Below are 88239 nucleotides of genomic sequence, written 5' to 3' on the forward strand. Positions count from 1 at the left end.
TGAAAGCGCCGTAGCAGCAGATGAAAAAGACCAATTAAATGAAGTAGTTGTAGTCGGTTACGCTACACAACGAAAAATTCTTCAAACTGCAAGTTCGACTGTTGTACGTTCTCAAGCTATGAGCAATACTAGTTTCGCATTGCAAGGAAAAGTTGCCGGTTTATCTATTAGTGATAAGCGAAAGGCAGTTCCCGAATCTCAGCCAGCCATCATTATCCCTGAGTTTAAAAGTGATAAAAATTACATGAAGAATTTAGTTGGCAAACCGGATAGCGCTTATCTGGCTTACCTAAAAATGAGACCAGATTATATTACTACGCCGATGTTTTATTTTGATGTAGCCAATTGGTTTTACCAACAAAATGATAGCGTAAGGGCTTTAACAATTTTAAGCAGTATTGCCGATTTAGACTTAGAAAACGCCGATTTATATAAAACATTAGCTTATAAATTAAAACAAACCGGTAATTATGCTGATGAAATTTTTATCACTGAAAAGGTTTTACAATGGCGACCAATGGATGCGCAAAGCTATCGGGATTATGCTTTGGCTTTGGCCGATGCTGGTCAGTACCAAAAAGCTTTGAATAACTTATATAAGGTTTTAACACAAAGTTACAATTCGCAAATTGCCAATAGAGACCAGGGAATAGAAGAAATTGTAATTGCTGAGATTAATAACTTAATCTCAAAACATGGAAACAAACTAAGCTTAAAAGATATCGATAAAAGATTAATTCAGCCTCTGCCTGTCGATGTACGTGTTGTACTAAACTGGAATAAAAACGATACCGATATCGATTTATGGTTAACCGACCCAACCGGAGAAAAAGGTTATTATGGGAACAACCGTACAAAGATTGGTGGAAGAATTAGCAATGATTTTACTGATGGATATGGCCCTGAGCAGTTTATGATTAAAAAAGCGGTAAAAGGAAAATATAAAATTGAAGTTAATTATTACGGCGATAGGCAAATAAATATCAGCGGACCAACAACTGTAACGGCCGAAATTTATACACATTATGCATCAGGCAAACAACAGCGCAAAGTAATTGTATTGCCAATGACTGCCGATAACAGAAATGGGAATTTAGTTGGCGAATTTAATTTTTAGTACTATTCGTCATTGCGAGGTACGAAGCAATCTTTCGGTTAGAGATTGCTTCGTGCCTCGCAATGACGAGTAATCGAATATGTAAGGTTAATTAAAGCAACAACTTAGCAACATCCTGCCAACTATTTACCCTTTCGTATTCGGTAATAAGTAAATTATGTGGCGAAGTGTATAACAAAGGGCGACCTTTAAAATTCACAAAGTTTTTAATACGATCATCAATCAAAACATCAACTTCAACAATTTTATTTCCGCAAAACATAATGTGTTGCCAATCTAAAAACGGAAAGTGTTCCGCAAGCCAATCGTATTTATCTACTAATGAATTTCTAAATTCCATTGCCGCCGAAACAATGTAAACATCATATTTTTCTTGCAAAGCCCTAATGACCTCCTGGCTATCCGGAATTACGGCTAAGTCGCGGAAAAATCCTGGCTCATTAATATATTCAAACCATTTTTGATTAACATCTTGTGGGATTTGCATGAAAACTTCGTTGCCAGGTTCGATCTCTAAATCAAGCGGCACGCCAAAATCGCGATTATAAAGTTGTATAAATTTAGGGATGACATCTGCAATAACTTCATCCATATCAATGGCAATTCTATCCATGTTGTAACAGCTAATATTTGTGTGGCAAATATCTTCAAAACAAAGAAATTAAACTATGTTTTTAATTTACAGTATTTTACTTATCTTTGCGTCCCCGCAGCACGAAGCTCCGGGAACTATGTTGAATACATAAATAAAATTGAAAAATGGCAACTAAAATCAGATTGCAAAGATTCGGTAAAAAAGGGAAACCTTTTTTCCACGTAGTGGTAGCAGATTCTCGCTCTCCACGTGATGGTAAATTCATTGAGCGTTTAGGTTCATACAACCCAAACACCAATCCTGCAACCATCGAAATTAATTTCGAAAAAACTTTAGCTTGGGTTAACAGTGGTGCACAACCAACTGATACCGCTCGTGCTATCCTTTCTTACAAAGGTGTTTTGTACAAAAAACACTTAGAAGGTGGTGTTAAAAAAGGCGCTTTAACTCAAGAACAAGCAGATGCTAAATTTGCTGAATGGTTAGATGCAAAAGCTGGTAAAATTTCTGGTAAAACAGAAGGTTTAGCAACTTCTAAAGCAGATGCTCGTAAAGCAGCTTTAGTAGCAGAAGCTAAGAAAAAAGAAGATAGAGCAGCAGCAATTGCAGCTAAAAATGCACCAGTTGCAGAAGAAGTTGTTGAAGAAGAAGCTCCAGCTGTTGAAGCTGAGGCTACTGAAGAGGCTCCTGCAGCAGAAGCAACTAAAGAAGAAGGCGCAGAATAATTTAATTTATTTTGATGCAAGAAATAGCGTTTCGAATTTCGGAACGCTATTTTTATTTAAACGAAATTCCAAAAATGTGCCCGTCATTGCGAGGAACGAAGCAATCTCATTTACAAATAATTCTTTGAATGAAATTGCTTTAGCTGATTAAGCTTGCGAAAAAAGCAAGTCTGACATGAAACAATAAAAAACAGTTTTTAATCAGCTTTGCAATAACGAAAAACAATAAGCTTTATGAAACACGAAGAAGCATTTTACATAGGTTACGTTACCAAAACCAGGGGTTTAAAAGGAGAGGTTCAAATATTTTTTGAGTTTGATGAATACGAACAGCTCGATTTTGATATCCTTTTTGCAGATATGAACGGTAAATTAGTACCTTACTTTGTAGCATCTGCAAAATTACAAGCCAATAAAACAGGCTATTTTAATTTTGATGATGTTGATCATATCGATAAAGCACAGCCATTATTAAAAAAGAAGCTTTACTTGCCGCTTGATAAAATGCCAGAACGTAATGGCGATGAGTTTTTCTACACAGATTTGAAAGGTTTTTTAGCTGTTGACGAAACTTTAGGCGAGTTGGGCGAAATCGTTGAGGTAAATGAATATCCACAACAATTTGTGGCAACGGTTCTGTATAAAGAAACTGAAATTCTTTTTCCTTTGAATGAAGATTTTATTGTGGAAATTGATGATGAAGAAAAAATTCTAACGCTTGATTTGCCAGAGGGCTTACTCGATGTTTATCTAGAAAAATAAATTAAGAATATTTCTTTGTTGAATCATTTAGACCTTAAGCGCCTCAACACATCCACCTTTTTACATCTTCCATTTTCCATATATTTGCACCATGCGTTTCGATATTATAACTGTTCTTCCGGCATTGCTAGAAAGTCCTTTTGCACATTCTATTTTACAGCGAGCACAGAAAAAAGGTATTGCAGAAATTGTGGTGCATAATCTTCGCGATTACGCTACAAATAAGCAAAAAAGTGTTGATGATTACCAATACGGTGGTGGTAGCGGAATGGTGATGAGTATTGAGCCATTCGCTGCTTGTATAGAAAAACTTCAGACTGAAAGAACATATGATGAAATCGTCTTTATGAGTCCGGATGGCGTTACACTTAACCAAAGCACGGCTAATGAGCTTTCTATTAAAAAAAATATCATCATTCTATGTGGGCACTATAAGGGCATAGATCAGCGCATTCGCGATATTTATGTAACCAGAGAAATTTCTGTAGGCGATTATGTTTTAAGTGGCGGAGAATTGCCTGCAGCAATAGTTGTAGATGCAGTTGTTAGGTTAATCCCTGGTGTGCTAAATGATGAAACTTCAGCCTTGTCTGATAGTTTCCAGGGAGAGCTTTTAGATGCGCCAGTTTACACGCGTCCGGCTGATTGGCGAGGGCATAAAGTGCCCGATGTTTTGTTAAGCGGACATGAAGCTAAAGTTAATGAATGGAGACACGAACAGGCTTTAGAGCGTACCAAACAACGTCGTCCTGACCTTTTGGAATAGAAGCATTTAGCCCATTCTATTGTGGATTTCATAAAGATTGTGGAAAAAATAAAAATTACTTTTTTTTATAAAAAAAAATCCCTAATATTGCAATCCGATTTTCACGGGTTGAAATATCGATTTAATAGCTTAAAATCATGGATTTAGTAAAATTTGTTGAAGAGCAGGCCATCGCGAAAAAAGATTTTCCTGCGTTCAAGTCTGGCGATACAGTGAGCGTACACTATAAAATTCGCGAAGGTAATAAAGAACGTATTCAGATTTACCAAGGTGTTGTAATTCAACGCAACAGTGCTGGTGCAAACGAAACTTTCACAGTTCGTAAAATCAGCAACAGTATTGGTGTTGAGCGTATTTTCCCTATCAATTCTCCAAACATTGAAAAGGTAGAAGTTAATAGTTATGGTAAAGTTCGTAGAGCGAAATTATTCTACTTACGTGCTTTAACTGGTAAAGCTGCTCGTATCAAATCTTTAAGAAAATAATATTCTTTAGAATAAGATATAGCCTTCACGATTAATTTCGTGGAGGTTTTTTTGTTTATAAATTTGTTTTATGTTGGATTCTGCATTTTTCGACCAGGTTTTCTGGGGTAATACTGTAAAGGCATACTTCCTTTTCGGAGGCATTCTTTTATTTGGATTAATATTTAAGCGAATTGTTTCGAAACTTTTGAGCAAGCTTTTGTTTAAGCTTTTTAAAAAATTTTCGCAACAATCGCATGATGAGGCTTTTGTTGCCTTATTGGTAAAGCCTATAGAAACTTTCATCCTGCTTTCAACATTATATCTTTCTATTAACCAACTTAAGCATCCGTTAGAAGTTGCACTGTTTCATTACAACAAATTAGTTGGGAAAGTTAAAGAATCAATTCCGGTAAGTATTGGCGATTGTATCGATAGGATTTTCCTCTTTATGATAATCTTATCAATATTTTGGATCATTTTGAGAATTATCGATTTCATCAGTCATGTTCTGCTTTTCAAAGCCTCACTAACAGATAATAAATCTGACGATCAACTTGTACCTTTTCTTAAAGAACTGTTTAAAACCATTGTTATTTTCATAGGCTTTTTTACACTTCTAGGCTTTGTATTTGAAGTTAATGTATTAACGTTGATAACTGGACTTGGAATAGGTGGTATTGCCATTGCTCTCGCTGCTAAAGAGAGTTTAGAAAACCTAATTGGTTCATTCACCATATTTCTTGATAAGCCTTTTGTAGTTGGCGACTTAGTTAAAGTTGATGGCGTGGAAGGAACAGTAGAAAAAGTGGGTTTCAGGAGTACAAGAATCCGTACATCAGAAAAAACAATGGCAACTATCCCAAACAGGGGAATGATTGATGGCGTTTTAGAAAATTTATCGCTTAGAAACTCTAGAAAGGTTGGCTTTACCATTGGCTTAACTTACGAAACCAACGCAGGTTCAGTTAAAAATATCGTTTCTGAAATTGAAAGTTATATTACAGAGCGAGAAGGAACTGCAGATATAAACGTTTCATTTAAAAATTTTGGCGAGTCTGGTTTAAATATCGAGATTTCTTATTTCGTTACGATTTTAAGCTATGCTGAATTTCTTAAAATCAGACAGGAAATCAATTTGGAAATTATGGATATTGTGATGCGAAATAAATCTGATTTTGCTTATCCAACGCAAAGATTAATCAGTGATGTTCCTTTAGCTAACCGTGATAAAGAAGTTGGTAATGATGCAATGGATTAATTTTCCATCGAAATAATACTTCATAAAAAAGGCCGATTTGAATCATCAAACCGGCCTTTTTTATTTTAAGAATATTTTTGATTAACTTAAAGTCGCAAGGGTTGTTATTCCACCTTTAACAACCTGATTAAGTTCTACATTAACTTTTGTTCCTACCGGAAGAAAAACATCAACGCGTGAGCCGAATTTGATAAAGCCAAATTGTTCTGTTTGTTTAACATTGTCGCCCTCTTTTACGTACCAAACAATTCTGCGGGCTAATGCGCCTGCAATTTGACGGAATAAAATTGATGTACCGTTTTTATGTTCTACAACAGTTGTTGTGCGTTCGTTTTGTGTAGATGATTTAGGATTCCACGCTGCCAAATATTTGCCTGGATGGTATTTAAAAAATTTTACAACACCAGAAACTGGGTTACGATTAATGTGAACGTTAACTGGCGACATGAAAATAGAAACCTGTAAACGTTTATCCTTAAAATATTCGCCTTCTTCCGTTTCTTCAATTACGACAATTTTACCATCTGCCGGGCAGATTACCAGGTTTTCTCCAGAAGAAAAACTACGACTTGGATTGCGGAAAAACTGCAATACTGTTAAAAATAAAACCGCAGAAAGTATGTATATAAACCAACGTAACCAAGTTACATCGTAATATTTGTAATCAACAAAGGCGTTGAGGATAAAAACAAATAGTACCGTTAATGCGATTGATGTGTAGCCTTCTTTGTGTATGGTCATTTTACTAAAATTATAGCGCAAAGGTGCGAAAAATAAATTAATGTAATTGGAAATTATTCGCCTGTTGCCCGGTAAATATCTGTTAGGTTTCGTCCAAGTCCATTGTAATCTAAACCGTAACCCACCACAAATTCATTTGGAATTTCGAAGCCAATATAATCCAAACCTTCAATTTGATATTTAAGTGCGGCTGGTTTGAGTAATAGGGTGGCAACTTTAACCGAAGCCGGATTTTTATCTTTTATGGTTTTTAAAATGTGGGTTAGGGTTAAGCCGGTATCCACAATATCTTCAACAATTACAATATCTCTTCCCTCTAAATTATCTGGCAAACCGATAAGTTCTTTAACACTGCCAGAGCTTTCAGTTCCCTGGTAAGATGCAACACGCATAAAAGCAACTTCGCATGGCACATCAATTTCTTTTATTAAATCGGCCATAAATAGGAAACTTCCATTTAGTACACCAATAAATAATGGGCATTTTCCTTCGTAATCTACATTCATTTGAATGCCCAAAAGTCTAGTGCGTTTATTTAATGTGTCGTTCTCTAAAAAAATTTCAAACTCCTTATCTTCTACTTTTATTTTATGCATTTTATATTGTAATGTTAAAGGTTTCAGTCCCTTAAATTTGGCTATTGTCCGTTTTCAAGTTCTCTCTCTTTTCTTCGCTGTTCCCTTCGCTCCTGCCTTAATTGTTTTTTAGTTTTCGTTGTATCAGCGGGTTTAACTACCGCGGTATCTTTTTTTGCGCCGCCAAAAATACGATCGAAGAGGTTTTTATTCTTATCCTGCATTATGATTTGCGGCATTTCACTGTCGTCATCATCAAAAACAGTTGTATCAACAACGGCGGTATCAGGTGCTAAATATTGTCTTAAACCCTCACGTAAACGAACATTATAGAATCCGTATCCGGAAGTGTCGGATGGCGTTAAACCTCGTCTGGCCATAATATTTCCCATAAACCTGAAATAGTTGTACATATAAGGTTTAAGACTGCCATCGGCCATAAATTTGTACATTGAAGCTTTTGGTTTCGGTACAATACTGGCTAAAAATAAGCCATCACCAATGGTTAAATCGGCTGGTTGTTTGCCGAAATAATATCTCGAAGCTTCCCCGATTCCATAAATGTTTTGGCCAAGCTCCATAATATTAAAATAAACCTCTAACATGCGCTGTTTACTTACCAGATGATTGTGTTCAATCAACCAAACAATTAGAATTTCTTCCGCTTTACGGGCTAAAGTTTTCTGGCGACTTAAATAAACATTTTTAACCAATTGCATGCTGATTGTACTGCCGCCACGCTTAAATTTTTTCTCTTTATAATTTACGGCCATTGATTTTCGGATAGATTCTTCAACAAATCCGTTGTGGGTAAAAAACGACGGGTCTTCTGCTGTTAATACAGAATTGATGAAATTTTTTGAAATCGAATTTAGCGGAGTAAAATTTGGATTTGATGGGCCGATGGTGATGTCACGCATTGGCTTCCCGTATTCATATGGTGTGTAAACAAAAGGGCTGTTAATTTTCTGCAGGTTGGTTTTACCCCATTGTAAAATTTTAAAATCAACAGGTGTTAAAGTCGAGCTGAAACGAACGCTGTCCGGAATTTTTGTATCTAAGTAAAAATTCAAATTGTACTTAACTTTGCCTTGAACCCTTAATCCATCTAAAGATTCGAACAGTCCTTGTGGAAAAGCATCAAAAATCGCTTGAGCTTCTTGTTCCTCAGCATTTAATTTTAACTCGTAAATTTTATCTTTTCCTAAAGTATATTTTACAAAAGGATGAATAGAGGCATTTTTCAAGTATGCAGTTGAAGTACTGTCTAAGGCGATGTAATTCGGCCCAACCAAAACATCTGCATCCAGTTTGGCACTTTCAACAATGATATCATTCGAGGCAATTCGTGGCTGGTTTATCAACATATTTTTAACCGACCAAGAGCCTGAAATTTTATAATCGTCGCCACTATATTTGGCGTTTTTGAGCTCAGTTTGTAAAGTATCAAAACTCAGTTTTGCATGTAACTTATTATTTAGGTAAGGTAGCTCGAGTTTTTTGCCATCAGCGTAAGATGTAAAGCTTAATTCCTTGCTTCCAGGATCAACATAACCATCAATATGCCAAGTAGATTCTCCATTATTAACATCAATAGTCGATTTTAAATCGCCGCCATCAATTTTTGCTTCAGTTGCAAAACTTAGCTTCGCTGTATCGTGATCATTGAATTTAAAAACCATGTTTTTAACATCCATATCATCAGGGATTTTATACAAAACCTCGTTTAAAACATTGCTTGCAATATCGGCAAGGTTAACTTTTCCCTTGGCTTCGGTACTGTCTTTCTTTTTTCTTTTTAAAATGAAATCAATATTGGTTGTTGAATCTTTAAGCACAACACTTACAAAGCCATCATTAAGTTTAATCTCCGATAACTTAACGTTTCCAAAGATTAATGGAAATAACTTAACGCCAATACTTAATTCGTTGATGTTTGAAAGCGTATCTCTATCCTTAGGCACAACAGAAATTGCAGTCATTTTTACAGTGCTTAAACCTGTAAAACCAGCGCTACCAATTTTAACATCAAGATCATAATCTTTATTTGCCTTCGCTATGGCTTTAGCGACCATTTTCTTGAGTAGGGCTTCTCTTTTACTATAAGCAACCGCCCCTAATGCAATACAAACAATAAAAAAAACACCTAAAACCCAGGCGCCAATTTTTAAATATTTTTTTGGAATGTTAATTTTCGGTATCTGCATACAGTCGTTAAAATGGTTAATTGCTTAAACGTAACAATTAAATGTTTATTTCGTGTTAAAATTACAGTTAAAAACCCTAAATAAAAGTATTTATGGCGATGTTTTGTTAATTTTGAATTTAAATTAATCAGATGCAAATTAGCCCACAACAAGTATTAGATGCGCTTAAAAATGTAGAAGATCCAGATCTTAAAAAGGATTTGGTAACCTTAAACATGATTAAGGATTTAAACATCGTTGATAAACAAATCAATTTTACGCTTGAACTTACTACACCGGCATGCCCAATGAAGGATATGCTGAAAAATGCCTGTACAAACGCAATTAAACATTTTGTAGATGCAGAGGCAGAAATTTCTATAAACATAACCTCAAGAGTTACGCAACCTGTAAATTCATCATCGTTAGATAACATCAAAAACATCATTTTAGTTTCATCTGGTAAAGGCGGGGTTGGTAAATCTACTGTATCTAGTAATCTGGCAGTTACATTGGCTAAAGATGGTGCAAAGGTTGGTTTAATTGATGCAGATATTTATGGACCATCTGTACCTACAATGTTTGATTTAGTAGATGCAAAACCCGGTGCCGAAGAAACGGCTGATGGCAAAACTAAAATCATTCCGATTGAGAAATATGGTATTAAGCTACTTTCACTTGGTTTTTTTGCAGACCCTGGGCAGCCTGTGCCTTGGCGTGGTCCAATGGCATCAAACGCGGTAAAGCAATTATTTAATGATACAAACTGGGGCGAATTAGATTATTTAATTGTTGATTTACCTCCGGGCACTGGCGATATTCACATCACCATTACACAAAGTTTTCCAATTTCTGGAGCGGTTGTAGTTACTACGCCTCAACAGGTTGCTCTTGCCGATACACATAAAGGTTTGGCGATGTTCCGCATGCCAGGCATAAATATTCCAATTTTGGGCGTTGTTGAAAACATGTCGTATTTTACACCTGCAGAATTACCAGACAATAAATATTACATTTTCGGTAAAGGCGGCGGAACAATTTTAGCCGAACGTTTCGATGTTCCATTTTTAGGTGAGATACCAATTGTACAAAGTATTGCAGAAGCTGGCGATAGCGGAAAGCCAGTTGCTTTAAACCAAAACCCATTGATTGAAGAAATTTTTGGAGATATTGCAAGTAAAATTGCACAGCAAATATCCATCAATAATGCGCAAATGGCGAATTGCTAAAAAATTACTATTTTTATACCTTAAAAAACAAATAATGAATTTAACAGAGCAAGTAGAACAGGCATTGGAAACTATCAGGCCATATTTAAAGGCTGATGGGGGTGATGTTTCTGTTGAAGAAATTACATCAGATGGAACAGTAAAACTTAAGCTTTTAGGTAACTGCGGTTCTTGTCCGATGAGTTTCATGACCATGAAATCGGGCATTGAACAAGCAATTATGAAGGCTGTTCCTGAAATTACTTCAGTTGTTGCGGTAAATATGGCCGAACAAGATTAACAATATTTAACAAGCAGATTTATTTTTTAAAATTACATTTGTCTTAATGAGATATTGTGTTGCCCTAATTTGTCTTCTTTTTTCCGTAACCGCATTTGCACAACAAAAGCCGGCTCAGGATAAATTGATTCAATTTTCTGGTATAATTACAGATATCGATAGTACAAATGTAATTCCATATGTAACCATGACTAATCTTTCTGCCAACAGCAAACGTGTGGCGGCAGATTATCGGGGTTATTTCTCTTTTATCGTAAATCCTGGTGATACCATTCTTTTCACAGCGATTGGTTATAAAAAATTCTCGACTATTATTCCACAAAGTACGCCTGATAGCAAATACACGATTATGGTAAAGCTAAAGGCCGAGGTTATTAATTTGCCAACGGTTAGGGTTTTCCCTTGGGCGACTACTGAAGAATTTACCAAGGACTTTCTATCGATGAAAATTGCTGATGATGATATGGCAATTGCAAAAAGAAACCTTTCCCGTTCATCCATAAACGGCATGATTCAGGCTTTACCGCGTGATGCACAAGAAATTGGCAGTCAGAATTACCGATACAATTTTGACAGGATGATTAATAAAAACATGGTGCAAACCAATCCATTGTTAAATCCATTTGCCTGGGGCAAATTAATGCAATCTATCTTTGATGGTGATAGAAGTCGTAGCGAGAATGAATAAATAATCGTCATTGCGAGGCACGAAGCAATCTTTTTTAGGAGATTGCTTCGTGCCTCGCAATAACGGAGCAAAAAAAAGGGAAAACGTTTCCATTTTCCCTCTAACATCTTCCATGTAAGTTTATCTTCTCTTACTCTTATTCGGAAATTTCATTTTATAATCTGTTTTGATATTTCCTTTAGAAATTGCATCTAACTTGCTTTTTAACATCGTTTTACGCAAAACACTCACTTTATCAGTAAACAGTTTTCCTTCAATATGATCGTACTCATGCTGAATAACGCGGGCTGCTAAACCATCTACATCATCTGTATGTTCAACAAAGTTTTCATCTAAGTAGTTGATTTTAATATTTGGCTTGCGGGATATATTTTCGCGAATATCAGGAATACTTAAGCAACCTTCGTTGAAAACCCAAGGTTCGCCTGTTTCTTCTACAATTTCAGCATTTATAAAAACCTTTTTGTAGCCAGCAGAGCCATCTTCATCTTCTCCAGTATCAACAATAAATAAACGGATAGGCAAACCGATTTGAGGCGCCGCAAGCCCAACACCATTTGCGTAATACATGGTATCGAACATATCGCTAATCAACTGTTTCAGTTCAGGATAATCTTTATCAATATCGGCCCCTACCTTTTTTAAAACCGGATCGCCGTATGCTACTATTGGTAATTTCATTATGTGTAATGTTTTTCAGATTTATTATCTGAGGACTATTTTCAACGATTTGTCAGTCTGAGCTTGTCGAAGACTTGTAAAGTTTTGGCCCTTCGACAAGCTCAGGATGACAAGGCCGTATAATTTAACTTTACAAAAGTAACAATTATTCCAGTATTGGACTGAAAGTAAAAATATTCAATTGTTCTGGTGCTAAAACTTCATCAACAATTTGAGCCAGTTCATTCGTTTTAACATTGTTAATTTTTTCGAAAACCTGCTCTAATGAATCAATTTTATTATGGTCGATTAAGCTTTTTGCCATCGAAATGATTAACCCAATTCTGTTTTCCTCTCCCAAAGCAATTTGTCCGATAAATTTGTTTTTTGCCTTTTGCAACTGTATTTCGTTCAGCGGATTATCTTTTAACTTTTTCATTTCTTTAAAAATTAGAGATAATGCCTTTTGATGTTTTTCCTTGTCTGTTCCGAAATAAATCGAAAATATTCCGGTATCACTTAATGGCGAAAAACTCGATTCGATTGTGTAAGCAATTCCGTATTTTTCTCTTATCTGTAAGTTCAAAATAGAACTCATGCCATTGCCACCAAAATAATTATTGAGCAGCATTAAACCAGCCTTATTTTTATGGTATGTAGAGTAGGTTTGTGCGCCTAAAATGCAATGCGATTGCATGATTGGCTTGTAAATGTTCGTTGTTGTGGGTTTTAAATTTTCGGGTTGTATTCTGTTTTGTGTCGGTGTATTTTCCTTAACATCGGCAAAGTGTTTAGCGCCTTTAGTTACAACACTTTTCAAACTGTAGTTGCCTAAAACTGCAATCACAATTTCATTTGTACGGTAATTTGCCTTTCTGAAATTAATTACATCTTCACGCGTAAAATTATTAACCGAATCTGTTGTGCCTAAAATATTATTACCTAATGCATTTCCGGCAAAAAGCATATCCTCAAAGTCGTCATTAATGGCTTCTTCAGGTTGATCTAAGTATGAAGCAATTTCATCAAGAATTACGCTTTTTTCCTTATCCATTTCCTCCTCCGGAAAAGTTGAATGAAAAATGATATCGTTAAAAAGCTCTAAAGTTCTATCTAAATATGGATTTAAAAATGAAGCATGAACGCAAGTATATTCTTTGGTTGTGTAAGCGTTTAAATCTGCACCAACGCTTTCTAGGCGATTTAAAATTTGGTTGGTGCTGCGTTTTTCAGTTCGCTTAAAAATTAAGTGTTCGATAAAATGTGCCAATCCGGCTTTACCTTCCGGCTCATCCCTTGAACCCGTGTTTATGATAATGCAAGCATGTGATATGGTAGAAGCCGAAGGTACATGCATAATGCGGATGCCATTCGGTAAGGTATGAACATTGTATTCCATTGGTGGGCAAAGATACGGCTAATTGACTATAATGCTGTTGCTTTGCATATAGCAATTGTAAAGTCAGTTTCAATTTACGAAAAAAGCCGTTTAAAGAAAATTCTCTAAACGGCTTTAACAATTAGGTCAATTTTATTTGTTGATGCCTTCTAAAGCAAATAAAAATGCCCATCTAAGCGATACATCTTTTAAATAATCGAAGCGACCAGATGCACCACCGTGTCCAAATTCCATATTGGTTTTAAGCAGAAGCACGTTTTTATCGGTTTTGGTTGCACGTAGTTTTGCAACCCATTTTGCAGGCTCGAAATACTGTACCTGACTATCGTGCAAACCTGTTGTAACCAACATATTTGGGTAAGCTTTTTTCTCTACATTTTCGTAAGGAGAATAGCTTTTCATATAATCATAAGCCTCTTTTTTCTTTGGATTTCCCCATTCATCAAATTCATTTGTGGTTAGTGGAATGCTTTCATCCAACATGGTATTAATTACATCAACAAAAGGAACATCAGCAATTACACCATTCCATAAATCTGGTGCTAAGTTTACGACCGCACCCATCAATAAACCGCCGGCACTTCCGCCTTGGGCATATAAATGCCCTTTCGAAGTATATTTCTGTTCAACTAAATATTCGCCTGCAGCAATAAAATCGGTAAACGTATTTTTCTTTTTCATCAATTTACCATCTTCATACCATTGGCGTCCCATTTCTTGTCCGCCGCGAATATTTGCAATGGCAAAAACAAACCCTCGGTCTAACAAACTCAACCTTGGCGACGAAAAAGTTGCATCGGTACTCGAACCATAAGAACCATAAGCATAAAGCAGTAGTGGTGCATTCCCGTTTTTCTCAAAACCTTTTTTGTACACCAATGCAATAGGAATTTTAGTTCCATCTTTTGCTGTAGCGAAAACACGTTCGGTTGCGTAATCTTCAGGTTTGTAACCACCAATAACTTCTTGCTGCTTCATTAATTTCTTATCCTTTTTCTCTAAATCGTAATCAAAGGTTGAGCTTGGTGTAGTTAAAGAAGTGTAAGAATAACGGAGGGTTTTGCTATTGTATTCTGGATTTGAACCAGCACCGGCCGAATATACAGGCTCTTCAAATTTTATGTAATAATCACTTCCATCATTTTTTAAAACGCGAAGTTCGGTTAAACCATTTTTACGTTCAGATAGTACCAGATAATCCTTAAATTCCTCTCCATACTCAAGTAAAACATCACTTCGGTTCGCAATTACTTCTTTCCAGTTTGCCTTTTCAGTTTTATCTAGTGGACATTCCATCAACCTGAAATTTTTAGCATCCCAATTGGTAACGATATAAAATTTGTTATCAACAGGCAAAACATCATACAAAACATCTTTAGAACGAGACGAGAATACTTTAAAAGCCGATTCAGGCTTATCTGCATCAATCATTCTCATCTCGTTGGTTAATGTTCCGGCAGATGAGATAAAAATATACTTGCCGTTTTTAGATTTACCAACGCCAATATAATTGGTGTTGTCTTTCTCATCATAAACAACAGCATCCGTTTTTGCATCAGCACCAAGCGTATGTTTTTTTATTTTTTCGCTTAATAAGGTAACTGGGTTTTTTGAAGTATAAAAGAATGTTTTGTTATCGTTTGCCCAAGCAACAGCACCTTGAGTGTTGGAAATTGCATCTTTTAAAATCTCTCCGGTTTCTAAATTTTTAATATTGATGGTGTATTGTCTGCGAGAAACTTTATCAACACCAAAAGCCAATAACTTATTATCAGGACTAATGCTAAAGCCAGTTGCGCTGTAATACGAGTGTCCTTTTGCCAAATCATCAACATCAAGCAATACTTCTTCTTTTGCATTTAAGCTGCCTTTTTTGCGGCAATATTTATAGTATTGTTTGCCATCTTCTGTGCGGGTATAATAAAAGTAACCGTTTTTAAAAACCGGAACAGACTCATCTTTTTCTTTTATTCTACCTTTCATTTCAGTAAATAAATCTGCCTGAAATTTATCCGTTCCCTTCATCATCGTATCGAGGTAATTATTCTCGGCTTTTAAGTAATCTACAACTTTTGTGCTGTCAGGGCCTTTCTTAAAATAATCAATCATCCAGTAATAATTATCCACAACAGTATCGCCATGAATAATTCGTTTATGAGGTTTTATTTCAGCAATTGGAGGCTGAGCATCTGGCCATTTTATGGGTTCCATTTCTTTCTTTTGAGGATTGTTACAAGCTGAAATTGCTCCAAGCAAAATCAGTGATGGTAAAATACGTTTCATGGTCGGTTTGATTTAGGTATTGGCAATTTAAGATTATTTCTTTGGAAATGAATGGCATGGCACATTATGGCAAACTTCAGTCTCGCCAAATTTACCATATTCGTAAAAATCTATTAACAACGTTGTTAATCATATTAATTATAAAAATTGATGTTAAATTGCCGCTATAAAATTGTTACAGAATATAATGAAGCTAGGGTACAAGAAAATAGTTGTTAAAGTTGGGTCGAATGTAATTACACAAGCTAACGGATTACCTGATGAAAACCGAATTAATCACTTGGTAAATCAATTAGCTGAGATTAAAAAGCAAGATATCGAAGTGATTTTGGTCTCTTCGGGGGCTGTAGCATCAGGCAGAAGTTTAATTAAGATTTCTGAAAAACAAGATGCAGTAACCACACGACAATTACTTGCAGCTATTGGTCAGGTGAAATTGATTAATACATACGCTAATTTCTTCGAACCGCATAAAATAAAATGTGCCCAGGTTTTAGTTACAAAGGAAGATTTTCGAGATAGAGCACACTACCTCAACATGAAAAACTGTATGCAAATTTTGCTACAGAATGAGGTTATTCCCGTTGTAAATGAAAATGATGTAGTTTCAGTAACAGAGCTGATGTTCACCGATAACGATGAATTGGCAGGTTTAATCGCATCTATGTTAAATGCCGATGCATTAATTATTTTATCGAATGTTAATGGTATTTATAATGGCGACCCAAAAATTGAAGGCTCAGAAGTGATTGAAGAAATTTCTGGTTCGGTTTCAAATTTGGCTTCGTTTATACAAACAGGTAAATCGCAATTCGGTCGTGGTGGTATGATTACAAAGTCGACTATGGCACAAAAAGTGGCTAAACTCGGTATTGCTGTGCACATTGCTAACGGAACGACGGATAATGTGTTAACCGCACTGCTTAATCAAAATTTGGTACATACAAGATTCCTACCTGAGAAAATCAAGTCGGGTAAAAAGAAATGGATTGCGCATTCCGAAACCTCGGCCACAGGAGTTGTAAAACTAAATGATGGTGCAAAAACGGTTTTAACATCAGGCAAAGCAACAAGTTTATTGCCCGTGGGGATTATCGAAATACAAACCGATTTTTTAAAAGGTGATATTATTAAAATAATTGATGAAAATAACCAACTCATTGGTTTAGGGATTGCAGAGTACGGAAGCGATAAAGCAAGAGAAAGAATCGGCCAGAAAAAACAAAAACCATTGGTGCATTACGATTATTTTTACTCAGCGATTTAAGCTTATCAAAGCTGAAAGAATAAAGCAAGAGGATTACAAGCTCCACAACAAATTAGTTCAAGTCTTGATACTTGATACTTACTACTTGATACTTGTTACCTGATACTCACAACTTGATACTAAAATGAACTACTCAACATACTTTGAAAACGCTAAAAAAGCAGCCAGAGATTTAATCAGTTTATCCAAAGAAAAAGTAAACGAAATACTGGCTGATTTGGCATTGGCTTTAGTTACAAATGCAGAAACCATTTTGCAAGAAAATGAAAAAGACCTTGCAAAGATGCCTGTAGAAGACCCAAAATACGATCGGTTAAAACTCACAGCAGAAAGAATAAAAGCAATTGCCGCCGACATTGAAAACGTGGTCGGATTAACAAGCCCTCTAGCTGAGGTTTTATCAGAAAAGACTTTGGATAACGGTTTAAATCTGAAAAAAGTTCGGGTGCCTTTGGGCGTTGTTGGTGTAATTTATGAAGCACGCCCGAACGTTACCGCTGATGTTTTCTCACTATGTTTTAAAACCGGAAATGTTGCCGTATTAAAAGGCGGAAGTGATGCAGAATTTTCTAACATCGCCATTACACAAGTTATCCACGAGGTATTGATAAAGCACGAAATCAATCCAAACGTTTTGATCTTATTACCAGCCGAAAGAGCCGCAACAGAAGCGTTATTAAATGCTACAGGTTTTGTAGATGTGTTAATTCCGCGAGGTAGCCAATCGCTAATAAATTATGTTCGCGAAAACAGTAAAATTCCGGTAATTGAAACCGGAGCTGGAATTGTTCATACTTATTTTGATGAAAGTGGAGATTTAGAAAAAGGGAAAGCTATTATTTTAAATGCCAAAACCCGCAGAGTGAGCGTTTGCAATTCTTTAGATTGTTTGCTTATTCATCAAGAGAGATTAAACGATTTGCCAGAACTTTTAGCACCATTGGCTTTGGCTGAAGTAGAACTTTTCGCTGATGAAAAAAGTTATGAAGCACTTAAATCATCCTATCCTACAACGTTATTAAACAAAGCTAATCCAGAACATTTCGGCACAGAATTTTTATCGTTAAAACTGGCGGTAAAACTTGTTGATGATTTAGATTCAGCCCTAAATCATATTGCCAATTACAGCTCTAAACACAGCGAGGCCATTATTTCGGAAGATGCAAACAGTATTACCCGCTTCTTAAACGAAGTTGATGCTGCTGCGGTTTATGCGAATGCTTCTACTGGGTTTACAGATGGAGCGCAATTTGGTTTAGGCGCCGAAATTGGCATCAGCACGCAAAAACTTCACGCCCGCGGACCAATGGGTTTAGACGAATTAACAAGTTATAAATGGGTAGTTAGAGGCGATGGACAAGTGAGAAGGTAAAATGTAAGATGGACCATGGAAAATGGAATCGTAAAATAGGCTTTAGTCATGCTGAGTGCAATGAAGAAACTGCGATCAGAATGATTACGGCCTTAAATTTCAGTAAACTTTTTCTATCTAATTCGTACAACTATTTTAGAGATTCTTCGTGCCTCAGAATGACAGCAAATGTTAAACCTCAAAAACCTCTCCCCGTTCGGGAACGACAACATTAAAGCCATCATCTTGCAATGCAGAAGCTAAACTATTCAGACTTTTATCTTCTCCATGAACAAGAAATACCTTTTTCGGTTGCCCCGTTTGTTTAACCGTTTTAACTAAATCATCATGGTCGCCGTGGCCGCTTAACAAATCTGTTTGACGAATCGTTGCATAAACCATCAATTCGCGGTCTTTAATTCTAACAATTGGCGCACCACTTAAAAGTTTGTATCCAAGTGTTCCTTTTGCGCAATAACCAATAAAAAGGATGGTGCAATAATAATTCTGAATGTTATAATATAAATGGTCCTGAATTCGCCCACCTTCCAACATTCCTGCCGAAGAAATGATAATACATGGGTCGAAGTAATTAGAAACATCCTTACTCTCTTTCATGGTTTGTACATAAGCCAAATGCTCAAATTCAAACTCATCACCCATAGTTTGGTAGAAATCTTTCGCCTCTTGATTAACCAAATTATGATGTTTGCGGTAAACATCAGTTGCTTGTATCGCCATCGGGCTATCTACAAAAATTTGAACGGGTGGCAATAGCTTTTTTGTAAATATTTGATTTAGTGCAAAAACCAAAGATTGTGTTCGGCCAATACTAAAAGCCGGAATAATTAAACGTCCAGGTGTTTTAATACAAGCTTCTTCAATTTCCTTTACCAAACGTTCTTCAAGGGTTTGGTCTTTTGTATGGTATCTGCCACCATAAGTGGCTTCGCAAACTAAATAATCAACTTCGGGTATGGGTTCTGGCTTTACTAAAACAGGGTAGCTTTCTCTACCAATATCACCAGAAAAAGCAATTTTCTTTTGCTCGCCGTTATCGTTAATGGTTAAAACGGCAGCTGCGGCGCCTAATAAATGCCCAACTGGAACAAAGGTTAAACTAATATCACCATTAATTTTAAATGGCTTGTTAAATGCAATGGTAACAAAACGGTCGATGGTATCCATTACGTGTTTATGTAAATACAAAGGCTTCGGACCACTAAAATTGCCTCTTTTTGTTCGCGGTTTACGGCTTTGTTTGCGTAAAAAAAGCTCAACAGAATCAAACAATAATATCGAAGTTAAATCGGCAGTTGGCGGTGTACAAAGCACTTGTCCATCAAAACCGAGGCGTACAAGTGTTGGTAAATTACCCGAATGGTCAATATGCGCATGTGTTAAAATTACGAGGTTAATGCTTGCCGGGTCGAAAGGAAATTGTTGGTTTTCTTCCTGATAAGTATCCTTTTCGTAATCCAATCCGCAATCTATCAGTATTTTATAATGCCCAACTTCGAGCAGGTGCATACTACCTGTTACCTGTTGCGCAGCACCCCAAAACGTTAACTTCATCTTCTAATCTTTCGGTAAATTGTTGGTGTAAAGTAGTATAATTGGCGGAGTTTTTAAACAAACAGCGGTAATTTTTTAGTTATCGATATTTGTTGCTTTTGATTTTTTTTGGAAAGCAATGCCTTTAACTTTTTTGTTTGGCTTGGCCCCGCCCCCGTTACAAGTCCGTACCTCGGCTTGCGGGCTTTTCACTTTGGTCGGGTTTAGGTGGCGCAGATAGCTGTACTATTTTAGCCACCTAAACCCGATTGCAACGGAAATACTTTTTTTGTGCAACAGCCCTGACTGACAGAGGTAAAAAAAAGATTGTAGTGTAAAGCGGGATTGACAACCGCTATGAAATGCTAATATTGCTTTCCAAATAATCTGCAATTTTAATTGTGCTATCTGCCAAAGCCTTATCTTTACCGAAAAAATACGACCATGCAAGAACCATTTGACATAGAAATAGGACCCGTAAATTATTCGGTTTTTCCGGAGGGAAATGATACATACACCATTTTTAAAGATGGAAGGGAATATATTCAAATTTTGAAAGATACTTCTTCAATCTGGTTGAAAATGGATTACAAAACCGAACTTCCGATTTTTGAGGAAGACGAGGAAGTAAATGCGATTGGGCAGGCAATTGAAGCTTATGTGCCTGAAGAGGACGATGAAGAAGAGGAATTATAATAAAAGTCACGGTTTTTGGCCGTGACTTTCTTATTTAAAACCATTGCGTTTTTTACTTTACGCCAACCCACCAAGGTTTAAAAGTTTGTTTCTCGTTTTTTAAATAAACAAACTCACCAATCATAGGCGTAACCAACGGAATTTTAGCGGTTTTGTTTAACGCTGTAGTTTTAACCAAAGGTTCATCCCAAGGGTGGTTGGCTAAAACAAATTTCGAGGAGTGAACCGGAAATAATCTTTTCGCATTCAAATCTTTTGCCGCTTGCAACACTTGTTCTGGTAGTAAGTGAATATATTTCCACTTTTTATCGTACTGGCCATCTTCTAAAATTGCCAAATCAATTTGCCCGAATTTTTTACCGATTTGAGCGAAATGTGTGTCGTAACCACCATCTCCACCAATAAAAATTTTCATACTTGGAGTTTGTAAAACGTACGACATCCAAAGGGTATTGTTTCTGCTAAAACCCCTTCCAGAGAAATGTCTCGCAGGCGTAGTATGAATAAAAAAACCGCCTCCAAAATCAATGGTTTCGTTCCAATCTTTTTCTAAAATATCATTTACATTGTAGCCCCAATCTTCGAAATCGGCACCAACGCCCAAGCCGCAAATTACTTTTTTGGTTTTCGATTTTAACTTAATTAAGCTCTCATAATCCACATGGTCGTAATGGTCGTGAGAGATGATGAGGTAATCGATTTCAGGCAAATCTTCAACTTTGTACCTGTCCGTTCCTTTAAATGCCACAACTGTACCCGGAATTGGAGAGGCATTTCCGCTAAAAACCGGGTCGACCAATATGCGTTTTTCATCTAACTGAATGAAATATGAAGAATGTCCAAACCAAACCAATACATTCGAATCGATTGGCAAACTAAGTAAATCTACCTTTTGTGATGGGATGCTATCAACCGGACTTAAACGAGGGTAATCTGTAAAGAGTCTATCGAGAATAATGCCCATTGTGCTATAACCTTCGGTTAATGCCGGGGTTGGATTTAGGTTTTGAAAAACACCATCTTTAAAGTGCGGCGATTTTTTCATCCGCTCTAATCTTACACCTTCAGCTGCTTTACCAAAAAGCGGTTTTTTCATATAAAAGTAGCCCGCAACAAATAATATTGCAATCAGAGAAACTAAAATAATGAGTATCCATTTTATGGTTTTATATATTTTTCTTTTCATTTATTTGCCTAAGCTTTAATTTATGATGAGCGTATTTGGAAAGTCAAATTTACAGCAAATAAGAAAGGTTTGTATGGTTATGAATTTGCTCCACTACGCGGTTTTAGTTTTTTCTACTTCTAAAATACATTTCCAAATCAAAAATCCAGTCGCCGCCTTTGGCAAAAAGTATTGAAACCACAAATAAGATTAATAGATACAGCGCAAATCTTTTAAAAAATAGTTTGTACTTATTTTCGTCTTTTATGAATTTAAAATTGAAAATTAGGAACAATAAGCCGGCAAGAACACCCGCTGGCGCACCTGCATACAAGGCTGGTACAATGCCCCAAAAGTCGTTGTATGCAACGCCAAACCAACATAAAAAACTGAATACAGCGCTAAAAATTAAAAATAAAACACCTTTAAAAAAATGCCGACCCATCAAGCCATACATCAATGTAAACATGGTCAGGGCTAATGATATAATGGTAAATTTTAAGTCGGTTATGTAGCTGGCCCTATTGTATTCGTAAGGGAAAATGATGCAAATACATATGGCAAATATGATTACGTCTGATACCAGAATTGGCTTATTTGGGTTCATTGTTATAAATTTGAGTAGATAATTACAGTGCACATTGCGGTTAAACATTTTTTACTTTAATGTATTTACCATTTGAAAATCAATGTTAGCAAATTATGGCTAAATCTGCCCCGCTAATGTTACTGCCGATAAGGCCAGTATTTTAACAAAGAAACTGCTTTAAATCGGCATCCACGTATATCGGGTTTATTGTACAACGGGAACTGTTCTTGGCTTTGGCTTGCTGCCTGGCAAAAAGCCCCAAAAGGTCTAATAGCTTAAATGAAAATCATTAATCCCGTTCGATTCATAATTTCCTTTTTAAGTGAATATATTTTTCCCCGCAATCATCAAGCTTTACATATCTGTTCATTGCATTGCCATAGTTTTGGATAATAATTTCGTTTTCATTTAGCAAGCCCTGAACAACCGTAGGCAGATTATCTTTCGATGGAGCATTTTCTTTGCCATCAGTAACATCGCCGCTGTTTTCTGCCCATTCAATTCCGTTAAAGTTGATGTAAACTAATTTTTCATCTAAACTGCGGCTAAAGGTAACTTTACCTTTTAACGTTCGTGCTTTACTTTTGAACTGATAAAAATATTCGCTCTTAATTTTGCTAATGTTGATGCTGATTGCGCAATCATTTTCATTAGTTACATATGTTGAAACAAGGTTTTTAGGGAAATTTGGAATGGCTTTATTTGTTTGCTTAAATTGTAGCAGTAAAATCTTTCTAGCGGTTAAACTTTCCCATTTGCCAGTAAAGCCTTGCGCTGAAAGTTGACCTATTATTTTTGCTTGTTTTTTACCCTGATAATCCAGTTCATAAATGGTTGCAGTGCCATCTTCAATCTCGCCAATGAGATTAATTTCAACACCAATTTTATTATAATAATAAAAACCCGACAGTTTGCCGCTCTTATTTTTTAAGCTAAAAACCACTTCATTTTTATTGTTTAATGTCCCGGTGTAAACGGTGTTAAAATCTTGAACAGCACTTACCGCAGAAAATGTATTTCCCGGCCAGCAGAAAACCATCAATAGCAAATTTATTATGTACTTTTTCATCATTAATTTTTATGCTTTAGCGGTTTTTTGCACCATCTGTAGTACATAAACCCGATATAAGTGAAAATCTTTTTTGTTCATCCTTCATGAAAATTCAGGGTTTACATTCACAAAAAAATTGCAATGTTAGCGGGACTAAAAACCGCCATGAAAAACCGAGCGTTAATTTTCAGGAAGATAAATCTATTTACCCTTGTTTAATTTGAGCCAGGTGTTGTAAGTGGCTTCGCCGCCTGCTCCTTTTATAAAATAGTTATTGTCCTGTTTTTTAATGGTAAAGGTAGTCGATTTGCAATTTGCTTCCTTCCCATTATACTTGAGTGTTAAAATATTGTCGTTTTCTAACGTTTTATAGCTGCCATTGCACCTGATTGGCTCGTGGTATGTTGTTGTGGTGAGCGTTGCATAATCTTTCTTAATTTCGAAAATGTAAGTAATGCTCGCGGTGCCCGTTGTGGTTTCTTCTGTTTCTATCCGAATGCTAAAATTGCCATCAAAACTCGATTTTTTAACCTGGGCTTTAAGGCTTAACGCTGCAAACAGAATGATTGTAATTGTGAAAATTCGTTTCATATTTAGTATTTAATCGTTCATTTTTGCTCATATTTTTCAAACTCGGCTTTAGTTACTTTATCGCCCAGTAAATAAAAACTCTCGAAAAGTACGCTGCCATCCGGCTTGTACATGTGCGAAACACCATGCCTTTTTCCTTTAACAAAAGTGGCATCCATATTCTTTTTGCCCATGTTAAAGGTAGTGCTCAAACCGTCTTGCAAATCATCAATATAATTGCTTTCCGCCATAAGTTGGCCGTTATTATACAATCGATATGTACCGTTTCTTTTGTCGTTTTTGTAATTAATTTCTACTGTTAATTTGCCACCTGGAGCAAAGTTTTTAGATACACCGTTTTTTAAATCATTTTGGTAATTGCTTTCAGAAATCACATTATCGCCCATATAGCTTTGCGATAAACCATGTTTTTTGCCTGCTCTATATTCGTTTCTCGACACAATTTTCCCACCATTAAACATTTCGCTGGTACCGCTTTGCTTGCCGTCTTTATATTCCTGGCGAAGCCAAACTTTGCCATCATTATCGTAATTTTCTTTTAAACCATTGCGAACGCCACGTTTGTAAATTAATTTACATTCTAAATGTCCGCCATTGGTGTACCAAAAAGCGTCGCCGGTTATCATGCCGTTTTTAATAGTGTATAGAGCATAACTTTTTTCATCTAAAGGGATTTTATATTTGCCATCCAGGTATTTTCCATTGAGGCTCAACATCATGTCTGCACTATCTTTGGTGTAAGTTTTTACTAAGTGTTTCCATTGTATTTCTTCTGGTATTTGCGCATATAGCGAAGCGCTGAATAACATCAGTACGCAGGTTATTTTAAATGTATTTTTCATAGGTATTTGTTTGTTTCATAGTTTTATGTTGACGAATACATTGATCATCAATCTTTTTCGTTCATCAAATTCTTCTTGATTACGTACACACCTTTGGTATTATTTTCATGGAAATTTGTGCCATAATCATACGATAAAAATCGCACACTACTACGATTAGCGAATTTTTCGGGTAAACCAAATAAGTGTAAATCTGTTTCAAGCTTACCTCCAAAATTAGCTTTGCTGGCTACCGTTTTGAAATTCAAAATGTCGTTGTCTATCTCCAAACCGTAATAACCTGTGCCGTAAAAATGATTGGGAATGCCAGGGTTGTAATAACCCTCTGTAGTATAATCTTCTTTGGCAAAAGCCAAGGTTTTCAAATTTCCTGGCTTTGGGTATTTGAGCGATTGCTCCGGGAAAAAAGTATGGTCGAAATTGTAAGGCGTAATGTAGGCATCGGTATAGCGATTTTCATTAGAGTAAGTCGCGTTTTCTACATCTTTTAAATAGATTTCTTCATGCCATTTGTGCGGAATTTCTTTTCCATTAATCTTACAGATTATTTCTGAACCAGTTCCTGGATAGATAAAATCTTGAGGGGTATAGAGTTTAATCCAGGTGCCATTTTGTTTAAAATACGCTGCGGAAATGCTATTGTTTTCAGTGCGAATGCTATAAAGTACAATATCGTTCGTTTTATAAAGATTGCCAAAGCGCTCAACCCAATCTTTTTTTGTGAAATTTCCATCTTGGTTATGTACCTCGCTAAAGGTTTCATAAACAGGTTTTTCTTCTGATAAATCGTAAATCCCGGTTTTACCAATTACGAAACAATTAATCATGTCTAAAAAATCAAAACCTTGTTTTTCGCGAAGTTCTAATTCAAAAACTTTGTTCCCGACTCCATCAATTTTTATTGGATTAACCAATCCCTCTTCATAATTAAAAATGACGAAGAAGTTTTTTGTTGGGTAATATTTTATACTTGCTTCTCGGGTTTGAGTAGTTCTGTATATCGAAAAAGTTTTTGCCTGCAAATTATTTTGCAACTCCGGGAACTGCTTAAATTTACCACCATTAAATAAGAGGGTTGGCGATAAATTCACAACCGTACAACTTCTTAATACAAAAATCAGAATTACTAAAAATACAACATAAATCGTCATCTTTTTCATTAAGTTTTTGGTATAAATTTTAATCTTACATATAGTGGGTTTGCACTAAAACATGTACTAAAGCCTCAATATTTTTATCTCCAGCCAAAAATAAGTTTTGTGGTTACAAAATTGCCACCAATATTGGTCGTTTCATTATCCTTAAACTTATAGTTGGCTAGGTTATATTGAAGCTTAAATTGAAGATATGTATTTTGGCCGATGAAGTACCGGGCACCAATGCCGGGGTCTACAAAAAGACTAGATTTACTAACATAATCTTCAGTTTCCGGTACTTTAAATCCAATATCTCCATAACCAAAACCACCTACAGCTTCTAAGGCAAATTTGTTTCTTTGATAAAGTTCATGACTGTATTGCAAAGATATTTGAACCCCAAGGTAATTGGTTTTTTCAATAATTTTGTCGTTTGTTTTAAGGTAAATGGGTTTCGTTTTTACTGGATTTCCAAAGAAATCAAAATTTACTGCCAACGCTCCTTTACCGCTTTTAAGCTCTAATAATAAACCGCCCATAATAGGATTGCTTAAGATAGAATTTTGACCAGTGCCAAACCATGTGCCAGTGTAAATGCCTAAATAAAAGCCCGTTTTATTTAACTTTCCAGGTGCTTCTTGTGCCGATAATTGAAACGAAAAGCATATAAGAATTAAAACGAAAGGCACTATTTTCTTTGCAATATTCATGTCCTGGCTATTTATGCTTTTAGGAACAATTATTATTTGTTCTCTCTTAAAATTTCAGTAATCTTTTTGTCTAAATCCAGTTCATCGGTTTCTTTAAAGTCTTCGCCAATTTGGTAAAGTTTGTTGTTTGTGGTTAAGCGATAAATCGAGTAATAGTTTTCTCCTGACAGCCCATAACTTAAAATCACTTTGTGCTTTTTATTATAGGTTGGGTTAACAATTTTACTAAACTCATTAACCTTTGTAAGGGTATGGTTTTTAGGATTACACAAGTATAAATTATAATAAGCATTTCCACCTCGAGCACCGGTGTCTTCAAAAATGAGTAAATCTTTCACTCCATCATTATTAAAATCTTCGCAACTAATATTATCGGTAATAAGGCGCATTTGTAACTGCTCTTTCCATAATATTTTATCGGGTTTACCAATTTTGCCAAAGTAAATATTGCTGGTTTTTGGTTCTTCTTCTGCTTCTTTTATGCCGTGTTGTATCGCTAAAACATAAGTTTTATCGGCAAAAGGATATACATATTGCCAATTTCCTTTAGCCTTTGGCTGATAAAAAACCTGCTGTTGTGCTAAGCAGTTAGTGCTCAAGAGAGCGAAAAACATATAAAGTAAATATCTCATCCCATTATCTTGTCTTTTTAGCGAGGATAGATTTTTTATGCTGATAGTATAGCTTGCTGCATAAATCGGTGTATTTAGAAATTGCTGAATCAAAACCAGATAAATATGTTGGCGCAAATATCATTTTACGCTTAATTGGTGGCATCGCAACCAATCTATTCTCATCATCGTCCCAATAATTCCAATTACCAATATAATTGTTGGTTAATAAATTAACACTACTTTCTCCACTGCCATCGTTATTGGCAGGCCCAAATTCGTACCTCGTCATACCAATAAGTTGCATTTTTTTTGCTTTTGCATTATATCTAAACTGACAAGTGTAACCTGCCCGCATCCAATTATTAGCAAATTCAAAACTTCCTCTTTTTTCCCTTACGCCCGATGAAACCGGATCAATTTCCATCTGCTCGCTAAACATTGGTTTAAAATGGTGCGTAGATAATTTAACTATGATTATCGCCTTTTCCCTATCAAAAATTACTTGGTCAGTTTTGCTGTCCTTATCTAAATCAATGTTCAAAGTATCAGGCCGCTGCTTTTCTTGAGCGTGCGTAAATAGTGCAAAAAATGTTAGGAAAGTGAAAGCAGCTAAATTTTTCATAAATGTTGATTTTGATATTATCTCGTCAGTTCCAATTCCTCCAAAGTGCCTTTGGTTTCTTTTAACTGAATGATTTCCTTTTGCAAATATTTAATCTTTTTATCCATGCTTTCTAAGCCCTGTGTTCTTACCAACTTCCCTTTTCTTGTAATTATTAAAACCGGAGACACTTTAATTTCTATCTCAAGTTTAGAAAAATCGGTAATGGGATAGGTTACATTTTTTAGTTCAATTCCATTTAAACCCTCAGTCATTGAAATTTCTTCCCCAGGTTTCAGGCCATCCCCATCTTTTACACTACTGTCAATTTCAGATCGATTACCAGCCTGAAGCGATGCTAATCTTTCACCAGTTTTTTTTGAAAAAACCTCCTGACCAATCATGTATCCTAAAATTTCAGCGCCAGTATTATTTACAAATGTATATTCAACATAAGGTCTTTTTTCATCAAAATGTTCCTCCTCAATAATTCTGATTTTGGTCATTTTGAAGTTATCCATCAACTTATTTTGCGCTGCTAGCTTCGCTTTTTCTTTGGTAAGGCTATCAATCTCTGCTTCATTTCTTTTGATGTTGTCGGCTCTGTCTTTTTGTAAAAAATCTTCAGCAAAATCTACAATTCCAGAGAAAGTTTTACCATCAATCATAGCCATAGCAATTGTGTTAAAAGATTTGCCTTTGTATTGTGCATCATCTGGATGTATAAACTTTTCCTTCATCGCTTTTAGCATCACAATACGCAGTGCTTTTTCCAAAGTTTCTTTTTCCTGCTTTTCCAACTTCTCCTCTAACTTAGCTTTCGATGCCTGAAAACTTTCTTCATCCTTACCCGAAATTGTTGGCCCGCAACCTGCAAAAAGTATAACAAGTAATGCTAAAAGAGTTAACTTAGATTTCATTTTTTAAGGGTTTAATTTATGTTACGAATGGTTCTGTATCTAATCAAAATTTCTATTTCTTAAAATCTATGTAGCCGTTTTTCTGCTGATATTCCCATAATTCTTTGTTCATTTCTATATATCTGGAGGGCGTATCAATGTAGTTTGCTTTCCCATCGAAACCGCTTTTGTAAACTGTTTTTAAGCTATCGCTTAAATTTTCAAATGCATATTCGAAATATTTTTCTCTGGATAAATTTCTCTCATGATATAAATCTGCTTTCAGCGGATTTTTCGGTTTCAGCCGCTTTCTTAACAGTTCTTTTTCTAAATAAATACCCCGTAACCAAATAATCAAATTGCCATTATTGGCTAGACCAATAACAAAGCTAAGTCCATCTTTTTTTCCGGCGTATGATGAAAGCTCTAAAAATTGTTTATTCTGTTTGGCATTTTTAAACGTTGTTAATATTTCTTTTTTTGGTAAATCTAATGTGTCAGCGTAGAAATTATTATCCCGGTAGGAGAAATATTTGACAACTAATTGTGTTGGCAACCTTTTCAAACGAGCATGGTTTGTAGTGGCAAAACTTACACCCCATGTCGAGTTAAAATTATTTACGTCTTCCTTATCTGCACTTTCAAAGTCGTCATCCGGCAGCAGAAAATATGTCTCCCTAATATGCATTGGATAAGTCTTTGGTGAAACAACCGCCACCGAGTAATTATATCTTTCCCAAGCTTTAAAAGAAATTTTTCGATAAACGATACCAGCAATAAGGAAAATAGCAACGGCGATATAAAATATATTGAGCTTATTTAACTTCATCGTTGTTAATTTTTAAAACCCTTACCTAATTGCCATGCGTACCAAAGCAAACCTAAAACTACAATGGAGATAACCAGTAAAATTCCGAAAACAATTTTTGCCCAGCGATAACCCTTGCCATGATAGCTAAACGCATAACCGCCAAGTAAAACTGTTGCCGAAACAACTAAACTGATGATGAACATAATGCCATCTGGGTCGTCGTCTTCGTGTACGGTAGAAGATAAAATTAATGCCAAAATGATGTTTAACATAATGAGTCCGATAGACAAATTACTGTTCTTTTCTTTTTGTGATTGTGCCGGCAGATTTTCCATTTGCTATAACTTTTCTGCCTTAATCAAATCGGCTAACATTAAATCGAAATTTTCTGTTTTGCCACCGCAGCCGTTATAAATAACTTTTCCTTTTGGGTCTATAATTATTTTAGCGGGCGTACAAAATACGTTGTCCTTTACCTGGCTTTCTTTGCTCGGGCTTTTGGTATTGTCAATTTGTTTGAAGCCGAATTTTGCATTGGCAAACTTTGCCTTTAATTCTTTTTCATCTTCACTTAAACCATTTGCAATACCCACCATTGGTATTTTATCGCCATACAATTTGTGGGTATTATTAACCTCTGCAACAAAATCGTAGCTTTCACTTTTGATTAAATAACTGCTATCGTAAAAGAAAAGCACCCAATATTTACCTTTAAAATCTTTGGAATTAAAAGTGCTTCCATCAGTAGTTTTGGCAATAAATTCTTTAGGTGTAGCATTTTGCGAAAAATCAATTTGATTGGCTCTAATCTCGGCCAGCTCCTCTTTAAGTGTTTTTTCTTTTTGTCCCTGACTGCAAGCGGCTATCACTACTACAATTAGCGATAAAAAAATAAAATTAATTTTCTTCATAGGAATAATTTTTCATCGGGTTTAACTAAAATACATATAACTAGATAAATAGTTTTTAGCGATATATATTTGTACAATGTCAATGTTTATTTGTGCAAGTTGACTTATTATTCGGTTGATTACAAATCAATTTAACTTTCTAACATTTATCCTGCCCAACCATCCCTATCCAAACTTCTATAGTTTATAGATTCTGCCAAGTGTTCCATTTCTACCGTTTCGCTTCCATCCAAGTCGGCAATTGTTCTAGCTACTTTTAAAATTCTATCGTAAGCCCGAGCAGATAAACCTAACCGTTCCATTGCGGATTTTAAAAGGTTGGTTCCGGCTTCGCTGATTTGGCAGACCTTGCGCACCATTTTTGTGCTCATTTGTGCATTGTAATGCAAATCATTTTTATCCGCAAAGCGATGATCTTGAATTTCTCTGGCTTTTATCACACGGTTTCTAATTAATTCGCTTTTTTCCGCTTCGCGGGATGAAGCCAGTTCTGAAAAATTAACAGGCGTAACTTCAACATGCAAGTCAATCCTATCTAAAAGCGGCCCGGATATTTTACTTAAATATTTCTGAACCACACCGGGCGCACAAACACATTCTTTTTCCGGGTGGTTATAAAAACCGCAGGGACAAGGATTCATTGAAGCCACCAGCATAAAACTCGCCGGATATTCTACAGAAAAACGGGCTCGTGAAATGGCAACTTTTCTATCTTCTAAAGGTTGGCGCATTACTTCTAAAACCGTTCGTTTAAACTCAGGTAATTCGTCTAAAAACAAAACACCATTGTGCGCTAAAGATATTTCGCCAGGTGCAGGATTCATCCCGCCACCAACTAAGGCAACATCCGAAATGGTGTGGTGAGGCGACCGATAAGGCCTAATCGTCATTAAAGCATCTGCTGCAGATAATTTACCTGCAACAGAATGAATTTTTGTCGTTTCTAAAGCTTCGTATAAATTTAATGGAGGTAATATGGTTGGTAAACGCTTCGCTAACATCGTTTTGCCGGCACCCGGCGGACCAATTAGAATTACATTATGTCCGCCTGCGGCGGCAATTTCCAAAGCACGCTTAATATTCTCTTGCCCCTTAACATCGGCGAAATCATGTTCGTAATTTCCAATATTTTTTAGAAATTCGGCTCGGGTGTTAATTTTAACTTGCTCCAGCGCTTCAGTTTTGTTGAAAAACGAGATAACTTGGGATAAATTTTCTACACCGTACGCAATAATACCATCCACAATCGCAGCTTCACGTACATTTTGCTTGGGTAAAATAAATCCCTTAAAGCCATCTTGCTGTGCTTGTATGGCAATGGGTAATGCGCCTTTAATCGGTTGGATTGCGCCATCGAGCGATAGTTCGCCCATGATGAAATAATTTTCCAATTCATCAGCAGGAATTTGCCCTGAAGCTGCTAAAATGCCAATTGCAATGGGTAAATCGTAAGCAGAACCTTCTTTTCGGATATCGGCAGGCGCAAGATTAACTACAATTTTTTGGCGTGGCATTCTAAATCCCGAAACGTGAATAGCACTTTCTACCCGCTGCAAACTTTCTTTTACAGCATTATCGGGTAGGCCAACCATAAAATATTTATTCCCGGCACTTATACTTACTTCAACCGTAATTGTTAAGGCATTTACACCATAAACAGCACTCCCATATGTTTTTACAAGCATTAAAAATGTTCAGCAAAATGAATGGGATGTTATGTTATTCGGGGATGAATACTTGAATTTGTTTACACTAATATATAATATTTTTGAATGCTTTTTTGGGAGATTAACTCAAAAATAAAAAAGTAAACATTTAAGCGTCAGAGCTTTTAGGTTGGGATATTTTCTGTTAAAATGTTGTTTCCTTTTTTATCATAGTAAGTGCAGGTCATTTCGTCTATGCTTACCATCCAGTAATTTATGCCATTGTTTGCACAATCTTTGCAAAAGTTGAAGTAATCTGTCTTACCTTGCTGGTGTGCCTTTAATTGTACTACAAGTACGTCTCTATTTACCATATCCGAAATCATTAATTTTTCATATTTCGGGGCCGAGTTCGCTTGATAATCATTAGTGCCTAAATATTCGGTATGGCTATCGTTAACAAAGGTTTTGTACGATTTTACACCAAGTTGTTTTAAATCCTGAATGTACTTTGGAAAATCAGCACCCGATTTAACTTTTTGATGCGCTTGTTGAATTTGTTCTACTGTAAACATATATTGATTTTAAATTTCTTTTTATATGCAAAATCCCAACCATAAATGATTGGGATTTACTTTCAATATATTATTTTGAAGCTTTTCGCTTTCGTCTTTAAGCTTTAAAGGTTATCTTCTGCCCATAGGCATTTTAGGCATTCCTTTCATCATTGCTGCTGCGGCTGCCGGGTTCGAAAACTGCTTCATCATTTTGCGCATATCTTCAAACTGCTTAATTAATTTCGTTACTTCTTCAACCTTGCTTCCTGAACCTTTTGCAATGCGCAATCTACGGCTTTGTTGAATCGCATCAGGATTTTCTTTCTCAAACGGTGTCATTGAATTAATAATCGCCTCGATAGATTTAAAAGCATCATCCTGAATATCCACATTCTTCATCATCTTGCCAACACCCGGAATCATACCCATCAAATCTTTCATATTACCCATTTTCTTAATTTGCTGAATCTGGTTGTAGAAATCGTTGAAATCGAATTTATTTTTGCGGATTTTTTTCTGTAATTCTGCAGCCTCTTTCTCATCGAACTGCATTTGAGCACGTTCAACAAGTGAAACTACATCACCCATACCTAAAATACGCGATGCCATACGGTCAGGATAGAAAACATCAAGTGCTTCCATTTTCTCGCCAGTACCAATAAATTTAATCGGCTTATTAACTACCGATTTAATTGAAAGCGCCGCACCACCACGGGTATCACCATCTAATTTGGTTAAAACAACGCCGGTAAAATCTAATCTATCGTTAAATACTTTTGCTGTGTTAACCGCATCTTGTCCAGTCATTGAATCCACTACGAATAAAATTTCGTGTGGTTGTGTTTTGGCTTTAACTTCCGAAATCTCGTTCATTAAAGATTCGTCAATCGCTAAACGACCGGCTGTATCGATAATAATTACGTTATTTCCGTTTTGTTTACCATGCTCAATACCTTCTAACGCAATGCCTACTGGGTCTTTCGAATCACGGTTTGCATAAACAGAAACACCAACCGAAGTTCCTAAAACCTCTAATTGGTCAACCGCCGCAGGGCGATACATATCACCAGCAACCAATAAAGGTTTTTTGCCTTTACCTTTTAAATGCAAAGCTAATTTACCGGCAAAAGTAGTTTTACCCGCACCGTTTAAACCTGCAATTAAAATAATGGTTGGGTTTGCCTTCGTTTCTAACTCCGTAACTTCACCACCCATTAAGGCAGCAAGTTCGTCGTTCATTATTTTAGTTAGCAATTGGCCCGGAGAAACCGCTGTTAATACGTTTTGTCCTAATGCTTTTTGCCTAACCTCATCTGTAAATGCTTTCGCGGTTTTATAGTTAACATCGGCATCTAATAACGCTTTACGAATCTCTTTCATGGTCTCTGCCACGTTAATTTCCGTAATGCTGCCTTGTCCTTTTAATACTTTAAATGCTCTGTCTAGCTTGTCCTGTAAATTATCAAACATCTTTATATAAGCTAAAAGCTTGTTGCCGAAACAAAAAGCTAGTGATTTTAATGAAACGCAAATGTATCAATTTTTGATTGTAAATCTTTGCTACACAAAGTCAAAAATGAGTTAATAACTAAGCATTTTGTTAATTTTTAATTTTTATTCTTGGATTGCTTTGTCGCACCTTGTAGGGACCTTGTTCGGACTTTCTTCGAAAAACAGGTACTTTTTTCGAACGAGTCTCGAAGGAGCTCCGAAGAAAGTGCAATGTTTTATACGCAAATCTGCCATCTTCAGTTAATCATCAGTTTGAATAAAACATCATTTAAAATAAATAAATTTATTAGTGCAACATTTCTATAAAACCTGAGTCTTATGGCTACCAAACCAAACTTATGAAATTCTATCTAACCCTTTTAATGGCAGTATCTATGAGCCTTGTTTTCGCTCAAGATCCGGCTAAACAGAAGGAACTTAAAGCCGTTCGAACTGCTGAAACGCCAAAAATCGATGGTGTTTTAGATGATGCATGTTGGGTTAACGTGCCCATTGCTACTGATTTTTTCGAAATAAGGCCTGTACCCGGAAGAGTTGAAAGGCAAGAGCGACGGACGGAAATGAAGGTTTTATACGATGATTTTGCAATTTATGTTTACGCTCGTATGTATGATGCACCTGATAGTGTTTCACACGAATTGGTTTCGAGAGATAACATTGGTAATGCCGATTTTATTTCAATTATTGTAGATCCATTTTACGATAAAATGAATGGTAATGGTTTCTTCGTAACTGCTGCAGGCGTACAATTCGATGCGAAATATTCGCAAGTTGGCGATGAAGATCCAAATTGGAATGCGGTTTGGGAAAGTGCTGTTAAAATTGACGATAAAGGCTGGACTTGCGAAATGAAAATACCTTATTCTGCACTTCGCTTTTCAAGTAAGGATATTCAAAACTGGGGATTAAATTTTAGTAGGAGAATTCAGCGTTCTAATACACAAACCTTTTGGAATTTTGTAGACCCGAAAGTAAATGGTTTTATCAATCAGGAGGGATTATGGACAGGAATTTCAAATATAAAACCGCCAGTTAGGTTATCATTTTCGCCTTATCTTTCAGCTTATGTAAACCACTATCCTGCAAATTTGCCTGGCGTAAAAAATACCACAGCAAGATTTAATGGCGGTATGGATGTTAAGTACGGCATTAACAATAGTTTTACCTTAGATATGACTTTAGTGCCCGATTTCGGTCAGGTACAATCTGATAATCGCATTTTAAACCTTACGCCTTTTGAAGTTAAGTTTAATGAAAACCGGCAGTTTTTTACCGAAGGAACCGAATTGTTTAACAAAGGCGATTTGTTTTATTCAAAGCGTATCGGTTCAATTCCATCCTATTCAAATTACAGCGAAATCGGTGCGGGCGATAAAATCATTAAGGATCAAACCGAGGCTAAAGTGCTTAATGCAACTAAAATTTCTGGACGAACAGCAAAAGGTTTAGGCGTTGGTATTTTCAATGCAATTACCAATAGCATGCAAACCGAGGTTGAAGATGCAAACGGAAATCTACGGGAAGTTGAAACCCAGCCACTAACCAATTATAATATTTTGGTTTTCGATCAATCTTTAAAAAATAATAGTTCGGCAACTTTTGTGAACACAAACGTGTTGAGACAAGGAAGCGCTTACGATGCAAACGTTTCAGCTTTGTTGTTTAACCTAAATAGCAAGGGCAACAAGTACTTTGTAAATGGTGCTGGTAAAATGAGTTATTTACGCGGTAACGAAACGTCTACGGGATACAGCTATACATTAAGATTTGGAAAGCAGAGTGGCAATTTTACCTGGCGCTACAATGCAGTTTATGCCGATAATAAATTTGACCCGTCAGACATGGGTTTTTTCACCAATAACAACTTTTTTGATCAGCGAGTGGGTATCGGTTACAGCGTTTACAAGCCGGGTAAATTTTATAACCAGTTCGAAAGCTGGTTAAATTTAATTTATTCTCGTAGGGCAACGCCAACTGCCTACCAAAAAGTTTCTGCTAACTCTGGTATTTGGATGCAATTTAAAAATTTATGGTCGGCAGAGTTAGATTTAAGCCTGGATGCTAAGGGCAACGATTTTTACGAAGCCCGCAATGGCCAGGTTTACAAAGCTCCCGGAACTTTTGGCGTGGCTTTATATATAAATCCAAATCGGGCTAAAGCCTATAATTTTGGTGGAAATATCCGATACTTTAAGCAAAACCTTTTCAATGGCGAAGAATATAATTTTTACCTCTTTCAAAATTTCAGGTTAAATGATAAAGTTGCTTTCGGTCTAGATTTAAACTTCAACCCAAATTACAATTTCGTAAACTGGACAACCATGCAGGGCGCTCAATCAATTTTCTCAAAATACGATCGCCGTACGGTAGAAAACTCTTTCGATGCTAAATATACTTTTACTAATTTAATGGGGGTGGCAGTAGTGCTTAGGCATTATTGGAGCGATAGGCGAAACAAAGAGTTTTACCTGCTTAAACCCGATGGAAATTTAGCCGATTTTCAAGGCACAACACCAACCGGAACAGATAGAAACTACAATGTTTTCAATATCGATTTAATTTACATCTGGCAGTTTGCACCGGGTAGCACTTTAACTTTATCGTACAAAGATGCGGCTGAAACTTACCAAACCTATTACCTGGAAAAGTACAACCGCAACCTGAGTGGTATTCTATCCGCCCCGCAAAATAATAGCTTGTCGGTTAAGGTTTTGTATTTTGTAGATTATTTGGACTTAAAGAAAAAGCACAAGAAAATCTAGTGTTAAAATAATTAGAAAATGAATGTGCAGTATAGCTTGGCGGCACTCAGCCCTGCTTTCACTGCAATCTTTTTGTTATCGTTAGCGCTACTCACTCCTATCCTGAGCTTGTCAAAAGATACTTCTGGCAAAAACGCTTCGAAAAGCTCAGCGTGACAGGGGAAACAAAAAGTATTTCCGTTTAATCAGGTTTATTTAACAAAGGATTTGCCTACAAAACGCTTAAAGTATGTTGGGAAAAGAACTGAAAAACTCCGCTTGCCGTTATTTCGATCGCAGTATTGAATCACAAAATGCTTAGCAAGGCTAAATCACTTAACATAATTTAAAAGATTTCTCGGCTTCGCTCGAAATGACGATATATCCTATAACAAGAAAAATATTATCTAGGAAAAACAAACGCAAAACCAAGCGCTAAAGTCTGGCTACCCTGAATATTATCAGTTCCTGTATCTCTATCAAAAAGCGCAATTCCGGTAATGCTGGTATTCATGAAGCGATTAATCTTCGCCGTTAAGGCAACATCTAAACGGTGGTCAATTCTAGAATATCTAAACTGCTCATATGGAATAAGCATCGCATATCGAACCTTTAAATTTGTGTTTGTGAAAATATCTTTATCAAAAGCACTTACCACTTGAAAGGCCAATTCATTTCTGAATTTTTTTCCGGGTTCAACACCAAAATTTTTCGCGTTTGTTCTGTATAATCCGGTATCTAAAACAAAGGTTTGTCGGGCTGTACCTGTACCAAAACGGGTAGAGAAATATTTAGTTGGCTTATATTCAAAACCGACAGATTCAGTTAAATAACCCGGACCCATAAATTTCGAGATTAATGTAGGTGTTTCAACCCCATTTACGGTTGCATAAGAAAAACCATTATCAAACTGCGATTCGAAAGTTACTGAACCAAAGAAATACCAGTTTTTCGATAATTGAAATGAAGCCTTATTATCCCAGAAAATCCTATCGTTTGTTTTCTTTTGAAGCTGATCCTTATTCTTAATTTTTCCGTATTGCAAAATTACTTCACTAACATAACTGTAGCTGTTTTTGCTGTATTCTGCTTTCCAGTTTAATAAACCACCAACAGCAATGGAGTTAACACCACCACCTTTCCAGTTATTACTAAATTGTGCCTGGTTAACATTAATGCCAATAGAAGTTTTGGTTCTCCAGTAATTAACCTTTGCATTTACCACCGCCGGACGAAGTTTAACCGGCTCGAAAGATAGCGGCAATAATCTGCTTGGTAGCGGACTACGCTTTAGTTTTATGTTCAAATCTTTAGTGTCGATAGGGATAGTATCAACTTCTTGAGCATATAACTTTGCAGAACTGAGGCTTAAAAAGATGACTATGACGGCTAAATACTTCTTCATTAAGTACAAAGAAAAAGAAAATTTATTAGAGATTAAAAGGTTTTACTACCAAATTGGTAATTATAATCAATAACTTCTGCTTATTTTCAAAGATTTAAGGCAGTTTTAAAGCTTTAACATTTTTAATCCAACCAAACCAATTCTTGCTTTTCAAGTAGTTTAAATCATCCTCATTTTCGTAAGCTTCTTGTTCAAAAACAATTTTCATATACGCTAAATGGTGCTTTTTGTAGATAAGCAGATTGACAAAATAATTAGCCAGATAAATTATGTAGAAAGGCAAAATCAACAATTCTAACTGCTGCCTTAAATGTATCTTCTCGTGGTTTAATAATGGTTCGTTCTTTTTATCCGTTTTACGTTTAATTAAAATAAATGGAAAAATGGCCATGCCATTGGCGGGGAGTTTTTTAATAATTAAAACGGGTGCTTTCACAGTTTATCTATGCTTAATTGAGGCAATTGTGGTAATCTTAATGCTTGCGGATTTGCTCTGTAACTTCTGTAGGCATTTCTTACAAACATATTAAACGAGTAATCGTTTGCCTCTAACACAAATTGATAAGTTGGGCGATATTGCTGCATAAAATCTTTCAATTCTGGCTCTTTAAGGCCTAAAATTTGTTGAACAAGACTTTCAGTATAACGGTAATCAATTAAATCTTCGCGATAATCTTTTTCTAAAATTTTCTGTAAGTGTCGGGCGTTTTTGCCTTGTCTGCTCAATAAATTATATATCGCATCTATACCTAAACCAACGCCACCATTTCCAAGGTTTAGTAAATCTTTGCTGCTTCCCCTTTGGGTTGCATACCTAAACTCCTTAACCGATTTTTCGTAAAGCTGTTGCGGTGTTAATCGTTTTTGCTGAATCAAAACATCTCTCAACCTTATTCCAAGTGGCTTTAATTGAAAATATGCAGCAGACTGACCTTTGAAAATTAGGGTATCAACACCATAACCGTTTAAGGCGGCAACCAAAGTATCTCCAGGGATGGCAACGGTGCTAAATTCGCCCTTGGTCGTGTTGTACATTCCATCACCACTTCGGGTATTGTAAATGTAAACCTTTGCAAGCCTTTGCTTAGTTTCCTTATCAATAACAACGCCCTGCACAGGTTTTGTCTGCGCAAAAAGCATCGCCGAAAGGCCAATAAAAAAAACAAAGGCTATTAAAAATCTCATTGAATAACAAAACTACAATTAAAGCAAACAGTAATATGCCGATTAACATTATTTAACCTTCAATACCTGTCCAAGTTTAATGCCATCTGTAGCAATATTGTTTAAAATTTTTAAATCTTCTACGCTAATGTTAAATCTTTTTGAAATATTATAAAGCGTATCGCCTTTAACAACGGTGTAAGTTCCATCAGCCAAAACAGGCTTAGCACCTGGCGGCGGCGTTTCTACGGGTGTAAATTTTTTCTTTTCCAGAGGGATGTTCTCATTTATCTCTGAAAAAACCCTATCCTCTCTGGCAATCTTTTGTTTCTCTGTTTCAGATTGGTCATATTGATAAAGCTGATATTTCTCAATCATGTTGATTAATAAATCAGGATATTTTGGGTTGGTAGCGTAACCAGCCTGTTTTAAACCCAAGGCCCAGCTTCTGTAATCATTTTTATCTAACTGAAATAATGCGCTGTAGCGTTTACGTTTTAAAAATTCAGAATGGTCTTTAAAAGATTCGCGAGCATCTTTATAAACCCTAAAGCAATCATTTTTCTGATCATCATCTCTGAAATAGTTTTTTCCTTTCCAATCTGATGTACATTTAATGCCAAAGTGATTATTTGCGTATTTGGCTAAATCGCTATTTCCACTACCTGATTCCAAAATGCCCTGCGCTAAAGTTATACTTGCCGGTATACCAAAAGCATTCATCTCTTCAATTGCTACCGCTTTAAATTCGTCGATGTAACTTAAGGTGTTGTAGCTTTTGTAAGTGTTATTATTTGCTTTGTTTGCAGCCTTTTCTATCTGTTTATTGTTTTTGCTAAACTTTCTTGATGAGCAAGAACTTAAAAATAAAATGACTAGCGCAAAGCAAATGTATCTGAATTTCATGTGTGTTTTTGTGTTTTAATCTATAACTTAATTTTTTGACCAGGCTTAAGGTTGGCTTTTCTCAAGCCATTTTTACTCATTAAGGCTTTTACAGTTGTGCCTTTCTTTTTTGCGATTACACTTAAATTATCGCCTGATTTTACAGTATAAGTTTTTGAGGACCTGCCTTTCGAACGCTTTCTGGAATAAGTTGGTTTATAAACTGGCTCAACGTAATCTTCCGGGCGTTCATCATACCGATAAAGTTCATATTTTCTAACAAGCGCAATAACCTGGCTGGCCCAGGTTCTGCTATGTGCGTAACCAGAACGCTGTATGCCTTTAGCCCAACCTTGATAATCATACTGATCGTATTTTTCAAAAAGATTATTAAATGGCGAACGCGTTTCCATTATCTCCACAAAGTGATTATACGATTCATCATCGCTTTCGTAATCGCGATAAGCAGAACGGATTTCGGTATTATTATTTGGACCTTTAACACCAAAATGATTATTTAGATGTTGCGCAATCCTGCTGTTTCCTGCTGCAGATTCGTGTATGGCAACCGCCAAAATTAAACTGGCCGGTATTTTATGGTCACGCATTAAATTTTGCGCAACTTCTGCATGGTCTGTTATATATTCTTCTGTGTCTTGCGCTTTTGATGTTATCGCAAGTAATAGTAAAATACAAAATGTAAATATTTTCATTCCTTTTTTATTGTTGTTATCGCTTTGCACAAGCAATAACGAGTGGTTTATTTCTTCCTGATTACAAAAAGACCATCTCTAACCGGTAATATCAATTTCTCAACTCTTTTATCCTCAGCTATTTTATCATTAAAGCTAGTAATATTCTGTGTGTCTTTGTCTTGCTTTTGTTGAAGTACTTTTCCACTCCACAATACATTATCCACAATAATTATCCCGCCCGGGCGAACACGGTCGAAAATTAAATCGTAATAAGTGCCATTGTTTTTTTTATCCGCATCTATGAAAACGATATCGAAAACCTCGTTTAATTCGTGAACGGTTTTGGTTGCATCGCCTAAGATGTATTTAATTTTATCGTTGTAAGGAGACTTTGAAAAGTTGTTTCGGACCATTTCTTCAAGCTCTACATTAATATCCAATGTATAAACAATTCCGTTTTCTTTTAATCCTTCTGCCAAACAAAGCGTTGCATAGCCGGTAAATGTGCCGATTTCTAAAATTCTATCTGGCGATATCATTTTACTCAGCATACTTAAAACCCTGCCTTGGTAATGGCCGGATAACATGCGGGACATTAAAACCTTTAGGTTGGTTTCGCGGTCAATTTGCTGAAGCAATTCGCTTTCAGGTTCGCAATAATTAATAAGTAAATTTTGTAAATCGTCGTTTATCAGGCTCATTTTATTTGGTTATAAACGGTTACTTTCCATAAAATATTGTAAAATAATTGTAGCTGCAATGGTATCAACACGTTCTTTATCTCTCCTGTCTGATTTTTTCAAACCACTTTGCATAATCGCTTGATGTGCCATTTTTGAGGTGAAACGTTCATCTACCCAATGTTGCGGAATTGCAGGGAAAGCCTTTTTTAATGAAGTAGAAAAACCTTTAACATGCTGCTTCGAGTCAGAATCAGAACCATCCATTTGCTTTGGGTCGCCTAATACGAAGGCTTCAACTTGCTCGATAGAAAGATATTTTTTGATGTACTCAATTGCATCCTTCGGATGAACGGTATCTAAACCTGTAGCAATAATTTGTAATGGATCGGTAACGGCAATGCCGATGCGTTTGGTTCCATAATCGAAGGCAAGGATTCTGGGCATATCGAAATATAAAACCTAAAATAAAATAAATTAGGTCTGTTAAAAAGCCCCAAAGGTAAGGTTTTTTAATAAATAGATATTTTGCCGAAAGAATACTTGAAAAACAGGTTAAGAACCCGCCCGCTTCATTTCATCGCTAACGCCACCGCTAGAGCGTTTTGGAAGCTTTAAAGGTTTTCCGAAACGTAAGCTAAAGCTTAAGAAAAACAAACGGCTGTCTCGGGTTAGTTTAAAATATTCTTGTGCTTGCGGAAAATCTGTTAAACCTTCCATCGCTTGCGTAAAGAAAATATCTCTGGCATTAAATTTTAAAGTGCCCTTTCCTTTAAAAATTGTTTTTGAAATGGCTGCCGATATTTGTCCTGTTGGGTAAAGCAATTCTTGCAAATCATTACGTGCTTTTGTAATGTAAAAACCCGAAAGCTCTGCGTTTAAGGTTTTTGCAACACTAAATTGGTTACTCACATTAAACTGAAATTGATTCACCGATGATTGGTAATCGATATTTTGGTAGCCATCAAATTTCTTATGGTTAAAATTGGCCTGACCATTAAACAGCCACCATTTTGTCGGCGAGTATTGTAAAGATGCAGATAAACCTAAATTGCTCATTTTGCCAACATTGCCATCTGTATATATTAAAATATTAGTGCCTTCTGATAGGAATAGTTGCGAAAAATAATTATCGATTACACTATAAGATACTGTTGTAGTAAGCAACTTATCATAGCGATGGCTTAACTCAGCATTCCAGCTGTATTGTGGTAAAATGTATGGATTACCTCTTTGGATGGTGTATTTGTTAACGATAAACGTAAATGGATTTAATTTCTGGTAAGCCGGCCTGTCTATTCTTCGGCTTGCTGTAACCGTAAAAGCATTTAAAGAATCTGCCTGATAGGTAAAATATCCCGAAGGAAATAAATTGGCATATCTTCTCGAAAATGATGAATCCGGTTTAATGCTGTTTCCTAATTGGTTCGCATCATAATTGGTATCTTCATAACGTAAACCAAACTGTGCATTTATTTTACCGTTTCTGTGTTCGAAACTGGCATACAAGGCATTAATGTTTTCTTTGTAAATAAAATGATTACTTCTATTTAAATCACGGGTACGCATCAGCTCATTAATATTTACATAATCGGCATTATTGTCGGTAGTTATTGCCGATGATTTAAAACCAGTTTCAAAAGTATTCTTTTTATCTAGTCGAATTGTATAATCGGCCTTTGCAGAAAATATTTTTAAGGTTGATGGAATTTGAATATCGGTGCCTTGATTGTAGCTATTCGTTAAGATTAATCTGTTGGTAAAATGCTGGTTATTATTCATGCTATACCTGAGTAAATCAAAATCAATGGATAAATCTTGATTTTCCCCAACAGACTGTTTTAAATTAAGATTAACAGCACCATTTCTGAATTTGTACAAGCTGTTGCTTACTGTAGATATGGCCGAATCCAAAGTGCCGTTTGTTCTTTTCCACATGGCAATGGCGTCGCTATTCCCATCTCTTTGTATTAATGTTCCGCTTGCCGAAAGCCCGATTGTTGTCGTTTTTGTCGCATAGAAATCAATTCCTGTTTTCAAAAATTTATAATTCAAAAGGTTTGCAATAGCGGTATTTTGGTCTAGTATTGATGTAGTATTGTTGTTCTGGTCAAAATAATTTCTGTAAGCATAAATATCTGTAAAACTGTTACCTACATTGAAGTTTGCTGCCGCGAAAGCATTTATTTTGCCTTTCTTATAATTCAATAATAAGCCATTGTTGTTTTTATAATCTCTGCTCCAACCGCCGACTATATTTACCGAGCCATTAAATCCATCCTGGGTAATTTTTTTGGTTTTGATATTTATTATTCCGCCATTTCCGCTTGCATCGTATTTTGCAGAAGGATTGCTCATCAACTCAATTTGATTAACTTGTGCCGAGCTCATGCCCGATAAAAGATTTGTTAAATCAGGCCCGGATAGATAGGTTGGTTTATCATCAATCATAACCAAAACATTCGATTTTCCTTGCAAGCTAATTACACCATCTTTATCAACCATCACTCCTGGCGATTTTTCCAGGAGTTCTAAAACTGTAGTGCCCGTATTGGTAATCCCTGCATCAACATTTAAAACAATTTTACCTTGAATATGCTGTATTGCCGATTTGTTACCCTCAACAACAACTTCTTTTAATACCTGGCTGCTTGGTAAAATTTTGATATTGATAACATTCAACACAAAAGGCGATTTAATCTGCGTTGATTTTTTGCTTTCGTAACCTACAGCTTTTGCATTAAAATAGTAATTGCCTTTAATCGGCTCACTAAAAAATACAGAACCTTTTTTATCGGTTTTACCAGATTTTACTACAGCATTTTTTGAGGATAAAAGTTGAACGGTTACGTTTTCGAATGGAACATTTTTCTCGTTGAAAACAATAACTTTTATGAGTTTTGATTTATTCTGGCCAAAACCTGCTATTGCATATAGCAAAAGAAATAGCCACAATAAAGACTTTGAGAGGTTCATTTAATAAACAATAGTTAGTTGAGCGTATCGGTTGGGTGTCAAATATATGAAAAAAATGGTCACACCCATGTTACACAATAAATTTTATTAAGCTTTTAATTTTTGAAGCGCTTGAAAAGGAATTACATAGGCTTTGGCTAGTTTAGTTTAGGTCAAAATCTAAGTGTAATTTAATTTATTTCAATTCAAATTCTTATTTTGCACCAAATGCAGTTTAAAGAAATTATAGGACAAGAGCGAATTAAGCAACAGTTGGTGCAAACGGTTAATGAAAACCGTATAAGCCATGCCCAGTTGTTTTTATCGCCTCAAGGTGCTGGTGCTATACCGCTTGCCATTGCCTATGCACAATATATAAACTGCCTGGATAAAGGTACTGGTGATAGCTGCGGTTTATGTGCAAGCTGTCGTAAGTATGAGCGTTTAATCCATCCCGATTTACATTTTTCCTACCCTTTCTTTGCGTCAGCAAGCATTAAAACTGCTGTTGATGTTTTGGATGAGTGGCGGAATATGGTTTTGAGTGATGCTTATTTTGATATGGACATTTGGCGCTCTAAGTTAGATGCCGGAAATAAACAACCAAATATTCCAATTTCTGAATGCCACGACATTATTAAAAAATTAAGTTATAAGGCATTTGAAGCCGAAACCAAAGTTTTAATTATGTGGCTGCCAGAATATTTGGATAAATCTGGCAATGCCTTGCTCAAACTTATTGAAGAACCGCCTGCAAATACATTGTTTATTTTAGTTGCTCAAAATCAAGAGCAGATTTTAACTACAATACTTTCGCGTACGCAAATTGTTAAAATACCAAAGTTGTCCAACGCCCAGGTTTCTGATTATTTATTAAAAAATAGTAGTGTAAGCGATAATCAGGCAACTGATTATGCTTTTTTGGCAGATGGAAATTTAATCGAAGCAAAAGCTTTATCTGCTGATATTCAAAATGATAGTTCTGGTACTTTTGCATCATGGTTAAGAAATGGGTATAGCAATAAAGTTCCGGATTTAATTGAGTTTACTGATGAAGCTGCAAAGTGGGGAAGGGAAAATCAGAAGAACTTTTTAAAATACGGCATAAATTATTTACGAGAGTGTTGTTTAATACTCAGCGGTGCTGAAGATTTGGTGAAATTACCCCCGCTAACGCTTGAAACCGCTAAAAAGCTAAGCACACATGTACTTACCTTGCCAATGGCCGAAGCCATTATTGCCGAATTGGAAACGGCACATTACCACATTGAAAGAAACGCAAACCCGAAAATTCTCTTTTTAGATGTATCTTTACAATTGGTAAAAATTATCAAGTTTAAAACGCTCCCTGCGGGGACTCAATATATATACAATTAGCTATGGGATGTGGAAGTTGTTCTACAGGTGGTGGTTGCACCCCTAATGGATGCAAAAGTAATGGCTCTTGCGGTACCGGTGGGTGCCAAACAATGGAAGTTCATGATTGGCTATCCAACCTGGATATGCCCTCAAATTATAAACCTTTTCAGGTTACAGAAATAAAATTCAAAGGTTCTCGTAAAGAGTTTTTTGTCAATACAGATAATATTTATTTGGAAATTGGTGAGCTTGTTGCGGTAGAAGGCCCGACTGGAGGTTTCGATGTAGGCCATGTTTCTTTAACGGGCGAATTGGTTCGTGTTCAAATGAAACGTCGTAAAACCAGCATCGACCAGGTGACCAAAAAAATATACCGTAAAGCAACAGAAGCTGATGTTGAAAAATGGAACGCGGCGAAAGGTATGGAATGGGAAACCATGCATAAAGCCCGTAAACTGGCGTTGGATTTACGTTTATCAATGAAAATTAGCGATGTTGATTATCAGGCAGATAAAACAAAAGCAACATTTTTTTACACTGCAGATGGACGCGTAGATTTCAGGGAGCTGATTAAAAAGATGGCAGAAAGTTTCCGTATTCGTATAGAAATGCGCCAGATTGGAATGCGCCAGGAAGCCGGACGTTTAGGCGGAATCGGCTCTTGCGGTCGTGAGTTGTGTTGCTCAACCTGGTTAACAAACTTCAAAACCGTTTCTACGGCAGCTGCTCGTTATCAAAATTTATCTTTAAATACCTTAAAGCTTGCTGGCCAGTGCGGAAAGTTAAAGTGTTGTTTAAACTACGAACTGGATACTTATTTGGATGCCTTAAAAGATATCCCGGATAGAATTGAAAACCTTGATACGGAGGCAGGTTATGCCCGTCATCAAAAAACCGACATCTTTAAAAAAGTAATGTGGTTTAGTTATCAGGGCGATGAAAACTGGATTCCTGTTGCTGCCGCTCGTGTTAAGGAAATTATGGCAATGAACAAGGCTGGTAAAAAAGCGCCAAATCTTAAAGAAGAGGCTGTTCAAATTGCTGCACCAGTTGTTATCGAAAAATCTTTTGATTACGAAAATGTTGTTGGTCAGGATAGTTTAACCAGGCTGGATGAACGTTCTAGAAATAAAAACAACAAGAATAAAAAGCATAAAAATAATCAAAACAGAGGCGAAAGAGGGCCAAACCCAAATACAAACCCAAATACAAACCCAAATCAGCGTCCTCAAAATCAAGAACAAAAACAGGCTGGTCATAAGCCTCAGCAAGGTCAAAAGCCACAGCAAAATCAAGGCCCAAGAAACCAGCAACCGGTTCCAAAGCCTGCACATGTAAATGGTCCGAAGCCTCAACATAAAAATCAAAAGCCACAAACTGAGGATAAAGTTATTGCTACGACTGCCGAAGGAAATGCTGTAGTTGATGGAAATAAGCCAGAGCAGAGCAAAAACAAGAATAGAAATAACAGAAGAAAATACAATAATCGCCGTAAGGAAAATGGTTCGGATAATAAGCCAGCAGCTGAATAAGAAATCTAAAAGCTTATTTGGTTTTTTATTAATAGTTACATTTTTTTTAGGATGTAAGCCATCTGTTGTGGATAGTAATAATGAAATCCCGGAGCGCAAGTGGACGTATAGAAATCGAATTATTACTTCATTTGAGATTAAAGATTATACTAAAACCTATAATCTATACTTCAAATTAAGGCATACAGCAGATTATAAGTATTCAAACATTTTTATTCTAGCGCATTTTATTGATGGAAAGAATAAAGTAACCAAAAGGTATCAATATAAATTAGCCAAAAACGATGGCGAATGGCTTGGTAGTGGTTCTGGCAATATTTTCAATTATAATTTACCACTTCTAACAAAACACCATTTTCCAAAAAACGGTAAGTTTTCAATTGAGATTGAACAAAATATGCGTGATAATCCACTTTTGGAAGTTTCTGATGCAGGGATATTAGTAGAGGAAGTTGAGTAAATTATAAATACTGTAATAAGCTTTCCAGTTTCATTCCCCTCGAACCTTTTAGTAAAACCAGATTATCCTTTATTGGATTTTCCTGAAGATAGGTTGCAGCTTCCGTTGGCGTTTCAAAGAATTTGGCATTTACTTCATCCTTTAAAACATAGAAGTATTTTCCGATGAGTATGATTTCGTTTAATCCACTGCTGGCTGCTTGATTAGCAATAATTTCGTGTTGTTCGGCAGATTCCGGACCAAGCTCAAACATATCGCCCAGAATTACAGTTTTGCTCGATGCGGATAACGAAGAAATATTATTTAAGGCAGCGCTCATGCTACTCGGGTTTGCATTGTAAAAATCGCAAATCACCGTATTATTATCTGTTTTTGTAAGCTGAGAACGGTTATTTTTAGGTTGATAACCTGATAAACCTCGGTTAATTTCTTCGGCGTCCATATCAAAAAAGTCACCTATACAAATCGAAGCCAAAATATTTTCAAAGTTATAGCTCCCGGTTAAGTTTGTTTTTACTGTCGATGAAATTTCATGATTTGTCCAATCGACTTCGATAAATGGATCGCTACTTTTTAAATTACCTTTGATGGTGTTCCCGTTTTCTGTTCCGTAGTAAATTAATTTATTTAAGCCAGCGTTTGCACTCATCTCTAATAAAAAAGAATTATCTCTGTTGATAAAAGTATAACCATTTGTTTGCTTTAAGTAGGCATAAAGTTCAGCCTTTCCTTTTTTTACACCTTCAAAACCACCAAAGCCATCTAAATGTGCCATGCCAACATTGGTAATAATGCCATGCGTTGGCTGGGCAATTGTGCACAATAATTCTATTTCTTTTTGATGATTTGCCCCCATCTCGATAATGGCAATTTCTACATCATTTTTAATAGATAAAATTGAAAGCGGAACGCCAATATGGTTATTCAAATTGCCGAAAGTGGCAAAGGTTTTATATCGCTCTGCTAAAACAGCATTAACCAGTTCTTTACTGGTTGTTTTGCCATTACTACCGGTTAGGCCAATTACCGGAATTTTTAACTGCTTACGATGGTGTCGGGCTAAATCCTGCAAAGCAGATAAAACGTCATCAACCAGTAAACATTTATCATTAGCATATTTAGCTTCATCAACAATTGCATACAATGCTCCCATTTCAACCGCTTGTTGTGCAAATTCATTCGCATTGAAATTATCGCCCTTTAAAGCAAAAAATATACTGTTTTGGGCAATACTTCTTGTATCCGTTGAAATAGAAGGGTTTGCCAGATAAAATTCGTAAAGCTTTTCGGTTGTTAACATACTCATCGTAAAAAATATGCTGTAAAATTAAGCTTTAGCATCAACAAAAAACAAAATTTGTACATTAGGTAAATTTATTTTAACATGAAGAAAATTCTAACGCTTTGTTTACTTACGCTAGGTTCTGTATTTTTTGTTTTCGCTCAGGTAAAGTCGCCTGATGAATTTTTAGGCTACGAACTCGGAACACATTTTACACCCCATCATAAAGTGGCCGATTATTTCAGACAAACGGCCTTAGCAGCTTCAAAAAATGTCAAACTAATTGAATACGGTAAAACCAATGAGGGAAGGCCGTTGATGGTTGCCGTAATTTCATCGGCTGAAAATATTACGAAAATTGAGCAAATCAGAAATAATAACCTTTCGTTAGCAACGGGTAAGTCAACAAATGTTGATCTAGCATCGCAACCAGGAATGTTATGGCTGAGTTATAATGTACATGGGAACGAAGCAAATTCAACTGAAACTTCAATGAAAATGCTTTACAACCTGGCTTCGGGAACAAACCAACCAGCTAACGAGTGGTTAAAAAATACGGTAGTTGTTATCGACCCATGTTTAAATCCAGATGGAAGAGATAGATATGTGAACTATTTTAATAGCGTTGTTGGAAGTAAGCCAAATTCAGATCCTTCATCAAGAGAGCACATTGAACCTTGGCCAGGTGGCAGACCAAATCACTATTATTTCGATTTAAACAGAGATTGGGCTTGGCAAACACAACTAGAAAGCAAGCAAAGAATAAATCTGTACAACCAATGGATGCCACAGGTTCATGTTGATTTCCACGAGCAAAGTTATAATTCACCATATTACTTTGCGCCTGCTGCGGAGCCTATCCATCAAACCATTACCCCTTGGCAAAGAAGTTTTCAGGTTGTAGTGGGTAAAAACAATGCAAAATATTTTGATGCTGAAGGCTGGCAATATTTTACGAAAGAACGTTTCGATTTGCTTTATCCATCTTACGGCGATACTTATCCTCTATACAATGGTGCTATTGGAATGACTTACGAGCAAGGTGGTATCAGGGCGGGTTTATCGGTTGTTACTAATGATGGAGATACTTTAACACTTAAAGACAGAATCGCACACCATTATACAACAGGTATGTCTACTTTGGAAGTTACTTCTTTAAACCATGCAAAACTTTTAGATGAATATAAGAAATACTTTCAGCAGGAATTGGTTAATGCGCCAGGAATTTATAAAAGCTATATCATTAAACCAACAAACTTATCACGCTTAAAAAAGCTAGCCGAACTTTTAACTAAGAATAAAATTGAATTTGCTTTTGGTGGTGATAAGGGCGGCAGAGGTTATGATTATGATACACAGAAGGAAGAGAACTTTACAATTGGTCGTAACGATTTAATTGTAAATCTTCAGCAAGCTCGTGCGGTGTTGGCTAACGTACTTTTAGAGCCACAAACGGTCGTAACCGATTCAAATACTTATGACATTACGGCTTGGGCATTACCTTATGTTTATGGGTTAAAAGCTTATGCAAGCAAAGAAAACATTAAAGGAAAATACAGCTCTATGCAAGAAGCAGAACTTGTTTCGAATGATTTGGATAAACCTTTAGCCTGGTTATTTGGATGGGGAACAGCTGAAGATGCGCAGGTTTTAAGTGCCTTGCAAAAAGAAAACATTAAAGTAAGGCAAGCAGATCAGGCTTTTACTGTTGCCGGAAAAGATTACCCTGCCGGAACTTTAATTGTGTTAAGGGTTGAAAATGAAAAATTAATTAAAGGTTTGAGAGACAGGGTTGTTAAAGTGGCCAAAACTATTGGAAAACCCGTTCAGGCGATTACAAGTGGCTTTGTTGATAAAGGTAAAGATTTCGGTTCATCGGTTTATCCGATTTTAAAACAACCAAAAATTGCCATCGTTTCTGGTAACGAAGTATCATCTTTAGCCTTCGGCGAAGTTTGGTTTTACATTGAGCATGATTTGGGTTTATCTCCAGTAATTATTAATGCCAGAGATTTAAATAACCTTGATATTAATAAAGTAAATACGGTAATTCTTCCAGATGGAAGTTATGCTGGTTTTATTGATGAAGGTTTAAAAGGCTGGATTAACAGAGGTGGTAAGCTTATTTTAATGGAAGACGCGATAGAAAGTGTATTAGAGAAAAAAGGTTTCGACATAAAAAAGAAAGAAGCAGTTGTTAAGAAGGATGAAAAACCTGAAGTCAGCAATCTTCTTTTTAAGGATAAGGATAAAGACGATTACGAAAACAGCATTCCAGGTGCCATTTATAAAATTAATATGGATGCTTCTCACCCATTTGCTTATGGATTGGGTAATTATTATTATTCGCTTAAAACAGACCGCAAAATTTACCAGCCACTAACCAAAGGTTGGAATGTTGGGCAATTATCAGAGAAAAGTCTAATGGCCGGGGTTGTGGGTAAAAAAGTTAGAGAAGACCTAAAAACCGGATTGTTAATTGGTGTTCAAGAGTCTGGAAGAGGAAGTGTGATTTACCTGGCAAACGACCCGCTTTTTAGAAATTTTTGGGAAGGTGGTAAAACACTCTTCGGCAATATAATTTTTTGCAGTTACTAGATTAAGCTCGTAAATTATATCATAATTGCATAACAAAGAGTTGCATAGAATTTCAGCTGTGTAATACTTTGTTATGTAAACATTTAATGTATATTTGATGTCGATTCATCCCGAATTGTTATAGAAAAGCTATTCATTTAAATATCAGTTTTTAAATATTAGTTGTCATCCAAGGCGTTCAACGCAGATAATTAATTATTTACTAACTTATTTACAATGAAAAAACTTCTACAAAGTTTGTTCGTTTTTTTGCTATTTGCATCAAGCGCATTTGCACAAGAAAGAACAATTACTGGAACGGTTACAGCCCAGGATGATAAACAACCCATTCCTGGTGTAAGCGTTAAAATTGATGGGGTTCCCGGCGGAACTTCTACAAACAACGATGGAAAATTCTCCATTAAATTACCTGCCAACAAAAAGACCCTCATATTTTCAAGTATTGGGTTTGCCACCACAGAAGTTGTTGTTGGCTCATCATCATCAATTAATGTTTCTTTAGTATCAGATGCTAGACAACTTGGTGAGGTTGTTGTTACTGCGGCTCTTGGAATCAAAAGAACTGCAAAATCACTCGGGTATGCAGTTTCTGCACTTGAAGGCGATGAGTTAAATAAGGCAAGAGAAACCAATGTGGTGAATTCGATTGCCGGTAAAGTTGCGGGGGTTAAAATCACTTCGCAATCTGGTACTGTTGGCGGTTCATCTAAAATTATCATCAGGGGAGCATCATCATTTAACTCCGGTAGTACATCAAATCAGCCAATTTTTGTTATCGATGGTTTGCCTGTTGACAATGGTTCTCAGCAATTAAATACCATTTCAACAAGTACAGTACCACAAGGTAGTGCAGGTTCGGATTATGGTAATAGAGCCGGAGATTTGAATTCTGATGATATCGAATCATTAACAGTGCTTAAAGGTGCCGCGGCAACGGCATTATACGGTGCAAGAGCAAAAAATGGCGCCATTGTAATTACGACCAAGAAAGGTAAAAAAGGACAAGCATCAATATCTGTAAACTCTTCTACACGATTTGATAATGTATTAAAGCTTCCAAATTTCCAGAACGAATATGCGCAAGGTGTCCAAGGTCAGTATAGTACAGGGCCAAATGTACAAAGTGGCAGTACAAATGGTTGGGGGCCAAAAATCAGTGATGTTCAGGACAGAACCTTTCTAAACTTTTTAAATCAGCAAGTAAAGCTAGAGGCATTTCCTGATAATGTTAAAGATTTCTATAATACTGGTAAAACTTACATCAACTCTGTTGCCTTTGAAGGTGGTGGCGATACGGGGGATTACAGATTTGGGTTTACCAACACCACTCAATCAGGTATCATACCAAATGAAAAGCTAAGAAAAAATGCAATTAACTTTAATGCAGGCAGAAATATTATAAAAGGATTGGATGTTCGTACAAACTTAAATTATGTGCGCACGGTTGGCGATGGTCGTCCGGTTCAAAGTTCTAACAACCCAAATGTTTTGCAACCCCTGATTTATGGCTTGCCAAGAACACTCGATATTAATTTATTGAGGGATAATTACATTGATCCAATCACCAAACAGCAAATTACCTTAACACCTTCCAGAAATGGTAATAATCCATATTGGATTGCGAACAAAAACAATTTCTCCAACGTTGTTGATCGGGTATTCGGTAATGGTGTAATCACCTACAAGCCATTAGAATGGTTAACAATTTCGAATAATTTAGGTACAGATTTCTACAACGAATTTCGTCGCGGCGTAACAAGTCAAGGTACAATAGGAGCATTAACCGGAGATTTTTTTACTGCAAACATTTATAATCGAATTATTAATAATGATTTTATAATTACAGCAGATCATAAAATAACTTCAGATTTAAGCTTAAAAGTAATTGCCGGATACAACATTTATGATGCGTACTATCGTAGAGATTTATCAGATGCTCAACAATTAACCGTTGATGGTTTATACGTTTTTAGTAATGCCGGAGGTGTAACGAGTACAAATACTTCGAACAGAAAAAGAATACAGGGTGTGTATGGTGATGTTGGCTTATCTTACAAAGACTTTTTATTTTTAAACATTACGGGAAGAAACGACTGGACATCAACCTTACCAATAACAAACCGATCTTATTTCTACCCGTCAGTAAGTTCTAGCTTTGTTTTTAGTGAATTACTACCTAAAACAAACTGGTTTAACTTTGGTAAATTAAGAGCGAGTTATGCGAATGTTGGTAGTGATACCGGCCCATACCAAGGTGCATTTACATATGCCCCTATAAGTGCTGCTTTTGCACAATACGGTTACGGCACAACCTTTCCTTTTAACGGCGTACTTGCATTTAGTAGTCCTGCAACCATTCCTAATTTAGATTTGAAACCTCAAAATCAGGTATCATATGAACTAGGTACTGAACTGAGGTTTTTAAACAATCGAGTTACTTTAGATTTTACATATTATAACACAAACACCGAAGATCAAATTGTAAGTCTTCCACTTCCACAATCAACTGGCTTTTCTTCGGCACTAAAAAATGCAGGTTCTGTAAAAAACAATGGAGTTGAGGTTGCTTTGGGATTAGTGCCATTAAAGTCTAAAGATTTTAAATGGAATATCGATTTCAACTTTGCGAAAAATAATCAAACAGTCGAATTGCCATCAGAAATTACATCTTATTCATTGGCGAGTGGCTGGAGTGGTTTATCAATTAAGGCTGAAACAGGAAAATCTTTCGGAATTTATGGCGTAGCATGGTTACGTGATGCCGCAGGAAATTTGGTAATCGACCAGGCTACTGGTTTAAGAAAAACAATCAGCGACCAGCGATTAGGAAATATGAACCCTGATTGGATGGGTGGTATAAATAATACATTCTCATACAAAGGCGCTTCGTTAAGCTTTTTGGTTGATATTAGAAAAGGTGGCGCAATCTATTCAAATACAGTTTCATCATTACGGGTTAGTGGTTTAGCAGAAGAAACATTATTAAATAGAGGAAATATTTTTATTGATAAAGGTGTGGTCGCTTCTGGAAATACATTTGTTCCAAATTCTACGCCGGTTACGAGTATGCAAGATTACTGGTCTCAATATACTACAACGAATACGGAAGCAAATATTTTTGACGCATCTTATGTTAAGTTGAGAGAAGTAAGATTGTCTTATCAATTACCAGCTAAATTTCTTCAAAGAATTAAGTTTATCAAATCAGCCGAATTAGGTGTGGAGGGTAGAAACTTATGGATAATCCATGATAATGTACCTCATATTGATCCAGAAGCTAATTTCTTCGGAACAGAAAGTGTGGCGGAAGGTGTAGAGTTCAATTCTGTACCATCTACCAGAACCATTGGTTTTAACATCAGATTTAGGATTTAATTAAACGATAATGAAAAAATTTATATACACATTTAGTGTTTTAACCATGTTATTAACACTATCATCATGCAAAAAATATTTAGACATCAATAAAAACCCCAATGCAGCAGAAGAAGTAGATCCGAAGCTATTATTTTCATACGCAAGTGTTGCTTATGTTAATTTGAGGTCAAGTGGAGATTTATATATTCCAATGAGTTTAGCCGGACAAATGCTGAGCAATGGCGGTAATAATCCAACGGGATGGTCTGGTGGAGACCCTGATGCTCAAACATATGTATTCTCAGCTAACTTTCTTAATAACACTTGGGTAACTTCTTATGTTAGAGCTGGTGCTAATCTGAAACAGGCAATTAAATTATCTGAAGAAGCTAGCCCGGTAAACAATAATGCAGCAGCACAGTGTAAAGTTTTGCTTGCTATGGTTACGTATGATATCACAACTACTTTTGGTGATGTACCTTATACAGAAGCTTGGAGTCCGAGTATATTATATCCAAAATTCGATAGCCAAAAAACTGTTTTGGAAGGCACGATTGCATTATTAGATCAAGCTATTGCTCAATTTGATGAGGCAAGTCCTTTAAAGATTGGTAAAGCTGGCGATTCATCGTATGACTTATTCTATGCCGGAGATATTGCAAAATGGAAAAGGTTGGCAAAGTCACTAAAGCTTCGTACACTTTTAACAATGGTTGATAAAGATCCAACTAAAGCGACAGAAATCGGAGCAATCGCTCAGGCTGGAACAGCTACGTTGGTAAATGCTACAACCGATAATTTTAAAATTGCTTACCAGGATGTTGCGGGCAGAAGGAATCCAAAATATGCCATTAGCTTACAATATAACGGCGGCGTTAATTTCTTTTTTGCCTCAAAACCCGTTACTGATATAATGGAACCGGCTACACCATTTGCTATAGCCGACCCACGTTTACCAAAGTTTTTTGACAAACCTTCTGCGGCTACGAAATATGTTGGGGTAACACCTGGAGCAGATGCTGTTGATGCTGTAAACCCGAGAATTGCAGCCACACTTCACTCAGGAGCTGCCCCGGAAGTAATGTTTACTTATCAGGAACAATTATTTAATGAAGCCGAAATTTATGCCCGTGGCTTAGGTGTTGCTGTAGATTTAGCAAAGGCAAATACACTTTATAAAGCTGCCCTGGCAGAATCATGTAAGTTTTTTGGAACAACTTCTGCAGATGCAACCAGTTTTTCAAATCAATTCGTAGCTTTTACGTCTTCAGCACAAGCGGTTAAGGCAATCCATGAACAGCAATGGGTTGATAAAATGGATAGAGGATTGGATGCATTTACACAGTGGAGAAGATCAGGTTCAGATGGTAGCGAGGTTCCATTATTAACATTGCCAGATGGAGCACCAGCAGGACCAATATTTAGAAGATATGAATATCCTATTGTGAATGAGATATCTGCAAATCCAAATGCTCCAAAAACAACAATTAAGTATAACGAAAAAATGTGGTTTGATTTATAAAATTAAAAACATGAAAAAATTATTAATATTAGCATCAATGGTTGGTTTAGTCTTATTGCAATCATGCGAAAAGAAAGGGCCTGGAGATAATTATGATTTCACAAATAGCTTAGCGCCTTATGTATCTTTGAGCAGCACCGCTGCAAAGGCCATTAAACAAGGTTCATCAGGCACATTTACATTTTTAGTAAAGACCTCTCTGCAACAAGCAGTAACGGTTACTTACAATGTCTCTGGCGCTGTTACATTAACAAATCAAACCGTAACTATAGCAAAAGATGCATTAACAGGAACAGCTAATGTTGCAATTCCAGCTGGTACCATTGTAGCCCCGGCTACAACGGCTGTCGCTACATTATCGCTTGTTAAAGCTGTTAAAGAAGATGGTACAGTTTTAACTTTAGGTGCTACAAATAATTCAGCAACCCAAAAGGTAACCATTAACATAACTAATTAATACTAGCTAATTATTCTTGTTAGAAGAGCCAGTATCGAACTTCGATACTGGCTCTTTGCTTTAGCAAGCTATTGGCTAAAAAATATTAATCCCTGATTCACTCTTAAAAGTAGACAGGGCTAGCGAAATAAAAAAAACATTCCCATTAGTTGTGACGCGTGTTTTTTGTAGATATCCCTAATTTCATTCAAATCTAGCTCTAATCCGGTTCTAATGCACAATTCGCTTTGATTTTAATATAACTAAAATATTAGGATTAATCCGATATGCCAATTTGAAGTGTTAAATGTTAAAAAATGTTAAAGATATATTTGGTGATTTTGCCAACTAACTATACATTAGTGCTTTATTAACTATCATTACTAACCTATTTTTCAAATTATGAAAAAACTTCTACAAAGTTTGTTCATACTTGTTTTCGTTGCTGTATCGGCAATGGCACAAGATCGAACAATCAATGGTACAGTTACATCCTCTGATGATAAACTGCCAATCCCCGGAGTTAGCGTACGTGTAAAGGGCACCCAGATTGGTGCTGTTACTGATGCCGCCGGAAAATACTCAATAAGAGTTCCTCAAGGCTCTACGAGTTTAGATTTCTCCTTCATTGGATATGCAACTCAAACACGAACAATTTCTGGAACATCAATCAATGTGATTTTAGAAAGTGATTCAAAATCGTTAAACGAAGTTGTGGTTACTGCCGGTGGACTTGCAAACACTAAGCGTTCAATTGGTACTGTTATCACAACGGTTAAAGCAGAACAATTATTAGCAGCAAAACCAACTACAATTGCAAGTGGTTTACTTGGTAAAGTAGCTGGTTTACAAATTAACGGAACAACTGGTGGTACTAACCCTAATTTCCGTGTTGTATTGCGTGGTATGCGTTCATTAACAGGTAATAACGAAGCTTTAATTGTTTTAGACAATGTAATCGTTCCAAACGCTGTTTTAGGTAATCTAAACCCTGAAGATGTTGAAGATGTAACTGTATTAAACGGTGCTTCTGGTGCTGCGCTTTATGGTTCTGACGCTTCTAACGGTGCATTAATCATTACGACTAAAAAGGGTAAAAAAGGTACATTAGAAATTAAAGTTGGTCAAACTTTAACAGCTGAGCAAGTTGCTTTCTTTCCAAAAATTCAAAAAGAATTTGGTTCAGGTTCAGACAATGATTTAAGAATTTACTTAGGTTATGAAAACCAACAGTACGGACCTGCATTTGATGGTGTTGTTAGAGAAATTGGTTTACCACTTGCTAATGGTGCAATTAAAATGGTGCCTTATTCTGCTACAAATGCAAAAAATGATTTCTGGGAAACTGGTTTAACAAGTCAAACAGATTTTTCTGCTTCATCTGGTGATGATAAAGGATCATTATTTATGTCTGCGCAATATGTTGATGTTGCAGGAACCACTCCAAAAGACAAATACAATAAAGCAAACGTTAGGATTAACGGAACGAGAAAATTGGCTGATAACTTGGTTGTAAACTTCGCAACAAGTTATACTCAAAATAGATCAAACAAAACTACACAGACTGGAACCATCTATGATCAGTTATTACAATCTCCTGCTCAAGTTCCACTTACAGAACTTCAGGACTGGAAAAATGATCCTTTTGCAAATCCTAATGGTTTCTACAACGCTTACTATAACAATCCATATTTCATGATTGATAATTATAGAGAAAGTGTTAGAAATGATTATTTAACTGCAAGTAGTGAATTAAAGTACAACCCGATTAAATGGTTAGACTTTACCTACAGAGTTGGTTTCCAAACTAGAAATTATTCGAATAAAAATTATTCGGATAAATTTACTTTCAGTGATTATACAAAATCTTTACCTGAAACTGCAAGTACTTTCAAAAGAACTGATATTGTTGGTGGTGTTACTGATGGTTCTTTGTACACTACACGTATTACTAACGAATTTCAGGCGCAGATTAAACAAAAGTATGGTGATTTCGATTTCAACCTTGTATTAGCTGCGGTTGTACGTCAGGATCAATCTAAAACTTTAAGTGCTTCTGTTAGTGGTTTAGTTCAACCAGGTTTATTTAACCTAAGCAACAGTACAAACACACCAACTGCTAGTGAGGCAAATTATAAAGCTCGTCAGCAAGGTGTATACAGTGTATTAAACATTGCCTATAAAAACTATTTGTTTTTAAATGCTACAGCACGTAATGACTGGGATTCTAGATTGTTACAATCAAATCGTTCATTCTTCTATCCTGGAGCAAATTTATCATTTGTACCTACAGATGCATTCAAAGATTTCTTCGTTAAAATTCCTGCAATTGATTACATTAAATTAAGAGCAGGTTATGCTAAGGTTGGTCAGGTTAACGTAGGTGGCGGAACAAGTTTCGGTGCTTATACACTTGATGGTACATTTAACCAGGGTGCTGGATTCCCTTACAATGGCCAAGGTGGTTTCACAATTGGCAATCGTTTAGTTTCTCCAAACTTAACACCAGAATTTACCTATACTATAGAGGCTGGATTGGATGTTAATTTATTCAAAAACAGAATTTCAGCTACTGCAACGTATTACGACAATAAAAGTAAAAACCAAACAGTTACAACTACTGTAGCAAACTCATCTGGTTATTCATCTTATTTATTGAATGCTGGACAAACTAGTGGTAAAGGTATTGAAGCTTCATTAAACTTAGTACCGGTTAGAAAAGAAAACTGGACAGTTACGGTAGGTGGAAATTTCAACTACACGAAAAACACAGTTGACGAATTAGTAGGTGGAATTCCTAACATTAATCTTGGTGGTTTTACAGGTGCTGGCGTTTATGCAGTGGCAGGAAGACCTTTCCCAGTATTACAAGGCCGTTCTTATGTTCGTGATCCACAAGGTAGAATTATCGTAAATCCAGTTACTGGATATCCTTCAGGAACTTCAACTTTCGCTGAATACGGTAATGCTTCTCCAACCAAAATTTTAGGCTTAAACTTAAGCGCACGTTATAAAAACTTAACATTATCAGCTGTAGCTGAATACAGAGGTGGTTATTTTATCTATAATGCCGCAGGTAACTCATTCGAATTTAACGGTTCTGGTATATTAACAACTCAATATAACAGAGAGCGCTTTGTAATTCCTAACTCATCATATCTGTTAAACGGTCAATATGTGGATAACACAAACATTACGGTTAGAGATGGTGGTGCTGCTTATTGGAGTATTGGTGGTCCAAGAAGAAATATCGATGAGAATTATGTAACTCCAGGAGATTTCTGGAAAATCAGAGAGATTACATTGGCTTATGATCTTCCTAAATCAATCCTAGCTAAATCTAAATTTATTAAAGCTGCTCGTATTAGTGCTCAAGGAAGAAACCTATTTGTCTTCTTACCTAAAGCAAACGTATACACAGATCCTGAATATAGTGCAGGAGATGGTTTAAGTAATGGTAACGCTGTTGGCTTAACTAGTTTAGACCAAATTCCTCCTTCGAGATATTATGGTGGAACGATATCGCTAACATTCTAAAGATTACTATCATGAAAAAAAATATAAAATATTTATTAATTGCGCTTGTCGGTATTTCTGCCTCATCGTGCAAGAAGTATCTGGATATTAACACAAATCCAAACCAGGCAATTACTGCAACTCCACAATTAGTTTTGCCACAGGCGATAACTGCAGTTGCAAACCAAACCTGGGCATATAATTTCTACGGAGCACAAACAGTTGGTTACTTAGCAAATGGTGGTGGTGTAAGTGGTTGGGGAGCAATTATTTCTTATAACTACGCTACAACTGATCAGCAAGGTTTATGGAACACAAGTTATGATATCGGCACTGATATTCAGTATGTTATCGACCAAACAGCTAGTCAGCCAGATTTGGCTCAGTTTAATGCTGCTGCAAAAGTGATGAAAGCATTTGCTTTTCAACGCTTAGTTGATCAGTACAACGATTTGCCATATACTGAGGCGCTTAAAGGTGTAGCCAATGTTTCACCAAAATACGATAAAGCTACTGATGTATATAAAGCACTTGCTGACCTTTGTGATCAAGCAATCGTTACCTTTAAAGCAAATCCTACTGCATCTACTGCTTTCAGAACTGGAGATGTTATGTTCAATGGCTCTACTGCTGCTGCTGAAATTACCAGATGGATTCAGTTTGCAAATACAATCAAATTAAGATTAATCATTAGAGCAGGTAGCAAAGTGGCATTTACAAACAGAACTTTTGATGCTGCTGGATTTTTAACAGATGATGCAGTTGTAAACCCTGGATATGCTCGTGTTGATGGTAAACAAAACCCAGCTTGGAATAGCTTTGCATACACATTTGCAAATGCAGCAGTTGGTGGTGGCGTTCAATACGTACCAACACCATACATTGCAACTTTCTATAACGGTGTGAAATTATCAGATCCAGGTAGAGCAGGTGTTGTTTATAAAGCAAATATCATTAACGGAACAACTCCTACAGGTACCTTAAATCAGTTGGGTAACCAATTGGCTACAGCAGGTAGAGGTCAAACACCAAACTCTTGGTTTAGAGGTACAAACGCTACAAACTTCGAGTCTATCGGTATATTTAAAGGTCCGGATGCTGGTCAACCATTGTTTTTAGCTGCTGATAGTTATTTTCTTCAGGCAGAAGCTGCTTTAACAGGCGTAATTGCAGGCGATCCTAAAACATTATTTGATACAGGAATTAAAGCATCATTCCGTTATTTATATAAAAATAACGCCAATGTAATTCCGGCTACTAAAACTGCAGATGCTGATGCTGTTGCTTATCAAACGGCAAACGCAACAAACCGTTTAGCAAACTTTAATTTAGCCGTAGGTGCTGCTCAGCAATTAGAGGCAATTATCACACAAAAATATTTAGCTTTAAATTTATTATTTGGTGATGAGGCTTGGAATGAATACAGAAGAACAGGCTACCCAACAATTGTTACAGCTCCTGGAGCGACTGCAACTCAAACTTTTGTTTCAACTGTAACAGAAGCAACAGGTCCTGATAAATTGCCAACTCGTTTATTGTATCCAAATAGCGAATTCCAATATAACGCTGGCAATGTAATTTCAGTTGATAAATACACAACAAAAATATTCTGGGCTAGATAATTTATAATTTTAAAATAGAAATTAAGAAAATGAAAAGAATATTTCAAAACATAGCAATCCTGGTTATTTTCATGAGTTTAACTTCATGCTTAAAATCGAAGGATTTAATTGGACCAGATGCTGATAAAAGCGCTGGTGCAATTATAGAATTTGCAAACCCCGACTATATTGCTACAGGTTCTGCCTCTGCTTCAATTAAACTTGCAAGATATGAGCTTAGCCTACCAAAAGGACCAGCAACTTTACTAAAAGTTTATGTTCAATATGTTGGAACAGGCAAAATGGCATCAAGCGATGTAACAGTAGGTCTTGGAATTGATGCTGCGGCACTTACACTTCACAATACCCAGGCTGGAAAAGCTTACAACTTAATCCCGGCTGCATGGTATACTTTGCCGGCAAGTGTTGTAATTCCTGCCGGACAACGTGGCGTTGAGGTAACAATTCCGATTAACACCAACAACTACGTAGCAGGACAAACCTATGCATTACCTTTATCGATAAGATCAGCTTCGGTAGGTACGGTTAGCGGAAATTTTGGTACAATTATAGTAGCTATAGCAGCACAATAATTTTTGTAAATTTCAAATCAAAAAGACCTGAAGAATTACTATTCTTCAGGTCTTTTTTGTTTTATAGCCTTAAATTTAAGTAACCAGCTGTTATTTTTTTAAAAATGAAGAAACAATGAATATTCAGGAATGTTTGTCATGTAAAAATCACAAATACACCTTATTTAGTTAAAGTTTGTTAAAAAAAGTTGGTGGGATTATATATTTAGCCCTTTATTTAAAACTAATACAATCCTAACTTAAATTTCATGAGAAAACTTCTACAAAGTTTGTTCGTGATGATGCTTTTTGCAATTACTGCATTAGCTCAAGAACGAACAATTACTGGTACAGTTGTGTCTTCGGATGATAGATTACCTATCCCGGGCGTATCTGTAAAAATTAAAAACACAACAAGAGGCACAATCACCGATTCTAATGGTAAGTATACCATTACCGCAGCCTCAAATGCTACATTAGTATTTTCTTCAATTAGCTATGAAACTACAGAAATACTAGTTGGTAACAAAACAACAATTAGCCCTATTCTATCATCAGATTCTAAATCATTAGATGAAGTTGTAATTCAGGTGCCTTATGGTACTGTAAAAAAGAGTGCATTTACCGGTGCTGAATCTACAGTAGGTGCTACCGAATTAGCTAAAACACAAATGACTTCTGTAACCAGAGCATTAGAAGGACGTATTTCTGGTATTGTTGCTACCAATGGTGGCGGCCAGCCAGGTACAAATGCTGATATTCGTGTTCGTGGTATCGGCTCAGTTAATGCAAGAAGCACACCTCTTTACGTTTTAGATGGTGCTGTTTATAATGGAGAAATTGCTTCAATTGCTTCAGATGATATTGAAAGCGTAACCGTATTAAAGGATGCTGCTGCAACTGCATTATATGGTTCAAGAGCTGCAAACGGCGTAATCATGATTCAAACTAAAACTGGTAAAAAAGGCGATGCTATCATTAGAGCAAACCTTAGAACAGGTTTTATGAACCGTGCAATTCCTCAATACGATCAGGTAGGCGCAAAAGACTACTACGAATTAATGTGGGAAGCAACCAGAAACAGATTACAATATGGTGCCAACCCTCAAACTCCAGCATTAGCCGGACAAAATGCTTCTGCAGTTTTAACTGGTCCTAATGCTTTGGTTTACAATGCGTATAATGTTCCAGGTGCTCAATTGGTTGATCCTGTAACAGGAAAACTTAATCCAAATGCTTCTCTTTTATGGGATGACAACTGGAATACAGTACTTTTTAACACAGATGCGTTAAGACAAGATTATAATGTGAGCATTAGTGGCGCAAGTGATAAAACGGATTACTATTTTTCAGGCGGTTACGTAAATGAGAACGGTATTACTAAATTTACTGAGTTCGATAGGTTTACCACTAGAATGAACATCAACACTAAAATTAAGCCTTGGTTAAAAGGTGGTACAAGCTTAGATGCGGCTATTTCTTATCAAAGAAATAACGTTGCTGAAGGTACTGCAACTACAAACCCATTCTATTATACTACAACGATGGGGCCAATCTACCCGGTATATGAGCGTACTTCAACAGGTGCTTATGTATTCGATCCGGTAACAGGTGGCAACAAATTAGATTTTGGTAATGCAAGCCAAATGGGTGCAAGACCATACGCACCAAACTCAAACTTATTGGGTACTTTGGAATTGGATGACAGAAGTAACAGACCAGTTAACATCAATAACAATACTTATTTAGAGGCGAGTTTCTTGAAAGATTTCAAGTTCAGAACAAGTATTGCAACTACTTATTATGATGCAACATCTACAATTTTTCAAAACTCCCTTTATGGTGATGCACAAAACGTTGCAGGTCGTTCAACAAAAAGAAACAACCGTCAGTTAACTTTTACCTTTAACCAGGTATTATCTTATGCAAAACAGTTTGGAGAACATTATATCTCTGCATTAGCTGGTCACGAGAATTTTAAATTCAGAAGAAACTTCCTTGAAGCGACTAGAACGGGTTTTCCTTTCCCAGGCACCAGTGAGTTAGCATCGGCAGCAGTTGCAGAAGGTTCTACTTCAAATCAAAGAGATCACGCCATCGAAAGTTATTTCTCAAGATTAGACTATAATTACAAATCGAGATATTACATTTCAGGAAGCTTAAGAAGTGATGGTTCGTCAAGATTTTCATCATCAGCCAGATGGGGTACATTCTACTCTGTGAGTGGTGCGTGGAGAGCTTCTGAAGAAAGTTTCTTAAAAAGTGTAAGCTGGATTAACGACTTAAAAGTAAGAGTAAGTTATGGTGAATTAGGTAATGAAAACTTAGATACTTATTATGCATACCAGGCATTATACAACTTGGGAGCAAATAATGTTGGCTTCCCTGGTGCAACGGCTTTAACTTTAGCTACACCTGATTTAACCTGGGAAACAAACCAAACGACTAACATCGGGGTTGATTTCTCATTATTCAATAACCGTTTACAAGGTAGTATTGAACTTTATAATAAAGTATCCGACAACTTATTATTTGATGTGCCTTTACCAATTTCTACTGGTATTACCACTGTTACAAGAAATATTGGTGCTTTATCAAACAAAGGTATTGATTTTACTTTAGGTTACACAGCCATTAAAAAGAGTGATTTTGACTGGAGAGTTGATTTAAATTTAACACACTACAAAAATAAATTCAAAGAATTATCTCAACCAGAAATTATTATTGGTAACAAAAAATATGTTGTTGGAGGAGGAATTTATGATTTCTTCATTAGAGAATACACTGGTGTAGATCCAAATACAGGTTTAGGAACTTGGAAACAAGATGTTTTAGGCTCAAATGGTTTGCCAACAGGTCAAACAACTACAACATCAAACTTTACAGCTGCTACACAGTATACTGTTGCTACTGCAATTCCTGATTTAACTGGTGGTATTACCAACTCATTCCGCTACGGTAACTTTGATTTATCATTCTTATTTACTTTTCAATTAGGAGGTAAATTCTACGATAGTAACTACGCAGGCTTAATGCATGTAGGTAATTATGGATCAGCTTGGCATACAGATATCTTAAACAGATGGACTACACCTGGTCAGATTACTGATGTTCCTAGAGTTCAGAATGCAGTTGCAAATCAATCTGGTGCTTCAACAAGATTCTTGTTTGATGCAGACTATTTAAACCTTAAAAACGTAACTTTTGGTTATACCATTCCTCAGAATGTGAGTGGTAAACTTGGTTTAAAATCAGCAAAAGTATTTGCAAATCTTGATAACGGATATTTATGGCATAAAGGCCCTAAAGGTATGAATCCACAAGGTTCATTCACCGGAAATACTGATTATGTGTACCCGTCATTCCGTACATTCTCTTTAGGTTTAAATGTTAATTTATAACCGCATAAATTGTTATAAAATGAAAAATATTTTAAAAAATATAAGCCTGGTTCTAATAGGCGTTGCAACACTTAGCAGTTGTAAGAAAGAATACCTGGAGACCACTCCAACTGAGCAAATTGCTCAGGAAACTGTTTTCAGTACAACCGGAGGGGCTTTAGTGGCGCTGAATGGTACGTACAGACAGATGTATCAAAGCTTAACTGACCATGGTAACTTTGGTCAGAAATCAGCAGAAATTGTATCTGATTTAATGGGTAACGATATGGTGGTTCATGCACAAGGTTATGGTTGGTTCAATGCCGAATATCAGTATACCGCAATTGCTACAGCTACACTTAACAGCAGATCAGGCCGTACTTGGTTTTACTATTACAGAACCATCAATAATGCAAACATCATTCTTAAAAATATTGATGCAGCTACAGGTACAACTGCAGAGAAAGAATACATCAAAGGACAAGCATTAGCACTTAGGGCTTATTCATATTTCTATCTTGTAAACTTCTTCCAGCAAACGTATAAAGGAAATGAGAATAAGCCGGGTGTACCAGTTTACTTAGAGCCAACCAGCGAAGGTAATCCGAGAGGAACCGTACAACAGGTTTATACGCAAATAGTTGCAGATTTAAAACAAGCTGAAACTTTGTTAACTGGCAAAACGCGTATCCACAAATCGCATGTAAATGTTAATACGGCTCAAGGTATCTTGGCTCGTGTTGCATTACAAATGGAAGACTGGGCTACTGCCAGAGAGTATGCAAGAAAATCAAGAGCTAGCATTGCGCCAATGACTGCGGCTACTTATAATGCAGGATTTAGCATTTTATCTAATACCGAGTGGATTTGGGGTTTAGAGGTTAACGTAGAACAGTCTACTATTTTTGCTTCTTATTTCTCACATATGGATAATACAGCCGGCGGATACGGTGGTTTAGGCTCTTATAAAAAAATCACTAAAGAACTTTATGATTTGATACCTGTTGGCGATGCAAGAAAGGATGCTTTTAAAGCCCCTGGTTCAACTGTGTTACCATCAGTTCCCATCTATAGTATTTTAAAATTCAGAAAACCAACTGCGGCAACATGGAATGGTGATTACTTATTAATGCGTGCTGGTGAAATGTTCTTAATCGAAGCAGAGGCTTCAGCAAGAATTGGTGGCGATGAAGCAAATGCGGTAACTTTATTAAACACTTTAGTTAAAACAAGATACCCGGCTTACAATTTTGCGGGTACAGGAACGGCATTATTAAACGAAATTCTTTTACAAAGAAGAATCGAACTTTATGGTGAAGGTTTCTCTTTAAATGATATTAAACGTTTAAAAACTGGTTTAAACAGACCAACTGGAACAGGTAACCATGGTGGTACCAATTTCGCTCCGGTAGAATTAGTTTTACCAGCCGAATCTCCGAAATTCTTAATGAGAATTCCTCAGGATGAATTAAATACCAATAAGGCATTAACGCCTGCTGATCAGAATCCACAATAGTTAGGTTCTGTTTGATAAAGCCCTCGGTTACAAGCGTAATCGGGGGCTTTTTGTTTACACAAAAATTATTGCCTTTTGTTTTGAAAAAAACCAAGAAATGTGTTAAAATCACTTTTTTGACATTTATTAATAATAAAAAGACAGCCTAATCATCAACTAAATCGTTTTAGATAAAGATAAAGTCTACCTAATTGCTATAGATTATTTTCGTAATAATTGCATTACAATATTTTTTTTTTAAATTGGCAAAATATTAATCAAAAACTAAACTTAAAATTTATGAAAAAACTATTACAAAGTTTGTTCATAATGCTCTTTTGTGCAATCAGCGCTTTTGGGCAAGAAAGAACAATTACTGGAACAGTTACAGGTAAGGATGACGGACAGCCCCTACCTGGAGTAACCGTTAAAATCAAAGGCACCGCTGGAGGAACCATTACAGCATCAAACGGTAGCTATTCAATTAAAACATCAGCTAAAACAGGTACTTTGGATTTCTCATTCGTGGGATATTTAGTTCAAAGCAGATCATTTGGCGCATCTAATGTGGTTAACGTTGCATTAGAAACAGATTCAAAAACATTAACAGATGTTGTTGTTACAGGTTACGGAACGGTAAGAAAGAAAGACTTTACTGGTTCGGTTGCAACAGTTAAAGGTGATGACTTAAAAGACAAACCAGTTCAGAGTTTTACACAAGGTTTAACCGGTCAGGCGGCTGGTGTAAGCATCGTACAACCAAACGGTTTGTTAAACAATCCACCTGTAATTCGTGTAAGGGGTGTAAGTTCAATCTCACTAAGCTCTTTTCCATTAGTAGTTGTAGATGGAATTCCATTTCCTACCGGAGACGTTTCAGCTAACTCATCAGCAAATAACCCGCTAGGAGATATTAACCCTGCTGATATTGAAACCATCGATATCTTGAAAGATGCGGCTTCAACTGCATTATATGGTTCAAGAGCAGCAGCTGGTGTATTGGTAATCACAACCAAAAAAGGTAAACAAGGAACTGCAAGAGTAACTTACGATGGTTGGGTTGGTGTTAACAACGCGGTAAGATTACCTGAATTATTAAATGCTACAGAGTATATTCAGTCGAAAAATACGGCAATGAAAAATGCATTGGCATTAAACCCTAATACGGTTCCGGCTTCTCAAAGAAATGCAAATGGCGAAAGCTTTTTCCCAACGTTAAATGCAGACGGATCTATTGTAGATACAAAATGGTATGATGTAATTTATCGTGAAGCTTATTCTCAGAACCACTCTGTAACCATTTCTGGAGGTACAGATAAAACAAATTATTACGTATCAGGAGCGCTTTCTGATCAGGATGGTTTCTTAAGAGCAAACTCATTCCAAAGATATTCTGGAAGAGCGAACTTAACTCACCAGGCTACTGATTGGTTGAAATTGAACGCAAACATGAGCTATAATAACAGTTTTAACAGCTCTCCAAACAGTGGTTCAATTCCGGGTGCGGCATTTAACTCATCAGGTTTAGGTAGGATTGCTACAGTTATGGCACCAAACATTAAACCATTTAACAATGATGGTTCTTATAGCGTATCTGGTAATAATATTGGTAGTGGAGCCAACTTAGTTCCAATTACTTATGTTAACCCGCAGGTTATCATCGATAAAGATGTAAATACTTCAGAAACAAATAGATTATTAGCTAATTTAGGTGCTGAGGTTAAAATTCTAGAAGGTTTAACAGCTAAATCAACTTATTCTTGGGATAGAAGTAATACAGAAAACATTCAATTCTGGAATCCTATTAATGGTGATGGTTTTTCTTATCCTGGTTATGCTTACAATAACTCAGCCAGAAGAAATAACTGGAACTGGATTACTACATTGGCCTATAACAAACAAATTGGTGATGGCCACAACATTAGCTTAAATGTGAGTTCTGATATCCAGAATACAAGAACTGTAAACTGGGGTTCAATCAGACAAGGTTTAGCAGATCCATCTTTCTTTACTCAATATCAAGGAACATTTACTACCAACGTTGCTGGTGGTAACGGAATTAACGAACAAGCTTGGCAAGCTTACATTGGTAGTGCCAGCTATAACTACAAAGGAAGATATTTCTTAACGGGTAACGTTAGAAGAGATGGTAACTCAGCTTTCTTTATCGATAAACAATGGGGAACTTTTGGTGGTGGTTCAATCGGATGGGAAATCGCACAAGAGGATTTCTTTAAAAACTCATCATTAGGCAGAACCGTTAACGCTTTACGTTTACGTGCAAGTTATGGTAAAGTAGGTAACGCCAACGTAGCAGCTTACCAAGGTTACACAACTTACGGTTCTAGTATTTATGGTGCTGGTGCTTTGGCATGGGCATTTACTGGTCCTGCAAACAGAGATTTGAGCTGGGAAACAAGTAAACAAACGGATATAGGGTTAAGTGCAGGTTTATTAAACAGCCGCATTACTGTAGAGATTGATTATTTCAACAAAAACATTGATAACTTAATTTTAGGTGTTACACAAGCGCCTTCAAAAGGTATCCCTGGTGGCGTAATTAATACTAACGTTGGTTCAATGTACAACAGAGGTTTTGAGTTCGCGGTGAGCGGTTCTCCTATTAAAACCAATGATTTTACCTGGACTTCAAGCCTTAACTTCACAACAATCAAAAACAGAGTTACAGCACTTGACCCTTCATTACCTCAGTTAACTTCATCAACTGGTGGTTTAGAAACAGCAAGTACTACAATTGTTGGAGAGTCTATCGCAGGTATTTATGCAGTTGAAACAAGAGGTGTTAACCCAGCAAACGGAAGAAGAATTTTCGTAAATAAAGCAGGTAGAGAAGTTCAGTACCAACACCAAGGCGGTGCTAATGCATGGACTTTCCTTGATGGTACTGCTGCTAGCCCGGTTAATGCAAACGACCAAAAATATATGGCTAACACCCTTCCAACCTGGTATGGTGGTTTTAACAACACATTCAACTATAAAAACTTCGATTTAAACTTCATGTTTACTTACTCAGGCGGTAACTATATTTACAATGGTTCTAGAGCAGGTTTACTTGATCAACGTTTCTGGAATAACTCAAGAGATGTATTAAACGCCTGGACTACAGCTGGTCAGCAAACAAATATTCCAAGAGTTGTTTATGGTGATAACATTTCAAATGGTTCATCATTCCCAATTTCTGAAAACATCGAAAAAGGAGATTTCTTAAGACTTCAGGCTGCAACTTTAGGTTATAGAATTCCGGCTTCTATCTTCGGAAAATCTGGAATCAAAAGCTTAAGAGTTTATACTTCTGTTAACAATGCGTTCCTAATCACTGGCTATACTGGTGTGGATCCGGAAATTTCAACAAACGGTAACTCAAACTTATCAGCAGGTGTAGAACGTAACAGTATCCCACAAGGTAGACAGTTTACTTTCGGTTTAAGCGTAGGTTTGTAAACATTAAATATTAATTAAATGAAAAGATACATAAAATCATATAAGTTACAATTAGTAAAAGTAGCTATTGTAGCGATTCCTTTAATCACAGGTATCACATCCTGCAAAAAGGAAACCTTGCAAATCGCACCAGAATTATCTCTTTCTGATGTGAATGCTTATGAAACGCCTGCCCGTATTGAGGCGCTTGTTGCAGGCTTGTACGGAACGGCTAAAAACGGTGCATTATTTGGCGGTCGCTACCAGGCTTATAATGACATCAGAGCAGAAGAATTTATCAACAGAACGTCTAACGGTGTAACCGGTTCAACGGTTTACAACTCGACCAATAATAATGGCGATACTTATGTTGGTAACTTCTGGAGCCAGGGATATTTGACAATTAACCGTGTAAATGTTTTTCTTGATGGTTTGGAAATCAATAAAGCAAAGTTAACCACTGCGCAATATGATCAGTTCGCATCAGAAGCAAAATTTTTACGTGGTTTAACTTACTTCAGCTTAGTACAAATTTTCGCTAAGCCTTACGTATTAAATAACGGTACTTCAAGAGGTTTACCATTGCGTTTACTTCCGGAGTTAGGTGCAGCAAATAACAGATTAAGAAGCAGTACAGTTGCCGAAATCTATGCACAAGTATTAAAAGATTTAGATGCTGCTGAAACTGGCTTACCAAACACGTATTCTACTGCATTGCTTCGTACAACAAGAGCACATAAAAATACGGCTATTGCTTTAAAAACCCGTGTGTATTTAACTATGGGTAACTATGCAAAAGTTATTGAAGAAGGTAATAAAATTGTGCCTTTAACTGGTCCTTTCACTACAAGTGTTCGTGCACCTCATGCTTTGGCGCCAACTTTAAGAGCTGTATTTACAGCGCCATACACAACTTCTGAATCTATCTTCTCTTTTCCTTTTGCGGATACAAACGCTCCTGGAACGCAGAACCAGTTAGGTTACTATTTCAGTTGGGATGGCGGCGGTAACTTGGAGTATGCTTTAAATACTTCAACAGGTACTTACGCAGGTATCTTTACCGACCCTATCTGGCCAGCTACAGATGCTAGAAAAACAGGTTTAATTTCAACTGCTGTAATTAGTGGAACTACTTATACGTATCCAACTAAACATAGTGCAGTTAGTCCATTCCTGGATTATGTTACCATGATCAGATATGCTGAAGTTTTATTAAACGTTGCAGAAGCTGAAGCTTTAAGCACAGGTGGTAATTTAGTTCGTTCAAGAGCATTATTGGACGCTGTTCGTAAACGTTCTGATGCAACATATGATTTTGGTGTATTGGCAACCGGAACTGCACTTTCAACTGCAATCCTTAAAGAAAGAAGAATTGAGTTGTTAATGGAAGGATTCAGATTCAATGATATCGCCAGAAAAAATCTACCACTTATGTCGTATGGTGCAAATGCAACTATTCCGGTATCTGATGTTAGATATGTATTCCCGATTCCAGCTCAGGAAATTATAAGTAATCCAGAAGCTGATTATTAATCGTAAAGCATAATCATAATAACAAAAAAGCCTTTCAAATTTATTTGAAAGGCTTTTTTTTTGAATACTATTTTTGAAATAGCTAATACTCCTGCTAAGAACCAGTTAAAGAATTATAATAATCAAGTAATGCTTTAACATCATCATCACTTTTGAAACTAAGTTTCTTGTCTTTAATAAACTCGGTTAATGCGTCCTTTTTATCTGATAAGGCATTCAGCAAATCCTTCTTATCTTTTTTAATCTTCTCGATTTTACCGTCCTTTAAAAGAAAATACTGCTCACCATTCACAACCGTTTTCTGCACTTTAGCAGCGCCGTATGGCGTATTCTCCACAATAGATTTAACAGGCTTTTTTAAGGCCAAAACTTTCCCGCTATTCAACACCATATAATAACTTTTGTCCGTATAACTGCCAAAAGCAGGAAACCCATTTCTAAAAATATCTAGTTGAGCAGGGCTGGTAGATTTAATGATCTGAAACTCCCTTACCGGAAATTTAAAATCCATCTCCTGACCATTTTTTAAGAAAATTAACTTATCAGTGAATACATTATAGTTAAGCTCCATGTTATTATAATAGGTGCTATCTGCCTGCAAAACATGGCCCTTAACAAAATCCTTATACAGGTATTCGCTACCAATAAATGTTTTTTCGGGCTTTGTCCCTACAGGTGTACCAACTATATCTTGTGAAATGGTAAATTGAGCCTGAGCGCCATATAACGTTAGGCTCAAAATCGATGCTAAAAAAATGGTCTTTTTCATCTTATTAATTTATATATCTAAATTTAAATATATATGGCAAACCATCAAAATTTTAACTACTTCTTATCCACACTATATTTACCTGGGCCGATAAAGATCAGGCTAAAAAATACAATGCCCAATTCTATTGCATGGCTCGCTCCCTGTAAACCATCGCCCTTGGCAAAATGAACCAATGCCGCAATAATCATCGTAAACACCAGTAGCATACAAGCGGGGCGGTAAAACAGCCCAACCACCAATAGAAAGCCACCAAAGGTTTCAGCAACCGCTGCCATCAAACCCCAAAATACAGGGAAGAAATCAACACCAATAACCTTCATACTGCCACCTAAGCCTTCCCATCCTTGAGGCCCACCGGCAAGCTTTGGAAAACCATGAATAATAAACATTATCCCAATCCCTATTCTCAGTAACAATAAACCCGTGTTGCGGTACTTTCCTAAATTATCTAAAATTGCCATGTTATATATATTTAAATTCTACGTGATTTGTTTCTATTTTTAAACGTACTTCAGCCCCCAAAACCATCGTTAGGTTATCATCAATATGCCCGGTAGGGAAATTAAAACAAACCGGATAATCATAATCCTTCACAATATCCCAGATAACCTCATCGGCTGATTGTCCGAAAGGAATTTTCTCCTCCTCAATTTCGTTAAAGGCACCAATAATCAAGCCTTTAAGCTTAGCCAGTTTACCTGCTCTTTTAAGCATTCTCAGCATCCTGTCTATCGAAAACTCATACTCCCCAACATCTTCCAGAAATAATATTTTCCCATCATAATCCATTTCCGAAACCGAACTTTGTAACATGCAAAGTAAGGTCAGGTTCCCGCCGATTAAAGTACCGGTACAAGTGCCCGCTTTGTTCGGATAGGTACTGTCGTATTCGTAAGATTGCGCCTCACCAAACATCGCCTTTTTTAAAGAAAGCAGAGATTCTGGCGTGGCCTCATCAAATGTATAGGGCATTTGTGCGTGCATCGATTGTACTTGCTGTTGCGTAAAAAGATGCGAAAGCAGAACGGTAATGTCGCTAAACCCGATTATCCACTTCGGGCTTTCCTCAAAACGGGTAAAATCCAGTTCATCAATAATTCGAATGGTGCCGTAACCACCTCTGCCTGCAATTATCGCTTTAATCTCTGTATCATCCAGAAATTGCTGTATATCGGCGGCACGTAATTCATCCGTTCCGGCAAACTGGTTCGATGTTGCATAAACACTCTTACCAATGACCACTTCGAGGCCCCAACTGCGCAATACAGCTATGGCATAGTCTATTGGTTTTGGCAATTTCTTCGCCGGACAAACAATGGCAATCTTATCACCTTTTTTTAAATATGGGGGCTGCTTTATCATGTTCAAAACACTTATCTTTGCCAAAATAAATAATTTGTTTTGGATAATAATAAAATAAAAAGATATACGGTTACGGCGGCACTCCCTTACACCAACGGACCCGTTCATATAGGCCACTTAGCGGGGGTTTACATTCCGGCTGATATTTATGCAAGATACCTGCGTGCTAATAAAAGAGATGTAAAGTTTGTTTGCGGTTCTGATGAAAATGGTGTGCCAATTACGCTAAAAGCTAAAAGAGAAGGCATTACCCCACAGGAAGTAGTAGATAAATACCATAAAATTATCGGCGATTCCTTTAAAGAATTTGGGGTTTCCTTTGATATTTACCACCGTACCTCGTCTTTAACACACCACCAAACAGCGGCCGATTTCTTTGAAACCCTTTACGATAAAGGGGTATTTACTGAAGAAGTAACCGAGCAATATTATGATGAAACTGCTAAGCAGTTTTTAGCCGATAGGTACATTACCGGTACTTGCCCTAACTGTGGAAACGAAAATGCATATGGCGACCAATGCGAAAACTGCGGAACAACGCTTAATGCAACCGATTTAATTAACCCAAAATCTACCCTTTCGGGCGATAAACCTGTTTTAAGGGAAACCAAAAACTGGTTCCTGCCGCTTGATAAATACGAAGGCCGCTTAAGGGAATACATCGAAAGCCATAAAGAATGGCGACCAAATGTGTATGGCCAATGCCAAAGCTGGTTAAACGCAGGCTTACACCCCCGTGCCATGACCCGCGATTTAGACTGGGGCATCCGTGTTCCGGTTCGTGGTGCCGAAGGCAAGGTTTTATATGTATGGTTCGATGCGCCAATCGGTTACATCTCGGCCACTAAAGAACTTTGTAATTACGCAAAGCTCGATGTCTGGAATCCAAAGGCTGAAGAATATTACATTAACAATTACGAAAGCGATAAATGCGGATGGGAAGAATACTGGAAAAGCGATGAAACTAAACTGGTTCACTTTATCGGTAAGGATAATATCGTATTCCACTGCATCATTTTCCCGGCAATGTTAATGGCGCATGGCGAATATACCTTAGCCGATAATGTACCTGCGAATGAGTTTTTAAACCTTGAAGGGCAAAAAATCTCTACTTCAAAAAACTGGGCCGTATGGTTAAACGAATATTTAAGAGAATTTGAAGGCAAGCAAGATGTTTTGCGTTATGTATTAACCGCAACAGCTCCAGAAACCAAGGATAATGATTTTACCTGGAAAGATTTTCAGGCCAGAAATAACAACGAACTGGTAGCAGTTTTAGGCAACTTTGTAAACCGGGTTACGGTACTTACGCATAAATATTTCAATGGTATTGTGCCAACCTTAATGCAGGTAACAGAGCAAGACCAGGCCGTAATCGATGAATTGGCGACCTTCCCGGCGAAGATATCTGCATCTATCGAAAACTATCGTTTTAGAGAGGCATTATCAGAAGTAATGAATGTAGCTCGCCTGGGTAATAAATACCTGGCCGAAACTGAACCCTGGAAACTGATTAAGACAGATGAAGACAGGGTGCGTACCATTCTAAATATCTCCCTACAGATTTGTGCAAACCTGCAGATTTTAATTGAACCATTTATGCCTTTCACAGCCGAAAAGCTGATGAAAATGTTAAATAACGGGCGCCAGGAATGGGCAGAAGCAGGAACTACAACTTTAATTAAACGCGGACATACCATCAGCGAGGCTGTACTTTTATTCGAAAAAATTGAAGATGCTGCAATCGATTTCCAGATTGAAAAATTAAACCAAAGCAAAACGGCAAACGCTGCACCGGCACAAGCTCTACCAGCAAAAGAAAACATCCAGTTTGATGATTTCTCTAAAATGGATATCCGTGTAGCCACCATCATCGCTGCCCAAAAGGTAGAGAAAACTAAAAAGCTTTTGAAGCTTACCGTAAATACTGGCATTGATGAGCGTACGGTCGTATCAGGCATTGCCGAATATTATAAACCTGAAGATATCGTTGGCAAACAGGTAAGCATGATTGTGAACTTGGCCCCAAGAGAAATCAAAGGAATTTTATCACAAGGCATGATTTTAATGGCTGAAAATTCAGATGGAAAACTTACTTTTGTCGCACCTGCCGAGCAATTTCAGGAAGGTAGCGTAGTACGCTAAAGAATTTTAGATTTACGATTTTAGCTCCCAAAATCTAAAATCGTAAATCTAAAATCGTAAATCGGCTTGGCCCCGTAGTTCAACGGATACTTGCCTATCTTTGGTAGGGAATACCTACCTGCGGCAGGCAGGGAAGTTTCCTAAACTTTAGATATGGATATTTTTTATGTTTATGCAATAAAGAGTGAAATAGATGGGCGAATATATGTTGGCTTTTCATCGGATGTAGAAAAGCGGTTACATGAGCATAATGCTGGTAAAACAAAGTCTACAAAGGGATATAAGCCTTGGGTTTTAATTTATACAGAGCAGGTTACAGGCAGAATTGCTGCAAGGGATAAAGAAAAGTATTACAAGTCTGGGAAAGGTAAAGAATTTTTAAAATCTTTGTAATATAATGGCCCCGTAGTTCAACGGATAGAATAGAAGTTTCCTAAACTTTAGATAGCAGTTCGATTCTGCTCGGGGCTACAAACAACAGCCAGTAGGATTTACTACTGGCTGTTTTGGTTTCACAAATTTAAAGCTCCACTTACTCTGTGGATAAGCCCAAAGCCTCTTGCTTGCCCTTATCATCAACCACAAAAGCTTGCTTGCCAATAAATAATACAGCTTTATGGTTAGCCTTGTGCTGGTTTACATCAATACCGATTACCTTGCCCCCATAATAACCTGAAATGTTTTGTTCGGTAATGGTATGGCCGACAACAATTTGCTTCACCTTAAATTTTGAAAGTGTACTGTCAACGGTGTTCACGCTAACCTGCTCTTTTCCAAAATAGCCCCTGTACCAAAAAGGTCCGCTGCTTTTAAATAATAGCGTTCCTTCCTTGTTAAGTGCTTTTGTCGGAACACCATAATACAACCGGCATTTTTGATTTAATTCATTAAGGCTAAGTTGCTGTGCGTTAATCTCCGGCGAAATGCCTCCATGTAAGAAAATTCTATCTCCAATCTTCTCCACTGCATTTTTGCTTCTTAGCCATTTACCCAATTCCGTATCGGCAGCTATCAAAGTACCATAATCAAGCCCCATCAGTTTAACCGAAGTCTGATATTTTGGCGCCTGGTAGCGTAAATCTCCTTCCATATTCATCACATCGTGGTTGCCCAAAAGCACATGCACAAAGCCCCCTTTCTTAATGGCATCCTGCTCCAGTTTATAGAGCAGCCAGATGTAAGGCATTACCTCTTTTCCCCTGTCGAATAAATCACCGCAAATCACTAAATGCCCTTTTCCAAAAATCCAGTTGTACTGTTCATCCATTACTTTGTTGGCAATCATTAAAGTTCTAAAAGCTTCAAACTCACCCTCAATGTCTGACAAGACTAAAAGCTTGTTAACCGCCTTATATTCTGCCGCAGGGATGCCGATGTTTTGCTGAAGCTTAAAGCTGAAATCCCACTGTGGTTTTTCGGCAAACCTAACCATTATTGGTTCTGATGGTTTCAAGGTATCCGTTTTAACCGTATTATTTAAGATGTATTTTGAGATAATCCTTTGTCCATCGCGATGGATGTAAGGGCCATCCTGATTTACTTGGGCATATGCGCTGGCGCAAGTAAGGGATATTATTAAGGCAAAGGCAGATTTTAAAACATGCATATAAATTAAATTTTATTCCTATTGACTGTATTTCTTAAAGATATAAAAAGCTGACAGGCTTTATGCAATTTTAGTCCTGGCCGATAATATACTTTGCAAAACCACCGAAGACATCACAAAACCACAGCCCACGTAAAAAGCCGCATTTACTTCCTTGCCCTCATTAAAAAACAGGAAAGCCAGTATAATGGCGTAAATTGGCTCGAGGTTAAAACTTAAATTAACCGTAAATGCAGGGATGCTTTTCAGCGATTCGGCAAATAAAACATACAGCGCAACCGTACAAAATGCAGCAAGCAACAGCAGGTAAACTAGGTCTGTAGTATTGGGCAACAAACTGTTTACCGGAAAATAATAGAGGTAAAAGGGCAGCAGTAAACCCAAACCAATTGTTCCGCCCAGCATCTGGTAATAATTAATGTTAATGCTTTCATAATGCTGCACCAGCCTCTCGTTATACACCGTATATAATGCCGCAAAGGCAGAAGAAATTACCCCTAAAATTATCCCTTGCTGATAAGAGGCATCAAAATGGAAGATTAAGCTAATGCCAATCAGGGTGAGCATACTCAGCAGCAGCTGCCTGATGGAAAACCTTTTCTTGTTTACAATAGGCTCAAATAATGCGGTAAATAAACTGGTTAGGCAATAACAAACTACACCAATCGATATATTCGAATATTTGATACTGGCATAAAAGAATACCCAATGGATGGTAATGAAGAGGCCGATTTTACCAATGTTAACTTTATCTCGAAAGCTTTCTTTTAATGGCCTGCCCGAAAGTTTAAGTACGATAAATAAAATAATGGCCGAAAATAAAACGCGGTACCAAACCAAAAGGCCTTCGTTTAAGGAAATAAGTTTGCCGAAAACACCTGTAAAGCCGGCTAATATTATTGCAACATGCAATAATAGATATGATCTTTTCATCAGAATGATCTTATATTTTAATTGTAAATGAATTTTAGAATTTCAGGCAGCACAGAAAACACGGCTTGTTCCTTTAGCGAGCCATAGTTACGCAAAGGGGTAATTATGGAGTTGGAGGCGAGATGTGAAGATTTCTTTTCATCAGTTCAAATATAATTAAAGTTTAAACTCAAGCAAGTACGTCATGCTGAATTTATTTCAGCAGCTCTTAGTAATTTCCTCTTCAAGCCTTGCCTCTGCTCACCGCTCCCGAAGCGTCGGGACATGCAGCGCCGAGGGGCTCCTACCTTTTTTCAGTTTTTGTTGTAAGTTTCTTTGGTCTTCAAGCTTGCTCCGCAGGTTTCTTGATAAAAAGGTAGCCAACCTGAGCGCAGCGAAAGCATACCTACTAATAAAAAAACAACAAAAAAGGTATAACATCAAGGCTTGGATCTGTTGTCGGATAAGCCACTCGAAAATTCTATGGCAACAGCGGATTAGGTCCAATGAAAAATTGGACTGACCGCTGTTTTGGTCTTTGCGTTATCAAAGTGCCCGCAAAATTTTCAACTGCTTCTCTTTCCAACAGCTCCTATGCCAGATAGCAAAGTGCCGAACCCATTCCCCAATTCCGTCATTGCGAAGCTGGAGGTGAGCGAGCTGAAGCAATCTTTATTTATTCAACACCACTTTCTACCGCATCTTTTCGGCTCATCGCCGCCGAAGGGCTCCTTCTTTGTTCTTGATAACAAAGAAGCAAAAAATCAAGGCTTGCATCCTTTGTCGCATAAAGCTAAGCGAATACCATTAGCGGATATTTGAGGCCAACCTTTCGCACAGTTCCGCTGCGGCTGCAAATCTCCTCGGGCATTAAGTTAGTTGAAGTTTATGCATGTATTCTCTTGCTTTCTGCTTCCAAAATCTGCTATGCCAAATGCAAAGTGCCGAACCAGTTCCCATTTGATTGTCATCCTGAGCGTAGTCGAAGGACCTTCATTTGAAATGGGGTTTTTGTACGCCTCGCTATCCCCCTTTGGAGGGGGCAGGGGGAGGATTCAAACTTTGAGGGGCAAACTCCCCTCCTTATTTTCAAGGAGGGGAGCCTGTAAGGCGGGGTGGTTTTTTGTCATTTATCAAAGAGCCATTAAAATCTGGGAGGTTGGAACGCAGGCATTTAAATCACTCCAAAACCTCTACTTAATTTTATCCAACCACCGTGCATAAGTATGTATCGTTTTTTGGTGTCGCCATTTCCGGTACACACCATCACCTTCTCTGCTGCCACTTACATTTGTATTGCCTTCAATAGAAACCACCCAATCGCCAATGCAACGTTCTACAATTCCGCAATGTGCAATTCTTTTCAGTGTGGGAAAATATATGCCTAATACATCTGCAGGCTGCGGTTTAGCAGTTATCCTTTGAGCAGGGAATAAAGCAGGTGACCAGGCCGTGCGTGGTTTACTGTAACCGGATTTATTATATACCCAACTCACAAAGGCCGCGCACCAGGGGTTGCCTTTGCCTAATCCCGTGTAAGCAAGGTATTGTTCTACTCTTAACCCATCATTTTTACCTGTTAATTCCCTTACACCAATTTCTTCCGTTGCTACAGACAAAACTTTAGCCTGACTGGCAAATTGCGCTGCATTTTTTGAAGATAAAGCTAAAGGTTTTTGGGCTGCCACTACTTCTGTACCCCGGCCAATTAAACCTGAACGACCTATAGTAAAGCGGCCAAACAGCCCACTGCAGTCAATAATAACAAGGCAAACGATGCCCAGTAAAATCCCAATTTTTGCCATGTTTGTAAAGTGTTAAAGTGAAAAATCATTTCTGTTAAACCGACTAAGCCAAGCCTGTCCCAAAATCTTTTAAGCAGCCACCAGCAGCCAGATACAATGCTTGTAAAACATATAAGTGCAAGCAGGAGCAACTGCCAGATTCCGGAGTCGATGAGGCCGGTGGTTGGTTGCAAATGTTGTAAAAGATTGGGGAGTGTTAACCAACTCAGCAAAAGGCTAATCGCTGTTAATAGTTTTTCCATCCATTGATAATTCAGGGGTATTAAGTTTTTTCTAAATGTTAGTGTTTTCATAATCTTGTTAAATAATGACCGCATTTATGCGCCGTTAATGAAATTTTTAAATGATTTTAATTAGGCCAATGAATGTGCTATCAGATACTGCACTTTCATCAACAGCAAAAAAAGCTGCATGAACATAAACCTCAGTATCCTTAAAATGTAAAGGCAAACTGAATGCAGCCTGACCATCTATTCTTTTAGCTACGTCGAGATTGTACATGGCTTGCCCCATTTCAGGATTGCAGATTAATAGAACCAGCTGCTCATCAGGTCGGCAATCCTCATAACTGTCATCCACAAACCAGTTTAAGGTTAAGTGCTGGCCTTCTACCGGTTGTATGTTTTTTACAATGGGCTTTCCCAATTTTCCTTTACTGAAACAGATGTTTTCATAATCTATTTCCAAAGCAGAGGAGCTGTCCTGCACAACATTCTTCAAGCAATTAGCTACAGCAATTGCCCACCATTTGTGTCTTGTTTCATCATCGCCACCAAATCCAATTCTAACCAGCGGACGTATCATTTTTAAAAATTGATTCGCTAATGCGAACTTCTCTCTTTGAATTAATTGCATAGGTGTGGGTGCGTTTTTACGTGGGCGGGGAGCCGCTTTTATGTAGAATTTCCCTTTTCTCTTATACCCAACTATATTGCCTACTTTACCGGTAAAGCCTCCGAACAGGCCATTTTTTAAGATTGCCATAATTTATTTGATTTAAGATTTGCTGCCCCGCCAGCCATTAAAGCAATTGGGGCAGCATAATCAGGGTTAAAGAATAGTGATTTCGCCTAAGTAAATACTGGTTGATACAATACTGCCATTGGCAGCAAAAAATGCCATCCAGGCATGTACAGCCGTGCCAACAAAATTTGCCGGGACACGCATCGATGCCATTAGTGAACTCCTTGCAGCTACCTGATCGGCATACATATACTCTTTTGTTACGGGGTTGTAAATCAATATCGTTGCCATATCGGTTGCATTGGCAAAGCTTGAAGTCGAATTATCTTCCCAATTTATAGTTAACTGCTGCCTTGCATCGGGTGTCGCCACTGGTAACCATGGTCCAAGTAATTCGCCCCTGCTAAATAGCACCTTGCTGTAGTCGATGGCAAAGTCGGGACTTATGCCTGTAACCGATTCTTTAAGGTGATATGCAATTGCTGCATTTAGCGGGGTTACATTGCCGGATGTAGATTGGTAACCCAGTCTAATCAAAGGCGCAATCGGTTTAATGAATGCATTTACCAGTGCAAACCTGATGCGTTGATCTAATTGTGCCTGTGTAGGCGTTTTGGTTGATGATTTTGGTAAGCTGCGCATGTAATCCACACCTTTCCAGGTGCTGCCAATCACTGTTCCAACTTTACCAGAGAATACGCCAAGTATTCCTTTCTTGTACGTTGCCATAATTTTAAATCTTAAATGGTGAAAAAAATTAATTTGTTAAAAACGCTGCGCAGCATTATGAAACGAATGTAGAGGCTAAAAACACATCTTCCTAATTTTTAGAGGGTTGTGGCTGGATTTGGCAGAATTTGGCTGGATTTGGCCGGTCGTTCTCAAGAAAAAATCTAACAAAAAACTCAAAATTTATAAGAAAGTGGTGGCTGTGTGAAAGCCTGGTTCCGCAACAAGTGACAACTATAGAAAAATTTATAAAAAGGATGCACTTTGTTCGGAGCTCCTTCGAAGCTTGTTCGAAAAAAGTACCTGTTTTTCGAAGAAGTCTCGAACAAGGTCCCTACAAGGTGCAATAAAGCACCCCCGAAGCGGCATTAAAATTTTTAAAGATTTACAGCAATCTGAAGCGTACAAAAACCGGCCTTTTCTACAAGCGCCCAATTGGCTTTACCGGCGTAAAAATCCAGTAGCTGATTTTTGAATGGCTGCAGGTCTTCCTCCAGTCGGTTTTCAGCAATTGAGGCTGCTAAATTGTTGAATACCATATCAATTTTATCGGATTGAATATTGATGCTTAAAGATGCCTGACAATGGCCCTGCAAACTTACAATGGTGTTGGCAAGCGGTGTCAAAAACATGGGGCAAATGGATACCTGATGCAGTTGTTCCTCGTTTTTAACTTCAATATCAAAAGTAAATTTCTCCGTGGCCGCACGCAAAGCCATCACTATCCTTAGTTGTTTAATTTCTTCACTCAATAGTACCTCTTTTGCAAGCATTTCTGAGCGCAAATTATAGCGGAGCATCGCTGATAAATGAACCAGCGCTTCTGCATTTAATGGCTGTTTTAGTTCGATACCGGTATGATAATAATTTAGGGTAGAAAAAACCAGATGTGGATCAAACTGTTTGCGCCACCGGTTAAAAAACAAAGCTTCTGTTTCTGCCTTACTTTTATTTTTTTTAAGCTGTAGCCTAAAATCTGCTTCGAGCATTGCGTATCGATCATTTTTTTCCTGCACATATTTCAATGCATAAAAATAAGCTGATGCCAATACAACAAACTCAATATACCGATAGATGTGTATGGTCGCTTGTTTTAGGAAATGACCAGATTGAACGGTGGCTAAACTAACTTCGTTTGTAATTAAGCCATCAAGCAGAACTTTTATCGTGGTAAAAATCACACAGCAAATTATAATAGCTAAACTCAAACGCCAGTTAAATTTAGAAAATCGATTATAATGCCGTTCAAGTAGCCAACCCGCAAAAAGGTAGAAAAAGCAAATGTTAATGGCGTAAAGCGTCATTACTGAAAATGGCGAGGCGATTTTAACCTCCAGTTTCCAGGCAACCAATACCTCTATACCAATTAAAATACCCCACCCAATAAAATGAGGCTTATGCTTTTTAAGCCATCCAATCACAAATTTCATCCTGACAATCCACCTGCTCATCTACCTAATATTACGCTTCATCCTATATTTTTTTTGTTTTCTGCCTTCCTGTTTAAGTTCGGTTTATCATGAAGAAAACAACCCATAAATTGACTGCAAAAACAGTTTTTGTATTCAAAAAACCAGCAACTAAACAACCGGCTTTTTCAACAGACCCATCCGTAACTTTAGTTACAATTCTGGTTACCACTTAAGCCTGCTCCGGCTGGTGCCTGTTGTTGGGCATCAGCCATTTCTTAAACGATTTTGAATGTAATCCATCAGGTTTTTGCGGTAATTATCACCCATCATTACTTCAATTTTATCCTCCAGTGTGATGGTATTACCCTTGATTGCGCAGATGGCCGTAAGGCGAATAATTGTTGAACGACTGATGCGCATAAACCTTCGGTCGTTTTTAAACTGCAATTCCATTGCACTAATGGTTGCATAGCTTTCGTAAGTTTGTTTCGGTGTAAACAACTCCAGAAAATTGGTTCCTTTTTTGGTAACGATGTGGCTGATTTCAGTTCGGCGAATACGCGTCATATAGCCTTTCAATTCGTGCTTAATGTAAACACAATCATCCTCATCAGCATAGGGAATTTCGGTTGTAGTGCCCGGCTCCACACCAGTTTTTAAACGGGCAATGGCCTTATAAAAATCATTTTCGGCCAGGGGTTTTACCAAAAACTGATCAGCTGATACTTCGTAGCCCTTCACCGCATAAGTGGCATGGGCGGTTGTAAATATCAAAAACTTTACCCGCTGCCTTATCAGTTCGGCAAGCTCAATGCCATTCATGGCAGGCATGTCGATATCCAGGAATAAAATATCTACACCGCTTCTAATGCCGGCAAGGGCCTGAAGGGGATCGGTATAGGTTTTGAGCAGTTTTAAATAGGGATGTTTGTCTATTAATTTACGCAATAAATCAATGGCATGCTGTTCATCATCCACGATTACGCAATGTAATTTCTGTTCCATGGACAAACATTGTAAGGGCAGCAAAGTAAATGTTTTTATTTGAGAATAAATGCCGACTGCACCGCATTTTGCATTTTTTAGTTTTTCTTCATTTGCCAAAGGATTTCATCCCTGCAATAACGGCTTTTACCCTTATCATACGCCTATTCATCCTAATTATTTTTCACTACACCCAAAGCTTAGCACATTTCCGATCCACTAAATAAAATCATATGCCAGTACTAACCAACAATATCCAACTCGGGCAGCTTATAGTACCATTTACCCGAAAGCTGCCTGGCCACCACCAAACCATTTTTACGCATCCGATAAACCGTCCTGTCGCTAATGTTAAGCCGCTGCTTAAGCGCTGCACTATCCAGCCATACTTCTTCCTGTTCGGGTTCCCGCTGCTTTAATTCGGCGAGTATCTTAAAAAGCAATTCCAAAATCTGGTCTAGTCGTGCTAAAAATTCTTTAAACATCGTAATGGTGTAATGCGGTTAATCTTAAACGGTTAAACCAAATTTAAAAGGCAGTTGCTATGCTTAACCATTCATTAAATTAAAATAAATGTCTATGGATTTTAAACTTTTATTAAGTAGCCATCCCTATCTTAAAACCCTGCCTCAAGCCGATTTGCTGCAGTTGCAAGGCCGCATTCAATACCGCGAATTGCAACAAGGGCAACACCTGCTCATGCCCGATGAAATCTGCAAACACATTCACTTTATTGTAGACGGTTTCTTTCGGATTTACCACCTCGATAATGGTTTGGAAGCCACCATCGGCTTTGCCGGAGAAAATCAGCTCTTTACATTAATGAAAAGTTTTTTCCAACAAAAGAGAAGAAGGGAAGGCATCATCTGCGAAGTTAATGCAAAGGTTTTTAGCTTAAGTTACCACGATTTAAGAGGTCTTGAAGATGCATCAAGCGATGTAATTCAACTCGGTAAAACCGTAATGGAGCAACACATGATTAAATTACACAAACAGGTGAAAGCTTATCGCCTGGGCAATGCCACCCAAAAATACCTTTACCTCTGCAGCCAGTTTCCTAAAATTTCCCATCAGGTAAGCCAAAAGCATATTGCTTCTTATCTGGGTATTACCGAACAAACCATGAGCCTGATTAGGAAGAGCCTTTTAAGGAAAACATAATCGCTAAGGTATTTTCTTCTAAAGAAAAACTAAGCCCTGATTTCACTCTGCCCATCGAGTTTTGATTTAACCAATGAAATTCATGATGTCGATTGTATCCAGCAGGGAAAATATTGTACGGTTGCTCTACATGCTCAGGCATAATCAGGTTAGTACAACCGATAAAGTTGCTGCCAGGTTCAACTGCTCTTCACGCACCATTAAAAATTACCTCGCCAAACTCAGAAAAGATGGATACCTGATAAAGTACGATAAGGGATTAAAGCGATATGTGTTGAGGGAGTAGATAGTATCAAGTAGCAAGTATAAAGTATCAAGTATCAAGACGGTGTGTATTCGCAATGTTTGTCAGTCTGAGGATGCTCTAAAATTGTCAGTCTGAGCGGAGTCGAAGACCAATAATGAAATGACCAAATCCCAATTTTCAATCACCAATGACCAATCACTAATGCCCAATGAACCAACCAACCAAAAAACCAAATAACCAATTATTAAACATTAATTATTAAAACCATGAACTTAAAAAAATTAAGTTTAGGCCTTGTAGCCCTTGTAGGGTTCGGCCTTGTGATTACCTTAAATGCTTTTACCGCTAAAACAGAGAAAAAAGCATACAGCTACTGGCAGTTTGATTCGGGAAACGTTAGCGATATACGCGATGGCGCTAGTTACACACCTATTTCTGCACCTAGTTCTACTCCTTGTGAATCAGGTGTGGATTTACCTTGTGTTTTAAAGGTTGACGAAAGTATTGATACTGAAGCAGAGTTGAACACTTATCTTCATGATACCAATATGTTTCCAAACGCAAACAGCATCACAAATTCTGCCGTTTATAAAAAAGATGCAGAATAAGTAAAAATCAAAAGCCACGCTGCATTTCTATCCTCCATAGATTCAGCGTGGCTTAGGTTTATGGGTTTTGTGCTATTCCCGTTATTTTAACAACATCGTCTGGAATGGGTAAGGCATAACGTAAACTATTTGGCGGCAATAAAGTTAACTCTGAATTTACAGTTCTGTTCAAGACGATGCCATCTCCCTCTAAATTCCACCTCTTGATATCTCCCCATCTTAAAGTTCTAAATGCAAGTTCTTTCCTACGCTCAGCTTTAATTAACCTCAGCAATGCAGCTTGATTCAAATCCTGATAAGGTACAAATGTTCCTTTCTTATACCGGTTAAATAATAAGCCATTCAAATCAGCTAAAGCAGCATTTGATTGATTGGCTCTGGCTAAACATTCTGCCCTGTTTAACAATAATTCATCTGTAGCAATTCCATTAAACACCGATGGCCCACCTGCATAATAACCCTTAAAAATAAAAGATGCGCCACTAGCCCTAAAATAAATTGTTTTACGTAAATCATTTGCTGAGTACATATTATAAAGCTCAGGATTGATAAGGGCTCTCGCCTGAGTAGCAATAGACGGAGCCACGGCCCGGCTGTCAAATAATACCTCTGCATTCTGTTGAGCAATCGGGAAGTTTGAAGACGGATTAAGCGTGTTAAAGTCCATTAAACTATGCTCAATGTTTAATG

At 37.0% G+C, this 88239-nt stretch carries 80 protein-coding genes and 1 tRNA gene (1 of these 81 running past the window's edge); 35 read left to right on the plus strand and 46 right to left on the minus strand.

What is annotated here, in order from left to right; genetic code table 11:
* Nucleotides 1-1117, plus strand: partial view of a VIT domain-containing protein gene (locus R2Q16_RS05630; protein WP_316735657.1) — the 3' end only. 1913 nt of this gene lie to the left of the window's left edge; 1117 of the gene's 3030 nt are visible here — the last part of the coding sequence; its start codon lies beyond the left edge, outside the window; the stop codon is at nucleotides 1115-1117.
* 91 nt (nucleotides 1118-1208) lie between these two features.
* Here R2Q16_RS05630 and R2Q16_RS05635 read toward each other — a convergent pair whose 3' ends face one another.
* Entirely contained in the window at nucleotides 1209-1730 is a 522-nt protein-coding gene (locus tag R2Q16_RS05635) for a 5' nucleotidase, NT5C type (RefSeq protein WP_316735659.1), read from the minus strand.
* 146 nt (nucleotides 1731-1876) lie between these two features.
* On the opposite strand from R2Q16_RS05635, the gene R2Q16_RS05640 reads away from it, so the two are divergent.
* The 5 genes from R2Q16_RS05640 to R2Q16_RS05660 all read left to right on the plus strand — a co-directional run bounded on the left by R2Q16_RS05640 (nucleotide 1877) and on the right by R2Q16_RS05660 (nucleotide 5690).
* Entirely contained in the window at nucleotides 1877-2437 is a 561-nt protein-coding gene (locus R2Q16_RS05640) for a 30S ribosomal protein S16 (RefSeq protein ID WP_290240817.1), read from the plus strand.
* Between the two features lie 234 nt (nucleotides 2438-2671).
* On the plus strand, nucleotides 2672-3199 hold the full coding sequence (rimM, locus tag R2Q16_RS05645) for a ribosome maturation factor RimM (RefSeq protein ID WP_316735662.1): 528 nt from the start codon (nucleotides 2672-2674) through the stop codon (nucleotides 3197-3199).
* A gap of 91 nt (nucleotides 3200-3290) precedes the next feature.
* On the plus strand, nucleotides 3291-3965 hold the full coding sequence (gene trmD, locus R2Q16_RS05650) for a tRNA (guanosine(37)-N1)-methyltransferase TrmD (protein ID WP_316735663.1): 675 nt from the start codon (nucleotides 3291-3293) through the stop codon (nucleotides 3963-3965).
* Between the two features lie 137 nt (nucleotides 3966-4102).
* Nucleotides 4103-4450 (plus strand): 50S ribosomal protein L19, encoded by a 348-nt coding sequence (gene rplS, locus R2Q16_RS05655; RefSeq protein ID WP_370633640.1) that lies wholly within the window; start codon nucleotides 4103-4105, stop codon nucleotides 4448-4450.
* Nucleotides 4451-4520: 70 nt separating this feature from the next.
* Nucleotides 4521-5690, plus strand: a complete 1170-nt coding sequence (locus tag R2Q16_RS05660; protein WP_316735665.1) for a mechanosensitive ion channel family protein — start codon at nucleotides 4521-4523, stop codon at nucleotides 5688-5690.
* An 81-nt stretch (nucleotides 5691-5771) separates the two neighbouring features.
* Here R2Q16_RS05660 and R2Q16_RS05665 read toward each other — a convergent pair whose 3' ends face one another.
* Genes R2Q16_RS05665 through R2Q16_RS05675 form a run of 3 tightly spaced genes read right to left on the minus strand, consistent with a single transcriptional unit; the run spans nucleotide 5772 to nucleotide 9213 of the window.
* Complete coding sequence (locus R2Q16_RS05665) at nucleotides 5772-6431, minus strand: phosphatidylserine decarboxylase family protein (RefSeq protein ID WP_316735666.1); 660 nt, start codon at nucleotides 6429-6431, stop codon at nucleotides 5772-5774.
* 53 nt (nucleotides 6432-6484) lie between these two features.
* The gene (gene hpt / locus R2Q16_RS05670) at nucleotides 6485-7027 is read right to left on the minus strand and encodes a hypoxanthine phosphoribosyltransferase (protein ID WP_316735667.1); all 543 of its coding nucleotides are present in this window, start codon (nucleotides 7025-7027) and stop codon (nucleotides 6485-6487) included.
* A gap of 41 nt (nucleotides 7028-7068) precedes the next feature.
* Nucleotides 7069-9213 carry a transglycosylase domain-containing protein gene (locus R2Q16_RS05675; protein WP_316735668.1) on the minus strand — a complete coding sequence of 715 codons (2145 nt, stop codon included), beginning with the start codon at nucleotides 9211-9213 and terminating at the stop codon, nucleotides 7069-7071.
* Between the two features lie 131 nt (nucleotides 9214-9344).
* Here R2Q16_RS05675 and R2Q16_RS05680 point away from each other — a divergent pair, with 131 nt between their 5' ends.
* The 3 genes from R2Q16_RS05680 to R2Q16_RS05690 are packed head-to-tail and all read left to right on the plus strand — an operon-like array spanning nucleotide 9345 to nucleotide 11389.
* Nucleotides 9345-10421: an Mrp/NBP35 family ATP-binding protein gene (locus tag R2Q16_RS05680; protein ID WP_316735670.1), complete on the plus strand. Its 1077-nt coding sequence runs from the start codon at nucleotides 9345-9347 to the stop codon at nucleotides 10419-10421.
* Between the two features lie 34 nt (nucleotides 10422-10455).
* A complete protein-coding gene (locus tag R2Q16_RS05685) occupies nucleotides 10456-10701 on the plus strand; it encodes a NifU family protein (RefSeq protein WP_115401937.1) in 246 nt (81 codons plus the stop codon).
* Nucleotides 10702-10747: 46 nt separating this feature from the next.
* Complete coding sequence (locus R2Q16_RS05690; protein ID WP_316735676.1) at nucleotides 10748-11389, plus strand: hypothetical protein; 642 nt, start codon at nucleotides 10748-10750, stop codon at nucleotides 11387-11389.
* A gap of 120 nt (nucleotides 11390-11509) precedes the next feature.
* Here R2Q16_RS05690 and def read toward each other — a convergent pair whose 3' ends face one another.
* The 3 genes from def to R2Q16_RS05705 form a co-directional block, all read right to left on the minus strand.
* Nucleotides 11510-12070, minus strand: a complete 561-nt coding sequence (def, locus tag R2Q16_RS05695) for a peptide deformylase (RefSeq protein WP_316735678.1) — start codon at nucleotides 12068-12070, stop codon at nucleotides 11510-11512.
* Between the two features lie 145 nt (nucleotides 12071-12215).
* Nucleotides 12216-13448 (minus strand): pitrilysin family protein, encoded by a 1233-nt coding sequence (locus R2Q16_RS05700; RefSeq protein WP_316735679.1) that lies wholly within the window; start codon nucleotides 13446-13448, stop codon nucleotides 12216-12218.
* Nucleotides 13449-13580: 132 nt separating this feature from the next.
* On the minus strand, nucleotides 13581-15731 hold the full coding sequence (locus R2Q16_RS05705; RefSeq protein WP_316735680.1) for a S9 family peptidase: 2151 nt from the start codon (nucleotides 15729-15731) through the stop codon (nucleotides 13581-13583).
* Between the two features lie 187 nt (nucleotides 15732-15918).
* On the opposite strand from R2Q16_RS05705, the gene proB reads away from it, so the two are divergent.
* Nucleotides 15919-16998, plus strand: a complete 1080-nt coding sequence (proB, locus tag R2Q16_RS05710) for a glutamate 5-kinase (RefSeq protein ID WP_316735681.1) — start codon at nucleotides 15919-15921, stop codon at nucleotides 16996-16998.
* Between the two features lie 124 nt (nucleotides 16999-17122).
* Nucleotides 17123-18370, plus strand: coding sequence for a glutamate-5-semialdehyde dehydrogenase (locus R2Q16_RS05715; RefSeq protein ID WP_316735682.1), 1248 nt, complete (start codon nucleotides 17123-17125; stop codon nucleotides 18368-18370).
* Nucleotides 18371-18541: 171 nt separating this feature from the next.
* Here R2Q16_RS05715 and R2Q16_RS05720 read toward each other — a convergent pair whose 3' ends face one another.
* Complete coding sequence (locus tag R2Q16_RS05720; RefSeq protein ID WP_316735683.1) at nucleotides 18542-19924, minus strand: MBL fold metallo-hydrolase; 1383 nt, start codon at nucleotides 19922-19924, stop codon at nucleotides 18542-18544.
* Nucleotides 19925-20347: 423 nt separating this feature from the next.
* Here R2Q16_RS05720 and R2Q16_RS05725 point away from each other — a divergent pair, with 423 nt between their 5' ends.
* Complete coding sequence (locus R2Q16_RS05725) at nucleotides 20348-20599, plus strand: hypothetical protein (protein WP_316735684.1); 252 nt, start codon at nucleotides 20348-20350, stop codon at nucleotides 20597-20599.
* Nucleotides 20600-20651: 52 nt separating this feature from the next.
* Here R2Q16_RS05725 and R2Q16_RS05730 read toward each other — a convergent pair whose 3' ends face one another.
* The 16 genes from R2Q16_RS05730 to ffh form a co-directional block, all read right to left on the minus strand.
* Complete coding sequence (locus tag R2Q16_RS05730) at nucleotides 20652-21785, minus strand: MBL fold metallo-hydrolase (RefSeq protein WP_316735685.1); 1134 nt, start codon at nucleotides 21783-21785, stop codon at nucleotides 20652-20654.
* 103 nt (nucleotides 21786-21888) lie between these two features.
* On the minus strand, nucleotides 21889-22371 hold the full coding sequence (locus R2Q16_RS05735; RefSeq protein WP_316735687.1) for a hypothetical protein: 483 nt from the start codon (nucleotides 22369-22371) through the stop codon (nucleotides 21889-21891).
* A 286-nt stretch (nucleotides 22372-22657) separates the two neighbouring features.
* A complete protein-coding gene (locus tag R2Q16_RS05740) occupies nucleotides 22658-23422 on the minus strand; it encodes a hypothetical protein (RefSeq protein ID WP_316735688.1) in 765 nt (254 codons plus the stop codon).
* 183 nt (nucleotides 23423-23605) lie between these two features.
* Complete coding sequence (locus tag R2Q16_RS05745; RefSeq protein ID WP_316735690.1) at nucleotides 23606-23995, minus strand: hypothetical protein; 390 nt, start codon at nucleotides 23993-23995, stop codon at nucleotides 23606-23608.
* Nucleotides 23996-24012: 17 nt separating this feature from the next.
* Entirely contained in the window at nucleotides 24013-24837 is an 825-nt protein-coding gene (locus R2Q16_RS05750) for a toxin-antitoxin system YwqK family antitoxin (protein ID WP_316735692.1), read from the minus strand.
* A gap of 47 nt (nucleotides 24838-24884) precedes the next feature.
* Nucleotides 24885-25997 (minus strand): hypothetical protein, encoded by a 1113-nt coding sequence (locus tag R2Q16_RS05755; RefSeq protein ID WP_316735693.1) that lies wholly within the window; start codon nucleotides 25995-25997, stop codon nucleotides 24885-24887.
* A gap of 74 nt (nucleotides 25998-26071) precedes the next feature.
* Nucleotides 26072-26683 carry a hypothetical protein gene (locus R2Q16_RS05760; RefSeq protein WP_316735694.1) on the minus strand — a complete coding sequence of 204 codons (612 nt, stop codon included), beginning with the start codon at nucleotides 26681-26683 and terminating at the stop codon, nucleotides 26072-26074.
* Between the two features lie 32 nt (nucleotides 26684-26715).
* The gene (locus R2Q16_RS05765) at nucleotides 26716-27315 is read right to left on the minus strand and encodes an XAC2610-related protein (RefSeq protein WP_316735696.1); all 600 of its coding nucleotides are present in this window, start codon (nucleotides 27313-27315) and stop codon (nucleotides 26716-26718) included.
* Nucleotides 27316-27319: 4 nt separating this feature from the next.
* Nucleotides 27320-27919 carry a hypothetical protein gene (locus R2Q16_RS05770; RefSeq protein ID WP_316735697.1) on the minus strand — a complete coding sequence of 200 codons (600 nt, stop codon included), beginning with the start codon at nucleotides 27917-27919 and terminating at the stop codon, nucleotides 27320-27322.
* A 17-nt stretch (nucleotides 27920-27936) separates the two neighbouring features.
* Nucleotides 27937-28818 carry a DUF6694 family lipoprotein gene (locus R2Q16_RS05775; RefSeq protein WP_316735698.1) on the minus strand — a complete coding sequence of 294 codons (882 nt, stop codon included), beginning with the start codon at nucleotides 28816-28818 and terminating at the stop codon, nucleotides 27937-27939.
* A 52-nt stretch (nucleotides 28819-28870) separates the two neighbouring features.
* Nucleotides 28871-29626, minus strand: a complete 756-nt coding sequence (locus R2Q16_RS05780) for a DUF2931 family protein (RefSeq protein WP_316735700.1) — start codon at nucleotides 29624-29626, stop codon at nucleotides 28871-28873.
* A 5-nt stretch (nucleotides 29627-29631) separates the two neighbouring features.
* A complete protein-coding gene (locus tag R2Q16_RS05785; protein WP_316735701.1) occupies nucleotides 29632-29943 on the minus strand; it encodes a hypothetical protein in 312 nt (103 codons plus the stop codon).
* Between the two features lie 3 nt (nucleotides 29944-29946).
* A complete protein-coding gene (locus R2Q16_RS05790) occupies nucleotides 29947-30519 on the minus strand; it encodes a peroxiredoxin family protein (protein ID WP_316735704.1) in 573 nt (190 codons plus the stop codon).
* A gap of 146 nt (nucleotides 30520-30665) precedes the next feature.
* Nucleotides 30666-32204 carry a YifB family Mg chelatase-like AAA ATPase gene (locus tag R2Q16_RS05795; RefSeq protein WP_316735705.1) on the minus strand — a complete coding sequence of 513 codons (1539 nt, stop codon included), beginning with the start codon at nucleotides 32202-32204 and terminating at the stop codon, nucleotides 30666-30668.
* A 146-nt stretch (nucleotides 32205-32350) separates the two neighbouring features.
* Entirely contained in the window at nucleotides 32351-32740 is a 390-nt protein-coding gene (locus R2Q16_RS05800) for a DUF1398 domain-containing protein (protein ID WP_316735706.1), read from the minus strand.
* Nucleotides 32741-32851: 111 nt separating this feature from the next.
* Nucleotides 32852-34192, minus strand: a complete 1341-nt coding sequence (ffh, locus tag R2Q16_RS05805; protein WP_316735707.1) for a signal recognition particle protein — start codon at nucleotides 34190-34192, stop codon at nucleotides 32852-32854.
* A gap of 380 nt (nucleotides 34193-34572) precedes the next feature.
* On the opposite strand from ffh, the gene R2Q16_RS05810 reads away from it, so the two are divergent.
* A complete protein-coding gene (locus tag R2Q16_RS05810; protein WP_316735708.1) occupies nucleotides 34573-36996 on the plus strand; it encodes a DUF5916 domain-containing protein in 2424 nt (807 codons plus the stop codon).
* A gap of 382 nt (nucleotides 36997-37378) precedes the next feature.
* Here R2Q16_RS05810 and R2Q16_RS05815 read toward each other — a convergent pair whose 3' ends face one another.
* The 8 genes from R2Q16_RS05815 to R2Q16_RS05850 all read right to left on the minus strand — a co-directional run bounded on the left by R2Q16_RS05815 (nucleotide 37379) and on the right by R2Q16_RS05850 (nucleotide 44780).
* Nucleotides 37379-38380, minus strand: a complete 1002-nt coding sequence (locus R2Q16_RS05815; protein WP_316735710.1) for a DUF3078 domain-containing protein — start codon at nucleotides 38378-38380, stop codon at nucleotides 37379-37381.
* Nucleotides 38381-38474: 94 nt separating this feature from the next.
* Nucleotides 38475-38816, minus strand: coding sequence for a hypothetical protein (locus tag R2Q16_RS05820; protein ID WP_316735711.1), 342 nt, complete (start codon nucleotides 38814-38816; stop codon nucleotides 38475-38477).
* Nucleotides 38813-39565, minus strand: coding sequence for a hypothetical protein (locus R2Q16_RS05825; protein ID WP_316735713.1), 753 nt, complete (start codon nucleotides 39563-39565; stop codon nucleotides 38813-38815). The genes R2Q16_RS05820 and R2Q16_RS05825 overlap by 4 nt, the downstream gene beginning before the upstream one ends.
* A gap of 48 nt (nucleotides 39566-39613) precedes the next feature.
* Nucleotides 39614-40450 (minus strand): glucosaminidase domain-containing protein, encoded by an 837-nt coding sequence (locus R2Q16_RS05830; RefSeq protein ID WP_316735715.1) that lies wholly within the window; start codon nucleotides 40448-40450, stop codon nucleotides 39614-39616.
* Nucleotides 40451-40470: 20 nt separating this feature from the next.
* Nucleotides 40471-41142: a glucosaminidase domain-containing protein gene (locus R2Q16_RS05835; RefSeq protein WP_316735717.1), complete on the minus strand. Its 672-nt coding sequence runs from the start codon at nucleotides 41140-41142 to the stop codon at nucleotides 40471-40473.
* Nucleotides 41143-41189: 47 nt separating this feature from the next.
* A complete protein-coding gene (locus R2Q16_RS05840; RefSeq protein WP_316735719.1) occupies nucleotides 41190-41825 on the minus strand; it encodes an O-methyltransferase in 636 nt (211 codons plus the stop codon).
* Nucleotides 41826-41834: 9 nt separating this feature from the next.
* Nucleotides 41835-42251: a Holliday junction resolvase RuvX gene (gene ruvX, locus R2Q16_RS05845; protein WP_316735720.1), complete on the minus strand. Its 417-nt coding sequence runs from the start codon at nucleotides 42249-42251 to the stop codon at nucleotides 41835-41837.
* Between the two features lie 108 nt (nucleotides 42252-42359).
* Complete coding sequence (locus tag R2Q16_RS05850; RefSeq protein ID WP_316735721.1) at nucleotides 42360-44780, minus strand: outer membrane beta-barrel protein; 2421 nt, start codon at nucleotides 44778-44780, stop codon at nucleotides 42360-42362.
* A gap of 207 nt (nucleotides 44781-44987) precedes the next feature.
* Between R2Q16_RS05850 and R2Q16_RS05855 the strand changes: the two genes are divergently transcribed.
* Genes R2Q16_RS05855 through R2Q16_RS05865 form a run of 3 tightly spaced genes read left to right on the plus strand, consistent with a single transcriptional unit; the run spans nucleotide 44988 to nucleotide 48110 of the window.
* Entirely contained in the window at nucleotides 44988-46136 is a 1149-nt protein-coding gene (locus R2Q16_RS05855) for a hypothetical protein (protein ID WP_316735722.1), read from the plus strand.
* Between the two features lie 2 nt (nucleotides 46137-46138).
* The gene (locus R2Q16_RS05860) at nucleotides 46139-47650 is read left to right on the plus strand and encodes a regulatory iron-sulfur-containing complex subunit RicT (RefSeq protein WP_316735723.1); all 1512 of its coding nucleotides are present in this window, start codon (nucleotides 46139-46141) and stop codon (nucleotides 47648-47650) included.
* On the plus strand, nucleotides 47619-48110 hold the full coding sequence (locus R2Q16_RS05865; protein WP_316735725.1) for a gliding motility lipoprotein GldH: 492 nt from the start codon (nucleotides 47619-47621) through the stop codon (nucleotides 48108-48110). Before R2Q16_RS05860 ends, R2Q16_RS05865 begins: the two co-directional genes overlap by 32 nt.
* A 1-nt stretch (nucleotide 48111) precedes the next feature.
* Here R2Q16_RS05865 and R2Q16_RS05870 read toward each other — a convergent pair whose 3' ends face one another.
* Complete coding sequence (locus tag R2Q16_RS05870; RefSeq protein WP_316735785.1) at nucleotides 48112-49410, minus strand: UDP-N-acetylmuramoyl-tripeptide--D-alanyl-D-alanine ligase; 1299 nt, start codon at nucleotides 49408-49410, stop codon at nucleotides 48112-48114.
* An 84-nt stretch (nucleotides 49411-49494) separates the two neighbouring features.
* On the opposite strand from R2Q16_RS05870, the gene R2Q16_RS05875 reads away from it, so the two are divergent.
* The 11 genes from R2Q16_RS05875 to R2Q16_RS05925 all read left to right on the plus strand — a co-directional run bounded on the left by R2Q16_RS05875 (nucleotide 49495) and on the right by R2Q16_RS05925 (nucleotide 72843).
* A complete protein-coding gene (locus R2Q16_RS05875; RefSeq protein ID WP_316735727.1) occupies nucleotides 49495-51990 on the plus strand; it encodes a M14 family metallopeptidase in 2496 nt (831 codons plus the stop codon).
* A gap of 216 nt (nucleotides 51991-52206) precedes the next feature.
* A complete protein-coding gene (locus R2Q16_RS05880) occupies nucleotides 52207-55365 on the plus strand; it encodes a SusC/RagA family TonB-linked outer membrane protein (protein WP_316735729.1) in 3159 nt (1052 codons plus the stop codon).
* A 10-nt stretch (nucleotides 55366-55375) separates the two neighbouring features.
* The gene (locus R2Q16_RS05885; protein WP_316735730.1) at nucleotides 55376-56869 is read left to right on the plus strand and encodes a SusD/RagB family nutrient-binding outer membrane lipoprotein; all 1494 of its coding nucleotides are present in this window, start codon (nucleotides 55376-55378) and stop codon (nucleotides 56867-56869) included.
* Between the two features lie 10 nt (nucleotides 56870-56879).
* The gene (locus R2Q16_RS05890) at nucleotides 56880-57326 is read left to right on the plus strand and encodes a hypothetical protein (protein WP_316735731.1); all 447 of its coding nucleotides are present in this window, start codon (nucleotides 56880-56882) and stop codon (nucleotides 57324-57326) included.
* A 381-nt stretch (nucleotides 57327-57707) separates the two neighbouring features.
* Nucleotides 57708-60842 (plus strand): SusC/RagA family TonB-linked outer membrane protein, encoded by a 3135-nt coding sequence (locus tag R2Q16_RS05895; RefSeq protein ID WP_316735733.1) that lies wholly within the window; start codon nucleotides 57708-57710, stop codon nucleotides 60840-60842.
* 11 nt (nucleotides 60843-60853) lie between these two features.
* On the plus strand, nucleotides 60854-62443 hold the full coding sequence (locus R2Q16_RS05900) for a SusD/RagB family nutrient-binding outer membrane lipoprotein (RefSeq protein WP_316735734.1): 1590 nt from the start codon (nucleotides 60854-60856) through the stop codon (nucleotides 62441-62443).
* 29 nt (nucleotides 62444-62472) lie between these two features.
* The gene (locus R2Q16_RS05905; RefSeq protein ID WP_316735735.1) at nucleotides 62473-63015 is read left to right on the plus strand and encodes a DUF1735 domain-containing protein; all 543 of its coding nucleotides are present in this window, start codon (nucleotides 62473-62475) and stop codon (nucleotides 63013-63015) included.
* Between the two features lie 248 nt (nucleotides 63016-63263).
* Nucleotides 63264-66395 (plus strand): TonB-dependent receptor, encoded by a 3132-nt coding sequence (locus R2Q16_RS05910; RefSeq protein ID WP_316735736.1) that lies wholly within the window; start codon nucleotides 63264-63266, stop codon nucleotides 66393-66395.
* A gap of 19 nt (nucleotides 66396-66414) precedes the next feature.
* Nucleotides 66415-67890: a RagB/SusD family nutrient uptake outer membrane protein gene (locus tag R2Q16_RS05915; protein WP_316735737.1), complete on the plus strand. Its 1476-nt coding sequence runs from the start codon at nucleotides 66415-66417 to the stop codon at nucleotides 67888-67890.
* A gap of 279 nt (nucleotides 67891-68169) precedes the next feature.
* Nucleotides 68170-71331, plus strand: coding sequence for a TonB-dependent receptor (locus tag R2Q16_RS05920; RefSeq protein ID WP_316735739.1), 3162 nt, complete (start codon nucleotides 68170-68172; stop codon nucleotides 71329-71331).
* 18 nt (nucleotides 71332-71349) lie between these two features.
* Entirely contained in the window at nucleotides 71350-72843 is a 1494-nt protein-coding gene (locus R2Q16_RS05925; RefSeq protein ID WP_316735740.1) for a RagB/SusD family nutrient uptake outer membrane protein, read from the plus strand.
* A 94-nt stretch (nucleotides 72844-72937) separates the two neighbouring features.
* Here the strand turns inward: R2Q16_RS05925 and R2Q16_RS05930 are convergent, their stop codons facing one another.
* From R2Q16_RS05930 to R2Q16_RS05940, 3 genes are read right to left on the minus strand one after another with little or no spacing between them, the layout of a single operon-like run.
* A complete protein-coding gene (locus R2Q16_RS05930) occupies nucleotides 72938-73612 on the minus strand; it encodes a hypothetical protein (protein WP_316735741.1) in 675 nt (224 codons plus the stop codon).
* A gap of 56 nt (nucleotides 73613-73668) precedes the next feature.
* Nucleotides 73669-74076, minus strand: coding sequence for a DoxX family protein (locus tag R2Q16_RS05935; protein ID WP_316735743.1), 408 nt, complete (start codon nucleotides 74074-74076; stop codon nucleotides 73669-73671).
* Nucleotide 74077: 1 nt separating this feature from the next.
* A complete protein-coding gene (locus tag R2Q16_RS05940; protein ID WP_316735745.1) occupies nucleotides 74078-74977 on the minus strand; it encodes an LD-carboxypeptidase in 900 nt (299 codons plus the stop codon).
* 39 nt (nucleotides 74978-75016) lie between these two features.
* On the opposite strand from R2Q16_RS05940, the gene metG reads away from it, so the two are divergent.
* The 3 genes from metG (at nucleotide 75017) to R2Q16_RS05955 (ending at nucleotide 77593) form a co-directional block, all read left to right on the plus strand.
* The gene (gene metG, locus R2Q16_RS05945; RefSeq protein ID WP_316735746.1) at nucleotides 75017-77122 is read left to right on the plus strand and encodes a methionine--tRNA ligase; all 2106 of its coding nucleotides are present in this window, start codon (nucleotides 75017-75019) and stop codon (nucleotides 77120-77122) included.
* A gap of 153 nt (nucleotides 77123-77275) precedes the next feature.
* Complete coding sequence (locus R2Q16_RS05950) at nucleotides 77276-77515, plus strand: GIY-YIG nuclease family protein (RefSeq protein WP_316735748.1); 240 nt, start codon at nucleotides 77276-77278, stop codon at nucleotides 77513-77515.
* A gap of 6 nt (nucleotides 77516-77521) precedes the next feature.
* Nucleotides 77522-77593 (plus strand) — tRNA-Arg (locus R2Q16_RS05955).
* A gap of 61 nt (nucleotides 77594-77654) precedes the next feature.
* Here the strand turns inward: R2Q16_RS05955 and R2Q16_RS05960 are convergent.
* Both R2Q16_RS05960 and R2Q16_RS05965 read right to left on the minus strand, forming a co-directional pair.
* On the minus strand, nucleotides 77655-78728 hold the full coding sequence (locus R2Q16_RS05960) for a metallophosphoesterase (RefSeq protein ID WP_316735749.1): 1074 nt from the start codon (nucleotides 78726-78728) through the stop codon (nucleotides 77655-77657).
* A gap of 60 nt (nucleotides 78729-78788) precedes the next feature.
* Nucleotides 78789-79661, minus strand: a complete 873-nt coding sequence (locus R2Q16_RS05965; protein ID WP_316735750.1) for a DMT family transporter — start codon at nucleotides 79659-79661, stop codon at nucleotides 78789-78791.
* Between the two features lie 573 nt (nucleotides 79662-80234).
* On the opposite strand from R2Q16_RS05965, the gene R2Q16_RS05970 reads away from it, so the two are divergent.
* Nucleotides 80235-80462 carry a hypothetical protein gene (locus R2Q16_RS05970; protein ID WP_316735751.1) on the plus strand — a complete coding sequence of 76 codons (228 nt, stop codon included), beginning with the start codon at nucleotides 80235-80237 and terminating at the stop codon, nucleotides 80460-80462.
* Nucleotides 80463-80833: 371 nt separating this feature from the next.
* Here R2Q16_RS05970 and R2Q16_RS05975 read toward each other — a convergent pair whose 3' ends face one another.
* The 5 genes from R2Q16_RS05975 to R2Q16_RS05995 form a co-directional block, all read right to left on the minus strand.
* The gene (locus R2Q16_RS05975) at nucleotides 80834-81445 is read right to left on the minus strand and encodes a peptidoglycan-binding protein (RefSeq protein ID WP_316735753.1); all 612 of its coding nucleotides are present in this window, start codon (nucleotides 81443-81445) and stop codon (nucleotides 80834-80836) included.
* On the minus strand, nucleotides 81364-81687 hold the full coding sequence (locus R2Q16_RS05980) for a hypothetical protein (RefSeq protein WP_316735755.1): 324 nt from the start codon (nucleotides 81685-81687) through the stop codon (nucleotides 81364-81366). The genes R2Q16_RS05975 and R2Q16_RS05980 overlap by 82 nt, the downstream gene beginning before the upstream one ends.
* A gap of 97 nt (nucleotides 81688-81784) precedes the next feature.
* Nucleotides 81785-82429 carry a DUF6266 family protein gene (locus R2Q16_RS05985; RefSeq protein WP_316735756.1) on the minus strand — a complete coding sequence of 215 codons (645 nt, stop codon included), beginning with the start codon at nucleotides 82427-82429 and terminating at the stop codon, nucleotides 81785-81787.
* A 66-nt stretch (nucleotides 82430-82495) separates the two neighbouring features.
* Nucleotides 82496-83137, minus strand: a complete 642-nt coding sequence (locus R2Q16_RS05990) for a DUF6266 family protein (protein ID WP_316735757.1) — start codon at nucleotides 83135-83137, stop codon at nucleotides 82496-82498.
* A 377-nt stretch (nucleotides 83138-83514) separates the two neighbouring features.
* Nucleotides 83515-84588, minus strand: coding sequence for a histidine kinase (locus R2Q16_RS05995; protein ID WP_316735758.1), 1074 nt, complete (start codon nucleotides 84586-84588; stop codon nucleotides 83515-83517).
* A 68-nt stretch (nucleotides 84589-84656) separates the two neighbouring features.
* Here R2Q16_RS05995 and R2Q16_RS06000 point away from each other — a divergent pair, with 68 nt between their 5' ends.
* A complete protein-coding gene (locus R2Q16_RS06000) occupies nucleotides 84657-84782 on the plus strand; it encodes a hypothetical protein (RefSeq protein WP_316735760.1) in 126 nt (41 codons plus the stop codon).
* 31 nt (nucleotides 84783-84813) lie between these two features.
* On the opposite strand, the gene R2Q16_RS06005 is transcribed toward R2Q16_RS06000, so the two are convergent.
* Together R2Q16_RS06005 and R2Q16_RS06010 are read right to left on the minus strand one after the other, a co-directional pair.
* A complete protein-coding gene (locus tag R2Q16_RS06005; protein ID WP_316735761.1) occupies nucleotides 84814-85554 on the minus strand; it encodes a response regulator transcription factor in 741 nt (246 codons plus the stop codon).
* A gap of 221 nt (nucleotides 85555-85775) precedes the next feature.
* Nucleotides 85776-86018, minus strand: coding sequence for a helix-turn-helix domain-containing protein (locus R2Q16_RS06010; protein ID WP_316735763.1), 243 nt, complete (start codon nucleotides 86016-86018; stop codon nucleotides 85776-85778).
* A gap of 94 nt (nucleotides 86019-86112) precedes the next feature.
* Between R2Q16_RS06010 and R2Q16_RS06015 the strand changes: the two genes are divergently transcribed.
* The 3 genes from R2Q16_RS06015 (at nucleotide 86113) to R2Q16_RS06025 (ending at nucleotide 87549) form a co-directional block, all read left to right on the plus strand.
* The gene (locus tag R2Q16_RS06015; RefSeq protein ID WP_316735764.1) at nucleotides 86113-86694 is read left to right on the plus strand and encodes a Crp/Fnr family transcriptional regulator; all 582 of its coding nucleotides are present in this window, start codon (nucleotides 86113-86115) and stop codon (nucleotides 86692-86694) included.
* A gap of 82 nt (nucleotides 86695-86776) precedes the next feature.
* Nucleotides 86777-86980 carry an HTH domain-containing protein gene (locus tag R2Q16_RS06020; protein ID WP_316735765.1) on the plus strand — a complete coding sequence of 68 codons (204 nt, stop codon included), beginning with the start codon at nucleotides 86777-86779 and terminating at the stop codon, nucleotides 86978-86980.
* Between the two features lie 227 nt (nucleotides 86981-87207).
* Nucleotides 87208-87549, plus strand: coding sequence for a hypothetical protein (locus R2Q16_RS06025; protein ID WP_316735767.1), 342 nt, complete (start codon nucleotides 87208-87210; stop codon nucleotides 87547-87549).
* Between the two features lie 58 nt (nucleotides 87550-87607).
* Here R2Q16_RS06025 and R2Q16_RS06030 read toward each other — a convergent pair.
* Nucleotides 87608-88239: RagB/SusD family nutrient uptake outer membrane protein (locus tag R2Q16_RS06030; protein WP_316735769.1), on the minus strand; the 632-nt coding region annotated here is incomplete at its 5' end.

The sequence above is a fragment of the Pedobacter aquatilis genome (assembly GCF_032678425.1).
Taxonomy (GTDB): Bacteria; Bacteroidota; Bacteroidia; order Sphingobacteriales; family Sphingobacteriaceae; genus Pedobacter; species Pedobacter aquatilis_B.

What these genes read in the sequence shown, in the direction of transcription:
- R2Q16_RS06000 (WP_316735760.1), top strand. Translation starts at nt 84,657, where the DNA reads ATGAAGAAAACAACCCATAAATTGACTGCAAAAACAGTTTTTGTATTC.
- R2Q16_RS05795 (WP_316735705.1), bottom strand. Translation starts at nt 32,204, where the DNA reads ATGCTTGTAAAAACATATGGGAGTGCTGTTTATGGTGTAAATGCCTTA.
- R2Q16_RS05975 (WP_316735753.1), bottom strand. Translation starts at nt 81,445, where the DNA reads ATGGCAAAAATTGGGATTTTACTGGGCATCGTTTGCCTTGTTATTATT.
- R2Q16_RS05735 (WP_316735687.1), bottom strand. Translation starts at nt 22,371, where the DNA reads ATGAACCCAAATAAGCCAATTCTGGTATCAGACGTAATCATATTTGCC.
- R2Q16_RS05810 (WP_316735708.1), top strand. Translation starts at nt 34,573, where the DNA reads ATGAAATTCTATCTAACCCTTTTAATGGCAGTATCTATGAGCCTTGTT.
- R2Q16_RS05865 (WP_316735725.1), top strand. Translation starts at nt 47,619, where the DNA reads ATGGTTCGGATAATAAGCCAGCAGCTGAATAAGAAATCTAAAAGCTTA.
- R2Q16_RS05905 (WP_316735735.1), top strand. Translation starts at nt 62,473, where the DNA reads ATGAAAAGAATATTTCAAAACATAGCAATCCTGGTTATTTTCATGAGT.
- R2Q16_RS05780 (WP_316735700.1), bottom strand. Translation starts at nt 29,626, where the DNA reads ATGAAGTTAAATAAGCTCAATATATTTTATATCGCCGTTGCTATTTTC.
- R2Q16_RS05980 (WP_316735755.1), bottom strand. Translation starts at nt 81,687, where the DNA reads ATGGAAAAACTATTAACAGCGATTAGCCTTTTGCTGAGTTGGTTAACA.
- R2Q16_RS05685 (WP_115401937.1), top strand. Translation starts at nt 10,456, where the DNA reads ATGAATTTAACAGAGCAAGTAGAACAGGCATTGGAAACTATCAGGCCA.
- R2Q16_RS05895 (WP_316735733.1), top strand. Translation starts at nt 57,708, where the DNA reads ATGAAAAAACTTCTACAAAGTTTGTTCATACTTGTTTTCGTTGCTGTA.
- R2Q16_RS05840 (WP_316735719.1), bottom strand. Translation starts at nt 41,825, where the DNA reads ATGAGCCTGATAAACGACGATTTACAAAATTTACTTATTAATTATTGC.
- R2Q16_RS05860 (WP_316735723.1), top strand. Translation starts at nt 46,139, where the DNA reads ATGGGATGTGGAAGTTGTTCTACAGGTGGTGGTTGCACCCCTAATGGA.
- trmD (WP_316735663.1), top strand. Translation starts at nt 3,291, where the DNA reads ATGCGTTTCGATATTATAACTGTTCTTCCGGCATTGCTAGAAAGTCCT.
- R2Q16_RS05815 (WP_316735710.1), bottom strand. Translation starts at nt 38,380, where the DNA reads ATGAAGAAGTATTTAGCCGTCATAGTCATCTTTTTAAGCCTCAGTTCT.
- R2Q16_RS05995 (WP_316735758.1), bottom strand. Translation starts at nt 84,588, where the DNA reads ATGAGCAGGTGGATTGTCAGGATGAAATTTGTGATTGGATGGCTTAAA.
- rplS (WP_370633640.1), top strand. Translation starts at nt 4,103, where the DNA reads ATGGATTTAGTAAAATTTGTTGAAGAGCAGGCCATCGCGAAAAAAGAT.
- R2Q16_RS06020 (WP_316735765.1), top strand. Translation starts at nt 86,777, where the DNA reads ATGATGTCGATTGTATCCAGCAGGGAAAATATTGTACGGTTGCTCTAC.
- R2Q16_RS05800 (WP_316735706.1), bottom strand. Translation starts at nt 32,740, where the DNA reads ATGTTTACAGTAGAACAAATTCAACAAGCGCATCAAAAAGTTAAATCG.
- R2Q16_RS05745 (WP_316735690.1), bottom strand. Translation starts at nt 23,995, where the DNA reads ATGAAACGAATTTTCACAATTACAATCATTCTGTTTGCAGCGTTAAGC.
- R2Q16_RS05690 (WP_316735676.1), top strand. Translation starts at nt 10,748, where the DNA reads ATGAGATATTGTGTTGCCCTAATTTGTCTTCTTTTTTCCGTAACCGCA.
- R2Q16_RS05875 (WP_316735727.1), top strand. Translation starts at nt 49,495, where the DNA reads ATGAAGAAAATTCTAACGCTTTGTTTACTTACGCTAGGTTCTGTATTT.
- R2Q16_RS05755 (WP_316735693.1), bottom strand. Translation starts at nt 25,997, where the DNA reads ATGAAAAAGATGACGATTTATGTTGTATTTTTAGTAATTCTGATTTTT.
- R2Q16_RS05740 (WP_316735688.1), bottom strand. Translation starts at nt 23,422, where the DNA reads ATGAAAAAGTACATAATAAATTTGCTATTGATGGTTTTCTGCTGGCCG.
- R2Q16_RS05730 (WP_316735685.1), bottom strand. Translation starts at nt 21,785, where the DNA reads ATGAAAAGAAAAATATATAAAACCATAAAATGGATACTCATTATTTTA.
- R2Q16_RS05965 (WP_316735750.1), bottom strand. Translation starts at nt 79,661, where the DNA reads ATGAAAAGATCATATCTATTATTGCATGTTGCAATAATATTAGCCGGC.
- R2Q16_RS05775 (WP_316735698.1), bottom strand. Translation starts at nt 28,818, where the DNA reads ATGAAATCTAAGTTAACTCTTTTAGCATTACTTGTTATACTTTTTGCA.
- R2Q16_RS05885 (WP_316735730.1), top strand. Translation starts at nt 55,376, where the DNA reads ATGAAAAAATTTATATACACATTTAGTGTTTTAACCATGTTATTAACA.
- rimM (WP_316735662.1), top strand. Translation starts at nt 2,672, where the DNA reads ATGAAACACGAAGAAGCATTTTACATAGGTTACGTTACCAAAACCAGG.
- R2Q16_RS05675 (WP_316735668.1), bottom strand. Translation starts at nt 9,213, where the DNA reads ATGCAGATACCGAAAATTAACATTCCAAAAAAATATTTAAAAATTGGC.
- R2Q16_RS05665 (WP_316735666.1), bottom strand. Translation starts at nt 6,431, where the DNA reads ATGACCATACACAAAGAAGGCTACACATCAATCGCATTAACGGTACTA.
- R2Q16_RS05900 (WP_316735734.1), top strand. Translation starts at nt 60,854, where the DNA reads ATGAAAAAAAATATAAAATATTTATTAATTGCGCTTGTCGGTATTTCT.
- R2Q16_RS06025 (WP_316735767.1), top strand. Translation starts at nt 87,208, where the DNA reads ATGAACTTAAAAAAATTAAGTTTAGGCCTTGTAGCCCTTGTAGGGTTC.
- R2Q16_RS05835 (WP_316735717.1), bottom strand. Translation starts at nt 41,142, where the DNA reads ATGAAAATATTTACATTTTGTATTTTACTATTACTTGCGATAACATCA.
- R2Q16_RS06015 (WP_316735764.1), top strand. Translation starts at nt 86,113, where the DNA reads ATGGATTTTAAACTTTTATTAAGTAGCCATCCCTATCTTAAAACCCTG.
- R2Q16_RS05830 (WP_316735715.1), bottom strand. Translation starts at nt 40,450, where the DNA reads ATGAAATTCAGATACATTTGCTTTGCGCTAGTCATTTTATTTTTAAGT.
- R2Q16_RS05880 (WP_316735729.1), top strand. Translation starts at nt 52,207, where the DNA reads ATGAAAAAACTTCTACAAAGTTTGTTCGTTTTTTTGCTATTTGCATCA.
- R2Q16_RS05790 (WP_316735704.1), bottom strand. Translation starts at nt 30,519, where the DNA reads ATGAAGAAAATTAATTTTATTTTTTTATCGCTAATTGTAGTAGTGATA.
- R2Q16_RS05700 (WP_316735679.1), bottom strand. Translation starts at nt 13,448, where the DNA reads ATGGAATACAATGTTCATACCTTACCGAATGGCATCCGCATTATGCAT.
- R2Q16_RS05825 (WP_316735713.1), bottom strand. Translation starts at nt 39,565, where the DNA reads ATGAGATTTTTAATAGCCTTTGTTTTTTTTATTGGCCTTTCGGCGATG.
- R2Q16_RS05855 (WP_316735722.1), top strand. Translation starts at nt 44,988, where the DNA reads ATGCAGTTTAAAGAAATTATAGGACAAGAGCGAATTAAGCAACAGTTG.
- R2Q16_RS05725 (WP_316735684.1), top strand. Translation starts at nt 20,348, where the DNA reads ATGCAAGAACCATTTGACATAGAAATAGGACCCGTAAATTATTCGGTT.
- R2Q16_RS05940 (WP_316735745.1), bottom strand. Translation starts at nt 74,977, where the DNA reads ATGATAAAGCAGCCCCCATATTTAAAAAAAGGTGATAAGATTGCCATT.
- R2Q16_RS05770 (WP_316735697.1), bottom strand. Translation starts at nt 27,919, where the DNA reads ATGAAAAATTTAGCTGCTTTCACTTTCCTAACATTTTTTGCACTATTT.
- R2Q16_RS06010 (WP_316735763.1), bottom strand. Translation starts at nt 86,018, where the DNA reads ATGTTTAAAGAATTTTTAGCACGACTAGACCAGATTTTGGAATTGCTT.
- R2Q16_RS05870 (WP_316735785.1), bottom strand. Translation starts at nt 49,410, where the DNA reads ATGTTAACAACCGAAAAGCTTTACGAATTTTATCTGGCAAACCCTTCT.
- R2Q16_RS05960 (WP_316735749.1), bottom strand. Translation starts at nt 78,728, where the DNA reads ATGCATGTTTTAAAATCTGCCTTTGCCTTAATAATATCCCTTACTTGC.
- R2Q16_RS06005 (WP_316735761.1), bottom strand. Translation starts at nt 85,554, where the DNA reads ATGGAACAGAAATTACATTGCGTAATCGTGGATGATGAACAGCATGCC.
- R2Q16_RS05640 (WP_290240817.1), top strand. Translation starts at nt 1,877, where the DNA reads ATGGCAACTAAAATCAGATTGCAAAGATTCGGTAAAAAAGGGAAACCT.
- def (WP_316735678.1), bottom strand. Translation starts at nt 12,070, where the DNA reads ATGAAATTACCAATAGTAGCATACGGCGATCCGGTTTTAAAAAAGGTA.
- R2Q16_RS05925 (WP_316735740.1), top strand. Translation starts at nt 71,350, where the DNA reads ATGAAAAGATACATAAAATCATATAAGTTACAATTAGTAAAAGTAGCT.
- R2Q16_RS05680 (WP_316735670.1), top strand. Translation starts at nt 9,345, where the DNA reads ATGCAAATTAGCCCACAACAAGTATTAGATGCGCTTAAAAATGTAGAA.
- R2Q16_RS05910 (WP_316735736.1), top strand. Translation starts at nt 63,264, where the DNA reads ATGAGAAAACTTCTACAAAGTTTGTTCGTGATGATGCTTTTTGCAATT.
- R2Q16_RS05715 (WP_316735682.1), top strand. Translation starts at nt 17,123, where the DNA reads ATGAACTACTCAACATACTTTGAAAACGCTAAAAAAGCAGCCAGAGAT.
- R2Q16_RS05950 (WP_316735748.1), top strand. Translation starts at nt 77,276, where the DNA reads ATGGATATTTTTTATGTTTATGCAATAAAGAGTGAAATAGATGGGCGA.
- R2Q16_RS05765 (WP_316735696.1), bottom strand. Translation starts at nt 27,315, where the DNA reads ATGAGATATTTACTTTATATGTTTTTCGCTCTCTTGAGCACTAACTGC.
- R2Q16_RS05970 (WP_316735751.1), top strand. Translation starts at nt 80,235, where the DNA reads ATGCCAGATAGCAAAGTGCCGAACCCATTCCCCAATTCCGTCATTGCG.
- hpt (WP_316735667.1), bottom strand. Translation starts at nt 7,027, where the DNA reads ATGCATAAAATAAAAGTAGAAGATAAGGAGTTTGAAATTTTTTTAGAG.
- R2Q16_RS05935 (WP_316735743.1), bottom strand. Translation starts at nt 74,076, where the DNA reads ATGGCAATTTTAGATAATTTAGGAAAGTACCGCAACACGGGTTTATTG.
- R2Q16_RS05985 (WP_316735756.1), bottom strand. Translation starts at nt 82,429, where the DNA reads ATGGCAATCTTAAAAAATGGCCTGTTCGGAGGCTTTACCGGTAAAGTA.
- R2Q16_RS05720 (WP_316735683.1), bottom strand. Translation starts at nt 19,924, where the DNA reads ATGAAGTTAACGTTTTGGGGTGCTGCGCAACAGGTAACAGGTAGTATG.
- R2Q16_RS05890 (WP_316735731.1), top strand. Translation starts at nt 56,880, where the DNA reads ATGAAAAAATTATTAATATTAGCATCAATGGTTGGTTTAGTCTTATTG.
- R2Q16_RS05750 (WP_316735692.1), bottom strand. Translation starts at nt 24,837, where the DNA reads ATGAAAAATACATTTAAAATAACCTGCGTACTGATGTTATTCAGCGCT.
- R2Q16_RS05920 (WP_316735739.1), top strand. Translation starts at nt 68,170, where the DNA reads ATGAAAAAACTATTACAAAGTTTGTTCATAATGCTCTTTTGTGCAATC.
- ffh (WP_316735707.1), bottom strand. Translation starts at nt 34,192, where the DNA reads ATGTTTGATAATTTACAGGACAAGCTAGACAGAGCATTTAAAGTATTA.
- R2Q16_RS05930 (WP_316735741.1), bottom strand. Translation starts at nt 73,612, where the DNA reads ATGAAAAAGACCATTTTTTTAGCATCGATTTTGAGCCTAACGTTATAT.
- R2Q16_RS05760 (WP_316735694.1), bottom strand. Translation starts at nt 26,683, where the DNA reads ATGAATATTGCAAAGAAAATAGTGCCTTTCGTTTTAATTCTTATATGC.
- ruvX (WP_316735720.1), bottom strand. Translation starts at nt 42,251, where the DNA reads ATGCCCAGAATCCTTGCCTTCGATTATGGAACCAAACGCATCGGCATT.
- R2Q16_RS05850 (WP_316735721.1), bottom strand. Translation starts at nt 44,780, where the DNA reads ATGAACCTCTCAAAGTCTTTATTGTGGCTATTTCTTTTGCTATATGCA.
- R2Q16_RS05660 (WP_316735665.1), top strand. Translation starts at nt 4,521, where the DNA reads ATGTTGGATTCTGCATTTTTCGACCAGGTTTTCTGGGGTAATACTGTA.
- R2Q16_RS05990 (WP_316735757.1), bottom strand. Translation starts at nt 83,137, where the DNA reads ATGGCAACGTACAAGAAAGGAATACTTGGCGTATTCTCTGGTAAAGTT.
- proB (WP_316735681.1), top strand. Translation starts at nt 15,919, where the DNA reads ATGAAGCTAGGGTACAAGAAAATAGTTGTTAAAGTTGGGTCGAATGTA.
- R2Q16_RS05635 (WP_316735659.1), bottom strand. Translation starts at nt 1,730, where the DNA reads ATGGATAGAATTGCCATTGATATGGATGAAGTTATTGCAGATGTCATC.
- R2Q16_RS05785 (WP_316735701.1), bottom strand. Translation starts at nt 29,943, where the DNA reads ATGGAAAATCTGCCGGCACAATCACAAAAAGAAAAGAACAGTAATTTG.
- R2Q16_RS05705 (WP_316735680.1), bottom strand. Translation starts at nt 15,731, where the DNA reads ATGAAACGTATTTTACCATCACTGATTTTGCTTGGAGCAATTTCAGCT.
- R2Q16_RS05915 (WP_316735737.1), top strand. Translation starts at nt 66,415, where the DNA reads ATGAAAAATATTTTAAAAAATATAAGCCTGGTTCTAATAGGCGTTGCA.